We start from the raw sequence: 94,979 nt of genomic DNA, 5'->3' as shown, positions 1-94,979 counted from the left end.
AGCCATGATCCAGAGCTGTATAAGCAGCGCAACACGGCCGAACGCTGCATCAACCAGATCAAGCAGTGGCGTGGGCTGGCCTTCCGCTTCGACAAAACCCCCGAAAGCTACCTCGCGGGCCTTCATCTACGCGGAGCCATCGTGTGGCTCCGAAGCCTTCAACCCATCTAAAGATTCAAAGCCCGTACAGGCCCTAGGAGACCGGTTCCCGTTCCCCGGCCTCCACCGGGTCCGCCTCGGCACGACGCCTCCCGCCGGGGAGCAGCCGGGCGATCTGCTCGGAGCGGCTCGCGACCAGCGGGCCCAGCAGGGCGAGGATGAGCACGTACCCGGCGATGAACGGGGCGAGCCTGCCGTCCAGCCCCGCGGCCAGCGCCATGGTGGCCAGGACCAGGGCGAACTCGCCGCGCGAGAGCACGGTGAGCGAGATGTTGACCGCCTCCGCCCTGCCGAACGCGTTGAGCCTCGCCGCCAGCACCCCGGCCGCGACGTTGAGCACCACCGTGACCAGCACCGCGATCGCGATGGGCCAGGCCACAGAAAGCATGTCGCCCGGCTCGATGGACAGGCCGAAGGCGAAGAAGAACAGCGCGGCGAAGGCGTCCCTGAGCGGGTGGACGAGCTGCCGGATGCGCGGGGCGGCCCTGCTGGAGCTCAGGATGAGCCCGATCATGAAGGCTCCGATGGCGTCGGAGACCCCCAGCTCCTCGGCGATCCCGGCGGTGAAGATCGCCAGGCCGGTGAACATCACCACCAGCAGTTCCTCGTCCCTGGTGGTGACCAGCTTGTTGACCAGCCGCGTACCCCATCGCGCCAGTGCGGTCAGCACGATCAGGAAGGCGAACGCCTTCCCGAAGGAGAGCGCGGCGGCGCCGAAACTGTCGGCGCCGCTGAGGACCGGTTGCAGCACGGCGAGGTAGAGCGCGAGGAAGACGTCCTCGACGACGATGATCCCGAGGATGAGGCGGCTCTCGGGGTTGCCGAGGCGCCCCATGTCGACCAGGAGCTTGGTCACGATCGCCGAGGAGGAGATGCCGATCACCCCGGCCAGGACCATCGCCTCCCTGGTCCCCCAGCCCACGGCGAACCCGAAGGCCAGGCCGCCCCCGACGTTGAGCACGATGTAGCCGACCCCGGCCAGCACCAGGCGCCTGCCCCCGGCCACCAGGTCGTCGAGGGAGAACTCCAGCCCGAGGTAGAACAACAGGAAGATCAGGCCGAGCGCGGCGATGACCTTCAGGTCCGCCGGGTTCTCCACGAGGGCGAGGCCGGGCGTGTGCGGGCCGAAGATGATGCCCGCCAGCATGAACAGGGGGATGGTCGGCAGCCCTATCCGGGTGCCGAGCCTGGCGATGATCCCGGCGGCGAGGAAGGAGCCGCCGAGCGCGACGAGGGCGTCACCCAGTGCCATCCGGCCCTCCCCCGAGGACGATCGCGGGCATGGCGAACACACATTCGTGGAACATGGAAAAACCTCCGTCAAACGATCTCGGTCAGGAACCTCTGCTGATCGCTTGACGGAGGCGCTCGGGGAGAGCTGTCGTCGTACAGGGTGTGCGTGGCCGGGACCGGCCGGGCGGGCAGGGGCGCGACCCTCGCCAGGGGGCCGGGCGGCGCGAGACCGGGGCCGGGCGGGCACAGGTCGCAGGCCTGCGAGTGGGGGGTCGAGGGAGCGAAGCCGACCCCGCTGGCCAGCGTGATCGCGGCACCGGGGACGGCGGGGTGATGGGCGGGCCCCGGCAGCGGGGCGTACACGAGGGCGATCAGGGAAAGCAGAAGGGCCGCGACCGTGCCGGCGACCCTCCGCGACAAACCATGCCCTAACGCTCGATGGAAACTTCTACTATTTTATCAGGCTTCTTCCGGCGCCCCTGCGGCAGCAGGTACGCCCACTGCCAGAGCGTCTCGACGGGACCTCGCTCGAAGCGCCGCAGCCACAGCGTGGACAGCGTCATGAAGAGCGCGCAGATGCCCGCCCAGGCCGCGAGGACCCACCACGGCCGCAGGTGGTCGAGCGACGCGGCGAGGCCGAGGCCCCAGCCGTAGCAGAGCGCCGACGCGACCAGGTTCTGGAGGATGTAGGAGCTCAGGGCGGTACGGCCGACGTCGGTCAGTCCTCGCCTCAGCACGCCGGGGGCGCCGGTCGCCCGCCGCGCGAGGGTGGCGACGAGGCCGAGCAGGCCCAGCGCCACCAGCGGGGGCAGCAGGTAGCGGTCCACCAGGAACCAGCCCGGACCGGCGAAGGAGGTGACCAGGTTCAGCGGCACGCCCACCGCGAGCCCGGCGACCATGAGCCTCCGGCGCAGCGCGGCCCCCCGCTCCGAGTCCTCGAACACCCCGGCGCGCATCAGCCGGGAGCCGAGCAGGAACAGCACGATGCCCATCGGGACGATGAGGACGATCTCGATCCGGTAGAGGCCGAACATCTCGATCCGGGCGGCGACCTGCTGCGGGTAGGTGCCGTCGGAGAAGAGCCTGGACGGCTCCGAGGTCCCGCCCGTGCTCGCCGGAGCGGAGAGCATGCCGGCGGTGAGCAGGCCGACCAGCGCGGCGAACACCGATCCGACGGTGATCATCCACACCTTGACCGCGCGGTCGCTCCTGCCGATCAGGTACGCCACGACGATCGAGGCGAGCGCGTAGCCCATCAGCACGTCGAACTCGAAGATCAGCAGGTAGTGGATCAGGCCCTCGACGAACAGCAGCCCGGCCCGCCACAGGTACCAGCCGGGCCACGGCACGCCGCGGCGCGCGGCCGAGCGGTACTGCAGTTCGAGCCCGACCCCGAAGAGCAGGGTGAGCAGCGCGAGGAACTTGCCGTTGGTGAGGAAGCGGAGGAGAGTCTCCAGGGTCTCTGGCCGGCCCAGCGCCCCCATGACGTCGGCGGGCCCACCGGGATCGGTGAAGATCCAGATGTTCGTGCCCAGGGTGCCGACGATGGCGATCCCCCTGAGCAGGTCGAGCACTTCTATTCGGCGACTTGTCACGCCTTCCACGATCTCGTCCGGCGGGCCCGCGGACATCGTCGCGCAGGCCCATCCGGGACGTACATCGATGTATGTACCGGCCCCGGATTCCGGCCCGTCCTGCCCGGACATCAGCGGCGAACCAGGTCACATCGGACGTGGAACCGGGCCGGTCGCCCTGAACGGGCCGGGCTGGTCGCCGGAGACGACGCGGGCGTGCAGCCGGGCCGCCGTCGCCGGGTCCCAGCCGAACGCCTTCCGGCCGGCGAGCCAGGCCGCCGCCCCCGCGCCGTCGCCCGCCAGGACCGTCGAGGGCCCCAGCCTCTCCCGTACGGCGGAGGCGACCGGTCCCTCGCTGGTCAGCACGCTCCCGGCCAGCACGATCGGGCTCGTCTCCCCCGCCTCGCGGACCTCGGCCACCGTCTCGCAGAGCAACCGGGCCGCGGTGGACACGATCTCCAGGGCGGCCGGGTCGCCCTCCACCGCCGCCCGGCTGACGAGCGGGGCGAGGCGGGCCAGTTCCAGCGGCGGCCGCGACTGCGCGCGCACCACCAGCCTGATCGCCAGTGCCCGCATCTCCTCCACCGAACCCGCCGAACCCGCCGAACCCACCGGACCCGCCGAACCCACCGAACCCACCGGACCCGCCGAACCCACCGAACCCGCTGAACCTCCCGTGCCCGCCGTGCCTGCCGAACCCGCCACGCCCGCCGGACCCACCGTGTCCGCCGCGCCCGCGCCACCACCGCCCATCTCGCCGATCCCGAACCCGAACCCGAACCCGGTCCCCGTCCCGGCCGTCTCCCCCTCCAGGAGGGCGGCCGTGACGAGGCGGGTGAGCCCGCCGCCCGCCTCGCCCCGGCTGAGGGCTCGGGCGGCGGCGCCGGCCGCCTCCCTGCCCAGCCAGAACCCGGAGCCCCGGTCGCCCAGCAGCCAGCCGAGCCCGTCGGCGATCACCACCGGCTCGCCGTCCTCGATCCTGGCGGCGATCGCCCCGGTCCCGGCGATGAGCGCGGTGCCGCGCGGTTCCGCCGTACCGGCGGCGAAGGCGATGCCCAGGTCGCCGGTGAGCCGGGGCGGGACGCGCAGGCCCGCGGCGGCCCACATGGGGTCGAACACCAGGCGGTCCAGCGCCCCGCCGCCCGCCAGCCCGATGACCGCCCCGGCCACCAGGCCCGGGTCGATCCCGTGCAGGGCGAGCTCCAGCGCCCGGCCGATGTTGGCCACCGCGACGGCGTTGCCGTGGGCCGCGGGGTTGCCGCCGGGCGCCTTGCCGTACCCGGCCCGCCGCCCCGAGGCGTCGAGCAGCAGGGCCCGCGAGGAGGTCCCGCCGACGTCCAGCCCGAGGACGTACATCGCGTTCAGAGGTGCTCGCCGAAGAACGCGGTGACGGCCTCGACCGCCCGGGTGACGTGCGGTTCGGCGTCGTAGAGGTCGATGTGCAGCTTCGCGTCCAGCCAGACGAGCCTCTTGGGCTCGTCCATCCGCCGGTACGCCTCCTCGGCGCCCTCGGGCGAGCAGAAGCGGTCGACCACGCCGTGCACGATCAGGCCGGGCTTGGGCGAGAGGAAGTCGGCGCCCGTCATGTTGTCCAGGGTGATCAGCTCGCGGACGGAGGCCCGGGTGACCTCGTTGCGCCAGTGCTCCGAGGCACCCCTGGAGGTGCCGTAGTAGGCGAACGGCTCGTCGCCCGGCATCGCCGCCTCGCCCTCCTCGGCCACCGCGGGCAGGTACTCCACCTCAGCACCCCCGTCCTGGCGCTCCAGCACCTCTGTGAACGAGGCCAGCGCCCGCTGGTACCCCGAGGGTGACATCCCGGCCCGCATGCCGTACGGATTGTTGTAGGCCCCCGCGACGCCCGCGAAAGCCTTCACCCGGGGGTCGAACGCGGCGAACCTGAGCGCGTAGCCCCCGCCGAGGCAGATCCCGACCGCGCCGATCCGGTCGCCGTCCACCTCGGGGCGCGAGCGCAGCAGCGAGACCCCGGCCCGCAGGTCCTCCAGCTTGCCCTGGGGGTCCTCGTGGTTGCGCGGCTCCCCGCCCGACTCCCCCCAGTTGCGGTGGTCGAAGGCGAGCGTCACGTATCCCGCCTCGGCCAGCCGGGCGGCGTACAGGCCGGTGACCTGGTCGCGGGTGCCGGTGAACGGGCCCGTGAGGACCAGGGCGGGGTGCGGGCCCGGCGCCGCCGGGATCCGCAGGTCGCCGACGAGGGTGATCCCTCCGGCGGTGAACTTCACCTTTTCGGACATGCTCCAAGTCTGTACGGCACGCGCGGCGGAAGCCAGCGGCCGCCCCGGCGGTCCCCGCCCCCGCCCGTCCGGCCCGAGCCGGTGAGCGGGAACGGGGACCGCCCGGGAAGGGAGACCCGAGGACCTCAGGAGTCGAAGCCGAGACCCATCCGGTCCAGGGTGCGCAGCCAGAGGTTGCGGCGCCCCTCGTGCAGGTCGGCCTGGGCGATCGACCAGCGGGTCATCTGGATCCCCGCCGAGCGGACCGGCTCGGGCGGGAACGGGACGGGCTTCTCCTTGACCATCCGGAGCTCGGTCCGCTCGGTCCGCTCTCCGGCGAGCAGGTCGAGCATGACGTTCGCCCCGAACCGGGTCGCGCCGACGCCCATGCCGGTGTATCCGGCCGCGTAGGCCAGGCGCCCGCCGTGCGACTGCCCGTAGAAGGCGCTGAACCGGCTGCAGGTGTCGATGACGCCGCCCCACCTGTGGGTGAAGCGCAGCCCGGAGAGCTGGGGGAACGTGGTGGAGAAGTGTTCCGCCAGCTTGACGAAGGTCTCGTCGCGCTGCTCGTACTCGGGCTTGATCATGCCGCCGTTGTAGTAGACCGCGTCGTAACCGCCCCAGAGGATCCGGTTGTCCTCGGTCAGCCGGTAGTAGTGGAACTGGTTGGCCGCGTCGCCGACCCCCTGCCGGTTGTGCCAGCCCACCGAGGCCAGCTGGGCGTCCGAGAGCGGCTCGGTCATCAACGCGTAGTCGTAGACCGGCACCAGGAAGTGCTTCAGCCGCCGCAGCAGCGGCTGGAACACGCCGGTGCCGAGCGCGACCTTGCGCGCCCTGACGCTGCCGTGCGGGGTGATCAGGTCCAGGCTCGTCGGGGTGTCCCTCATCGTGCGTACCGGCGTGCGCTCGTGGATGCGCACGCCCACCGAGAGGCAGGCCTGCCGGAGCCCCCAGGCCAGCCGGGCGGGGTCGAGCATGGCGCAGCCGTCGCGCTCCCAGTGGCCCCCGATGTACGTGGGCGAGTTCACCTCCGCCCGCACCTGTTCCTCGTCGAGGACGTCGAAGCGGGCGCCCAGGTCGCGGGCGACGCCGACGTTGCGGTTCATCTCCTCCAGCTGCCACGGCTCGGTGGCCACGTGCAGCTCGCCGGTGCGCTCGTAGCCGCAGTCGATGCCGTACCCGGCGATCGCCTCGCCGATCTCGTCGAGGTTGTCGACGCCGAGGCGTTCGAGCGTGGAGATCTCCTCGGGCCAGCGCTCCAGCCCGTTGGCGATGCCGTGGGTCAGCGTGGCCATCGCGAAGCCGCCGTTGCGGCCGGACGCCGCCCAGCCGACCCTGCGTCCCTCCAGGAGGACGACGTCGAGCGACGGGTCGCGTTCCTTGGCCATCAGGGCGGTCCACAGCCCCGAGAAGCCGCCGCCGACCACCGCCAGGTCAGCGGTGGTCTCGCCGAAGAGCCGCGGCAGCGGCTCGGGTTTCGCCGGACTGTCGAGCCAGTACGGCTTGCGCTCCGCGTCAGCAAGAGCCTTCAGCGGATCCACAAATCTCACTTCCCTACGTGAGTCAGGTTGTCTTTGTGTGTATCGCGTGGTCACGGAGATCACGCGCGGGTTCCCCCCGCCTGGGTCCGATCTCGCCTCCCTGTTCTCTGCCGGGAATCTTCTCTTTGCCGGGTCATTGTCCATCGGGGCCTTCGCCGCCGAGGACCCGGGCGACCGGGAACCCGGGTACACCGAAGCCCCGTGCCACCCGGTGAGGGCACGGGGCTCGGCGACGGCTAGGTGCGGCGGCGCGCGGTGACCGTGTTGACCACGGCGATGGCGACGCCTACCGCGAATATAAGCGTTCCGATCACGTTCACCTGAGGCGGCACCCCGATGCGGGTGGCGCCCCAGATCCACAGCGGGAACGTCTGGACGGCGCCGCTGGTGAACTGGGTGATCACGAAGTCGTCGATGGACAGGGCGAAGGCCAGCAGCGCGCCCGAGACGACGCCGGGCAGGATCATCGGGAAGGTGACCAGCCGGAACGTCGTCCAGGTGGACGCGCCGAGGTCGCGGGCCGCCTCCTCGATCGACCGGTCGAGCCCGATCACCCGGGCCCGTACGGTGATCGCCACGAAGGAGAGCGAGAACAGCACGTGCGCGACGACCACGGTCGCGAAGCCGGTCTGCACGCCCAGGCTGACGAACAGCGACAGCAGCGAGGCGCCCATGACCAGCTCGGGCGAGGCGATCGCGGCGAACATCACCAGGTTGGTGGCGCCCTGCCCGCGGAACCGGTAGCGGCCCAGGGCCAGGCCCATGAGCGTGCCGAGCACCGTCGTGATCACCGTGGAGAGCACGGCGATCTTGAGGGAGTTGGTCACCGCTTCGAGCAGCTGGGGGTACTCGTCCAGGCGGCCCCACCACTGGAGGGTGAAGCCCTGCCAGGTCACGTTCGACTTGCTCTGGGTGTCGTTGAAGCCGAACACGATCATGATGACGATCGGCAGGAACAGCCAGGCGAGGATCAGCCACACGTAGCCGAAGAGCAGCCGGTCGCCCAGCCTCCCGCGGGCCCGCGGGGCCCTGCCCCCGGCGGGGGCGTCCGCCGCCGGGGCCTCCGTGACGTCGATGGCGCTCATCGGGCCGCCGCCTCCAGGACGTTCTCGGTGCCGAGCGCCCTGGCGTAGGCGAAGATGCCGACCAGCATCGCCGCCATCAGCGTGAACGACAGCGCGGCGGCGGTCGGGTAGTCGTTGTTGACCAGGTACTCGGTCTGGATGATGTTGCCGATCATCGTGTTCTCCGGGCCGCCGAGGATGCCCGCGTTGACGTAGTCGGCGGTCATCGGGACGAACGTCATCAGCACCCCGGCGAACACGCCCGGCAGCGAGAGCGGCAGCACGATCTTGGTGAACGCCTCGCGTTTGGCCGCGTAGAGGTCCTGGGCGGCCTCGACGACCTTGGGGTCCACCCGCTCCAGCGCGACGTAGATCGGCAGGATCATGAACGGCAGGTAGTTGTAGACCAGCCCCCCGATCACCGCGAACGTCGTCTGCAGCACGTGGAAGTCCTCGGGCAGCAGCCCCGCCGACTTCAGCGGCCCCAGCAGCATGCCGTCGTCGGCGAGCATGAACCGCCACGACACCGTGCGCAGCACGAACGACACGAAGAACGGCAGCAGCACCAGCAGCAGGTAGGTCGACTTGCGGTTGCCGCCCTTGAAGGCGATCCAGTAGGCCACCGGGTAGGCGAGCGCGATGGAGATGACGGTCGCGACCAGGCCGTACCCCGCCGAGCGCAGGAACTGGGTCTGGTACTGCACCAGGCTGTCGGCGTACACCGCGAAGTTGAACGTCTGGGCGAAGCCGTCGACCACGTTGCCCTCCTGGGTGGAGACCGAGGCCATGAAGACCATCGGCACCACCAGGAAGATCGCGAGCCAGAGGCCGCCGGGCAGGATGAGCAGGTAGGGGGCGAGGCGCTTCACCGGCCGACGACCCCTTCCGGTCCGAGTCGCTCTCTCATCGGCCTAGCCCTGCGTGACCGGCTGGAAGATGTCCTCGAAGATCTTCTCCTCGGCGGTGGTCAGCGTCTTGTACGACCGCAGCTTGGCCATGTCCGCCTCGGAGGGGAAGATCAGCGGGCTCTCGGCGATCTGCTCCAGCGCCTTGCGCTCGTCGCCCTTGGCCTTGGCCGCGTCGGCGAGGACGAGGTCCTTGGCGGAGGAGACCGGCGTGATGTAGTTGATGTACTCGACCAGCATCGTGGCGATCTTGGGCTGGTAGACGTAGTCCATCAGGGTCAGCGCGTCGACCGGGTTCTGCGCGGTCTTGGGGATGCACATGTTGTCGGTCCAGATCGTGCCGCCCTCCTCGGGCACCACGAACCTCAGGTCCTTGCCCTCGGCGACCTGCTGGAAGATGTCGCCCGACCAGGCCATGGTGATCCAGATGTCGCCCCTGGCGAGGGCGTCGACGTAGTCGTTCTCGTAGTACTTGCGCACGAGCCCGGCGTCGCGCTGCTCCTTGAGCTTCGCCCCGGCCTTCTTCCAGTCGGCCTCGGTGGACTTGTCGGGGTCGATGCCCAGGGCGAACAGGCCGAAGTTGGCGACCTCCTGGGTGTCGAGCATCATGCCGACCTTGCCCTGGTACTTGGGGTTCCAGAGGTCCTGGATGCTCTTGACCTCGTCCACGTACTTGGGGTTGTAGGCGATGCCGGTCACGCCGACCGTCCACGGGACCGTGTGGGCGTTGTTGGGGTCCCAGGTGGGGTTCTTCACCGCGGAGCTCGCGTTGGCCGCGAAGTTCGGCAGCTTGGAGTGGTCGAGGGGGACGAGGTAGCCCAGCGCGATGGCCTTGCTCAGCTGGAGGCCGTTGGTCAGGACCATCAGGTCGTAGCCGATGTCGTTGTTGGCGGCGAGCAGCGGCTGGACCTTGCCGAAGAACGTGCTGTTGTCCTGGATGGCCTCCTGGTAGGCCACCTGGATGCCGGTGTCGGCGGTGAACAGCTCCAGCGAGGGGTAGCGCTTGCCCTCCTTGTCGATGTAGAGCGGCCAGTTGGCGAAGCGCAGCGTGCCGTTCTTCTTCTTGGAGCCCCAGTACTCGGCGACGGCGTCTCTCGGGGGAACGGCCGCCACCTTCTTGCCCTCCACGCCGCAGGCGGCGAGGGCGAGAGCCGCGGCCGACATCCCGCCGAGGCGAAGGGCGTCACGGCGGGTGACGGAACGGCTCTGCGTCATGCCTCGCAGGAAGGCGGGGTTCTGGCGGGGGTCCATATCGAGTTCAACTTCCGATCGCGTACGAGTGGTGCGGCAGCCACGACAACCAGACGGCGTCTCCACGTTCCGCCGTGCTCGTGCTGTCGAGTGCGTTCTGCTGGAAGACGGTCACCTCCGCGCCGTGGGCCAGGGAGACCGTGTAACTGGTGTAGAGCCCCAGATAGACCACCTCCGAGACCGTGCCTCGCACGACACTCAGGTCCCCGGTGGGCTCCTCCGTGGTGATCCTGATCTTCTCCGGGCGCACCGTGATCGCGATCGGTTCCCCGGCACGGAACGATCCGCCCTCGGCGAGGACGTGGTCGTCATCACCCAGCTTAAGCACCGCGAAACCCGACTGAAGACGATCGACGGTGCCGCTGAGCAGGTTGGACGTGCCGATGAACCCCGCCACGAAAGCGGTGGAGGGCCGCTCGTAGATCTCTCTGGGGGTGCCCAGCTGCTCGACCAGGCCGTCGTTCATGACGGCGATGCGGTCGCTCATCGTGAGCGCCTCGCTCTGGTCGTGGGTGACGTACACGAAGGTGATGCCGACCTCGCGCTGGATGCGCTTGAGCTCGATCTGCATGGCCTGGCGGAGCTTGAGGTCGAGGGCGCCGAGCGGCTCGTCCAGCAGGAGCGCGCGGGGCTTGTTGACCAGGGCGCGGGCGAGGGCGACCCGCTGCTGCTGGCCTCCGGACATCTCCCGGGGGCGCCGTTTCTCACGCCCGGTGAGGTCGACGATCTCCAGGATCTCCCCGACCCGGCGCTTGATCTCGGTGTCGGCCACCTTCTTGCGCCGCAGGCCGAACGCGACGTTCTCCCAGACGTTCATGTGCGGGAAGAGGGCGTAGGACTGGAAGACCATGTTGACGTCACGCTTGTTCGGGGGGACGTCGGTGACGTCCTGGCCGAGCAGCCGTACGGTGCCGCGCGAGGGGTCCTCGAAACCGGCGATCATGCGCATGGTGGTGGTCTTGCCGCACCCCGAGGGGCCGAGGAGCGAGAAGAACTCCCCCTCGGCGATCGACAGGGTGACCCCCTTGACCGCCTGGACGACCTCGCCGTGGGAGACGTACTCCTTGACGACCCCGTCAAGTTCGATTGCGGGTACGTGGGGCGGGCGGGAGGCGGTGTCGGCCGCCTCCGCGTCCGCCTGGATCTCGGTCATTCCAGGCTTATCCCTCTGTTCGCGGCTATTCGCCGATGTAGTGCATGACGTGCTTGACGCGCAGATAGTCGTGCAGGCCGAAGACCGACAGATCCTTGCCGTACCCGGAGTGCTTGAAGCCTCCGTGCGGCATCTCCGAGACGAACGGGATGTGGGTGTTGACCCACACCACGCCGAAGTCGAGACGGTTCGACACCCGCATCGCCCGGCCGTGGTCGGAGGTCCACACCGATCCCGAGAGGCCGTACCTGACGCCGTTGGCCTTGGCGACCGCGTCGGCCTCGTCGGAGAAGGTCTGGACGGTGATCACCGGCCCGAACACCTCGTTCTGCACCATCTCGTCGTCCTGCCTGAGGCCGTCGACGACGGTGGGGGCGAAGAAGTAACCCCGGTCGCCGACCCGGTTCCCGCCGGTCAGGACCTTGGCGTGGCCGGGCACCCGGTCGATGAAGCCGGTGACGCGGGCCAGCTGGTCGGCGTTGTTGAGCGGGCCGTACAGGGCGTCCTCGGCGGAGAGGTCGCCGGTCACGGTGCCGGCCGCCGCCTCGGTGAGCGCGGCCACGAACTCGTCGTGGACGTCCTCGTGGACGATCACGCGGCAGGCCGCGGTGCAGTCCTGCCCGGCGTTGTACAGGCCCGCGGTGGCGATGGACTCCGCGGCGGCCTTGAGGTCCTTGACGTCGTCGAACACGACGACGGGCGCCTTGCCGCCCAGCTCCAGGTGCACCCGCTTGAGGTCCTCGGCGGCGCTCCTGGCCACGGCCATGCCCGCGCCGACCGAACCGGTGATCGCGACCATCGACGCGGTCGGGTGGCCGACGACCAGCGCGCCGGTCTCCCGGTCGCCGACGACGACGTTGAAGACGCCCTTCGGCAGGACCTCGCCGAGGATCTCGGCCAGCTTGACCGTGGAGACGGGGGTGGTGTCCGAGGGCTTGAGCACGACGGTGTTGCCGGCGGCGAGCGCCGGGGCGATCTTCCAGACCGCCATCATCATCGGGTAGTTCCAGGGGGTGACCTGGCCCACGACGCCGATCGGCTCGTGCCGGATGACGGAGGTGTGCTCGGCGAGGAACTCGCCCGACGTGGGGCCCTCCAGCGTGCGCGCGGCCCCCGCGAAGAAGCGGAAGTGGTCGGCGGCGACCGGGGTCTCGTCCTCGGCCATCCGGGCGCGCGGCTTGCCGGTGTTGCGGCACTCGGCCTCGTTCAGCTCCTCGGCCCGCGCCTCGATCGCGTCGGCCACCTTGAGGAGGAGGTTGGCGCGCTCACCCGGGGTGGCCTGGCTCCACGACTCGAATGCGGCCGCGGCGGCGGCATAGGCCGCGTCGACGTCCTCCGGACCCGATACCGGGGCCTTAAGGTAGATCTCTCCGGTGCACGGATCAATGACGTCGGAGAACCGGTCGCTTTTGGCCTCCACGAGTTCGCCGCCGACATAATTCCGCAGGCGCGGGAGTTCGTTGGTCTCAACCGGGGTGGTCACCGTCGGCCTCCTAAGGATCGGGGCTGAGTTGTCGCGACTCTTACAGAGCGGGAGCCCTACGACAAGGGATTTCGTTGTTAAGATACCAAATTGCTACGAAATCGCTTGACAGAAGCACCGGAACTGACAGCATGTCGCATCGGAGCCGCAACATGACGGCAACAGCCCCGCAACATGACGCCAGGGAGCGCCCATGACGACGCCGCCCAAGGTTCGCCGTGAGAACGACGCCAGGAACGGCCCCGTCGTCCTCGACGAGATCTCCAAGCAGATCATCGAGCAGCTGCAGACGGACGGGCGCAAACCGTACGCCGCCATCGGCAAGGCGGTGGGGCTCTCCGAGGCCGCCGTGCGCCAGCGGGTCCAGCGGCTGCTCGACGCGGGGGTGATGCAGATCGTCGCGGTGACCGACCCGCTGACCCTGGGCTTCCCCCGCCAGGCCATGATCGGCATCAAGTGCGAGGGCGACCTGGAGACGGTGGCCGACGAGCTGTCGGCCATCAGGGAGATCGACTACGTCGTGCTGACCGCCGGGTCGCTGGACATCATGGTCGAGGTGGTCTGCGAGAGCGACCAGCATCTCCTGGAGATCCTGGGCAAGATCCGGGCCATCCCCACCGTCCGCGCCACCGAGACCTTCGTCTATCTCAAGCTTCACAAACAGACCTACTCCTGGGGCACCCGCTGACGGTCCCCGGCGCGCGCTCCGGCGCGTGTTCCGGCACGCGTTCCGGCGCGTCGCCGGTTCAGCGGGACTCCGGGGCCTCTCCGGCCGGACGGGGTTCCGGTGCGTCACCGGCCGGACGGGGTCCGGAAGCCTCCGCGGCCGGGCGGGGCTCCATGACGTCCGCGAGCTCGTCGAGGAACTCGTCGACGTCGCCGATCGCGTACCCCGGCCTCAGCATCACCGTGGCGAACCTCGCCTCGCGCACGTCGCCGGGGGTGAGGGGCGTGTCGGTGGTGCCACGCAGGGTGGCCACGATCCGGTCGAGGAAGTCGTCGACCTCGTCCTCGTTGTAGCCCATGCCGAGCCGTCCCGGCCGGAAGGCGACCCGCTCGACCCGGGCGGCGTGCTCCTCGTGGTCCTCGTGTTCCCCGTGTTCCCCGTGTTCCCCGTGTTCTCCCCGCTCGGGCTCCTCGGGCTGCTCGGACTGCTCGGACTGCTCGGGCTTCTCGGGCGCGGTACGGCGGGCGGGGACGAGCGGGCGCCCGTCCGTGCCGGTGGGCCGGGTCTCGATCGCCACGATGAAGGCCTCAAGGGCGAAGTCGACGGCGACCTCGTTGTAGCCGCCGAGCCTGGTGCGGAAGCGAGCGTCGCGGATCTCATCCGCGGTGACCGGTTCGCCCTCCGGGGCGCCCCTGCCGAGGGTCCCCTCGATCCTGCGAACCAGCAGGTCCACCTGGTCCGTGTCATATCCCATGCGAATCCCGAGGACCCGTGGAAAGCGGTTCAAACCCGCGTCCTTTCGCGTCTCCCCGACAGGCCTTTACCCGATGTGTCCATTCTGGAGGGAATGACCGGACAAAAGCGAGACATCAGACGTGAGCGCGGAGCCCGCGAAAACGGCCTCGGGTGCGCGCCGTCACGCGCCGAGGTCCGGGCGTTCTCGTGACGGCGAGGAAATCCGGACGTGACAGTCCGTACGACCTGCAAGAAAAGGCGGGGACCGGATACCGGGTATCACGGATCGGCCGAGCGGCGGGAAAGGCGGAGACCGGGACCGGATGACCGGCGGGAAGGACGAAGACCGGCACCGCGGGCCGGACGACCGGCGGGAAGGCGGAAACCAGGGCCGGGTGACCGGCGGATAAGACGGAGACCGGGACCGGCGGGCTGGGGTGCCGCGCCGGGCCCGGTTTACCGAAGATCCGCTGATTCGGTTGATTCAGTTGATTCAGTTGATTCAGTTGATTCAGTTGTTCACCAGGTCGAAGCTCTCCCAGGGGCCGACCGCGTCACGGTTGGCGATCAGCGGCTGGGCGCCGCCGCCCTCGGCGCACACCAGCTTGCCGTTGACCTGGGCCCGGAGGCTGACCGAGCCGTCCGGGTTGGTGATGAGCTGGAAGACCTCCCAGGGGCCCACCGCGTCGCGGTCGGCGATCAGCGGCTGGGCACCGCCGCCCTCCGCGGCCACGAACTTGTTGTTGACCTTCGCCCGGAGCGCGACGGTGCCGTTGCTCTGGTTGACCCGGTCGAACTGCTGCGCCGTGCCGGTGGACGTCCCGTTCGCGATCAGCGGCGAGCCGTTGGCGGCGGTGACGTAGAGGCCGTTGGCCTTGGAGCGCAGGCTGATCGTCCCGTTGCTGGTGCCGCCCGGCAGGCCCAGGGTGGAGGCGGTGCCGCTCAGGGCCTTGACGCCCTGGTTGGCCGAGCCGGTCAGCGTCGTCGAGGCGTAGCCGCTCAGCGGCTTGGCGGTCCGCTCCACGACGTACACCGTGTTGGCGGCGGTGGCGAAGGAGACCTCGCCGGTGGAGACGGTGGCCAGGACGGCGTTGTCGGAGGCGCGGCGCACCCGGATCTGCTGGGTGCCCCAGGGGTTGACCACCGTGGCCTGCTTGCCGTGCAGGCTCCTGAGCCCGACGTACTTGATCTCCCCGGCCTCGCGCTCGGAGCTGACCAGGAAGCCGTCCTTGGCCAGGAGGGTGAACTTGCCGACGAAGGAGGAGTCGCCCGGCACCGCGGGGAACACCCTGATCTTGTCGTTGTAGCTCTGCATGAGCGACTCGTTCAGCGCCGACAGGTGCACGCCGAGATACTCGAAGACGCCGTTGGTGTTGGTCGTCATGCCGTTGGGGTAGTTCTGGTACTTCTGCAGCATGGTCTTCATGCCCTGGTACGCCTGGTCGCCGAGGCCGAGGCGGGCCGCCTGCACCGCGTCGTTGGACCAGACGTTGCCGTAGGGGAACGGCCGCTGGTTCCAGGTGTTCAGCGCGGTCTGGTAGTCGGGGTAGCCGATGCCGGTGATGTTGTACGGCCAGATCAGCTCCGAGGCGACGTTCTCGTTGTTCCTCGTCTGCGAGATCGGCGGCTCGTGGGGCAGGTAGGCGCCGTTGCCGGTCGGGTAGGCGGTCAGGTTGTTCACGATGTTCTGCCAGTCGGCGCGCAGCCCGGCGTCGAGGCCGAGCTGCTGGCTGACCTGGATCGTGAGCGGGAAGATGCTGCGCACCGCGGCCAGGTCGGTGATCGCGTTGCGGACGTTCCAGTACGTCTCGTGGGAGTGGGAGTTGGCCATGTAGTACTTGCCGGTCGGCCCGTCGAAGGACAGCAGTCCCTTGTAGAGCTTGGCGGTCTCCCGCATGTACGGGTACGCCACGTCCCGCAGGTAGTTCGCGTCGTTGGTGTAGCGGTACTGCAGGTACATGTTGTACGCGGCCTGGTAGCCGGTCGTCAGGATGTTCTTGGTGTAGTCGCTGTTGACCGTGCCGCGCGCGTTGCCGTCCCAGCCCATCGTCTCGGGCACCCACAGCGCGTCGATCCCGTACCTCGTCTGCGTGTACGCCTTCAGCGCGGTGTAGTTACGGCTGTAGAGCCGGTTGAAGCCGTTCATCAGCTCGGTGTGGTTGGAGGCGAAGAACGAGTTGTAGACGTCTCGCTGGTTCCAGTACCAGTAGGCGTTGCTCCACTTGGAGTTGTCCTGCGTGGCGCGGAAGACACCGTTGATGAAGTGCACCGGGTAGTTGCCGTAGCCGCCCGCGGCGATCATGTACGTGCTGAGGTAGTAGACGTTCTCCAGATAGTCCGCGTCACGGTTGGAGTTGGAGTACTGGACGAACGACTTCTCCCAGAACGCGTGCCACCAGTTGCGGTAGTTGTTGTACGTGGTCGTGTAGCCGGTGTTCTTCACCGCGGTGAGCTGGCTGCGGGCCTGGGCGACCGAGTCGCGGTTGGGGGCGTTGATCCGGCTCGCGGCGGTGAACCAGATGGTGTAGCTGGAGGTGGGCGTGATGTTCAGCCGCACGTTCCTGCCGTTCACGACCTGGGTGGTGAAGTTCGCGCCCTCGACGGTGGCGGCCATGGTGTAGCCGAAGCCGTTCGCGTCGGTCTGGCCCCGGCTGAACCCGGCCACGCCGGCGTCGGAGAAGGTGGAGATGGTCCGCCAGGTGTTCAGGTCCGGCACGTCCGCGATGTTCTGGACGGTGGCCGGGTCCCACATGCTGAGGTCGAACGCCACGTTGGACACGCCGCCCCGGGTGTCCTCGACGTGGATGCCCATCACCTCGGAGTTCGGCGATCCCATCACGGTGACGGTCCGGTTGGAGTCGTACTTGGTGGTCAGCGTCCCGTCGTACAGCGAGAGCCGCTGCTGGAAGGTCGTGTACCCGGTGTCCATGGCCGGGCTGGTGCTGAGGTTCGCCAGGCCCGCCGCGTAGGTCGACTGCTGCGACAGGTCCACCCCCGACACCTGCATCGTGAGGCCGTTCTGGTTCCAGGCCATCGCCCCGGTGCGGCCGTTGCCGACGGTGAGGCCCTGGATCGGGTTGGTGTTGGGGCGGTTGTAGACGATGTCGTGCTTCGACAGGTACGACCCGTGGTCGACCCTCAGCGCCCCGGCCGCCTGGTCGAAGGCCGTGTCACCCGGTGCCGCCCACGCCGGCACGGCCAGGCCGACCGCGGCCAGGCATGTGACGAGGAACCACATGAACAACAGGCGTACTGGTTTTCTCGACATGATCATCCTTAATCGCCACCGGGACGGCGGCCACGCCGCCCCGCCTTGACCAAGCGCGCGACTCACCCACCCGCGGGCCGGCGCCACCGCCCGGGAAGGGCGGGTCGCATCGGCGGGCGTCCCGGATCAGCGGACGTCCTGGCTCGGCAGGCCTTCCGGATCGGCGAACGTTCCGGTGGGCGGGTGACGTGGTGCAGGGAGCACGCCGGGGAGTCAGGGAGCCGCCGCCGGCAATCGGCGACCGGCGGCGGCTCCCTGACTTCCCCGTGGGTACAGATCCGCCACCGGGACACCTGCGGTCACAGGCCGGGCCTGCTTTCACACTCGGTAGATCGGATCTGTCAGCCGTAGTTAACATCGGACGTCTGTGAACGTCAAGGCGCGAAATATCCCCTTTGGACAAGAAAAATGCACTCTCTCGATCGCGATGACTCGCTGACCAGGCCGTATTTTGTCCATCTCGTCCGGAAATTACAGCGTAACGCAAATAAATACATCCGATGTATCAAGATCATCAAGAGACGAATCGCCTGTTAGCGCTACCAATGCATTGACGCTTTCGTTGGTCCGTGCGAATCTTTTGTCGTACGGCGGCGAATGTCTCGACGTCTCCGCCGAAAGGTTGTCACCAGGTGCGGCGGCGCGCTCCTCTCCCCCTAGGAGTAGACGTATGCGCCGGATCTCGCGGGTTCTCCTCGCGCTGGCCGTCATGATCACCGGAGCCATCGCGCTGCTGCCCGGCACCGCCTCGGCGGCTCCCCTGACCAAGGTCCTCATCTTCTCCAAGACAGCCGGCTTCCGGCACTCCTCCATCCCCTTCGGGATCTCCGCCATCCAGCAGCTCGGCGCGGCGAACGGCTTCACCGCGGTCGCCACGGAGGACGCGGGCGCCTTCACCACCGCCAACCTCGCCCAGTACCAGGCGGTCATCTGGCTGTCGACCACCGGCGACGTGCTCAACGCGGCGCAGCAGACCGCGTTCCAGTCCTACATCGCGGGCGGCGGCGGGTACGTCGGCGTCCACGCCGCGGCCGACACCGAGTACGACTGGCCCTGGTACGGCGGCCTGGTCGGGGCGTACTTCCGCGCCCACCCCGCCACCCAGCAGGCGACGATCCGCGTCGAGGACCGGGCGAACCCGTCCACCTCGCACCTGGCGCCCACCTGGACCCGCACCGACGAGTGGTACGACTACCGCGCCAACCCGCGTACCGCCGTCAAGGTGCTGGCCAACCTGGACGAGTCGTCCTACAGCGGCGGCGTGATGGGCTCCGACCACCCGATCACCTGGTGCCAGGACTACCAGGGCGGGCGGGCCTGGTACACCGGCCTCGGTCACACCGACGAGTCCTACGCCGACCCGAACTTCACGAAGATGCTGCTCGGCGGCATCCAGGTCGCCGCGAGGGCGAAGGCCGCCGACTGCCGTCCCGAGACCGGCTACACGTCGCTGTTCGACGGCACGCAGGCCAGCCTGAACCGGTGGCGGCAGGCCGGCGCCGGCAGCTTCACCCTGGCCAACGGGACGCTGTCCTCGGTCGGCGGCATGGGGCTGCTCTGGTACCCCGTCTCGACCTTCTCCAACTACTCGCTCAAGCTCGACTGGATGATGCCGGGCGACGACAACGGCGGCGTCTTCATCGGCTTCCCCGACCCGGGGAACGACCCCTGGCAGCCGGTCAACCTGGGACACGAGATCCAGATCGACGCCAGCGACGCCGACCCCACCCGGACCACGGGCAGCGTCTACAGCTTCAAGGCGCCCGACACGGCCGCGCGCGACGCGGCGCTCAACCCGCCCGGCTCGTGGAACACCTACGAGATCGCGGTGCACGGGCAGCGCGTCGAGATCTACCTCAACGGCACCAAGATCAACGACTACACGAGCACCCGGAACATCGCCAACGGCTACATCGGCGTCCAGAACGACGGTGACGGGCTCGACATCAGCTACCGCAACATCCGCATCAAGCAGGACGGGCCCTCCAACCCTCCGGCCACCGACCTGGCGCAGGGCAAGCCGGTCACGGTGAGCAGCGTGGAGACCGGCAGCGCGCACGTCGGGGCGAACGCGGTGGACGGCAACCCCGCCACCCGCTGGGGCAGCGCCTACGCCGACCCGCAGTGGATCACCGTCGACCTGGGCGCGACCTACAACCTCAACCGGGTCCGCCTGAACTGGGAGGCCGCCTACGGCAGGGCGTACCAGGTGCAGACCTCCACCAACAACACCACCTGGACCAACGCCTACTCCACCACCACCTCGGACGGCGGCGTCGACGACCTCACCCTGACCGGCACCGGACGCTACGTCCGCGTGTACGGCACCCAGCGCGGCCTGGCCCCCTACGGCTACTCGCTGTGGGACCTCAACGTCTACGGCACCCCCGCCACCTCGACGCCCACGCTGCTGTCCACCGGCAGGCCGGTCACGACCTCCAGCGTGGAGACCGGCAGCGGGCACGTCGGGGCGAACGCGGTGGACGGCAACCCCGCCACCCGCTGGGGCAGCGCCTACGCCGACCCGCAGTGGATCACCGTCGACCTCGGGGCCACCCGCTCGATCAGCCGGGTCCGGCTGAACTGGGAGGCCGCCTACGGCAGGGCGTACCAGGTGCAGACCTCCACCGACAACAGCACCTGGACCAGCCTCTACTCCACCACCGCGAGCGACGGCGGGGTGGACGACCTGACCGTCACCGGGACCGGCCGCTACGTCCGCGTGTACGGCACCCAGCGCGGCCTGCCCGCCTACGGCTACTCCCTGTGGGACCTCGACGTCTACGGCACCTGACACCCCTCCCGCACGCATCTGCCTTTTCACCCCCCTGGAGACCTTCGTGTTAGGTTTCACGCGCCTTCGCACGGCCCTGGGCGTCGCGGTCCTCGCTCTCGCCACCGCCACGGCGGGAGCCACCGGCACCACCACCGCCGCCGCGGCCTCCACACTCGGTAACGGCACCTCCGCTGCCGCCGCTCCCCCGCCGACCAGCGCCTTCGAGAAGGTCAAGCTGGACGGCGGGCTGTCGATGGGCGAGCCCATCGAGCTCTCCGTCCTGCCCGACGGCAAGGTCCTCTACATCAACCGGGGCACCACCTCCGGCGGCGGCCAGGTCCGCCTCTACAACCCGGCGACGAAGGCCACGACCGTGGCGCTCACGCTCCAGCTGGACGCGCGCTTCGAGGACGGGCTCATCGGCATCACCCTGCACCCGCAGTTCGCCACCAACCGCTGGGTGTTCCTCTTCTACTCCCCCAAGGTGACGCCGCTGGTGAACCGGATCTCCCGGTTCACCTTCAACACCACCACCAACGTCCTCGACCCGGCCAGCGAGGACATGATCATCGAGTGGCCCACCGAGCGCGAGCTGTGCTGCCACTCGGCAGGCTCGATGAGCTGGGACAGCAACGGCAACCTGTACTTCGCCGTCGGCGACAACACCAACTCCGGCGGTGACTCGGCGGGCATGGCCCCGATCGACGAGCGCACCAGCCGCAACCCGCAGTACGACGCGCAGCGCACCTCCGGCAACACCAACGACCTGCGCGGCAAGATCAACCGGATCCACCCGGAGAACAACGGCACCTACACCATCCCCGCGGGCAACCTCTTCGCCCCGGGCACCGCGCAGACCAGGCCCGAGATCTACGTCATGGGCACCCGCAACCCGTACCGGATCTGGGTCGACAAGAAGTCGAACAACACCCTGCACTGGGGCGAGGTCGGCCCCGACGCGAACGCGACCCTCGCCAACCGCGGACCGGCCGCCTACGACGAGTTCAACCGCGCCACCGGGCCCGGCAACTACGGCTGGCCCTACTGCGGCGGTCCCAACGTCGCCTACAACGACTGGGACTTCGCGGCCAACGCCCCGCGCGGCTGGTTCCCCTGCGGCGGCACGACCGGGCCGGTCAACAACTCGCCGCGCAACACCGGCCTCCAGCAGCTGCCCCCCACCAAGCCCGCGCTGGTCTGGGAGCAGCACGGCGGCAGCAAGGAGTGGCCCGCCCTGGACAACCCCGGCGGCTGCGGCTCTCCCAACCACGCCGAGGTCTACCACTACGACCCGAACCTCGTCTCGGACGTGAAGTGGCCCGCCTACTACGACAACAAGCTGCTGATCTCCGAGTACTGCCGTAACTGGATCAAGGAGGTCCAGTTCGACAACGGCAACCCGACGACCGGGGCGCCGACCGTCATCGAGCCGGTGCTCGCGGGGATGAACCTCGTGCACCCCATCGACATGGAGTTCGGCCCCGATGGCTCGCTCTACCTGCTGGAGTACGGCAGCGGCTACTTCTCCGGCGCCGCCGACGCCGGCCTCTACAAGATCAACCATGTGCAGGGCGGCCGCTCCCCGATCGCCCAGGCCACCGTGAACCGCGACAACGGGCTCGCCCCGCTGGCGGTCACCTTCTCCAGCGCCGGGACCTCCGACCCCGACGGCGACGCGCTCACCTACGCCTGGGACTTCGACGACAACGGCACCGTCGACTCCACCGCCGCCAACCCCTCGTACACCTACACGACCAACGGCGACAAGCGGGCCAGGCTCACCGTCAGGGACCCGAGCAACCGCACCGGGACCGTGGTGATCCCCGTCGTGGTCGGCAACAACCGGCCCACGGTGACGCTGAACGGCCTGCCCGCCGGGGGCATGTACAGCTGGGGCGACGACCTGGTCTCGACCGCGACCGCGACCGACGCGCAGGACGGCACGCCCGCGTGCGCCGACGTCGTCATCCGCGCCGCGCTCGGCCACCAGGAACACGCCCACGAGGAGGGCCAGGGCACCGGCTGCGGCTTCACGGTGAACACCGGCCCGATCCACGCCGGGCTCGACGCCGTGCAGTTCTTCGTGATCCGCAGCAGCTACACCGACCGCGGCGCGACCGGCTCCGTCCCGCTCACCGGCGAGAAGGAGATCACGCTCTGGCCCAAGCAGTGGCAGGCCGAGCACTACGCGCAGCTCAACGGCCCCAGGGTCGTCGACCAGGCGGCGGCCGAGGGCGCCAGGCGGCTCGGTGACATCCAGAACGGCGAGTGGGTCAAGCACCACGCCGTCAGCCTCAAGGGCATCACCGGCGTGAAGGCGCGCGTCTCCTCCGCCAACGCGGGCGGCACCCTGTCGTTCCGCTTCGACTCGCCCACCGGCCCCGAGGTCGCCCGCCTCACGGTCGGCGGGACCGGCGGCTGGGACAACTACGCCGAGGTGACCGCCCCGGTCACCAAGCCCGACGACGGCACCCACGACCTGTACATCGTCTTCACCGGGACCGGCACCGGCGCCCTGTACGACCTGGACAGCTACACCTTCACCGGTCCGGGCGCCAGCACCCCGCCCGGCAACCCCGACCCCGGCGGCGACCTCGCGCGGGGCAAGCCGGTCACGACCTCCAGCGTGGAGGGCGGCAGCACGCACGCCGGATCGAACGCGGTGGACGGCAACCCCGCCACCCGCTGGGGCAGCGCCTACGCCGACCCGCAGTGGATCACCGTCGACCTGGGCGCGACCTACAACCTCAACCGGGTCCGCCTGAACTGGGAGGCCGCCTACGGCAAGGCCTACCAGGTCCAGACCTCCACCAACAACACCACCTGGACCGACATCTACTCCACCGTCGCCTCCGACGGCGGCGTCGACGACCTCACCGTCACCGGCACCGGACGCTACGTCCGCGTGTACGGCACCCAACGCGGCCTGCCCGCCTACGGCTACTCCCTGTGGGACCTCAACGTCTACGGCACCCCCACCGGCTCGCCCTCGACACTGCTGTCCGTCGGCAGGCCGGTCACGACCAGCAGCGTCGAGGAGGGCAACGGCCGGGTCGGCTCCCACGCCGTGGACGGCGACCCCGCCACCCGCTGGAGCAGCGTCTACAGCGACCCGCAGTGGATCACCGTCGACCTCGGGGCCACCCGCTCCGTCAACCGGGTCCGCCTGAACTGGGAGGCCGCCTACGGCAAGGCCTACCAGGTCCAGACCTCCACCAACAACACCACCTGGACCGACATCTACTCCACCGTCGCCTCCGACGGCGGCGTCGACGACCTCACCGTCACCGGCACCGGCCGCTACGTCCGCGTGTACGGCACCCAACGCGGCCTGCCCGCCTACGGCTACTCCCTGTGGGACCTCGACGTCTACGGCAGCTGACCCCGTGAACACGAAGCCGGACGGCGGCGCGTAACACCGCACAGGTCAGCGCACAGGTCCGGCGCACAGGTCCGGCGCACCGACGGAGACCTCGCGTTCACGCGGGGTCTCCGTCTCCGTTCCCGCCTTCCCGGAGGTACGGACAGTGAGACGAACGACAGCGAACCGGTAACCGGCGACGAGCGACGAGCGACGACCAGCGACCAGCGACCAGCGACCAGCGACCAGCGACCAGCGACGAAGCGAAGGACGGCGACTCGGATGATCACGGTAGGGTTGCGGCTTATGCGGCTCTCCACGGTGTCCTTCCGATACTCGCGGCGCGGCCCCTGGATCCTGCGGGACGTCGAGCTCACCCTCCGTCCCGGCTCCGTCGTCGAGGTCACCGGCCGCAACGGCGCGGGAAAGTCGACGCTGCTCCGCCTGATGGCGGGCTTCGTCCCCCCGTCCCGGGGCTCGATCTCCGACCGGCCGGGCGTCGTCGGCTACGCCCCCGACGTGTTCCCCGTGGACCAGCCGTTCACCGTCGCCGCCTACCTGGCGCACATGTCCAGGATCCGCGGCCTCCCCTCCCCCGCCTCCGCCGCCGGAGACCTGGCGGCGCGGCTGAACGCGACCCACCTGCTCGACCAGCCGCTCGGCGACCTGTCCAAGGGCAGCGCGCAGAAGGTGGGGCTCATCCAGTCGCTGCTGGCCCCGCCGGACCTGCTGATCCTCGACGAGCCCTTCGCCGGGCTCGACGAACAGACCCGCGTCGAACTTCCCGTGATCATCGAGGAGATCGCCGCACGCGGCGGCACGGTCGTGGTCAGCGACCACCAGAAGCAGCTCCAGGACCACCCCGGCGCCGACCACTGGCTCGTCGCGGACGGCAGGGTCGCGGTCTCCCCCTCCGGGGACGCCCCCCGCGAGACGCCCGCGCGGGTGGTCATCGAGGTCGTCGTGGACGCGGACGACGCCGACGAGGTGGAACAGAAGCTCCGCGCCGACGGCTACCTCACCAGGCGGTCATCATGATCCACCTCGTACGCTTCAAGCTCGCCGCCTACGCCCGGTCGCACCGGCTGCTCCAGCCGATGATCGGGCTCTTCGTGATGCTGACCATCTTCTACTCCACGCTGACCCCGCCCGGCAAGGAGCTGCCCGCGTACGCCGACTCGGCCGGGTTGCTGATCCTCGTCTTCGCCTGGGCCGCCCGGGGGCTGCTCGACACCGAACCCCCGACCCAGCGGCTGATCTCCATGACCGCCGCCGGGCGGCCCGGCAGGGAGATCGGGGCCGGGCTGCTCGCCGCGCTGGCCGTCAACCTCGGCCTGGCGGCGATCGCGGTCGGGCTCCCGCTGCTCCACGGCTTCGCGGCCATGCCCGCCCCCGCCGACCTGACGCTCGGCATCGTGCTGCACGTGCTCGGGGTGAGCGCGGGAACGGCCCTGGGCGCCCTGACCAGCCGCCCGATCCTGGCCTCCCCCGCCGTCTCGATGCTCGCCCTCTTCGGCGGCTATCTCGCCCTGCTGCTGATCAGTCTCACCCCGGTGGGCCGCCTCTCGGTGCCGATCATGCCTTGGATGCGCGCCGCCAACGCCGGCCTGCTCGACACCGTCGCGCTCCCCATCTCCGCCGCCACCCTCTTCTGGACCGCCGCGAGCCTCACCCTGTACGCACGCCTCCGCCGCCTGAACCCCTGAGGGGCGCCCCCGCCTGGGCTTTGCGGGCGAGCAGGTGGACCCCCTTGAACTGCCGCCGGTCGGTCGGCTGGGGCTCGCGGACCATCCGGGCCACCTCGGCCAGCCCGTACCCGCTCAGCATCGCGGCGAGGTGATCGGGCCACCACCGATAGGCCGGCGCGACCGCGTGATCGAAGACCTGCGTCGGGTGGGACGGATCCTCGCTCGCCGAGAAGCCGATCAGAAGGTGGCCGCCAGGCGCCAGCACACGACGGAACTCCGCCAGGATGGCGGGGAGTTCCTCCGGCGGGGTGTGGATGATGGACCACCGCGAGAGCACGCCGCCCAGCACGCCGTCGGCGATGTCCAGCGCGGCCATCGAGCCCACCTCGAACCGCAGGCCCGGACAGGCCTGCCGAGCCAGCTCGACCATCGCGGGAGAGGCGTCGACCCCGAACGCCTCCAGCCCCAGCCCGTCCAGATGAGCGGTGACGTAGCCGGGCCCACACCCCAGGTCCGCGACCTGACCGCCCCCACCCGTACTCACGACCTCGGCGAAGGCCCCCAGGATCGCGCGGTCCAGGGGGCTGTCACGCAGCGCGTCGCTGAACAGCTGCGCGTAGGTGAGGGCGGCGGCGTCGTAGGCCTCGCGGGTGGCGTCGAGGGCATCGTGTCCGATCATGCCCGCGACAGTAGCCCCCGGCGCCGGCGACCGTCGAACGGTCACCCGTGCGGAGCGGCGACCTCCCAGAGGGCGCTCACCGGCATGGCACGCATGCGATCACCGAACGGAAGCGTCTGCGTGCCCGTGTAGAGGACGATCCCCACCGCGAAATCGTCGCCGAGCCGGGCCGCCAGGTGCCGTAGCCCCTTGAAGTCGTCCGGTCGCACCGTCGACGACGCCTTCACCTCCACGCCGGCCACGCGCCCCTGGCGATTCTCCAGGACGGCGTCGACCTTCACCTTGTCCTTGGTCCGGTAATGGAACAGCTCCACGCGTTCGTCCGACCAGGTGAGCTGACGGGCCAGCTCCATGAGGACGAAGCCCTCCAGAAGTGGACCAAAGGCACCCTCGGGACGCACCAGGCTCCTGGAGTCGGCTCCCAGGAGGTTGGCCGCGACCCCGGAATCGACGAAGGCCATCTTGGGCGTCCCGATCGCGCGGCTGCCGAGGTTGCGTGACCAGGCGGGAATCCGCTTGATCAGGAAGACCTCTTCCAGCAGGCCGAGGTAACGCTGGACCGTGGTCGCGGAGAGCCCGATCCCGTTGCTCAGGGATCCGGGCACCAGCAACTGGCCCGATCGGGCGGCCAGCAGCCGGATCAGGGCACGCATCTCCGCCGTCCGCTCGATCTCCGCCAGCTGGCTCACGTCACGCGCGATGAGATCCGCGATATACGAGTCGAGAAACCGCTCCCGTCTGCGGATGTCCGGACGTGAGACCGCCTCCGGAAATCCGCCTCGAACCAGGCGTTCCGCATATTCGGCGCGGCTGACCTCGGAGGTGTGGTGAAGGCTTTCAGGCTCGGCGAAGACCGCGTCCACGAACCCGTCGGCCGTGCCGTCGATCTCGCCCTGCGAGAAGGGCCACAGCTCGATGGTCTCCATCCGGCCGGGCAGCGCGTCGGGAAGTCCCCGGAGCCCGAGCACTCGCGCCGATCCCGTCAGCAGGTATCGGCCGGGCCTCGGGTCGGTGTCCACCTGTTCCTTGATCGCGAGCAGCAACTCGGGAGCTCGCTGGATCTCGTCGATGACCATGAGCTCGGGGAAGTCCACGAAGCCGGCGGGGTCGGCGAGCGCGGCCTGGCGGGCGGCGGGAGTGTCGAGGTTGCGCCACTCTCCGGCGCGTCCCTTGGCGAGAAGCCGGACCAGGGTGCTCTTGCCGCACTGGCGTGCCCCCGTGACGAGGGTGACGCGGGTATCGGTCAGGGCCTCCTCGACGAGTCTTTCCGCACGCCGTGGAACGACCCTGCCGAGAGGAGTCTGTGAGCCGCTGACCATGGGGTGAGCATGCCACAACCAAGGCCCGATGACAGGATGGCCGCTTGGTTGCTGACGGAATGGTCGCCGATGTGGTGGTGGATTGGTCGCCAGGTTGCTGACAGGATGGCCGCTGGTCCTGTGGTTGATTGGCCGCTCGATCGCTGACAGGGCACCCCGCCGACGTGCCGAGATGGTCGCTGTCCGGTCACGGTGAACATGATCACACCTGGGGAACGCCGAGGGGACAGGACAGGACAGGCCGGTCGGCGTCGCGGCGGGAGGGTGGGGTCGGCGGGGACCGCCGCCCCGGGTGAGCACCTCGGGGCGGCGGTCGGCGCCTCGGGGGCGCAGCCGTACGGTGAGGGCGGGAGGCTACTCGGCGGCGGCGAGCTGGCCGCAGGCGCCGTCGATCTCGCGGCCGCGGGTGTCGCGGACCGTCACCGGCACGCCGTGATACTCCAGGCGCCGGACGAAGGCCCGCTCGTCCTCGGGGCGGGAGGCGGTCCACTTCGAACCCGGGGTCGGGTTGAGCGGGATCAGGTTGACGTGCACCAGCTTGTTCTTGATCAGCTTGCCGAGCAGGTCCGCGCGCCACTCCTGGTCGTTGATGTCCTTGATCAGCGCGTACTCGATGGAGACCCGGCGCTTGGTCCTGGCCGCGTAGTCCCAGGCCGCGTCGAGGACCTCGGCGACCTTCCAGCGGGTGTTGATCGGCACCAGCGTGTCGCGGAGCTCGTCGTCGGGCGCGTGCAGCGAGAGGGCGAGCGTCACCGGCAGGCCCTCGGCCGCGAGCTTGCCGATCGCGGGGACCAGGCCGACCGTGGAGACGGTGACGCCGCGGGCGGAGATGCCCAGGCCGTCGGGGGCGGGCTCGACCATGCGGCGGACGGCGCCGATCACGGCCTTGTAGTTGGCCAGCGGCTCGCCCATGCCCATGAAGACCACGTTGCTGACCCGCCCGGGACCGCCGGGGACGTCACCGGCCGCGAGCGCGCGGGCCCCGGCGACGACCTGCTCGACGATCTCGGCGGTGGTCATGTTACGGGTGAGACCCGCCTGGCCGGTGGCACAGAACGGGCAGTTCATGCCACACCCGGCCTGCGAGGACACGCACATGGTCGTACGGTCGCTGTAGCGCATGAGGACCGACTCGACGAGCGCGCCGTCGAAGAGCCGCCACAGCGTCTTGCGGGTGGTGCCCGCGTCGGTGGTCATCTCCCTGACCGAGGTCAGCAGGCTGGGGAACAGCGCGGTGGCGAACTTCTCCCTGGCCGCGGCCGGGAGGTCTGTCATCAGCTCGGGGTCGCCGTTGAACTTCTCGAAGTAGTGCCGGGAGAGCTGGTCGGCGCGGAACGGCTTCTCGCCCAGCTCGGCGACGACCGCCCGGCGCTCGGCCATGGTCAGGTCGGCCAGGTGGCGGGCGGGCTTGGCCCGGCGCGGCGCCACGAAGGTGAGCTGGCCGGGTACGGGGGTCCCGGACGGGCTGACGGTCGACAAGTCCAACGCCTTCTCTCAACGGTTACGCGAATGCTCGAAGCGGTGCCCGACAGTGATCTAGAGTCCGGGGGTATGGCGACAAACCGCCCCACGGGCCCCGCGGGAGAGCGGGGAGACGGCGTCGAGGTCGTGCTCACCGACGTCAATCCCTATGGAAGCCGCACCCTGGTGGTCGAACGCGACGAGACTTCCTCGGTAGCTTACCTGTGCGGGCCGGGGGGAACGGTGCACGGAGCCGTCTGGCTGGCCAACCACCGCCCGGCCCCGGACGGGATCGACCCCGATCGCCTGAACTCCGAACTGCCGCCGATGGCCCCGAGGGCGAACACCCGCCACCCCGGCGGCAGGGGCCCCCTGGGCGCGCTGCGGGCGCTGTGGTTCGAGGAGGGCGACGGCGTCGCCCTGTACGAGAACGACGAGTTGCTCGCGGTCATTCCGGGATGGGCGGACATGAGCCGGGGAATGCCCGGCTACTCCCGCGACGCGCTCGGCGAGTCCCCGTTCGCCTGGTCCCTGGAGGAGGCCCACGAGGGCCTGGCCTCCCGGATCGCCAAGGCCCGCGCCTACTGGGAGTGGCGCGGCGGGGACGGCTCCTGGGCCACGTTCCAGCAGTTCGTGATGGGCCACCTGGACCGCAGGGTCGGCGGTGCGGGCAGGTTCTGGGACGCCGGAGGCGAGCGGATGCCCGCGGTGGGCATCACCGAACGCCCCCCGGAGCGCGACAGGGAGCACACGATCCTGTCCACGGTCGGGATGAGCTGCCAGCGGATGCCCACCGTCGAGCAGTACATCGACCGGCCCGACGCCTACGCCCGGGTGGAGCTCGCCGTCGCCTCCCTGGGCGACGCCCGCGACGCGGCCCGGCTGTTCCTGTGGCTGGGGCAGTATCCCTGGCACTCGGTCACCTGGCTGGGCCACGGCCACACCGCCAAGTGGTACCACCGGCCCGAGACCTTCCCGCTCGGCTCCGCCTACGGCGGCGTCATGATGCTGACCGGGCTGCCCGGACTGCCCGACCTGTCGGGCTTCTCCTTCGGCGGCGACTCCGTGCAGTGGCTCTGGCTCGTCCCGATCACCCCGGACGAGCTGAGCCTGGTCTCGGCCGAGGGCTACCGGGCGGTGCTCCCGCGCCTGTCCGCGACCCGGCTCACCCGGGCAAGCTGACCCCGTACCCGAACGGTCAGACCAGCAGGGTGAGCAGCACCCAGACCGGGATCAGCGCGGCCACCATGGAGTCGAGGCGGTCCATCATGCCTCCGTGGCCGGGAAGCACGCTGCCCATGTCCTTGACGCCGAGGTCGCGTTTGATCACCGACTCGACCAGGTCGCCGAGCGTGGCGAAGACCACCACGACCGCGCCGATGAGGACGCCCTTCCAGATGTCGTCCTTCAGCAGCCACGCCACCAGCCAGCCGCCCACCGCCATGCAGGCCAGCGCCGACCCGGCGAAGCCCTCCCAGGTCTTCTTCGGGCTGATCACCGGGGCCATCTTGTGCCTGCCGAGGGAGATCCCGGCGAAGTATCCGCCGATGTCGCTGGCGGCGGTGGTGGCGATGAAGACGACCACCCGGTCCGGGCCCTGGTCGGGGTCGGCGAGCAACAGCGCCACGAACCCGGCGAGCAGGGAGGGGTAGACGACGACCAGGATGGTCGCGGTGATGTCGCGGACGTAGTTCTCGGTGCCCTGGAACATCCGCCAGATCATCAGCACGAGCACGGTCATCGCGAAGACGCCGACCAGCCAGGCGGTCCCGCCCCAGGCCGAGCCGGTCACCTCACCGCCCCAGTAGGCGCCGACCAGCATGGCGGTCATGCCCGCCAGGACCGGCACGAGCGGGACGGTGATGCCCCTGGCCTCGAACGACCGGACCAGTTCCGTCACTCCGATGCCCACCGCCGCGATCACCACGGCGAGGAAGAGCACCTTCACGAAATAGAGGGAGGCGATGATGACCACCGCCAGGGCGAGCCCCACCGCCACTGCGACGGGGAGGTTCCGGCCGGTACGGCTACTGCCCGCCACGGGTTCCACAGGGGGTCCTACTTTCATACCTGCACAAAATCCTTGCCCCGTACGGACGGCGACGGCTCACACGGCCCGCACGGGACAAGGATCGTGGTTCAGACCTCGAGCAGCTCGGATTCCTTGTGCTTGAGCAGCTCGTCAATCTTGGCGACATGCTTCTGGGTGAGGTCGTCGAGCTCCTTCTCCGCCCGGCGCACCTCGTCCTCCCCGGCCTCGCCATCCTTGATCAGCTTGTCCAAGGTCTCCTTGGCGTTGCGACGGATGTTGCGAATGGAGACCTTGGAGTGCTCCGCCTTGTTCCGGGCGACCTTGATGTACTCCTTGCGGCGCTCCTCCGACAGCTCGGGGAAGGCCACGCGAATCACAGCACCGTCGTTACCGGGGTTCACACCAAGGTCCGAGTTGCGGATCGCCTTCTCGATCGCGGCCATCGAGCTCTTGTCGAAGGGCTGGATGATGACCATGCGCGCCTCGGGCACGTGGAACGAGGCGAGTTGCTGAATGGGGGTGGGCGTCCCGTAGTACTCAGCGCTGATCTTGTTGAACATCGACGGGGTGACACGACCCGTGCGGATGGCCGCGAAGTCTTCCTTCGCCACCGACACGGCCTTGTCCATCTTTTCCTCGGCTTCGAGGAGGGTTTCGTCGATCACAGCGGCTCCCTGTCTTCTCGGTCACTCCCCATCCTCACGCACTTCGCGGGACGCCATCACGCCGGAGGTCCGCCCTGGACCGCCACGGTCGCGTACCGTTCGGCTCGCTACGTCAGGTTCGCATCCTGTCTTCCGGTCGCTCACCGCTCCTCACTCGCTTCGCGGGACGCTTCTACCTCGCGTACCACTCCACTCGCTACGTCGGGCTCGCTCCCCGTTCTCTGGTCGCTCACCGCTCCTCACTCGCTTCGCGGGACGCTCGTACCTCACGTACCACTCCACTCGCTACGTCGGGCTCGCTCCCGTTGCCGTATCGGCCCTGTCATCGAGCCGGCCCGGCGCCTATCCGGCTTGGTGACCATCTGGTTCGGTGCCCGTCCGGTCCGGTGACCATCCCGCCCGGTCACCGTACCGGCCCGATCACCGTGCCGGGCTCACCAGTGTGCCGATCTTCTCACCGCGTACCGCCCGCAGGATGTTGCCCTCGCCCATGAGGTCGAAGACCACGATGGGCAGGCTGTTGTCCATGCACAGGCTGATGGCGGTGGCGTCCATGACCCCGAGGCCCCTGGTCAGCACCTCACCGTATTCGAGGTGGTCGAACCGGACGGCGTCGGGGTTCTTGCGGGGGTCGGCGTCGTAGACGCCGTCCACCTGGGTGCCCTTGAGCAGCGCCTCCGCGCCGATCTCCAGCGCTCGCTGGGCGGCGCAGGTGTCGGTGGAGAAGAACGGCGAGCCGAGCCCCGCCCCGAAGATGACCACGCGGCCCTTCTCCAGGTGGCGGATGGCACGGCGGGGCAGGAACGGCTCGGCGACCTGCTGCATGGTGATCGCCGTCTGGACCCGGGTGTCGATGCCCCGCTTCTCCAGGAAGTCCTGGAGGGCCAGGCAGTTGATGACCGTGCCGAGCATGCCCATGTAGTCGGCCCTCGCGCGGTCCATGCCGCGCTCGGACAGGGCGGCGCCCCGGAACATGTTGCCGCCGCCCACCACGACCGACACCTGCACGCCACCGCGGACGGCCTCGGCGATCGAGTCGGCGAGATGGCCCACGACGCCCGGGTCGATGCCCAGCGGCTCGCCTCCGGCGAACGCCTCACCGGACAGCTTCAACATCACCCGCTTCCAGCGGAGCGGGTCCGAGTACGAAGAAACCGCCGGCGTAGCGGGTCCTGGATTCTCCTGCACGGCGGCGGCCTCCTCGTTTGGTGCTCTGCTTGAAGAGCGGATGTCAGGGATTAGGCCTGGCCGACCTTGAAACGGACGAAGGCCTGGACCTTGACACCATTCTCGTCCGCGAACTTCGCGACCGACTTCTTGTTGTCCTTGACGAAGGACTGCTCAAGGAGGGTGAAGTCCTTGTACCAGCCGTTGATCCGGCCGTCGACGATCTTGCCGATGGCGGCCTCGGGCTTGCCCTCCTCGCGGGTCATCTCCTCGAAGAGCGCGCGCTCCTTCTCGATGACGTCGGCCGGGACCTCGGCGGGGCTGAGGTACTTCGGCGCCATCGCGGCGGCGTGCTGCGCGATGTCCTTGGCGACGTCGGCGTTCGGGGAGTCGAGCTGCACGAGCACGCCGACCGCCGGGGGAAGCTGGGGGTCGGTCTTGTGCATGTAGGCGCCGATGAAGCCGCCCTCGAGCACGGAGAACCTGCGGATCTCGATCTTCTCACCGAGCGCGGCGTTGGCCTCGTCGAGGTGCGCCTTGACGCTCTTGCCGTCGAGCTCGGAGTCGAGCAGCGAGGGCACGTCGGACGGCTTGGTGGCCAGGATGTGGTCGACCACCTGGCCCGCGAGCTCCTGGAAACGCTCGCCCTTGGCGACGAAGTCGGTCTCGCAGTTGAGCTCCAGCAGCGCGGCGGCGGAGTCGCCGTCCTGCTTCAGGGCGACCAGGCCGTTGGAGGCGGTGCGGGCCTCACGCTTGCCGACGTCCTTGGCGCCCTTGAGGCGGAGGATCTCGACCGCGCGGTCGAAGTCGCCCTCGGAAGACTCGAGAGCCTTCTTGCAGTCCATCATGCCGGCGGCGGTCAGCTCACGAAGCCGCTTGACGTCGGCCATGTTCACGGAAGCCATTGTCTTTTCCTCGTGGGAATCGTCGTGGATCGGGTGGGTGCCCCCGACTGAGCGGCACCCACCCGGAAGGGTCTTGCGGGTCGTACGGCCGGGGCCGTACGGAGTGACCTGGGCCTACTTCTCGGTCTTCTCGGCGGACTCGTCCTCGGCGGCGGGAGCGTCCGTCGCCTCGGCGGTCTCGGTCTTCGCGACCTCGGCCTCGGCAGGAGCCTCGGCGGGGGCCTCCGCGGCCTCGGCCTCGGTGGTCTCGGCGGCCGGGGCGCTGTCGGCACCGCCCGCGAGCAGCTCCTGCTCCCACTCGGCCAGCGGCTCGGCGCCACCGGCGACGGCCGGCTTGTCGTCGCCGCGGTTGGCGCCGGCGCGGGCCATGAGACCGGCGGCGACGGCGTCGGCGACGACGCGGGTCAGCAGGCCGACGGCGCGGATGGCGTCGTCGTTACCCGGGATCGGGTAGTCGACCTCGTCGGGGTCGCAGTTGGTGTCGAGGATGGCGACCACCGGGATGTGAAGCTTGCGGGCCTCGCTGATCCCGATGTGCTCCTTCTTGGTGTCGACGACCCACACGGCGCTGGGGATCCGGGACATGTCCCGGATGCCGCCGAGGGTGCGCTCGAGCTTCTCCTTCTCGCGGCGGCGCATGAGGAGCTCCTTCTTCGTGAGCCCCGAGGCGGCCACGTTGTCGAAGTCGAGCTCCTCCAGCTCCTTCAGGCGCTGGAGCCTCTTGTGCACGGTGGAGAAGTTGGTGAGCATGCCACCCAGCCAGCGCTGGTTGACGTACGGCATGCCGACGCGGGCGGCCTGCTCGGCGATGGCCTCCTGGGCCTGCTTCTTCGTGCCGATGAACATGATCGTGCCGCCGTGCGCGACGGTCTCCTTGACGAAGTCGTAGGCCCTGTCGATGAAGGCCAGCGACTTCTGGAGGTCGATGATGTAGATGCCGTTGCGCTCGGTGAAGATGAAGCGCTTCATCTTCGGGTTCCAGCGACGGGTCTGGTGGCCGAAGTGCACGCCGCTTTCCAGCAGCTGTCGCATGGTGACGACGGGGGTGGACATTGATTGTCCTCCAGATCGGGGCGCCCATCCCTGGGCGCTGTTCTCGGTTGGCCGCGACAGCCTGCGGCTGTCGCCCTGATGCCCCGAACAGGATCCAGCCGGGCTCTCGCCCGGACCGAGGGACCCCGGTTCTTGACGGGGCATGCGAAGTCGGCCCGTGACTCACAGGCCTCCAAAAGTGTACCCGCAACCGCGCCTCTTCCCGACCTTCGGGCGTCAGGCGGCCCTTACACGTCGCGTGGAAGGCCGTGCGGCCGGCGCCGGGCACGGGGGAAGAGACTGACCTGCGCCTCGGAGACCCTGGCCCCGGGCGGGGCGTCCTCGCGGTCTCTCACGGTGGTCTTGTAGGGGGCGAGCAGCTCGTCGATCCGCTCGTTCAGCGCCTTCAGCTCGTCGGCGTCGACCAGCAGGACGGCGCGGTTGAACATCGCGGCCTCGCGCCACTCGCGCGACTCCCGTTCGAGGTTCTCCAACGCCCTGTTCGCCTCGTCCGCCGCCTGCTCCCGGAACGCCTTGATCAGGAATTCCTTGGCACTGCGCACGTCCGGGCCGTCTTCAGGCTCGGGGCTGACGCTGAACCCGCCGGCGCCGGAGCGCCACAGGCGCTCCCTGCCGTCACCGCGGCCGTCGTCGCGCGCGGGCGCGTCCTCGACGAATCCGTACTTGGCGAGCATGCGCAGGTGGTAGCTGGCCGCGCTGGGCGTGACCCCGACGACCTCGGCGACCTCGGTCGCGGTGCAGGGCCCCTCGGCCTGGAGCCGGTTCAGGATCGCGAGCCTCGCGGGGTGCGCCAGCGCGCGCATCGCCGTGGGGTCGGTGAGGGATTTGCGCCTCGGTGCCTCGGTCATGTGCAGACCGTACCCACTCCACATATGAAGCATTGCCTTCATAACTATGAAGGGTTATCTTCATAGTTATGAAGCATTCCCTTCAGAATCACCGGGAGACGGAGAGGTGCCGATCCCTATGACGTCCGGGTCCTCCTCGATCAAGCCGGTGCCTCTCAGGAAGCAGCGTGACTACCGGCTCCTGCTCTCCGCCCGTGCCGTCACCGAGACCGGCACCGAGGTCTCCCGGCTCGCGGTGCCGCTGACCGCCGCCGTCCTGCTCGGCGCCTCCCCGGCCCAGATGGGCGTGCTCACCGCCGCGACCTCGCTGCCCTACCTGCTGATCGGGCTCCAGGCGGGGGCCTTCGCCGACCGGCTGAGGCGGCACCGGCCGGTCATGGTCGCCTGCGACACCGTCTCGGCCGTCGCCATGGCCACGATCCCGGTCGCCTGGATCACCGGGGTGCTCAGTGTGCCGTGGCTGGTCGCGGTGGCGTTCGTCGTCGGCACCTGCACAGTGATCTTCCGGGCGGTCAACTTCCCGCACCTGGCCACGGTGATCCACGAGAGCCAGCGGACCGAGGCGCTCGCGGGCTTCCAGTCGGCCTTCGCGGTGGCGACCGTCGCGGGACCGGGCCTGGCCGGACTGCTCGTCCATCTGATCACGGCCCCGTTCGCGCTCCTGGTCGACGCGGTGTCGTTCCTGGCCTCGGCGTTCCTGATCAGATCGATCAAGGCGCCGGAGAGCCACACGCCCGCCGCTCCGCGCGGCATGTGGACCGAGATCCGCGAGGGTCTGGGCACGGTGGCCCGGCATCCGGTGCTCCGCGCGCTCTGCGCCGCCGGGATCACGATCAACTTCTTCGGCAGCGTGTACATGGCGCTGTTCGTGATCTACGCGCTCACCGTGGTCGGCCTGCCCGCGGGGCTGGTCGGCGCCATCACCGCCTTCTTCGGCGTCGGCGGCCTGCTCGGGGCGGCCCTCGTCTCGCGCCTGACGCGGCGGTTCGGCGAGAACCGGGTGCTGGCCTGCTCCGCGCTGCTCTTCCCCGTCGACTTCGCGGTCGCCGCGCTCGCCTCGGGACCGGTGTGGCGCAGCTTCCTGCTCCTGGCCGCCAGCGCGGTGACCTCCGGGGTGGCCGTCGTGGCCTTCGCCGTCTGCATGGGTGCCATCACCCTGCGCGAGACCCCCGCCGGGCTACGCGGCCGGGTCAACGCCACGCAGTCGTTCATGGTCCAGGGGGTTCTCACCCTCGGCGGTCTCGCGGGCGGCCTGGCGGGCGAGCTGCTCGGGCTGCGCCCGGTGTTCTGGATCTCCGCGGCCGGGGTCCTGACCACGATCGTGTGGATCTGGCTCTCCCCCCTGCGCCACTCCTCTGTCCCTGTCCCTGTCCCTGTCCCTGTCTCTGCTCCTGCCCCTGCCTCCGCCTGTGACGAGGCCGCCCCGACCCCATGACCCCGTACGGGCCACTCCTGCCCGCACGGGCACACCCGCACGACAGGTAAGCCCGCACCAGGGGTGTGCCCACGGTGAGGCCGTTCGCGGGAGGCACTCGGGAATGCCGGGAGGCTTTCAGGGATTCGCGGGAGGCACTCGGGGAGCGGGAGGCACTCGGGGAGCGGGAGGCACTCGGGGAGCGGGCACGGGAGGCACTCGGGGATTCCCGGGAAGCCCTCGGGGAGGGGTCGTGGAAGGGCCTCACCACCAGGAGGGCGGGTGTTCGCCCTGCCCCGGAGGCGGGCTCGACCAGTACGGTGACACACCGTCGACGGTGCCGGGCGGCCGGAGGTAGGTCAGGCGGCCGAAGGCGCTGTCCATCTCCTCGATCATGCCGGTGACGTCGGGCTCCGGTGTGGCCGCTCCGCCGACCCGGCCGAGGTCGTCCAGCCATCGCGCGGTCCTGGCCAGGGAGAGCTCCACCCGCCAGGATCCCCCCTCGGTGGATCGGCGGAGCAGGGCGGCCATCGCGCCGAAGGCTGCCAGGTGGCCGGTGGCGTGGTCGAGGACCTGGGCGGGCAGCGGGTGCGGCCGCGACCCGTCTCCACCTTCGTGGGCGATACCGGACACCATCTGCACCAGGCTGTCGAACCCGCGCCTGCCCGCCCAGGGCCCCTCCGTCCCGTACGCCGAGATGTCGACGCACACGATTCCGGGCCTGATCCCGGCCAGTCTCCGGGGACCGAACCCCAGCGCTTCGAGGGCACCCGGCCGGTAGGACTGCACGAGCACGTCGGCCTCCGCCACCAGGTCGCGCAGCGCGGCGCTCCCCGCCGGAGTCCTCAGGTCAAGCCGGCAGGACCGCTTGCCGAACGCGGTGCCGATCACCAGCCCCGGCACCTCGGGAAGGTGCCGGGCGCCCACCCTGAGCACCTGGGCCCCGTGGGCGGCCAGCGTGCGGGTCGCCACCGGCCCGGCGATCACCCTGGTCAGGTCGAGCACCCGCACCCCGTCGAGCACCCGCCCTCCCCCGCCTCTCGGAGCACCGGTCCTCAGGCCGCCGGAATCGCCGATCCTGGTCAGGTGGACGAGCGGCGACGCCGCGACCGCCCGGGACTGCGGGTGCTCACGCCATCCGGCGCGGTCGCGCATGGCCGCCGCGCACCCTCCCGCGCCCGTCACCGCCTCCTCGACCCCGACGGCGGTACGCCCCGCACAGGCGCGTCCGACGGCCTCCCTGCCCGTACCGGCGGGCAGTCCCAGCGCCGCGAGGGCCGCGTCACGGTGATGGTCGAAGTTGCAGTGCAGCCGGACCCAGCCGTCCGAGGTGCGGTAGTCACCGGAGAGGGGAGCCCACGGATCCACGGCCACTCCGTCGATCCTGAAGCGGCGCTCGTCCAGGAAGGCGATCGCCGCCTCCCGCACGTCCACCGCGGCCCGGCTCCCGCCTCCCCTCAGCGCCGCTGCCGCCGCGGTGGCGGCACCCACGGCGACGGCGGAGGCGGTGCCCACCCGGAAGACGGAGGGCAGCACCGGATCGTCCCCGCTCACCCGGAGCGGCGGCAACTCGACGCCCAGCTCCGCACCCAGCTCGCGAACACGCTCCTCGACCACGTGATCCTCCCTGCCCACCTGTCCACAGAATCCCATTCGGCCCCGACCTCACCCGTCACGGGTCCTCATGCTCACAGGCATGAGGTCCGTACACAGCGCGGGGCTGCGAGCCCTGCTTGGCTCGCTGATCCTGGCCACACCGGCGGCAGCGGGCGCCCACCACACGACCGCCCTCGCGCACCCGACCACCGTGACCGGCCCCTCCGCTCGCTGGGACTGGCCACTCGCGGGGCGGCCACAGGTGCTCAGGGGCTTCGCGCCGCCGGCACAACCCTGGCTGGCCGGTCACCGGGGCGCCGACCTCGCCGCGTCTCCCGGAGCCGAGGTGCGCGCCGCGGGAGCGGGAACGGTCGGCTACGCCGGGCCGCTCGCGAACCGGGGCGTGGTGACCGTGATCCACCCCGGCGGCCTGCGGACGACCTACCTGCCCGTTCAGCCCTCGGTGCGGCGCGGGCAGGCGGTGGCAGCCGGCGAGGTGATCGGCACCCTGCAGGACGTCCCCGGCCACTGTCCTGCCGCCTGCCTGCACTGGGGCCTGCTCCGCGACCGCGCCTACCTCGACCCTCTGCTCCTCCTGGGCCACGGCCAGGTCCGCCTCCTCCCCCTGTGGCCCGCCCCGACCCCGGCCTCCCGGCCCACCCCATGACCCGCCCCCTCCACTCGCGCGGCCCTCTCCGCCCTTTGACCCGCTCCGACCTCGCGGCCCAGGAACGGGCTATCCACCGGGAGGGCGGTCGGGGCGGAGGCGCCACCCTCGGGAGACGCGTTCGACGTAGCCCGCGGCCGCCAGACCGCCGAGACAGGAGAGCACGGTCTCCAGGTCGACGCCCGCGGCGACGGCTATCGTCGCGGGGCCCACGCCGACCCGGGTGGGCATGGCCTCGACGACCTTCCGGGTCTCCGGGTCGAGCCGGTCGCGGGGAAGCACCGGGCCACGTGGCTCGGGGGCCAGGTCGGCGCCCATCGTCCCGGCGAGCTCGATCACCTCCTCGGGGCCGGTGACGCAGACGGCCCTGCCCTGGCGGATCAGCCGGTGGCACCCCGCGGAGAACTCCGAGGTCACCGGGCCGGGTACGGCGGCCAGATGGCGGTTGAGCGCGATCGCGTGCCCGGCGGTGTTGAGCGCTCCGCTGCGCACGGCCGCCTCGACGACCACGGTGCTCCTGGCCAGGGCCGCGATGACGCGGTTCCTGATGAGGAACCTCGGCCGGGTCGGGTGCGCCCCCATGGGGGACTCGCTCACCAGCACCCCCTGTGCCCGGATCGCGGCGAACAACTGCTGGTGCGCGCTGGGATAGGCGACATCGGCGCCGCAGGCGAGCACGGCGACGGTCGGCCCCTCGCAGGCGAGGGCGCCCCGGTGGGCGGCCCCGTCGATGCCGTAGGCACCCCCGGATGGTGGCGTTATCAAATGGGGTGTGAAGGTTTGCGGGTTGTTGGGGTTTCGACGTTCGCGAAGGCCGCTTTCTGGCGGAAGGTTCACGAAAAGTTCAGTAGCCGTTACCGGTTGAACGACTAATGACATTCCGCATCGGCGCGGCTACTATTCGAGTTTCCGTGTGAAAGTTACACGTGGCGAGGGAGGGCAGCCGCACCGCTGCCAGTCCCACCGAGGCGAGCAGGCGGCGGTGCGGCCCTCACGGGCGGGCCACCCTGGCAGTCCAATTGCCGGGGTGGCCCTGTCTGTGTGGGCGTCCGCTCAGGCGCCCGGGTCGTTCCCCCCGTGAATCTCCGTACGATCCGCGGCCAGCAGCTGCGGCTTCTCCCCTGCCCGTTCGACCACGAGCACGGGCACACCTTCCCTCACGCCGAGCTGTAGACGCTCCTGCGGCGACGGCATGCGGGCGGCCACCCGGTCGGCCGGCCCGATGGTGACGCTCTCGCGTTCCTGTTCGGCTCTGACTCGGGATCCTCGGGCGGTGGTCATGATCAGCCCTTCGCTGCGCAGGAGAGCCATGGCGCGTCGGACGGAGTCCCTGGAGATGCCGTGTTCTTCGACGTAGTCCAGCTCTGCGGGGACGCGCTGTCCTGGTGCCAGTGTGCCCCGGCCGATCTGTTCGCGGATGAGATCGGCGAGTTGCTTGTAGACGGGGCGGTCGGCCTCCGGGTTGATCACGATCATGACCGTACGTAGGGACGTAGCAGGGTCCGGATGCGCGTGCGTACGAACGTACGAACAACTCGGCTCGGGTTGGCGGCAGGCCGCGCTGGCGGGTTCCGTCAACGACGCCAGCCCGGCGTCCCGAGGCCGGGGATCTCTCTATTCGTCGGCCGGCGGCGGGGCGACGAACGTGCCGATGCCGCGCACCGAGTAGGCAACGCCCTGCTCGCGCAGCTTGGTCAGCACCTTCTGCGCGGTGTTCGGCACGATCTCGAACTCGCGCACCAGCTCATGCTGGGAGGGAAGCCGGCCGTCCACCGGGTAGGTGCCGTCGGCGATCCGCTGCTTGAGGACCTCGGCCACTTGCACCCACTTCGGCGCGTTCTCCCGCCACTCGATCATGTCAGCACCGTACGGACCCATGCTTAGGCGCAGACACTCACGGATAACCAAGGTTACGCATGGTCAAGCATGGGTTGATGAGCTTAGGCTTGACCGCATGGAGCCGATCCCTCACAGCGAGTACGACCGCATGGTGATCGCCGCCCGCAAAGCGATGAGCCGCGGCACCGTCGCCGAGTTCCAGCTGTCACCGGCCGCGCTCGAGCTCGCCGCCGAGATGGGCATCGACCCGGCCGTGGTGAAGACGCACTTCCTGCTGCTCGTCTACCGGGAAACCCTGGCTGGCCGCCCCCGCCTCTGAGACTCCCGCCGGACAGTGCACACCCGGCGTCACCCGGGGTCCGGCGGCAGCAGCGACCCCACCCCTGGAGGGGTGGTCGGGGTCGCTGAACCACGAAGGGCCCCCACCGGCGCGGAGGGGGTCCTTCTCGCCTCTGTGCGTCCCTAGAAAAGGGGCGACTCCTTGGGAGGCTTAGCAGCCCGCTTGGCCCTCGGCTTGGTGGCCTTGTGCTTGGACGCACGATAGGCATCGAGCGACTTCCGGGAGGATCTCCACACACCGTCAGCTCCTTGGACAGCTTTCAGGCGCCCGCGCTGAGCAGCCTGGCGGAGCGCGTCGATGCTGAACTCCTCGTCGACCAAGGCGGCAAGCGGGACGAGTCTGGCGGGGCCGGCCACGTTGGGGACGATGAAGCGGTTGAGGTTTTCCTCCATCGCTCGGGCGATGAGCTCTCCGAGCGCCCCGCAGTCACCGGCGTCGGCTCGCCGGAGCGCCTGGAGGTAGGCGTCACGCTGCTTCTTGAGCACGATGATCGGCGGGTAGCCGAGACGCACCAGGATGAGGTTGAGGACCAGCCTGCCGGTGCGCCCGTTCCCGTCGATGAACGGGTGGATACGCTCGAAGGAGTTGTGGATCTTTCCGAGCGCCTCAGGCAGCGGCTGCCCAATGTCCCGCTTGCCTTCCAGCTTCCTGCCCAGCTCGCAAACATCGTCGACCCATCCCTGGATTTCGCCGGGGACGAGCGTCCAGGACGGCGGCGTCATCCCTTCGGCGAACGGGTGGATGTCGTGCTCCCGGAAGCTGCCGGGGCCTTCACGCTCGGTGGCTTCCGGGTGGGGGGCGACGTCCCAGACCGGGGTCATGGCGGTGTGGTGGATGTTGCGTAGTTCGCTCAGGCTGAGGAGGTGGCCGTCGTTCCACACCTCGGGTTCCAGCGCTTGGCCGTACACCCACTTGGCGGCGTCCGCGTACCCCTTGACCTCGTTGTACTCCCGGAGGGGTTTGGCGCCGATGGCCCGGCCCTGGTCGAGTAGCGCTTGGACTTCCTTGAGTACCAGCGTGTTGCCTTCGAGGGCGGTGGAGTGGTGGGCTTCGAGGTGCCAGATGTTGGACCAGATCTCCTGGGCTTCGGTCGGGCTGGGCAGGCCGCCGAGGCGCTGGTTGAGCTCTTCGAGAGCCCGGTCGAGCCGTTCGTAGACCGTGGCCCGGCTTGGGCGACCTCTTCCAGCCACTGATTCCCCTGTGTGGACGCTAAGTGCGAAGTTTGATAAGCCATCGCGGGACTCAATTGAACTAATCAAACTTAGCGTCACTCCCCCGCTGAGGGGGGCCGTCTACGCAGGGTTCACACAGCGCCGAGCGCTCCCCCCAACGGCACACCCGGGCCGGTCTTCGCCGCCTCGAGGGCTTCGTAGTAGCCGGGCCGGTTCGTGACCACCACAACCATGCTCCACCGGTGCAGCAGCTGGCCTACGTCCGGGTAGCGAGCCATGTCGTCGCGGGCCACCTCGAGGGCCGCCCGGTACTGGAGGAGGAACTCCGGGCGTTCCCGCTCCGGCAGGCCGCGCAGGATCGTTTGCGGGTCGCGCGGGTCTTCTTCGACGGGCTGGGCGCTCATGAGGTCACGGTACCCGCGGGGGGCGGGTCTGAGCCTTCGAGGTGAGCAACAACGCGGGCAAGCAGGTCGAGGATCTCCGCCTGCCCGGCTTTCAGGTCGGCGACGTCGCGGGCGATCGTGTCCAGGCGCCGACCGATCGCGACGAATGTCTCCTCGACAGGTGTCTCGGCCTGTTCGAGGGTGGGGTTGTCCAGCGGCCGAGCGTAGATGCCGGAGCCGTAACGGGTGATGATTACGCCCTCGGCGCGGAGCCGATCGATGGCCTTCGCCACGGTGTTGCGAGAGACGCCGTACCGCTCGGCGAGAGTGCGGATGGGGGGCAGCTTCTCGCCGGGCCGAATCTGCATGGTGGTCACACCATGGCGTAGGGCGTCAGCGATGCGCGCGGCCGTGCCGGTGTGGGCTTCGGGCATGGGGTCACCGTACTGGGATTGTCGTAGGCCGGTCGCTGGTTTCTAGAGGTGCGTCGTACGGTGCTTCGCTGGTTACCGGGGTGGGTGCCTGCTCCCCCTTGGCCAGGTCGGCGGCGAGCACAACCACCTCATCCCGATGAGCTTCGGGGCCGAGTTTCTCTCGAGCGGCGATCACGTGGCTGTCGAAGTCGCCGCGCGCCTTGAGGTAGGCGTGGGCGGCTTGGACGGCGGGTGACTGCTCCTCGGGTGCTTGCCGGGGTCGTAGGACGCGGACGGGCCCTTTCTCGCCGTTGCGGACCTGTGTGCCGCGTAGGGCTTCCCGGACGGCGGCCCGCGCTGCTGCGGCCTCCTCGGGTGTCACCGACGGCTGGTCGGGGTTCGGCACTTCGTCGACGACCGGCGGCGGCTGCGCTTTCCGGGCGGCGTACGCAGCTCGACGGTCGGCGGCGGCCCGGACCCGGTTGAGGTAGTCGGGGAGGTCGCCGCGCTGGGCGATGGCCCTGAAGTAGCTGGTCGGGTTCTCGATCTTGCCCTTGGTCGCCTTTCGAATCTCCTTGATCACTTCTCTCATCTCATCCTTGGTGACCCCGGCCGAGGCGAGCGCCTCCATGACGACGCGTTCGTGGCCAGAGAGAGATGAGGGGTTCTGAGGGGACTGAGGGGAAGGCGTCCGGGTTTCCCGGACCCTGGGCGGGCAATTCCCGGACCCTGGGCCAGCGGAATCCGGACCCTGGGAGTCGCCCAGGATCCGGGTTTCCCGGATGCTGGGGGGTGGCTCAGCATCCGGGGTTTCCGGACCCTGAGCCGCTGTGAACGGAGGGATCCGGAAGACGGCGTGTTGATGCATCTGGCCGCGCTTCACCCGCTCGAGGGCGCCCTTGGCAATGAGGCCCGCGATGATCGCTGCCCGCTCGGTGCGCCCTGCGCGCATGCGGCGAACGAGCGTCGGGTTGCTTTCGACGCCCTTGAGGCAGAGGCGCGTCTCGTCTCGCGCGTCCTCGGCGATGGCGATCAGCGCCCAGCGCTCCCGGGGCGTGAGGGTGTCGGGTGCATGGTCGAGGACTTCGACCATCAAGCGGACGCCCATCAGGGGCCTACGCATGGGTGCGCGGATATGCACGTCTGAGCGCACGGCGATATCGTGACCACGGGTCTCCTCCTGCTGATACCAGGTGGCGATCAAGGGCCTGTTCGGTGTGCAACCACCGGCCAGGCCCGCCTCATTTACTTGATCGAATGACTCTCGACTGGAGCCTGGGCGGCGGTTAGTCCTCGGCCGGGATCTCCTGCTGGTATTCCAGTTCGTACAGGTGTCCCGGTTTGATCAGCACAGATACCTCCACCGGCCGCCCTCCATCGCCGTAGACCATTCGAAACTGGCGCAGCACCGAAAGCCCTTGTGGCACCTTCAAAAGATCTTCTTCTTCGGAGGTGGGCGGCCGGGTGGAGACCCGATCGATCCACCCCCGTTCCGCGCGACCCAGCTCGTTCAGCACGGCGGGCGCACCACCCTTGATCTTTCCGCGTCCCGCCAGCGCCGTCCCGGCCGCCCAGCTTGCCGGGTAGTACGAGCGCGACAACTCGACCGGCGTCTCCCCGCGCAGCATGAGGCGGCACCGGCAGACGGCTCGGTCTTCGCCCAGGGCGGCGGCAACATCGGCAGGAGCTGGCCCCTCGGCCACGCCCAACAGCTTGTATGTGACACCTCTGGTTGAGGGGTCGAAGTATGCGGCTGCGCGGACGGGAAATGGCAGCCCCTCCTGAACGAACACGCCCCGGCCGGCCTCGCTGACGATGAAGCCCTCCTCCTTCAGAATCTGCCAGGCGTTCTGAACGGTGGCAGTAGAGACCCCGCGCTCCGCTGCGAGCTGAGGGATCGGTGGCAGCCGAGATCCCACCGGAAGCAAGCCAGCCATGATTTCGGCGCGTAGGTCGGATGCAATCTTCTCGGACTGGGGTCGGCCGCTGGGCCTCATGGTGCGCTCCTCGGTGACACAGCAATGAATGCCACCTTATCCGCACGCTGACATGGATTCTGATCTCGCCTCCTCGGCCATCAACCTTGTCAGAGTAAGCATACTCCACTACTGTGAGGGACAAGCAAGCCGATCCCGGCTCCGCTTGGTCCTTACCCGTCTTGTGTCCGATTTGGAGGTGTTTTGTGAGCGTCGCCCCGGCCGCCCGCCAGAAGCTGTCGATGAAAGTCCCCGAGGTCGCCGAGCTGTTCGAGGTCGACCCCGAGACGGTCCGGGTCTGGTTCCGCGAAGGCAAGCTCAAGGGCCGCCGGAACCCGGGTGGACGAACGCTCGTCTTCAACCGGGCCTACGTCGAAGCGATCCACGCCGCCGAGCCCGACTTCGCCACCCAGAACATGAACGAGCCCGCCCGGTGTGTCACCACCGAACGGGCTCTCTGATCCCCACACCTGCCGTACAGGAGGAGAACCGTGCGACTTCACCTTACCCCCGGCCTCAGCGACGCCGAGGCCGGATTCCTCGCCGGATACGTGTCCGCCATCAACACCGCGTCCGACCTCGTCGAGCTCGCTGGCGCCGACGTCGGCCAGTGGATGGAGGCCAGCCGCGACGTCCTCACCGAGGCCGAGCTCGCCGAGCTCGCGCAGACGGCGACCGCGATCCTCGCCCGCCGCAACCGCCCGGCGGTGGCCGCGTGACCGCCGACCAGATCGCCCAGACCATCGCCACCCTCACCGCCGCCATGGCCCGCCCCGACACCCGCGTCACCACCAGCACCTGCACCTGCCCCGCGTGCACGAAGGGCGGCCGGCGATGAGCGAGCCGCCGCACACCCCGGCCAAGCCGCTCTACGGCTCGACCCGCGCCACCAACGCGCAGGACGCCCGCCGACCGATCCAGACCAGCAAGCCGCCGCAGGGAGGCAAGTGATGCCCCGCTTCACGTTCGACACGCCCAAGGGTGAGCGCGCCGTCCGAGCCCCCGACGAGGCCACCGCCCGCGCCTACCTGGAATCGCTGATCAACCACCCCGACCCCAACAAGCGGGACGACCAGCCCTACACCTCCTCCCAGCTCGCCCGGCTCCGCCGCGAGCGGGAGGCCCGCGCCGCCCTCCTCACCCTCCGGGCCGAGCAGTGACGCCCGCCGAGCGGCTCGCCGCCGCCCTCACCGCGCTCAACGCCCTCGACTCCGCCATGGTGCGGCCCGAACCCCGCCCCCGCTACGACGACCCCGCCCGCACCCAGCCGCCCAGGAGGCCCCGATGAGCAAGAGCAGCAGGCACAGCCCGACGACAGACCGGGACCTCGCCACCTACACCAGCACCCACCCCATCACCTGCCGCTGCGTCGCATGCTGCGCCCTCAGCCTCGACCAGAAGAAGCCGGCCAGGACGACATGAACACCATCACGGCGGAGACCGCCGCGAAACTCCTCACCGCCCGCTCCTACGCCGCCACCGGCGACGCCGCCGCCCAGCTCCGCCGCCAAGCCGCCACTGTCGCCCCCGGCCAGACCATCCGCCTGCCGGGCGTCGACCTCGTCGTCAAGTAGACCCACCAGAACGTCAAGGGAGAACCACATGGCCAGCAGCGCCTCCGCCATCCGGGCCGCCCGGACTGTTGTCCGCGCCAAGACCACCCCGTACACCGGGGCGCACCTCCGCTACCTCGTATGGGTGCTCGTCCCGCTCGCGGCGCTGGCCTGGAAGCTGGGCGCGACCGCCGCCATGGGAGCGGCCCTCGCATCCGGGATGGCATACGTGGCCGGCACGTACGCGGGCCTGTCCCACGCGTGGAAGGAGGAGGCGCCCTACACGGTCGAGCTGGAGGACGGCGAAGAGCCGCCCGACTGCCGCTGCTTCGACCGTTGACCGGCCAGCCCGACCAGCAGACCCCTGGGTGCGAGTCCCAGGCGGGCACGCAGGAGCACCCGCTCCAGCACCACCACGAAGGAGAACCGCATGCACAAGTCCGAGCTCGTCGCCGCCGTCACCGAGCACGTCGACGGCGTCGACAAGAAGACCGTCGCCAAGGTCCTCGACGGCCTCCTCGACGTCATCCCGCTCGCCGTCGCCGCTGGCGAGCAGGTGGAGATCAAGGGGTTCGGCGTGTTCGAGGCGTCGGAGCGGTCCGCCCGCGCCGGCCGCAACCCGCAGACCGGTGAGCCCATGGAGATCCCGGCGTCCTGGGGGCCGAAGTTCCGGCCGGGCGCCACCTTCAAGGGGCTCGTCAGCGCGAGCAAGTCGCTCACCTCCGCCTGACCGCGCAGCTGATGCTGCGGGTCCCCGCCCGACCACCGGAAGGAACCCGATGAGCGAGAACAAGCCCGACGGCCACGTCGTCACGTGCGGCTCCTGCGAGGGCGGCGGCCGTGACCGCGTCCTCCCCCTGACCCAGGAGTGCGGCGTGTGCCGCGGCGTCGGCAGCGTCCTCCTCAAGTAACCCGAGCCGGGCGGAGGCCGGCGATTCCGCCGCCGACCTCCGCCCTCGATCCCACGACCTGACAGAACCAGGAGAAGGACCATGGAGCACGCTACGGAAACGGCCCCGGCCGCGCCACAGCGCGCCGAGCCGAGGCGGCTGTGGCGCTCCCGCGCCGAACGCCGCGCCGACGCCGCCCGCGCCCGCATCGACGAACAGCGCGCCCGCCAGCAGGCCGAGCGCGAGCGCCTCGAAACCGAAACCGAGCACGCCCGCCTGCGCGCCCAACTCGACGAGCAGGCCGGTGCCGTCGCGGCCAAGCGCCGCGTCCAGCGCCGCACCCTGCGTCAGCGCGTCAGCCTCGCCGTCGTCCTGGCCGCCGCCAACGTGGGCGTCAACGGCGCCGCCGTCCTCGGCCAGATCCTCGCCCTCATGTACGGGCTGGACTGGGAGTGGTGGCAGGCCGTCCCCCTGGCCGTCGTCGTCGAGTCGGTCGCGATCAACGTCGGCTACCTCGCCCACGACAAGATGATCAAGGGTTTCAGTGCGTACGGCCTCCGCCTGCTGTCCTACGCCATCGGCGTCGGTGTCGGCATCTTCAACTACAGCCACAACGCCCACCTCCCGGAGACCAAGGACTTCGCCGGCGTGTTCGGCGCCGCCAGCGTGTTGAGCCCGGTGCTGTGGCAGATCTACTCCCAATGGCGGCACTGGGAGACCATGCGCGAGCAGGGCCTGCTGGAGCAGAGGCCGCTCCGCTTCCCGCTGCTGCGGTGGGTCATCCCGTCCCTGCGCGCCGAGACCTGGGCGGCTTTCAAGCACGGCGTCGCCGAGGACATCCGCTCCCCGCAGGTCGCCCTGGCCGAGATCCGTGCGCTGAGCGCGACGGACGCCGCACTGCGGGGCCTCGGGGACGTCCGGGCCGGGCTGATCCGCGCCCAGGGCGACGTCCTCACGGTCACGCAACTGGTCATCGCAGACATGGAGGCGGCGCGCGACGCCGTGAACACCAGCGCGACGATCGAAGCACCGGCGATCGGCATCCGCGAGGTCACTCCGGCGATCACTGGACCGGTCACCGCCGAGGTCGCTTCCGCGAACGATGCCGTGAACACCCCGGCGACGATCGAGTGCACACCGGAGCTCCCCGCCGCCGACCCGGCGCCGGTCACCGCTGCGGTCACTTCAGACGCCGGTGACGATGACCAGGACAGTGACCGGGATCGCCCTGATGAGCAGGACAATCGCGATGCCGAGAAGTGGATCAGGGGGTGCATTCGAAAGGGCCGCACCCCGACCTACGGTGAGGTCGCCGAGCGGTACAAGTTCAGCCGCGGCTGGGCACGGAGCCGTGTACAGGCGGCGCGCGCCGAGATGACCGCCAAGGGGTACCGGTTCCTGCCCGCGAACGTCGTCCAGTCGCCCGCCGAACCGGTCACCGCGAACGGCTCGCGCAGTGAACACGCCGACGACGTCGAGATGACCGCCATCGGCCCGGTGGGCGGTGCCTGATGGACGTCACCCACAACCTCGCCACCGTCCGCAGCGAACTCGCCCGCGCCGACAGCAAGGCCACCACGCTCCTCGGCTTGGCCGGCACCGCAGTCAGCGTCGCCCTGGCCGCCGCCACCCTCGGCGCCGCCCGCCTGCCCACGCTCGCCCAAGCGGCGATCTGGGGTGCGGTCACGCTCCTGGCCGCCGCGGTCGCGGTGCTGCTGCTCACCGTCCGCCCCTACCTGCCCCGGCCCGGCGCCGAAGTCGGCTGGATCGCCTACGCCTACAGCAGCCCCGAAGCGCTCGCCGCCACCCCAGCCGCCGACCGTGAGCGCGACCAGCTGACCGAGCTGATCCAGCTGTCGCAGGTCGCCCGCACCAAGTACGCCCGGATCAGGTTCGCCGGGGATCTGCTGCTGGGCGCGCTCGCCGGCGGGCCGCTCCTATTCGTCACCGCCCTGATCATCGCTGGAGGTGGGTCATGACCCGCAGCACACCGCCCTCGGAACCGCAGTGGTCCGGGGACATGCTGGATCGGCCGGAGATGATGGACGCGTTCGCTACCCAGTTGAGGCGACGCCTGTCAGACCAGGCCGAATGGCTGGCCCGCATCCGGCGGGACGCCGAAGCCATGTGGGCCGCCAACCCGCCCGAGGGCTACGGAACCTTCGAGGCGTGGTGGCGGCAGCGCTGGGTTGCGGCACCGTTCGACGAGATCCAGGCGCTCATCGAGAAGGCTGCAGCAAAGACATTCCAGCTGGAGGCCCGCTACCGGCGGGGCCGTCACGAGATTCCCGCCAGCCGCCAAGCCGCCACCAAGGTCAGACAGGAGGCTGCCCTCGCCCCGCCCCATACAAATACGGCCAGCCGTTCGACCCAGCCTCGGTTGGCAGAGCCCCGTGCGCCGGCCGGGGACTTCTTGGACCTCGCCACCCGGAAGGACCGCTCTCCGAATGGGAGGCGGTCGGCATGAGCACGACGACCGGGATGCCCGCCGAGGTGAGACGGCGATTGAAGAACTTGGCGACGTTCTGGAATGCGCGAGCTCAAGCCGTCACCACGGACGCCGAGCTCGCCAAGGTGTGCTTCGACCGAGCCAAAGCCGCCGCCCGCGCCGCGCAGCGCGCCGGCAACCCGCGGGCGATGCACGAGCTGGCCGAGCTGCTCGCGGCGTGGTCCGCGCAGCAGGAGCAGGACGAAGCCATGCGTCGCAGTCGTGACGCTGCGTCGCAGTCGTGACGCATCGTGACGCACATCTTCATGTTCATGCGCCGCGTCTGGGTTCTCTGGAACCCCAAGGCGCGGCGCGCGTACGCGCGGCGCGCGAGTGTCCCCGATTCGGTCACTGAGTGTCAACCCCCAGAAAGGAGGCGAACGTGAGCGACAACAACGACGACGGCGCGATCCTGCGGTTTCCCCGCGTGATCCTTCCGGGGTCGCTCGACGCCCCCGACGCGACCCCCAGGCCGGACAACGACCCCGCCGACGAGCACGACGGCGGGCAGGCCGCCCCGTGGCCCCAGCTGCCCGTGGTCGCGGAGATGAGGCCCCCGCTGCACCTGACCGTGCCGGGCACGCCGGACCCTGCTCCTGCGTCCGACGACGAGGGCGCGTTCGCTCCGCCACCTCCGGAGGACCCCGACAACCCGACCGCGCGGGATACGGCCGCGGTCGCCATGGCGCTGATGACGGCCCTCGGCGTCGCTGCCGCTCAGGGGATGTGGCACCGCGCCCGGCACCGCCAGGCGCTCGCGGACAAGACGCGCGCCGGGGCCGACAAGCAGGCTTCCAAGTCCGCGGCCGCCGGGTCCGGCACCAAGGCCGGAGGCGGGGGCGCACGGTCAGCGCGCGGGGCGGGCGGATCGGGTTCCTCAGGCGGTACGGGGTCTCTGCTGCGCTCGCCCGCCGGCGGATCGAAGGGGAGGAAGCCCAAGGGCTCCAAGGGCTCCCAGGCTTTCGCCCGCCGCGCGGGTGGTGGAGGCGGGGGCCGACCGACCGGAGGCGGGAAGGGCCCCAAGGCCACCCGGGGCGGTAAGGCGGCACCGAAGGGAACGGGGGCGGCGAAACGCCCTCAGGGGGCCAGCACGAGGCCGAAGGGCAAAGGCAAGGCAACCGGCCGGACCGGGTCGGGCGGCACGCCGAAGCGCCCTCAGGGGAGCGGCAAGGGCAGCACCACGGCGCCGAAGGGCGGGCGCAAGGCGATCGGCCAGGCCGGGGCCGACAGCAAGCCGTCGAAGCCGAAGGGCCGCAAGGACGACGCCGCGGGCAGCACCGCGAAGCCGAAGGGGAAGGGCAGGCCCGGCGGCAAGTCCCCGAAGGACGGACCCAAGCGCCCCAAGATGACGTGGAAGGCACCCAAGAAGGGCGCCAAGGGATCCGGCAAGGAGGCCGCGGGGCCGAAGCGCTGGACGACCGGCCGCACCACGCCCGCAGGCCCCACACCGAAGCCCAAGGGCTCTAAGCGCACCGGTCACTCCCGGGCGTGGACGACCGGCACCAAGTGGTGGAAGCGCTGGAGGACCCGCCACACCGCCGAGTCCGGCGCCGAGTCGGCGACGGAGACCGGGACGTCCCAGGACTCTCCCCGCGCCGACCGCGACGCGACCGGCTGGGATCAGCCTCCTTCGGGCTGGGAGAGGATGCGGCCGCCTCCCGGGGCGGATCAGTCGGAGTGGGTGACCGTGGAGCGCGTCGACGAGCGCCCCTGGCCTCGCCCCGAGGCCCCGGCTCTCACCGTGGGGCAGGCCGCGCTGACCGGTCCGGCCCCGTCGCCGACCGCAGACCCGACCACGTCGCCGAGTGCAGACCAGGCCGAGTCGCCCAGTGCAGACCCGGCCCCGTCGCCGACACCAGCGGACCAGCAAGGAGCACCAACCGTGAGCATGCCTGCGAGGACAACCCAGTACGCCGACGCGGACCTGACGATCTACGACGTGATCGAGGCCGACGCCGACATGGCCGAGGAGATCACCGAGGGCGTGACCGAGGCCCGTGACACGGCGGACGGCTGCGAGCAGCTGCTGACGAGGCTGGAGGAGGTGTACGCCGGGGTCCGCGACCTGAAGGTGCCGGGCGTCCTGCTCGGCATGATGGCGCTGCTCATGGACAAGACGATGACCGTCAAATCCAGGGCCGAGGCGATCGCCGCCAACCTGCCCCTCGCCGCCGAGGCCATCTCCGTTGCCGGCACCAACGCCGCCGCCCGCCACCAGGGCCTGGCCGACGCCGTCCGCGACGCCGGGCACATCCGCCCGGCTGAGCGTGAGTACCACGACGAGTAGAGGGAGCTCCCATGCACGAACTGAACAGCGCAAACAGCACCGGCGAGGTGGTCGCAGACAGCGGCGGCATCATCGTGCGGGCTATCCGGTACGGAATCCTCATCGTCCAGCTCGTGGCGGCCGGGGTCCGGCTGCGCGGGCTGAGCGAGCAGGTCCGCTCCACGTACCGGTACGTGGAGGGCTGCGCCTCCTCGGTGGACCGGCTGGCCGACCAGATGGAGAGCCTGACCGTCGACGTCGACACCGTCGGCGAGCACCACCAGGCCGCGACCATCATGCGGTCGGTGCTGGCCGACGCCGAGGCGATGGCAGAAGCCACCGAAGACCTGTCGGTGTCGTTCGAGCAGACCGCCGCCGCCCACCAGGCCGACTACGGCACCGTCGCCGAGGCCGCCCGCACCATGCCCGTTCCGATGGCCAACGCCGAGTTCTACAGCAACCGCTGACCTGAGAGGAGAGAACAATGACCCGGACCCCGCCGCCCCTGCCTCCGCTGGAAGTGGAGCTCCCAGACTGGCCCACAGTGCGACGAGCGCGCCGCCGCCTCGACGTCGTGCGCAGCTGCACCGGCCGCGTGGCCACCGTGGCCGGCATCGCTGCGGCAGCCTGCGGGCTGTTCACCGGCGACTTCACCAGCGCGTCCCTGCTGGCGACCGCGGCGGCGTCCGGCACCGGACTGATGACCCTGCGGACCTGGAAGCCGGACGGCCACCAGCGAGCCACCGCCACCGTGCTGTACCTGGCGCCCGGCGCCAGCCTGGCCACCCTTCTGCTCGCCGAGCAGATCGTGCCGGGCATCCACTGGAGCGAGGCCCTGGCCCTCACCGCGTGGTCGGCCGGGACCTGGGTGATGCGCCCGGCTCGGGTGGCCCGCCGGATGCTCTGCCCGCCCGTCCCTGCCGAGGTCGTTCCGGTCTCGGTGGCCGAGGAGGTCGACGGACACCCGGCCGCCCGCTGGTGGTCGGCGCGCGTGGCCGTCGAGGGTGGCGCGGCGCCCGACACGCTCCTGGAGGACATCGAGCGGACCGGGGAGAGGTCGATGCGGGCCGTGATCCGCAGCGTCATCCCGGGTGAGCCGGTGCCGGACGTGTCGGTGAAGCGCCTCTCAGCACTCATGGACATCCCCGAGGAGGACATCAAGGTCGGTCCGGTGCCCGGCCGCGGCGCCGCCGTGCGGCGCCTGACGATCGGCAAGCCCGACGACACCGACCTCCCGACGATCTGGGCTCAGCGCATCGCCCCGGTAGCGATGCAGGGGTCCGTCTTGACCGACATACGAGTCGGCCGCCCCGGCACCGCCGGTACGACCGCCACCGTGACCGTAGGACAGGAGACCGACGTATGACCGCCATGGCCACCACCGGCGAGGTAGTCGAGCTGACGCTGGAAGTCCCGCAGGGGCAGGTGATCACTTACGACCTGGCCAAGCTGTGCTCCGCACTGGGCATCAGCGACCCGACCCGGATCGCGGTGGAGACCGACGGGTCCCGCCGCGCCCTGGTCACGATCTACCCGTCCAACCCGCTGGCGGACATGCCGCCGCCGACCCTCGCGGACATGATGATGGACCGGCACGGCCGGATCGTGGTCGGCCGCTACCACAACGGCCGGCCCGCTCGACGGAAGATGTTCGACCCGTCGACCGGCAGCGCTCAGCGGGCCATGGTGTTCGGCACGACCGGCGCGGGCAAGTCGAGGACGGTCCAGTACAACCTGGCGTGCGAGAAGCGCAACCGCGTCGTCTCCTGGTTCGCCGACCTCAAGGGCGGACAGTCCGCGCCCGAGGCGGCCGGGCATGTCGACTGGCACGCCACCACGCAGGAAGAGGCCATCCTCATGCTGCGCGCGGCCGTCGCCGTCGCCAAGGCCCGGCAGTGCCGATACAAGGTCATGGGCCGCAACGCTTTCCTCCTCGGCGACCCGGACCCGCTGCTGTCGGTGCGGATCGATGAGGCGAACCGGCTGTTGGAGCGGGGCGCCCCGTATAGGGAGGAAGCCACCTACCTCGTCAAGGAGCTGGGGAGGACAGGCCGTTCAGTCGGCGTCGGCATCGAGCTGGACGCCCAGGCCAGCCACCTGGAGGAGCTCGGCGGCTCCGACACGTTGAGGGCGATGCTGAAGGAGGGCGAGGTCACGCTGCTCAGGTGGAGCAGCGGCATGATGCGCCAGCTCGTCGCCGACGGCCTGCTCCCCGCCGGGGAGCAGCTCATGCCCATCCCCAAGGCGCTCCGCCCGCGAACCCTCACCAGCCAGCTCGACGGGCGCGTCGCCGACGATGACGACGACGACGCGCCCGGCACGCAGGGGACCGCCTACCTGCTGTCCGGCCCGCACCCCACCGCGATGATGCGCCACTTCCGCGTCGGCTCCATCGCCCCCACACCGGGCCTGGACCCGGAGATCCTCGCGCTGTACGGGCCGGGAGACCCCGAGCGGCTGGAGGCCGACTCCCACCCGGCGGCGGGCGAGGCGTACGCCGTCCGTCACGATCCGGCCGCCATGGCCGCGCTGTGCACGGAGATGGCGAGCCAGCAGGCACAGCAGGCGGTCGTGGCCACCGGGACCGTTGCGAGTCCGGCCGACGGCGGGAAGACGCGGCCCGCCCGCGTGGAGGAGCGGGTCCTGGCCGTCCTGGCAAACGCCGGGGACGCGATGACCGCTGACGACGTCCTGGCCGCGGTGCTGAAGGACGGCGGCAAGGACGTCCGCCTCGGCACGATCCGTAACGCTCTCGGCGCGCTGGCGGACCGCGGCGACGTCGACCGTCTGGAGCGCGGCCTATACGTCCTGGCTGACGGCTGAGTGGCGTTGGGGGTGCGCGACCGGCCGCCGGTCGGCCGCGTGCCCGGAGCGCCGCTCACCCGAGCAGGCCCGACCGAAGGAGATCACATGTACCTCACCACGTCCGACCCCGTCCTGCGCGCCGCCCTCCTGGAACGGACCGGCCTCGACCCGGCGACCATCCGCCTGACCGAGCCGAAGCCGAAAGCCTCGACCGACGACAAGAACACGTCGAAGCGATAGACCCCGGCCCCGGTGTCCCCCTCGGCGCCGGGGCCGCCCCGTCTCCACCACCCGATCTTGAGAGGACGCCATGAGTCTGCACGCCGGAGCTGGAGCAGCTTCCGATACCTCCGAGTATCAGAAGTCGCCCCCGGGGGGAGCTTCCGATACTTCGGTCTCTGGGGATTCACAGGGGCCCGATTCGACTTCCGATATTACGGACCTTGATCACGATGGCGGTGAGTCCGCCCCTCGGCGCGGACCCGGAGCGCTGCCGACCCGGCTGCCCGACCGCTACACCGAGGTGTTCGCCGCCTACCGCGCGAAGGTCACTCGGCCCGGTACCCCGCTGTCCCCGAAAACCATCACCGCCTACCTGTCCCGCGTCCGCCAGTACTTCACCTGGCTGGAGACCAGCGACCTCGACGGCGACCCCCTCACCGACCCATCCGTCCGGGACTGGGCCGCCCGCGACTACCGCGCCTACCTACTCACCGTCGCCAAGCGCAGCCCGGCCACCGTCAACGCCCACCTCACCGCCGTCGACGACCTCAACCGGCGCGTCGGCGTCGGCCCCGCCACGGCCAAGCGCACAACCCTGCCCCAGCTCGCCCCCCGCGCCCTCGACCCGCGCGCCCAGACCCGGTTCGTGCGTGAGGCCGAGCGTGCGCCCGCCCGGGACGGCGCCATCGCCTACACCGGCTTCTATGCGGGCCTGCGGATCGCCGAGCTCGCCGCCCTCGACGTCGACGACGTCCACCTATCCGCGAGGAAGGGCGCGCTGATCGTCCGCTACGGCAAGGGAGGCCGCTACCGGGAGGTGCTCGTCCACTCCCGCCTGCGCGCCGCCCTGGAGACGTGGATGGCCCAGCGCGCCGCAGCGGACGGGGAGGTGGCGCTGTTCGTCAACGCCCGCGGCCGGCGCCTGACGACGCGCGGCATCTACGACATCCTCACCGGCCTGGCGGACGCCGCCGGGATCCGCGAGGACTTCACCCCTCACACGCTTCGGCACACGCTCGGAACGAACATGCGGCGGCAGGGCGAGGACATCGTGGTCATCGCCGAGACGCTCGGCCACAGCGTCGAGACCGCCCGCCGGTACACGCTGCCGTCGGAGGACGAGCGCCGCGCCGCCATCGAGGGACTACCCGTTGACCAGTAAGGGAGTGACATGGAAGAACGCCCCTGGGACGCCGACCGATCCCGTTTCGCCTCCGAAGCGGCTACTCCGCACAGAAGGCTGGCGGAGCATCTGGTAGCCGCGATGGACATCTATCTAGCGGAAGAGATCCGAAAGCACCGAGCCGGGGAAGGTAACAGCCTTCGAGAGACCGGATTTACCGAGGTGGCTGACCTGCTCGGCATGTGACCACCCGATAGCAATGATTATGAGTACCCGCCAGCGATCTCGACCACGAAGGCTATGGTGACTGTCATGGATCATGATCTCACCCGGTGTGACGCCCCCCTGGTGCTGACCCTTGGAGAGGTGGCTCGACTCAACGCCGTCCCGCGCGCCGCGTACGAAGTCGGCGCTGAGCGGCGCTGCGAGATCCGAGAGAACGGGCACCCAGGGCCGCACATCGCGACCGGCCAGGCGGCCAGTGGCACCGAGTGGTGGCTGGTGTGGGACGACACAGGGCAAGGGCAACTCAAGGCGCTGCCGCCGTGCAGAGCCGAAGATGTCGAGTTGGACGAGCCGTGTCTCCTCCCTTTGAATCATCCCGGCCCTCACACCTGTGACGTATAGGTGCGTCCACCTGTCCCGTCACCTTCGGGGGTGTTGCTGTGTCTGCCTGCGGCCGATCAGCAGGTCGGGTGAGCATGACCCCATGACCTCACCCGACCTGCCCGACGATGACCCTGTGCCCGACTGGGTGCATCAGCGCACCCGGGAGCTGCTGGACCCGCACCGCGAGCAGTTGGAACCGCTGCTCCGAGCCGCGGCGGACGTCCTGGACGCCGAGTAGCCACACGCGAAGAAGCCCTGTCGCTCTCCTCCGGAGCGGCAGGGCTTCCGTGTTCCTGGGGTGCCTGGCGCCCGAGCCCGATTCGGGTTCTGGGCAACCACCCGCCCTCGGCCGGCGTCTTACAGGGTGAGGCCCGTCAGCGTGCGGCTGACCGGGTCGGCGTCACCTCCGGGCGGCCGCCTCCAGCGGGGGGCGGTCGCCCAGCAGACAAGACGAAGCAGCCCCTGCCCATTCCGGGCGGGGGCTTCGTCATGCCGGTCAGGTATGGCCGGTAACCCGACGCACCCGCCAGTCGATCACCGATCATGGTCCCGCACCCGGCGAGGGGGTGCGGGACCCTTCAACGCCTCCTAGTACGGGCCCGGATCAGCCGGGCAACCCACGCGGGGAACGTCTCCCCCGGCCAGCGGGGCGACGAAACGTTCCCGCCTGACGAGGATTCCTGCTGGTAGCGGGCGTACTCTGCTCGCGCGTCCTCAAGCCTCTGCTCATACCAGGTGCGGGTCTCCTCGTGGAGCCGCTCATATCGTTCACGCTGGCGAGGGGTGAGCTTCGCCATCATCGCCTCAAGCTGGGCTTCGTAGTCGGGGGCGTCCACCATGTCTACCTCCGGTAGGGGTGCGCTCACGCTACGCCTGGGGTGAGCGGATGTCTCTACCCTGCGTCGCCCCGGGCCGCCTGCTGGAGTGCCTTCCACGCGGCGTGCCGGTCGCGCTTCTGCTCGGCCCCGTCCCACCACCGGTGCCGGTTCAGCGCCTCCAGGGCGAGCAACCGCTCCTCCCGCACCCGGGCGAGTTCCTCCCCCTGCTCCTCAGTTTGCGCACCCTCGAGGACTTCCTGCGGTGACGGCAGCGCGTCTGTCACCTCCTGCACACGCTCGTCGGCGGCCCAGTACACGCGCTGCGCGTCCAGCAGGTCGGCGGGAATCTCGTAGTCGGCCATCGGTCAGTCTCCCCCGGGTCGTGCAATACCGGGGCGATCCTACGAGGCGAGCTCGGACAAGACGAAAACGCCCCGCCCTCCTGGAAGAAGGCGGGGCGTCTCAAGGTCAGGGCGTGGGGCCCCGAGTCGTGCGGCCGCAAGCCCAAGACCCCACCAGCGCAGTATGCCCGGCCCGGGAACGCGAAGAAGCCCCCGCCGCCCCGAAGGACGACGAGGGCTTCTTCCAGATGTGGGGCGCCAGCCGGTTCGGCTACTCCTGCGGCGGCGCCGCCGGGTACTCGGCGTCCAGGCCCTCCAGGCCAGCCACACGCGCCTCCAGGGCGGACAGGTCCACCTCGGGGTGCTCAGCCTTGATGGCCTCGATGTCGGAGCGGATGCCGGCCACGGCGGTGTCGATGCGGCCGACGAGGTTGTTGAGGTCGTCCTGCTTGGCCATAATCTTGTCTACCTTCCTATTGAGACGTGACTGCGCCTGCTCGATGCGGGCGAGCCCTTCGAGGATTGGTTCGAGGTCGACTTCGCAGGGAGGACAGAGGCACCTCCACCAGCGCGGCATCACCAGGCCCCCTACGCGGCGAGGGTCAGGCTGCTCTTCGGCACGGACGTCTGCCGGATGAACACCGCGACCAGCAGGCCCACGAACGACATCAGGCCCGCCGTCTGCTCAGCAGTCGCCGACCAGCCGAACACGACCGCCAGCGAGATGATCGCCTGCGCGAAACCGAGGATCGCGGCCTTGACGCTGCCACCGTTGTCGACGCTACGGGTCGAGAACGCCACCCATACACCGGCAGCGGCCATCACAGCGGCGTTAACGAGCACGACCTGCTGATCCGACCAGGGCAGCCAGAACGCCGCCGCCATCTGAACCGCTGACGCAACGAGAGACGCGTACAGCGCGGGCTCGCCGGTGGCCTCGTTATTGGTGTTCATGGCCCCTCCTTGGGGGTCGCCCGCCATCACGGCGGGAAGTCGGGCGCCCGGATCCGGGCATGAAAAAAGCCCCGGCCAGTCGGCTCAGGGCTCGTCGGGGAGAGGCTCGTCGTCCTCAGGGGGTGGTTCAGGCTCCGGCCACAGGGCGGAGAGTCGGGCGAGGTACGGCCACACCAACGCGTGCAGGATGTCCACGGGTCAGGCGACGCGCAGCAGCAGGGCCCACGTGTCGTCATCGACTACGCCAGTGGGCTTCATCCCGGCGGCGTCCTGTAGGCCCTTCACGCCGTTCTCGTGCTCCTCGCTGAAGACGGTGTCGTTCAGCCCGTCCAAGCCTCCGTAGTCGCGGGCGAGCAGCAGGTAGTGCATGGTCTTCACATGCCAGCGGATCGCGCCGCCGTCCTTGCCGTCGCCGACCTTGAGCGTGGGCAGCTTCTTCACCATGACCTCCGTCGAGGTGGGAGCGGGCTTGGGTTTCGAGGCAGGCTTGGGCTTCGCAACCTCAGGCGGACGGGCAAACGTCCCCTCTCGCACCAACCGATAGAGCCGGTCGCCCGGACACGATGTCGAGAAGAAGTCCCGGTGTCCCTTCACGCCAGCCGCCATGCCCTTGCTCATCAGCCACGCGCGAAGCTGACGAACCGCGTCGATCTGCGCGGCCGGCGGATCTTCCCCTGGACCGGACATGAGCGTGCACGAGTACCACGTCGAGTTGCCGCCCGGCTGAGCCGCCTGCACCCGATCTACGCCGCGCCCCTCGAACACGTAGCCATGGGGGCACGCTCCGAACGAGTAGCCGATGTCCGTCCACCCTCGGTTCGATCCCATATGGAACTTCCGAGTGCGGACCCAGTAGTCACGGCAAGCACTGTGTGGCTTGTTTGCCAAGCCTTGATTGGACCCATCGTAATGAATAACCAGTCCGCTTCTTGGGTTGGCGGTCCCAGCCGAGGTAGGCCCCCACCCGAACGCGTCACGTTTCACGAACTTCATCGGAGACCTCCCTGGTTCGCTCGCGGCGCCCCTTGCGCCAGGTCTGAACGATGATCCGGATGCGCCACGCCAGTACGAACGGCATCCCAGCGAACGCCACCAGTCGCACCACCTGAAACCAGTCGCCTTCCGGGATGACCAGCCGCAGCGACCACAAGCTCAACGACAGCGCCAGCACCGCTTCGAACGTGAACACGTGGCGGCCGGACGAAGTTCTCCACCAGCGGGCCAGGAGTTGATGCACCACGACGCACGCCACCGCGAGTACCGTCGTCACCCCGATCAGTACCGATCCCGCTAGCCGAATCTCCTCAACCACCAGACCCCCCGTACGCCTCATCCATGATCCGGTCGAAGCCGTTTTCCTCCCGCAGCAGGCGCAACCTTCGAGCCAGTGACCAGGTACCGCGCGCCGACTCCCGTGCCCGCTGCCGCTCGGCGTCCGCGCGCCGTTTCGACTCCTCGACCAGCCGGGTGGCTTCGTCGATATCTGACCGGTCCTGTGGTCGCGCGTCCTGTGGTCGGGTCATTGGTTCGCCTCAAGTTGTCGCGCTCGGATCTCCGTCAGTAGCGCCGCCGCGACCTGCGCACCCTCTGTGCTGGCCGCTAGAGCAGCGCCGATCTCTTCGGCGTATGCCTTCCGCGTTGTCTCATGTGCTTGGCGTTCCGCTTCGAACAGGCGCTGCCAGGTTTCGCAGTCCCGTTCGGTGTCCGCTACTCGTTCGTCGCGGTCTTTCTCCGCCTGCGTAGCTCGCGCTTCGGCGTCCTTCCGGGCGTCTTCAAGTACTGCTCTGGGGACCAGGACACCCTTGACGACGAGCCAGACGATGGCGAACACGACCCCTACCGCGCCGAGCTGAACAATGGGGATCTGCGCCCACTCCAAGATGGGTCCGCCTTTCTATATGTGCAGGTCGGCGGAGGGAACCGAACGGTTCGGAGATCAGCGGGTGAGGCTGTTGATGATGGCGTTGATCTTGTCGCGGTGAAGCTGCAGATCGTCCTGCACAAGCTCACCCGTCGCCGGGTTGTAAGTGGCCGGCCACGCGTTCGGGGTCGTCAACCCCGGCAAGGTCGTCACTGGCGTTTGGAGAGGATCCTCCGGTGTCGGCGGGATCAGCATGAACGTGCTGCCCGAGCTCGCCTTCCACCACGGTTGCCCGCTCTGCCCGTACAGGTGACCTCCAGAGGCCGGCGTGTCCGGGGTGGAGCGGGAGGGGAGGATCAGGCCAGCGGACGCGGTGGTAACACCACCCCGGTTAGTGATCATCGTGTGGAGTTCGTTGACCTTACGTTCCAATGCCAGGAACCGGTCTTCCCACCCCTCAGGCTGCGGCAACGGCACGTCAGATCTCCGTCTCTTCCTGGAAGGTCAAGGTCGCGGTCTCTTGGGAGGTGCGGGACGTCGCACGGACGGAGATGCCGATGATCCGCCACCTCTTGTTGAAGGAGGCGCCGCCGTTCCTCACTGGCCACCAGTCGTTGACGATGATCAACCGGGCGTAGTCGCCGAGGTTCGACGGCGTGAACGTCGTGTCGTCCAGGCGGACGGTGACCTGGTGGACACGCACCGGGCCTGGGCGTTCAGCGGCCCATTTCGTGGCGTACGCGTTGAGGGTGTCCAACTCCTTGACCGTCGAGTAGTCCTTCGTCGCATCCAACCTCGGGTGCCCTGCGGTGAGGTGCGCGGTCGCGTTCTGCTCGTCCGACATAAGCGGCTCAGAGCGCGTCGACAGGTCCGTGCTGACCGACTCGCCGCGCGCCCGGTAGCTGGTGGCGCCACGGAGAGCGTCGATGTTCTGCGACCACGAGATGACGTTCCCGGGCGCGGAGAACACATGGTCGGTGGTGTCGGAACCAAGCTTGGGGTAGCCAAACTGCACTTCGCGGATCCGGCTGCCGGTGCCCGGGTCAGAGGTAGTGACCATCCATTCGAAGCCGCCATCCACGTCGGCGAGCTCACGGATCCGCTGCCCATACGTGCCGGATTCGCTGGCGAGGTAGGTGCGGTCCCGCTCCACCCCCGACATGCCCGACTCCGTGGTCAAGCCGATGTCGGCGTAGGTGCGATCCTGCATGTTGGCGATCAGATCGCGGGCGATCTCCAACTGATCGATGCCCTCGTACGGGGTGATGTCCTCGCGGATCTCCACGTAGTTGAGGTACGACTCCAGGGTGGCGCCTTGGAGGCGGACCTCGATGCCGGACCGATCAGCGCCAGACACCGTCGCCTGCCAGATGACGTAGGTGCCCCAGATGATGCCGTTGCGGTAGACGTGGCAGATGGTTCGGCCCGGCCCGGTGGAGAGGCTGTCGGGGTCGACGTCGTCTTCCACCCAGCGCGGCACGACGGCGGCGACCTGCTCAGCCACGTCAGGGTTGGGCACGCTGACGGTCGCGGAGAAGGTGCCGGGTTCGCCGATGACCCTGCTGAACGTCACGCCTTCGAGGTCGAGGTCGGTGATGTAGTCGTCCGTCAGCAGGTCGCAGAACACGAACCGGTAGTGAATATCCGGGCTGGGCGGGATGACCTCGGGTGGCTCCTCTGGCGCCTCAGCGGTGCCTCCGACGTCCACGGTGAACCCGTGGCTGTAGATCGGCGGAGACGAGCGGACGATCGTGAACGTCGCAGACCCAGTCGAACCCGGCTCTGAGCGTGCTTTCGTGGCCAGCGACACGGAGGTGCCGACACCGGTCCGCTCAACCTGCTCGGTGTGGCCTGCGGGCGCGGTCCAAGAGGTGGAGCCGGAGCCGATCAGTGCCGCACCCCAGCGGACAGTAACGCCCGGAGCGGTGGGCGGGCTGACGGAGGGGCAGCCGATGCTCGTGTCCGCGCCGTTCTCCGCCGACGCGAGGAGCGGTGTGGAGCCATCAGAGCCGGACACTGCGACGATCGCTACCGCAGAGTCATAGCCGGAGCCCTGCTTGAACCCGTACTGGGCGGGTTCGCTGGGGCCGGCGACTTTCCACCAGACTTTGCTGCCGCCCCACTCGGCGCCCGCTCGGGATCCGAGGAGCTGCCACACCGTGCCGCCGCCAGTCGGCGTCGTCATCGCCGAGGCCGAGAATCCGGCGTAGGTCTGGAACGCGAGCAGCACATCCCCAGCTGCGGCCCCGGGTGGTTTCGTGCAGGTGAACGAGGTGTTGGTGGACTGGGTGGAGGAAACCGACCGCAGAGTGGCCACGCCTGACCTCCTCTCGCGGGTGAGGTCAGGTGTGGGTCACATGGTGGCGGAGCGGTGGATGATCTCAACCCCGGCTGTGCCGCCGGAGTCCGTCTCGTACGTGATCACCGAGGATCCGGTGTCGAGGAACCATTCCTTCACCGGGACGCTGATGTCGTCGGCGAGCGCGGACATGCGGTTGACGTCGCCGAGCAGGACCTTGCCGCGCTGGGTGTCAACGTCGAGACGCTGCCCACTGGTGAGAGTGATGTTGAACGCCAGCACCCGATCCAACGTCTCGTTCAACACGGCAGGGTTCGTCGCGGGCCCAGTGAACCTCAGGATCGGCGAGGTGTAGACGTCTCCGTCGTTCGCCAGCGTCGCCGTTTCACCTGCGGCGATGACCGTTGACTGCTGCTCCAGCGAGTAACAGCGAGGGTCCGGGCACATGATCGTGATCACTGGCTCCGTAGAGCCGATCGACCAGTCGGCATCCATGACGCCGGTCCGGTCGATGACCTTGCCGTACGCCAGCAGCGTCTCGGTGCGGCCCCGGATGACCAACGGCCACAGCGTGTTGTCGCGCAGGGTCCGGGTGTCGTAGCGGAGCTGGCGGAGCAGCGCACTGATCTGCGTCGGATCGCTGAGGGAGTTAACCTGCAGCTTGATCGTCACAACCCGGCGCTTCGCGTACGACGTGCCGGCCAACGCTCCGTGCCGAAACGCCTCCTCGACGCTGAGGTCATCAAGTTGGGGTTTCTGGTCCACCCAGCCGGTGATCTCCCGCACCGAGTACGCGTTCCAGCCCCACAGCGTGTAGTAGCCCCACTCGACCTGCCCGTCCCTGGTGATGGACGTCCCTGGGAGGATCGGGACGGAGACGCCGACGGTGGGCACGAACGCTTGGGCGTCCACCGGCACCGCAGGGATGAGCGCCTGCCGGTCCGCAGTGATATCCGGGAGCAGGACGCTCGCTTGGGCGGTCACGCTGGCCGGGGCCGGGGTGGCGTTGCTGATCGCGGTGATGCCCGGGTCAGGCACCTCCGCTGAGGCGGTGACCGTGGACACCTCGATCAGTTCGGCTGCCCCCGCCGCCACAGACGGGTTCGGGACGCTCGCCTGGGCGTCCACACTCCCAGCGTGGACCGTCTGCCCCGCAGAGATGCCCACAGCGGGCACGCTCGCAGAAGCGCCCACCGTCCCAGCGTGCACCGTCTGCCCCGACGACAGGCCCGGCTCGGGCACCTCCGCAGCCGCGTCCACCGAGGAGGCGGTGATCGTCGCTTCCAGAGACGCGCCGAGGATCTCCAAGGAGACCCAGTTCCAGTCAGCGGTCCCAGTACCGGCAGCATCGAGGTTGAACTGGACGTTCGTACCCGCAGCGCCGGAGTTAGCGGACTTCGTCGTAGCCAGACCGGACAGGAAGCCGCTTTCGAAGAACGGGTAGTCGTCGTCGGTTGAGCTTGGCGCCCCGGTGCCGTTCCAGTCGATCGCGGCGAGGAACCCTCGGCTGCCTACACCGGTCGAGGTGTAGCCGTTGATGGTGACGTTGTTCGTCGCCGACGTTCCCGAACCGTTGGCGCCGATGTACAGCGACGGGTGATGGCCCGTGACGACGAACACCTTCATGCCGCCGGTGCTGCTGGTGATGGAGACTGTCGTACCGGTCAGCGCGGTCGGGTTGAGCGCCGTGTAGATCGCAATACCCGCATACGAAGGATGGACTTTCCGCTGCGTCCACGTCCGAGCGGTCCCCGAATTGCTGATCACCGGCGACGAGACGGAAGCGGCAACCACAGCTATGAGCAGGCTGTCCGCAGGCGGACTGAACGCTGCGGTGGTGATAGTGCCGCTACCGGTAGCGACTGCCGGGGATGATCCATGGATCGCAATGGGCACGCCCGCCTACCCCCTGACGACGAAAGAGAGTGCGGGCATGAAAAAACCGCCACAAGGGCGGCGAGAATTGCTTACTTTCCAGCAGACTATGGAACAACGTGAATGCGGCCGATACCAGTACCAGCCCACGCGACGATAAGGCTCCCGTCAGCGGTTTCGTACGCGGAGCCGAAATCGACCCCGAGAATCAGGTTGTTTGTGCCGAGAGCGTCAGCGTACGCATTTGCGCCCCGCACCCCGGAAAGGGTCGACGACGCCCATTCGACGTTGTCGCCGTCCCACGTCGTGTAGCCGCCTGTGGACGCGAGCGTCGTCCCGGTGATGACCGCGCCACCAGCGGTGTAACCAGTGCCGCTGACCTCAGCCGTCGTTGAGTACGCCGGAGCGGTCGCCGAAAAGTCCGGGGTCAGCGAGTTGCTGTACAAGGCCAGCTTGTGATCATCTCGTTCCAGGTCCAGCGCGATGTCCAGCGCCAGCGCAAGCTTGAGTGTGTCGGAGTACCAGCCGGATACGGTCCACGCCACGTCAACCACCTACCTTGATCACAGCGTCACGGCCAGGAGTGCCCTCGCGCGGCTTGCCAGCCGTTCGAGCCCACGCGCGGAACGCGTGCATCTCGTCCGACACGGCGCGGTGGTGCTGCACCGCCGCCTCGTCGCCGGGGTTCGATGCCTTCGCCGCCTTCGCGTCAGCCAGCTTTTCGCTGAGCGCTTCAGCTATTTCCAGGAACGCCAGTTCTCGCCGGGCCTGGGCGGCGGCTACACGCGCACTCACAGCGCACCGCCAACGATTTCAGGCATACCGAACCGCCTCTCAATAAAGGGAAAAGGAAAAGGCCCCGAGAACTCCTCGGGGCCTTCCTGCGAACTATCTGCCTTTGGACCCGAGCCGGGAGTACAGCGCTGCGGCGACCACGTCCACGTCGGCCTGCTCGCGCACGGTGAGCGTGTCGATGTGCACCAGCGAGCCCGCGACCTGTTGAGACTTGCCAAGCGACAACTCACCACCACCGCCGCCAGCACTGCTGCTGGATCCGCCTGAGGTGGACGGCGCCGCCTGCACCGGCCGCGATGTATGCGACCAGTTCGTGCCACCGCTGAACGCCACACCAGTGATGCTGGTTGCACCCTGCAACGCGATCTTCTTCGGCGGCTCGGCCTTGCCGGCCGCATCCCGAGGACTACGCTCATCGCCCTTCGACCCCGTGGCGCCCTTGGAGTTGCCCGAGCCTCCGCGAGGAGACCTCTCGTCTCCCTTGGAGCCGGTGTTGCCCTTCGCATCACCGGACGCCGCTGCTGAGATGGCGTCGCCGAGCAGGTTCACCGCGTCCGTTAGAGGAGGCACCTCGGAGGCGATGACCTCACCCCAGCCGGTCACCTCATCCGCGAGATGCCCAGCAATCTCCCCCACCCCCGTCAGGGAGGAGGTGAGGGTGCCTGCGTCTCCGAGGGTTGCGTCCAGTGTGGATGTGGCCCCGCCGAGAGACCCGGTCAGATCCAGCGCGGTCGTGTCCAAAGCGGAGCGCAGAGCGTCGATGCCGGTGACCGACACCATCGCCGCACCACCGCCAGAGAACGAACCTCCACTGGCCCCGCCAGCCGAGCCCGCGGCGTTGAGGGCGATCTTCTCCGGCACCACCGCCATCCCCATGACGCCTGCGGCTTCCTGCAAGATCTGCAGACCGCGGTCGCGTTTCCCTGTGGACAACGGGATATAGGCCTCCATACCGGCCTCACCGAACACGACGTCAGGTCCAGCCCTGCCGGAGATCATGTACGGGGAGGTAGCGATCATCGCCGCAGGACTCGCCCCTGCCGAGCGGATACCGCCCGACGCCATGTACTGGCGACCGTCCGCGTTGTAGATACCGCCGTACGCCCTCGGCGCTGCCGGCGCCCTGATCCCGACGGGCAGTTCCAACTTGATACCAAGGAGCTGCTTAGCGAAGGCATAAGCCTGGTCGAGCGCCTTCTTGGTATCCAACTCGATCTTGACTTTTTTGTCCTTGAGTCGATCTAGTTCTTCCTTGAATTCCTTAGAGCCAGTGCGCGCCTTGTCTGCCATCTGTCGGCTGATGCCGAAGTTCGTGGCGAGATCGTAGACGCGGGCTTGGGCCTCCTTGGAGGATCCGGCCAGATCAAACAGCTTCGGTAGTTGCTCGGCGATCGAGATGGTGCTGTCCGCGGTGTTCTTGCCCGCGACCTGCTGAGCCCTGCCAATGTCATCGACCTTCTGGATATAACCAGAGAAAGCATCTCGGGCCACAATCGCAGCATCGCGCTGTTCATCCGTCTTCGCCTTATTAATTTCAAGCCCGACCGTCGAAGCATCGACCGCCTTCTTCGCCGCCTGGTAGGCGAGGTCCAGATCTCGGATCGCCTTGGCTGCGTCAGTCGTGGCGTTGAAGGCGTCCAGAGAAGACTTGAACCCGTCGATGCCCTGCTTAGCCGCGTCGATACCGACCGCAGCCTCGGATGAGGCTGTGCCAGCAGAAGCCATGGCCTGCGAATACTGCGGGAAGACATCCTTCAACGCCGACACCGGGACGCCCATCGCTTGGGCTTCCTTGGTTAGCCGCGCGAATGCCTGCTCAGCTTCACCCGCCCGCCCGCTGGACACCAGGTTGGCCAACTCCTGGTCCATGAACCCGATCTGCTCAGCGCTCTTGTCGAACTCCGTCGTGCCAAGCGTTACCACGTTCATCAAGCCGAGATAGCTGGTCTTGAATCCTTCCAGCGGACCCGGGTTAGCGAGACGACTGATGGCTTCGCGGAACGACTCGGACGTGCCGCTCGCACGGCCAAGCGCTTCATCCCATGAGCCGACGTCCGTAACAACGCTGCCCAGAGAGTCGCCCCACTGCTCGGCGAGTTTGCCGCTGAGCTGGCCCGTCTGAGCGAATTTGGCCATCTCGTCGGACATGCTTCCGAGTTTGGTGTCCAACCCGTTGAGACTGTTGTCCAGCAGCCCTAGAGCGCTGGTTGCGGCCAGAACACCACCAGCTGCTCCAGCCATATCGCCGAGCTTGCTGAGCTTGCCCTTGTTGCGATCGGCAGCAGCGCCGGCCTTGTCGATGCCGCCGCCGAGCCGCTCCCAGATACCCGCAACAGCGCTCACCGCCTGGGCGCCCTTGACCGCGACGATCAAACCGGCGATGGCGATCGCGACCGCCTGAATCTGGCCGGGGCTCATCTTGCCGATCAGTTCGGCCAGCACCACGAGGCCGCCGATCTTCAAGGTGGCGCCCAGCTTGGCTGCGGCGAAGATCGCCGCAACACCTGCGGCGATGGCCTCGATCTGCGCCGGATCCATCGCTGCGAGCTTCGCCGACAAGCCCACCAGGAAGTCGAGCAAGGCTGGCGACATGTCGGCGCCAACCCCGACGATCTTCCCGGCGAAGGTGGCGATGTTGCTGAGCACCTCGCCGACCTTCGGGCCGTTCTCCTTGACGTAGTTGATGAACGCCTCGAATTCAGGGCTGCCCTTGAGGTTCTGCCCCCAGCCCTCGAAGCCCTGGGTGGCGTTTTCCAGGAAGTCCATCAGGTCATCGGTGTACGGCAGAAAGGCTTGGATTACGCCAGCGAGCCCGCCAGCTACGTTGCCTGCCGCCGCGCCAAGACCTTCGATGGCGCGAGGCGCCTGCGTGGTCAAGTCGTAAAAGAAGGATGACCACTGCTCCTCTGCGAGGCCTTCCTTGGTCTTGTCGATCAACTCACCGAAAGCACCCGCACTGGCCCTGATCAGCGGTGTCGCTTTGTTCATTCCGACAGTGAGTAGATCCAAGCCCTTGGAGATGACAGGGAACACGTCGGGCTGAAGGTCGCGCTGCCAGTCGAGGTATGCCTTGTTGAAGGCCTTCACATCTCCAGCGAGGGTTCTTTCCTGCTTACTCAACTTGGCGAACGCATCAGCCAGTCCGCCCGCCGCGCCACCTGCACCGGCCATGGCCTCCTGCTGCTGAAGGCGCAACAGCTTGAGTTGCTGCTCGGCTTCGGCGACCTCGGCCTGCGCGTTCTTCAGGTTCTCCTGGGCGCTCGTATACTCCTCGGTGCCTCTGATCCCAGCCTTGTTCGCCGCGGCGGTGTCCTTGCGGGCACGCGCGGTTTTAACTTCCTGCTCTTCGGACCGCTGCAGCGCCTGCCGGTAGGACAGCTCGGCGCGCTCCCGGTCTAGCTGGTCGGCGTTCGGGTCGGCGTTGACCTCTGCCAGCCGCTGGGCGGCCTCCCGCACGGCGAGAGCGGCATCCTCCTGCGACAGGATCGCCTGGTCCAGGTTGAAGTTCAGGTCCTGCAGAGAGCGGCGGCCCTCCTCCCAAGCGGCGGTGAGGTCTCGCTGTGCCTGGCGGGCGTCAACTTGGGCGTCCTTCAGCCGCTTCTGCGCGGCCTCCATCTGCAGCATCTGCTGCGCGGCCTGAGCCGCGGACTGGCCAGCCCCGCCCGTAGCGCCACCAGCTGCCTTGGCTGCGCTTTCCTGTGCGGCCAGGGCCTCGTTCACGCGTGTCATCCCTGGTACGGCCACGGCGGCAAAACCGGCCGCGCCCGCCCCCGCCGCGGTGAACGCGGCACCGAGCGCACCCACGCCGACCGCGATCGACGTTGCCGCTGGAAGGGACGCGAGAGCTGCGCCGACCATGGCGATACCGGTGAGAGCGCTGGACACGTCGGCGGTCACCCGCACGCGGGCGTTACGCCCAGTCAACCGGGACAGTTCTGTGCCTACGCCCCTGAGCTGCGACTGCGCGCCACCGGTGTCGGCATCGACCTGAACCCGAGCAGTCTCACCATTGATTCGATCAACTTCTTGCTGGATACCCCGTAGCTGCGACAGGGCCGCCCCGACCTCGGTGCGGACTTCGAAGCTCGCGCCGCGTTCGACCGCTTCGAGCTCCTGCTGGAGTGCGGCCATCTCGATCAACGCCTGGGTGGCGTCAGCATCGACGTTGATTTCCTTCGCGGCCAGTTTCTCCAGCTTGGCGCGGAGTTCTGCGACCTTGATTTCCGCCGGAGTGCTGTTGGCATCAATCTCGATCTTGGGGAGTGCCTTTGTGGCGTCTTCAAGTTTCTTCCGCATGCCCGCGGCGAATCCGGCAGTCTCCGTGAGCTTGCGGTTTACACCGGCCAGGTTGCGCTTTATGCCGTTAGAACCCGCCTCGAATTCAGCGATCTTGAGACGCATTCTGATGCTGACGCTGCGCTCCGCGATCGGACTCACCGCCTGTCAGGTCAAGGAATGAGTCGTTATGGGTGCGCGCCGAGCAAGTGACGTGGCATCATCGCCAGCGGATCGGGGGATTCCAGCGCACACAGGAGTCCGGAATGGCGCCGAATGAGTTCCTTGCCGTAGCCGCAGCCGTGGGCATCGGCGGGTTCCTCGCCTGGCGAGCGACTGTCCTCTTGACCCGATGGCTGAAGGGGGTCGGTGGAGTCGAGCCGCCGGACCTCGTGCAGCGCCTGGATCTCAAGTTCAACGGCGACCGCGAGGTTGTATGGCGCCTACGAGGCGGCTTCATCTACCTCGAAGACCTCATCCAAGCCGCCGGGGTCAGGGGATACCGCTTTGTCGGAGAGTTCAACGGCGACGCCGTCTTCCAACGCACTTACTAGCACTCGCAGGTCTTCTCGATGTGCCGCAGCAACGCGCCTGGTCGTTTGACATCGTCTTTAGCTGCTGCGTCCTGCGCTCGGATAAGTACGTCACACGCCTGGCAGCGGGCAGGGTCTGGCACCTTGTAGGTGTGTGCCGGCCTGCCGTTCGCCATGGCTGTGGTTTCATCCAGCGGCAGGCCGCACAGGCCTGGACACCGCGTGTTCTGCTCTCGCAGGTACGCGGTGTGCCAAGCCGCGTCTTCCTCTGTCCACTCCGGTTCCCGCGTGGTGACGGAACGGACCAGACGGCCTTGCTTGTCGTAGTGGTGCCGCGTGATCTCCCTCGGCTCACGTCCTCGCAACCTGGACAGCGGGATGCGGTAGGCGTGGGCGAGCGTCAGCTCCTCGTGGAGCTCCGCAGAATCCCGGAGGCGGCCGACGAAGAAGGGATGTCATGCTTCACCCGGTTCAGCAGGAACACCTGCTGCCACAGGGTGTCCCACTGGCCTTGGGTGAGGATCTCGTCAACGAGCTCTTCCACCTCGGGGATGCTCATCTGCGGATCCAGGCAGCACGCGGCGACCGCGGCGATGGGCCCAGTCTCCAAGTTGCACATGCCGCCCTCGGCCTTGTCTTCTGGCCGCGGCGGGTGCTTGGCCATCAGATCCCGCCACTTGCTCCTGGGCAGGGCTCGCAGCCGGAACACGGTGACCTCTGACTGCATCTGCAGGCGGAGAGCCTCGATCTTTTCAGCGAGAGCCCGTTCTTCCGCACTCGCCCCACCGGCCAGCGTCCTAGGGCCGTCAGGGCGGGCGGTGAGCTCTTCCAATTGGTGGACGAGTTCCTCGAACTCCGCCTGTAGATCGCCCGTGAGGCACAGCGGAACCGGCTTTTCCGGCAGTTTGGCTTTCGCTTTGATGTCTGCGAATTTGGCCATCTACGCCGCCACGGTGGAGTCGATGTTGTAAGTGCTCGACGCGAACATCTTGATCGCGAACTTCTCGTACGACTCGCGCTCGACGGGCAGCTTGCGCCGCTCGCCGCAGGTCACGCCGTACACGTCGACCTTCTGCGCAGCCGCGTAACCAGTCGTCGCAGCCAGCGCGGTACGTACCACCAAATAGCCAGCGGTGCCGCGGACCATGACCGTCCACATGCGGTCAGATGCCGGGCTGCTGTCGCGGTATCCGGTCAGTTCGATGTTCGCCTTGATGCGACCAGGGCCTTCGAAGTCCTGAACGGACGCCAACGTGGGGCCGGTCACGACGCCCTCGTCGAATTCGATGCTCAGGCCATCGTCAGTGAGGGTGTTCTCCAGCGCCACGATGCCGCCCGCAGTCAGCTCGGCCACGGTCGGTGCGGTGATGGACGCGATGCTCGGAACAAACGTGACACGAGTGTTACCGTCAGTCAGAATCTGGCTCATCGACCTGCTCCTTCAACGTTCTGGGCAGGCCGCGAGGCCGCCTTCCTCGGGGTGGTTGGGGTGCCGGACTCCTCCGGCGAGGTGGGCCCGTCAAGGGCGGGGTGCGCTGAACCCGAGGGGGCGTCACCGGCGGCAGGTTTGTCAGCAGCCGCCGAAGCGGGCCTGACGGTGTAGCCCTCGCGGTGCTCCCAGAACGGCAGCGCCGACTCGTCGATCTCGAACTCACGGGTGGCCGGATCCCGGACCACGTAGCGGCCCATCAGTGGCGCTCGTAGATGAAGGTGACGTCCGGCGTGGCCGACCACGTCAGCGAGATCAGGCCATCTGCCGGGTCGATGTACGCAGGCAGCATGAGAACGGCCTTGGTCGCACTGGCAGCCACGGTGATCACCGGGTCCGGGTTGGGCTGTCCGTACGAGTTGTTGCCAGCGACAGGGATCGTGCCGGTGATCGAGCCGCCGGAGCCGTTGGTGATCCGCAGGACTGCGTTCGTGTCGTAGACGAGCTTGTCGCCAGCTGCAGCGGTTCTCGGCGTCAGGACCACGCCGGCGGCAGTGATCGGTTCAGCGGTGTAGGTAGCCATTCGCGGGCTCTCCTCAGGGCATGAAAAAGCCCGCACGTGGCGGGCTGGATCGGATGCGCGGTGGGATTAGGTCGGGTTGGACCTGAAGTGAAACTGGACGACTGCGTAGTGAACCGGTGGGGCCACCGCGTCATCTCGGGTCACGGGCTGGCCGAGCGGAAGCTGATACACCGGGTAAGCCGTACGGCCCGCGACTGTCGGGGTGACCCCGACGAGAGCGACCCGGACAGCGTCCACGACACCTTCGGCCTGTTGCTGGGTGGCGCCCACGCAGGTGAGTTGGAAGGTGAAGTCGAGGCTGTGATGTACCTGTCCCAGGGATGTCGGCTCGTCGCGTCCGGTGAACGGGTACAGGACGGTGTAGCCGGTGAACGTCGAAGTTCCTGGGTTGCTGGCCCATCCGCCGCCGGTTGGGGCTTTGCCGCGGCCCACGAGCACGCCGGCAGCGATGAGCAGGGCTACGACGGCGTCGGTGTGCGGTCTGGCTGCTGCGACGGTCATTCGAGCACCCGGCCGCCGATGGACTCGATTGCCTTGATGAACGGGCCTTCGGCTTTGTCCCAGGCGGGCCCCATATAAGGCTGTGGGGCCATTCGGCTGGTGCCCCACTCGACGTAACCGCCATACGAGGCTGTGGGCCCAGCTTCGAACCCCAGCCCATCGACGTCGAAATCCACGCCGATGCTGGACTTCAAATTGCCCGTATCGACCGGGGCCAACGCCTGTGCGCCAGCGACGGTATCGAACCCGGTCTTCTTGACCGCCACCTTCGCCATGCGCTCGGCTCGCTCGGTGACGTGATCGAGTTCCATTTCCAGCCGGACAAGCTCGGAGAAGTCGAAGTCGTCGCTCACGGCACCTCCCTGTGGGTGATGTCTTGAGTACAGGTGAGAACCCGCTCCCACTGCTCGGTGCCGCCGCCGCCCAACGGGTCCTTCACCTGGAACTTCCGACCAGGTAGTTGCGGGTCCTTGGCGGTGAGGACCTCGACGATGTCGTGTTCGAGGATCTCCGCCACGTCCCAGCGGATCGCGACCTGGTAGTCACCCATGCCTGTCGGCTGGTCGCCGACGACGGGGTTGCTGATGCCAGCAGGGGCGGTGATGCGGCACGGCCCGACGTAGACGACGGTTGTCCCTGGCGGATGCCAGACGCCGTCATCGTCGAGGTGCCCGTCGCCGCCACCGCGGGTGATGCGGCAGGTACCGGTCAGGGTGCCTACCGCTGTGGGGCGGTGGTGCTCAGACCAGCGGGGAGGGATCGGGCCGTGACCTACGAGCGGCACGAGGAGCACCCCCTTACCAGGCTCGCCAACTCCGGTATCCGCGGCCGGCGTACGGATTGAAATCGACGATGTCGAAGCCAGCCGAGTCGTCATCGTCTCCGTCGTCGACCTGCCGGCGGAGCTCCCCGGCCCTCGCGCGGAGCTCCCCGGCCACCTTCGTGCCGTCGATGCTCAACCCATTCATCGAGATCACCTTGGACACGAGCGCCTCCGAAGAGGCGATCACGTCCAGCGCCTGCGCAGCGGCTCGTTTGACGGAGCCTTCCAGCCTCAGGAACGCCTCGATCTGCGGGTCGTTCAGCAGCTGAGCGGTCGGGTCCGTGTCCGGGATGAGGAGCCGTACCTGGCCGACGTCCGTGGTGTAGTCGATCACCGGCTACGCCTTGAGGACGGTAACACCCCAGGTGGCCGCCGCCGGGTCGACCGCGCCAGAGGTGACGTTGGCCAGCCGGACAGTCACCGTGTTCGCCGCCGTCACCCGGCCAAACCCGACCACACCGGCCTCCAGGGTGGCGGGCGGGGCGACGGCGACGGCGTCGCCGACGGCGGCGCCGGTCATGGTGATGGTCAGCTCCGCCGTGGCGCCGGCCGCGATGGACGGGAAGTTGAGGCTCGCGGAGCCGCGCAGCGGGGTGGTGGGCCTGGTGCCGTAGTAGGCCGCGTTGGGGTTGGGCATCAGCGCGTCCCCTCCTGCTTCTTGGTGGTGGTCTTCCGGGTACGGCGCGCCGAGCGGCGCCCAGAATCAGGTGTGTCCGCCGGGGACTCCGGGGCGGAGCCCTCATCGTCGACAGGCTCCGCCTCCTGCCCTCGGGGGGTGGCGGGTTCGCGCAGCTCGACCATGCCGTCGTCTCGCTCCGGCGGGGGCGACGGCAGGCGGTCGAGGATCTGCGTGAGCAGCTCGTTCTGCGCGTCCATCCGCAGACACAGGCCGTGCAGGTACTGCTGCTCCCGCACGGTGGGGTGCGGAAGGTCCGGCAGGCTCATCAGTTGCCGGTCCCCTTGCTCGCCACCGTCATCTTCGTGTCGACGAACGCCCCACCGAACACGTGCTTGATCTTCTTCTCCGCAGCCTCGGTGTCGAAGCTCCACGGCTCCTCGCCGCCGCCCACCCGCCGGGTGTCCGGGATCTTCTCGAACAAGGCCGGCGCCTCGTAGCCGCGCAGCCGGCCGAACTCCATGGCGGGGCGGGCCCCGTTGGGGTCGGCGAACACCCACCAGGAGGTGTCGGCGTTCGCGGTCGTCGCCACCGAGTCGATCCAGTAGTTGACGTCGACACCCAGGTTCGCGGCGACACCGTTGCCGGAGATGACGCGCACGTTGCCGTTGGCGTCGACGGTCCGGTACTCGGTGGTGTCGAGGATCTCCTGCGCGGTGAGCGCGAGCCCGGTGCCGACGACGAGCCGCACCGACTTGACGGTGATGGGGTTGCCGTTGGCATCGCGGCGCTTCATCAGCTTCGTGATCGCCGCCTGCAGCGCGTCCCGGGACAGCACCGGGTTGCCGGTGAGCAGGTTGTCGTTGCCGCCCGTGTAGTGGGTGGCGTGCGGGCCGGAGGCGTCGCAGAACAGGGTGGTGACGAAGTACTCCTCGCTGTCGATGGCCGACTCGGCGAGGTCCTGCGGCAGCCGCATGAACGCGTTGAGGTCGTCGTTGATCATCGCCTCCCAGGAGAGGGCGAACCCGGCCTCGTACTTGTCGACCTCGTACTCGTACGGCGTCTCGGTCATGCTGCGCCGCTCGTGCTCGGCCAGTTCCCCCACCTTCGACAGCAGGCCGCGCACACCCGAGGTGGCGAATCGCTTGACCGGCCGGAAGTCGTTGACGACCGCGGCGCGGGCGTAGTTCTTCCAGGTGGGGATGGTGGCGGTGTAGGAGCCGTACAGCTGCCGGTCGAGGCTGTCAGCGAACAGGCTCGGGAAGTCCGAGGTGGACATGGCCTCGGCGAAGTGGGTGAGGGGGCGGCGGCCGTAGCGGATGTCGTAGACGAACCGCTCCGCTTCCAGGATCGCGGCCTCCCGGCGGGGGTCGCGGGTGCGGCTGCCGAACACTCGGCGGTCGCCGCCGAACATGGCGCCGATGGTGGCGGACTGAGCGTCGATCCGCTCGACCGCCTTGCTGAACAGGGTCATGCGGAAACTCCTCAGTAGCCGATCTTGACGAGGATGGAGGTGGTGGCGCCGCTGGACACGGCGGCGAGGGCGTATCCGAAGCGGACGCCGTTAGTGGAGTCCTTGTTGATCACGCCGCCGTCGTAGTAGAGGATGTCGCCCGCGCTGACGGCCGCGTTGGTGGTGGTCTCGCCCTTCACCGCCAGGGTGGCGGTACCGTTGAACTTGACGGTCGTGTAGCCGTCGTCGTCCTCATCCGTCAGCGCCACACCGGGCAGCTGGCCGACCAGGACCGGGTCACCGGAGTTCGGCTCGGCCGGGGCGGTGCAGACGACGCGCAGCTGGTCGCCGTCCTCGTGAACGATGTTCGTTGCCACTGGTCAGGTCCTCTCAGAAGGGTCGGCCGGCGGCGGCGAGCGCGGCGGCTTCGGCGGTCATGCCCTTGGACTTGTACGCCTCGGTCAGGCCGGTCGTGGTCGCGGCGAGCGCCGCGGTGTCGACCTGGTCGCCGCTGCTGGCGGACTCGCCCAGGCCGCGGACCCTGCCGACACCGTCGGCCTCGGCCAGCGACGCCAGGTAGGTCTTCTCCGCGGTCACCGCCTCGGCGAGGGTGGCGCGCAGCTTCGCCTCGTCCAGCTCGGCGGACTCGGCGAGCGGCACGGTGGCGGAGGTCACGGTGGCCAGCAGCTTCGTCTGCGCCGCGGCGGGGAGGCCGGACTCGGCGAGCACCGCGACGGCGATGGGGCGGGCGGCTTCGACCGCGCGGAAGCGGGCGAGTTCCTCGGTGGCGGCGGCCGCGACCCTCTGGGCCTCGGCGAGCTCGCGCTGGGATTCGGTCAGGTCGGGCATCGTGCCCTCCTCGTCTTCGTCGGGCAGGATGCCCTGCTCGTCTTCGACGACCTTGAGGTCGCCGGGCTTGGGGGCGGCCGGGACGGCCGGGGCAGGTTCGACAGCGGGCGGCGGCTGCTGCCAGCGGTCGCGGGTGAACAGTTGCGGCTGCTCGGCCTGCAGGCGGGTGGTGAACGCGGTGAGGGCGTCGCCGATGCCGGTGGACAGGGCGAGCCGCTCAGGGCGGGTGAGGAGGCCGTCGCCGTACATGTCGTCGGCGAGCGCGGTGAGGGTGAGGTGCAGCCGCGACTCGACCCAGGCGCCGACGTTGCCGGCTTCGGAGATGCCCTTGGCCTTCAGGAAGGCGGGCAGTTTCTTCTCGCCCTCTTCCTCGTCGTCGTCGGTCTCTTCGTCCTCGACGTCGGCGCCGTCCGGCTCTTCGTCTTCGTCCTTGGCCTTCTGAAATGGCGGCATGGCGCCCTCCTGGGGTGCTGTGGTGCGTGCGGATTCGATGAGCTGCAGCACCCGGCCGCCCGCACCGGCTTGGGTGACCCAGTCGACGCTGGTGCCCTCACCCAAGCTGGTGACGATCAGCGTCCGGCGGCCGTCGACCTCTCCGGCTTCGACCGTGCCGGACGCGCGGATCGACAATCCGATGTGCTTGGCGTACTCGGGGTTGAGGACGTGTCTCCAGTGCGGGAACACCTCGACCTCGGAGACCAGCCCTTTCCACGCGGGGTCCCAGGCAGCGTCGGTGGTGGTGACGGATGCCCAGTTGAGAGTGGAGCCTTCGGGCCGTTCGGCCTTCTCGGTGAGGGTCGGGTGGTCCATGTACATTCGCGTGCCTGCGGGGAAAACCCTGGGGCCGTCGCGGCGGAGGACTTCCTCGGTGTAGTGGCCGGAGGCGCCTCGGCCCGCTTTGATGAGCAGTACCCGGTAGCGGCCCTTGCTGGTCGGCTGGAAGTCGGTGATGCCGGTGGCGGCTTCGGTGAGGGGGACGTGCTCGGTTAGCGGGCGGGCTTCGGCCCTTGAGGTCGTGTCGGGTCTCGCGGACTCGTTCAGCACGTGGATGAGGGCGCTCTGAAACTCCCACTGCTGATCCTGGGTGTCGAAGGTGAGTACGCGACCGTTCGGCATGGTGATCGTTATGGCGGGTTCCTCGCCGGGGGGCGTGTCCCGGGTGATGACGAACTCGCCCTTCTCGGTCTTCACCTTCTGCGGCGAGTCCACCTGGTCATCAACAAGCTCGCCAAAGGCATCTTTTACGCGTTCTGCGCTGGAGAGCCGGAGCGGCATCTCAACCGGGGCACCGTCCTCGCCTTTGGTTCGCAACGCGATACCACGCCCACGGTCGAGCACGTCAACCGTGTCGTACTCCGCAGTGAGCCTGCGGGCGTAGCTCAGCCTGTCGTGCGCCTTGGCGAGCTCGAGGGCCTCTTTCGGGCCGAGTTCGAAAGCAGGTTTCCTGTCAATGTCGACCCTGACCCGGTTGCCCTTGCCGGGGATTGGGTGGACGTACCCGAAGTGGTAGCCGTCCTTGCTGGTGAGCGCAGCTTTCCGGCTTTCGTTGTCGTCGTCATCCCCACCTTGGCCATACGGATTATCGACAGCGGACCTGATCTTGTTGATCTCGTCGTCGTTGAGGACGACGGTTCTGTCGCCGCTCTTGACGTAGGTGTGGTCGTTGTTGCCCGCTACCCGATAGGCGATGAGGTCGCCGCTCTTGTTCGGGATTTCCTGCGAGTCGATGGTCATGGTCAGCACATCGGTTCGAGGGTCATACTCCGCGAAAGAGGGGACGTAGGCGCGGCGATTGATCGCGTCCGGATCGGTGGCGGCTAAGCGTGTCCGCTCGGCCGCCAGGGCGGCACGGTCGGCATTCTCCTTGTCGATCCGGGCGAGTCGGGCGAGGTGTGCGGCTTTCCTGTCCTGCTCGGCGCTGACACCGGTGGCGCTGGGCGCGGCGGTGGAAGTATCCGCACTGCTGCGACTCCCCGAGGAACCGCTCCCGCTACTGGAACCGCCCCCACCCCCGGAGGTGAACTGGCCATCCTCACCCCGAGGGTGAAGCTCCTCCCGCCAAGGCGCCGAATGACGGCCCTCCTGCATGCCCGTCTCGTCGTCGAGGTCGTCGGCAGGGATGAGTTCGCCTGTGGCGCCCCATGCGAATCGGTCGACCACGGGCTCAGCCCCCTATTCAGATGTGTGATGGCCTGCGGAAATGCGAAAGCCCCGGCCGTGACGGCTCGGGGCTTTCGGGAAGTGCGGAAGGTCAGGCGTCAGGTTCCGGGGCGGTGCTCGGCTCGCCGAGTTCACCCACATCGGCGTACAGGTCGGGGTTGAGCAGGTCAGCGGCCGGCACATCCTCCGCGTAGGCGTCGCGGTGGATCGCCCACACTTGCCCGCCCGCCCGCCGCCCGGCCGGGCCGGCGGCCTCGTTCGGCATGTAGCCCGCCGCCTCCAGGTCATCCGTCCACACATGGCCGAGCAGACGCCCGTCCTTGTCATGGAGCGGAGCCCGGCGGACCGGGCCGCGCGCGCCATCTCCGCGTCGTCGAACCGGTCGTCCTTGACGCCGTTGCGGCCCGTGCTGCGCAGCTGCGCGTTCATGAGCCCGTAGTCGGCGCCCTGGTAGCCGGAGAGGGCCTTGCGCTGGCCGGGGGTCAGCGACTTCTGGTAGCCGCTGTAGTGGCTGTCGAGCCACGCCTGATCCTTCGCGGGCGGGGGTGGGGGCGGCGGGGCGGTGGGCGCCTTCTTGGGCTTGGCCGTGGGCGTTTTCTTCGCGGCGGGCGCCTTCTTGGGCGCGGCAGGCTTGGCTGCGGCGGTCTTGCTGGCGGCGCCCGTCTTCGCTTTGCCCGCGGGCTTGGAAGTGCTGCTGCTGGGGCTGGGCCCGCCGGACCCGAACTTGCCGTCGCTGGCGCGCGGGTGGAGGTCCTCCCGCCAGACAGCGGCCTCCCAGAAGGTGCGCAGCTCTTCAAGGATCTGGTTGGCGTACACCGGCGGCACCTCCTCAGCGGCGAGAATCCGGGACGTTCGACGAGGCGGGGCACGGGGTGGCGAAGGTGGTGGCGCCGCCGAAATGGGCGTGCCAGGTGCCGGGGCCGCCGTCGGGGTCGTGGGCGACGCCCTGGTTGAAGAACAGCCCGGTCGGGTTGAGCACGCACAAGTCGAGCACCGCGGCGTCGAGGACCAGCTCGTCGTGGCGGAACGTGGTCGCCTCGCCGACAGCGGTAACGACGGCGGCCCGGCAGGCGGAGGGGTACGCCTGGCTGCCGTCCTCCCGGGGCGGGGTGCCGCGGGCGACGTAGTGGACGAACTCGCCGACGTACGGCACGGGGGTCTCCTACAGGTCGAGGGGCAGCGCTTCGGCGAGCAGCAGCACGGTGGCCCCGGCGGCGAGCAGGCACAGCGGCCAGGCCCGGGTGATGGCCGACCAGATCGCGGAAGCCAGGAAGCAAATCAGGGCGAGAAGCACTAAAACGGACATTGGATCTTCCTTCCGGATCAGGGCGAGACGTTACGGGTACGGGCGGTCTACGGTCGGCGGCGTGAACGGAATCATCGAGTGGATCAAGCAGTTCGACATCGACTTCGGCGACGGGCCCGCCTGGGTCGCTCTCGTGGTCTCCCTGGGCGCTTTCGCCGTCGCCTTGCGGGGCCTGAAGTGGCAGCGCAGGGCAGCGGAAGCCGGAGAGAAATCAGCTGACGCCGCAGTCCGCTCCGCAAACGCTGCGGAGAAGTCGGCCGCCTTCGCGGAACTCCCGGCATCCCAGAAGCAGAAGCCCGGAGCAGCCGCCGCTGGGAAGGTGTCATGGGATATTCAGCATGTAAGCGGCGCCCTGTATCTCCTGCGGAACACTGGCGACGACATCGCCACTGGGGTCACGGCGGATGCCAGCAAGATCGGTGGGATTCCTCGACAACTCCCCGAAGGTGCCGCGGTTCGGCCAAACGAGTCAGTGCAGTTCATGCTTGTCGACACCTGGCAGTCGCCTCTGGCCCACGAGCTCTGGTTGACCTGGGATGGGCAGGAAGAGCCGGTGGCCGTGCCGATCCCTCATCCTCGCTCTTGGTGATCAAACGCTAAGCGGGCGGCAGCGTGCGTTCGTCCGCGATTCGTTGAAGGTCGCGGACGGGCCGCACCCCACGCGAATCCCGCCACCCCGGCGTGGCCCGCAACTGGGACAGGTCCGCCCAGCCGACTCCCCCACCGTCAAGGAGCTCCAGGCGAGCCCGCCCCATGATCTTCTCCTGCTCCTCACGGGGCAGACCGGCGAACACCGCCTCGCCGGTCGGGAACTGGTCCGCGGGTTCGTCGATGTCGAAACCGAGCGCCGCCCACGACTTCGTCTTCGGCACCCGCGCGCACCGGCCGGACTGGTGGTCGATCGGACCTGGCACGGACATGGGGTGGACGGTGCCGTGCATCACCCAGCAGCTCGCGCACGTCCGGCCGCGGTCCTTCTTCAGCTCGGCGTGCCAGATCCAGCCGTCCAGGACGTCGCCGTGGTCGGCTTGGGAGGTTTCGGCGGCCGCCCGGTGGGCGTCGAGAACCTCGGTTCGGGCGATGTTCACGGCCCGCGCCATTCCGCCGTTGAACTGGCCCTCCACCCGCTTCACCATCCGGCCGGCCGCCGCCTTCGGGTTCTTGCCGAGCACGACGCCGCGCACCAGCTCCGCCTTCATCGCCTCGACCGCCTCGTCGGCGAGCGGCCAGGAGGAGGCGTGCACCTGCTCCGCCGTACGCCGCACGATCGTGTCGATCGCATCCTCACGCACCCGCCGGTGCCGGGCGGCCGCCGCCTGTGTGCTGCCGTACGGCAGCTGGGAGGCGACGAGCTCCCCCTGCGCCCGGCCCGCCGCGGTGGCAGCGTCCCGCGCCGCGGCGGCGGTGTCGGCCCGCAGGTCGACGGCCAGCCCCCGCATGGTGCGCGCCGCCAGATCAAGGGCGGTGATGGTGCGGCGGGCCCGCAGCACGTGGCCGCGGGCCGGCCACCGGGCGCCGCCGCTCGTGATGAGGTCGGCGATGGCAGCGACGAATTCGGCGGCGATCTCATCCCACGCCTTCACCCACGCGGTGACGATGCCGCGGGTGACGTCGTCGACGATGCGGTCGGTGCCGGCGCGGAGTTCGGCGACGAGGCGCAGCGTGTCGCGGGTGATCGCCACCTCTGTTCCTCCCCCGGGGTTACACGGCTCCGACCGGTTCAAGCTCCGGTTCGACGGGGAGCGGCTCTTCGGCGGGGGCGGGCTGGCCTCCGAACGCGGCGGCGGGGTCTTGGCCAGCGCGGAACTGGTCGGCGGCGGCTTGACCGACGCCGGGGGTTTCGGCGGCGAAGTTCCCGTTCTCGTCGGTGATCTTCGCGAGGATGCTGTCGACGTCCTTGACCTTGAACGTCTCCAAGATCATGCGGGCGATGACCAGGCGGGGCACCACCTGCGCGCCGTCCGCGGCGACGATCGCATCGATCAGTGCGCCGACGTCGATGTCGTCGATGTCAGGCCAGGAGATGTCGATGGTGGCGTCGAGATCGTCGGCGAGTTCCAGAGTCTCGCGGTTGTCGTAGGCGTCGTGGGTGATCGTGCCACGCCCATACAGCGGGCCCTCGGGGGCGCGGACCGCTTCGAGGAGGACGTGGGCGAGGATGGCGCGCTGCGCCTCCCCCCACACTCCGCGGCGCAGCTCCATGGTGCGCTCGGTCGGCGTGTCCAGCGTTTCGGCGGTGGCGCGGGCGCCGGTGACGCCCGGGTCGCCGAGGAGCATCGTGACTGGGACGTCCATGGCGCTGGCGGCCATGGCGGCGATCGGCCGGCCCGACTCGCTGTCGATGGTGGCGCCGGACTTGGGCACCGCCTCCAGGGCCATGTCGGGCGTCATGACCGCGGTCGCGCCGGCGTGCTGAGCGTCGCCGGTGAGCCGGTCCGTCGCGGGCCCGGCGGCCATGCGGGCCTTGGCAGCGGCCTGCCTGCTGCCGCGGGAGGTGAGTTTCCACGCGAACCGGCTCAGGCTCTTGACGAGCCGAGCCCAGTCCGTGAGGAACTCGCGGTAGGCGTTGGCCCAGTCCAGGGCGGCGTAGGCGTCGGGGATGCCGAATCGCCAGTGGGCGTGGCCGCCGACCTGCACGTGGTAGACGGGGGCGTCCCACATGATGTCGCCGACCGCGCCGTCCAGGTCCCGCATGGTGCGCGGGCGATGGGCGGGCCGGTAGCCGAGCGCCGGATAGAACGTGGTCTTCCGCTCCTGGATGCGGGCGCCGAGGATCGGATCAATGCGGTCCGCCCAGTAGTCGCGCCGGTAGAAGCGCGGCTCCGAGCCGTCCTCGCTGTTGGCGAGGATGTCGCTGATCTCGTCCCACGGCAGCTGCCGCACCTGGACGCGGCCGGTGCGCGGGTTGGTGAACAGCGCCAAGAAGACGTTGCCGTCGGTGCCCAGCGACCTTTCCAGCGTCTCGTGGGCCTGGTCGCCGGAGAAGCTGCGCCGGTTGCTGGGGTCGGCGAGGAACTTCTGGATCACGTCGTCGACCTCGGGCGCGCGGGCCGTGATGTTGACGCCCTGGCCCCACACGTAGGCGACACGCAGGCCGAGACCACGGCGGATCAACGGGTTCTTCAACGCCATGACCCGGCACACCAGCGTCATTTGCCTCAAGCCATCCCTGGTGAACTCTTCGTCGGCCAGGGTGGTCATGCGGCGCCAGTGGGGGTCCAGCAGCCGGTTCTGCAGGTCGCTGACGCTTTCGCGGAGGTGCTCGTTTTCGGCGCGTTCCTGCCGGATCACCTCGGCCAGCTCGGCTTGCCCGGTGACCCGGTACCAGGTCTGGGCGATCGGCAGGCCGACCGATTCGCGGAGGGCGTCGAGCACGCTCATGGTCGCCTCCTCAGTAGTCGCTGATCGCGTAGGCGTCGACTTCGTCGTCCAGGTCGGATGCGTCGAGGATGAGGGTGCCGGCGAGGATCGGGGCGAGCAGCATCCGGTTGATCGCTTGGGTGCAGGCGTCGACCTGGTCGTCGTGGCTGGCGTTCGGGAATCCGGCGTGCTCGTCGATGAACTCGCCAACCCAGGGGGCGATCTCGGGGGCGGGCAACCAGATGGATCCGGCTTCGACGAACGGGGTGACCGCGCGGGCTCGCGCCTCCTTGGATCCGTCAGGTTCGACGGGGATGAGGCCGGACACCTGCCTGCGGAGGCTGTTGATCACCGCCGTGCCGTTCGCCTTGTCCTCGACCAGCTTCAGCGTCGCCTGCGGCCATTTTGCGGCCATCTGGCGCAGCGACCGGCACGTTTCCACGAACGACAGCCGCTCGTGCACCTGGTCGAGGAGGAACAGCTCCAGCCCGTAGCGGGCCCACACCTGGCCGACCACGTAGTCGCTGGCGGCGGTGTCCTTGAACGCCATGTCCCAGCTCATGCAGACCTCGTCGGCGCCGGGCGCGATGTGCGCGCCATCCGGCCGGACAACCCAGCGGGGTGAGCTGTACTCCCGCCACCACTCGCGCAGGAAGATGTCACCGCTGGCGGGCGAGGGGCGGCCCTGGTAGAGGCTCGCCCAAGTGCGGGATCCGGAGCGGATCTTGATGGCTTCCCACTGCGCGCGGGTCCGGCCTCGGGCGGAGAGCATGAACTCGCCGGGTTCCCGGCCGAGCGGGTCCGTCTCCCCCTTGGCCGGGTCGTGGTCGGCTTGTGCGGGGATGTTCACGACCCGCCACAGGTGACCGTCCTCGGCCGCGAGGAGCCGCCCGGCGAGGTCGTCCTGGTGCCAGCGCGTGAGGATCAGCACGACGGGGGCGCCGGGGGCGAGCCGGGTGGAGGCGACGTCGGTCCACCAGTCCCACACGTTCTGCCGGTAGGTGGCCGAGTCGGCTTCGGACCGGTCCTTGATCGGGTCGTCGATGATCGTCAGATCGGAGGGGCGGCCGGTCAGTGCGGATCCGATACCGGCTGCGTAGACGCCTCCGAGGTGGCCGGCAAGCTGCCATTCGTGCTGGGCGGCGAGGTCGTCGCGGAGCCTCAGCCCCAAGACGTCCTCGTGGGTGAGGATCTTGTTGCGGACCGCCCGGCCGTTGCGGCGGGCCAGCGCCATGCCGTACGAGGCGACGATGATCCGCAGGTCCGGGTTTCGTACCAGCGCCCACACCGGGAAGATCTCAGCGACCCGGCTGCTTTTCCCCTCCTGGGGTGGGCAGCTCAGGATGAGGCGCCCATCGGGGGTATCGAACAGCCGCACCAGCTCGTCGTCGATGAGGTCGAGCGCAGCGGTCTGAACGGTCTTGTGGTCGAGCTCCTGGGCGAGATCGCCGGGGGTCGCCCAACGCCGCTTGGGCTGCTGGAACATGCGGGCGGCGTGAGCGAAGGCGAGGTCAACGGCCACCAGCTCACCCCCGCCGTCAGGTCATCGCGACAGGCCAGTCCCCTGCACGAAGGGGGCAATGGGCTCGAACTCCGGGTCGCTGACGACCTCGGTGACCCGCCCGACGAGGCGCTCGTACAGGCGGCGGTGCTCGCCGTACTGCTCGTCGCTGTTGGTCCCGAGGAGCGCGGTGACGGACATCTTCACAGAGTCGCGGCTCATTCGACGTCGCCGCTCGCGACGATGGTCAGCCCCGCTTCGTTGAGGTCGAGCAGGATGCCCTTCACCAGGGTTTCGACGTGGTCGGGCTCGGCGGCGAGCGTTTCGTCTCGCATGAGGGAATCCGTCAGGGCCTGCCGGGCGGTGAGCGGCACAAATATCGGGCCGCCGCCGGAGAGGACGACGAACTTCTGGGGGGCCTCGAAGAGGCTTGCGGAGGGCTGGCGCCCTCGGAGGCGGAACAGCTTCACGGCACCTCGCTCCCGGACGTTCAGGTGATCTGGATCGGGTCGCCTTCGAGGAGGGGGATCTCTGGGGTGGCAGTCACCTTCGCCCAAGGGATGAACGTCCCTGGTGAGGTGCTGAAATCCCACGGCGTCCCCGGCCCGATGAGGATCAGGATGGCGGTGTTGCCGTCAGCGTCCTCACCCCACGCTGCCGCCCCCCACGCGTCAGCGGCGGGGCGGACACCGTACGGCCGGACCTGAGCGACCACGGGAAGACCGTCCACCTCGACGTTGACGTCCACCACGATGTACACGTATTCGACGGTTTCACGCGGATACTGCTCCACACCCACCCCCATCTGGTCAGTGGCGGCCGGTACGGGCAGACCAAGGGCGACGGGACGTGGTCGCAGACCAGGCCCGGCGGGAAGAGGTGACGCGGATCATCAGGTCGCCCGTGGAGCTCTCGCCCGCAGCGGACACCGGGCGTGCCGTGTCGGCCTCTCCAGCCCTGCCGAGGGCGATGGTCTTAGCGAGGGTCAGCGGGCGGGCCGTAGTGGCCTCTGAGGCGCGGGTGAGCGTGATGCCCTGAGAGGTCTCAAGGGTGAACGTTCGCGCGGTGTCGGCCTCTACAGTGCGTCCCGGAGTGATGCTCTTGGAAAGCGTCACCAGCCGGGCGGAGTCAATACCTGTGACCCGGCCGAAGGAGACCGTCTTGGCCGCAGTGAGCGGTTGGGCGGTGGTGGTCTCCGTAGCCCTGCCCAGAGCGACGGTCTTGGAGATGCCCAGGGTGCGGGCGGAGTTGGTCTCCGTGGCCTGGGTGGGCGTGAACGCCTTGGAGACGGTCAGCGCCCTGCTGGTGCTGGTTTCGCCGGCGCGGCCGAGGTTGATGACCTGGCCGACCGCGACAGTAGACGCTGTGTCGGTCTCACCAGCTCGGCCCAGCGTGAGCGTTTTGGAGATGGTCAGCGGGCGGGCGGTGTTGGTTTCTGATGCCCGTCCGAGGGTGGAGGGGGCGCCCACGGTGACCGCGGAAGCAGTGTCTGCCTCTTCAGTGCGGCCGAGGGTGATCGTCTTGGCGAGGGTGAGCGCTGACGCCTCGTCTGCCTCAGTCGCGCGGCCGACCGTTAGAGCCTTGCCTGCGGTGAGCGGTCGCGCCTCGTCTGTCTCGCTCGCCCGGCCGATCGGCAACGACTTGCTGACGGTGAGCGGTCGTGCTTCGTCTGTCTCACCCGCACGACTGGCCGTCAGCGCCTTGGCTGGCGTGACCGTTCCCGCGGTGTTGACCTCCGAGGCGCGGCCGACGGCCAACGTCTTGGTTGTGGTCAGCGCCTGGGCGGTGCTGGTTTCGGTGGCGCGGCCCAGCGCAATGACCTGGCCAGTGGCCAGGGCGGAAGCCGTGTCGGTTTCGCCGGCCCGACTCAGGGTGAGGGTCTTGGTGACGGTGAGCGGGCGGGCGGTGTCAGCTTCGCTGGCGCGGCCCAAGCCCAGGATCTGGGTTTTGGTGACGGTGAGCGTGGCCGCGGTGTCGGTCTCCGCTGCCCGACCGATCGCCATGGTCTTGGAGACAGTCAGCGCTCGCGCCGTGTCCGCCTCGACGGCCTGGGCGAGGTTGACGGTGGTTCCACCGCCGCCGGACGCGGCCAGTAGTGCGACAGACGCGGTGACTACACCGGATGAGGCGACTGAACCCACCGAGTTCGGCGGAGTGACCGGGGAGCCAGAGGTGTTCGTGGTAGCGAGACCATCGTCGGCGACCTCGGTAATGGTGCCGCCAGACCCGGTCGCCGCTGATCCGGTGTCGCCGCGTTCGGTATACCCGGTGGGCGGGGTGATGTTCGTCGACCCGGTCGACTGGCGTTCCCCGAGAGCCGACAGGATCACACAGCCAGCCGACGTGGGGGTGACCGCAGGGTGGGCGTGCGAGGTGACCGCGGTCGAGGTTTCCTGCCGGAACGTGATCGCGTTGACGTAGCCCGAGGAGGCGCAACCCCGGTAGATGACCAGAACCGCGGACTGGCGGTTCGTGCCGTTCATGACCAAGCCGGTGTTGCCGGACTCGGAGCCGGTGCACACCTTGGACAGGACGCGGAACCTCAGGGAGCCCTGGGCGCTGTTCTGGCTACCTTCGAGGGTCCACCCGGCGGGGTCAGTGACGGTGTTGCCGCTGGAGGAGGACCAGAAGATGATCGCCACATCGCCCGAAGCCGGAGCGGAACCCCCGGCAGGCCAGGCGACATTCAGGGTGGCGGTGTTGGCGCCAGCGGTCGCACCGGAGACGTAGGAGATAGCCACGCGGTCGCCCTCCTGCGGGGAGGAGTGTTACGAGGCGCGGGCGAATCCGCCGGACGGGACGGTCACGGTCACGGTGGTGCCGTCCGTGGTGAGCGTGATGTCGTGGAACGTCAGCGGGATGACCGTGGTGTCATCCCCGCCAGTGGTGTCCGGGTCGTAGCAGACGACGAGCTTCGCAAGCGTGTTGTTGGAGGCACCGCCGAGGTTCGTGTAGACGAGGTCATCAGCGTCGATGTCGACCCGGTTGTTCGTGTCGTCCACCGTCACCGTCACCGACGAGAGCGTCTTGCGGGTGTAGTTCGTGGCGTCCGCCTCGTCGTTCGCGGCGGCCAGGAGAGCCGACAGGGTGTCGTGGTCAACGATGGTCCCGTCAGCCTCCAGCCCGGACGACTTGAGCAGAACGACGATCAGGGCATCGTTCGTGGCCGGTAGCCCCGCGTAGTAGGCGATCCGGCCTTTGGCAATGTTCGCGACGACGTCAGCCACCGCGGCCTCCTCTGTGAGAGCGAGAGGCCGCGCGGCCTCAAAATGGTGAGCAGGGTCAGGCGGAGCGGGTCAGGCGGCAGGCCCCGGCAGGAACGCGGGAGCCTCGCTGGCGGGGATGGTGGCGTGGACGGTCTCCACGGACCGGATGCGGACCGACTGCTGGTCGGCGCCGTGGCGGATCGTGTCGTTGCCGAGCTGATCCGTCTTGACCTCGACGAGGCGGCCGTCCTTGTCGCTGCGGTACACGCGCTTCTGGTCGTGGGTCGCGTGCGTCCAACCGTCCGGGCGGGCCTGGACGCTCTTATCGCGCAGCCACTCCGCGTACGTCAAGCCGCACGCCGGATCCCAGGAGGTAGGGGTGAGAGCCACAGCGACCTCCTCACAGCAAGGGGGAAATCAGATGTCGCGTTCGTAGAAGCTCCGCGTCTGGGCGAGCAGGCCGAGGATCTTGTAGTGGGGCAGGCTGCCGCCGGGCAGCGCGGTGAACATCTGGGTTTCGCCGGCCCGGTCGGGGTTCATGGAGACGGCGACGCCGGAGACGACGTAGTCGGAGATCAACTCATGATCCGGGGCGAGGCCGAACGCGGCGACGAACTCCTGAATGGCGGCCCGGAGCCGGGCGTCCGCTTCGTACTGCTCGACGGTCAACCGCATCCGGGCCTCCCGGGTGTCAGGCGGCGCGGGTTACGCGTTTGTCGCTGCCGGAGGTGGCGAGGGCGGCTTCGTAAGCGCGGGTTTCGGCGTCGTCGACGTCGTCGAGCTTGAAGAGGCGCAGACCAGGCTGGCTGCCGGGGATGGGGGCGAGGTAGCCGACGCGCACCCACCGGTCGATCGTCTTGGCAGTGACGCCTTTGATGGCGGCGGCCTGCTGGCGGGTCACGTACTCCTCGCCGTCAGGGCCAGTGAGAGTCGCAGGCATGGGCCCCCAGACATGCGAAAGCCCCGGGCGCTCGAAGCGCTGCCGGGGCACAAGTCTTCCGTCTGCGGGATGAGGTTAAACCCCAGTTCACCGGCTTGTCCAGCCGGAGGCGATCACAGCGGGTTCGGCGCCGATTCTCGCGCTCCTCTCGGGCCAGTAAGGATCGCCGCTCTACGCGGTCTTGCGCGGTCGACCGCCAGTACGCGGCTGCGGGCCTGGGGGTAGGGCAGGGACGCCGATCTCGCGCACTTTGCGGCGGATGTAGGCGGCACTGAAGGTGTAGCCGGCCTCGATCTGTTCGGGAGTCTTGCGCGCTTTGAGGTGGGCGGCGATGTCGTCGGGGGTGTGTCCGTCGCGTACGGCGGCTGCGAAGGCGTTGAAGAGGGCGGACTTGCGGTTGGCGGCGGTTTCTTCGGCGGCGGTCCATTCGTTGTCGGCTTGGTCGAGGTCGTCGAGGGTGCTCATGAAAAGAGGATACGAAACAGAGTTGCGGAACTCAAGTTCAACCAACTACGATACTGAGTATCGAAACGAAGCGCCGAAACCTGAAGGACGACATGACCACCTACGCCATCCGCTTCACCGCCCGCACCCTCCTCGGCACCCGCACCCGCACCACCACCTGCACCAGCAAGGCCCGCGCCGTCACCGCATTCACCGCCGCCTTCCACCGCCAGGCCAAGCAGAACATCGCCGACGCCGTCATCCTCGCCGAAGTTGCCCGCCCCAACCAGCTCATCGCCGACCTGGCCGACGCCGCGAAGGCTGACCGTCTCGCCAAGGCTGACCGCGCCGCCCGCCTCGCGGTCGCCGTCCTCGGTGATGGTCACACCGAGACCGCCGCCCTGCTGTTCCAGGAGGCGGTCGCCCTCCGCGCCGCCGCCTGAACGTCACGCGCACTGGCCCCCGCCTTCGGCAGGCGGGGGTTTTTCGCGTGTTACGACTCGTTGAGGCCGAAGAACTCGGCGACGGTGAGCAGCCTGTCGGCGTCGGAAACGTGGATGGGCAGCGTGCTGGGCACGATGTCGACGCCGCCGGCGCGCGGGAAAAAGACGGCGGGCCGGGGCGCGCTGAGGGGCGGAGGGGAGGTTTGCATGTCCCCTCCATTCTCCCAGACGGTCAGGAGGCTTTGACCTGGTCGTCGACCTGCTCGTTGTATTCGTCGAGGCGGAGGACACGCCCGCAGTTGGGTCGGCGGCAGCGGACGCTGTCGTCACCAGGCCGCCACTCCAACGTCTGCCCGCGGCACCAGTCGCAGCGAAGGTCTTTGCGGTGGACAACCACATCGGACGGGTCGTGGGTGACGAGGAGCGCGTGCCAGCGGTTGATTTCCTGGCCAAAGCCCAGGGCAAGGTCGGGGTGGCGGAGGATGCGTTCCGACCGCGCGACGAGCCAGGCGCAGCCGATGCTGATGGAGTCGGCGAGGCCGCCTTGGCGGGCTTGGGTGTCGATGCGGAGGTAGGTGGCGCGCCAGTCGCGGAGCCAGCCGTCGAACTCGTCGAGGTCTTCCACCGTCGGGGAGAGGCTGGCCCTGGTGTTGCTGCCGGAGACGCGCCCCCCCTGCTTTTGGGCGCGGTGGCCGTCGGCTTGTTGGGCGTAGACGCAGGCGGCGCCGTCCAGCTTCGACATCTTCGCTTTGAGGGCGTAGATGCAGGCGGGGTCGTACACCGGCTCACCGTAGACCGGCTGGAAGCGCGGCGACTCCGGGCGAGCGGGGTAGAGGAGCGGGGTGTGCCATGCGGCCAGGGCGGCGAGGTAGACGGTTTTCGCCTCCTCGTACTGGCGGACTTTGCGGCGGGCGCCGTTCATGCAGGGTCCTGCACACCAGCGGGTGGTGTCGTACATGTTGCCTCCCTGGTCGTACGCTTACGGGGAGGCTTGTGAGCCTGGTGGGGCTGGGGCGGCTTTCTGCTTGGGGCGGGGAGCCGCTTCCTGCTGTCAGGGGCGGGCGGAGAAACGCTCACAGCGGCGCGCGACGGGGGCGGAAAGTCGGGGCCGTTGCAGATGGTCGCGGCGCCCTGAGATTACGGGCCTTCGACGTGGCGGGCGGCGAACGCCCACACGGTGATCGCGTTGTTGATTGCCGCGCTGACGTGGCACGGATCGTCGTCCGGGCCGAGCCCGTACGCCTCGCGCAGCCGTTCCCGCTCCCGCTCCCCCTCGGCGTACAGGTCGGCGACAATCCGGGCCCGCTCGTCCGCACGCGCCTGCTCGACCTGCTGGCGGAGCCCGGCCATCTCCTCGTCGCGGATCGCGAGCACGACGTCGGCGAGATCAAACTCTGTCGCCCCGACGATCTGCGCCATACCGGAAAAGCCGTACGGGTCGGGGACGGCGCTGGCCTTGATGCGGGCGATGAGCGCGGCGGCGAGGCGCTGGCGGAGGTCGTCACCCATCGCCCTTCGCCTCCAACTGGGCGATCTGCTCGGAGAGATCCCTGTCCCGCTGGCCCGCCGTGTAGCCGGCTTCGCCCCCTTCATGCCGCACCCCGTCGAGGATCTGCCGCCACACGGAGACGCGTTCGTACGGGTCGGCGTCCGCCAGGGCGGCCAGCTTCCTCAGCACGGGGTCAAGGTCAGGCATCGCCGGTCTCCTTGGCGCCGTAGACCTCGAACAGGTGCCAGACCATGCCGTCCAGGCGGGCGGTGGTGCCGAACCACTTCGCCGACGCCGGGACGGGGTGGCCGGTGCCGAACACCTGGAAAGCGCGGGGAATCGCGAACTCGCCGTGGTGTTCGACCCAGAACTCGACGACGAGATCACCCCACATCCGGGCTGCGGCGACAGCGAGCGGGTTGCCTGTCAACGGGATCCAGTGCGTCTTGTCGTCTACGGGCACGACGTGGCGGTGGACGGTTTTGGTGGGCTCGGCCATCAGGTCTCCTTCGGGTAGGTGTCGCGGACGACTTGGGCGGCCCAGTTCGCGTCGTTGAGGAACCCGCCCCGCTCGTACCGGGGGCGCGGGTGGTCGCCGCTGGCGACGACACGTTCGATCTCAGCAGCGATGTGCTCAGCGATCACCGGGGCGGCAGCCTCCAACGCAACGCGGGCGAGCACCGTGTACGCCGCCATGAAGTCCTCCCCCTTGATCGCAGCGGCGGCTGCGCGCATGGCGGCATCAGGAATCTCAGGCACGTCAGGTCTCCTTCGGGTAGGCGGTGCGGGCGATGCGGGCGGCGTCCTGTCCGGCGTGAACTCCACGGAGTGCACGCGCGACTGGGGCAACCGCTTCAACCTCCGCCGGACAGCAGGCGGCCATCCACCCGCCAGCCCCGTCCGTACGGATCGGCGTGCCGGGCGGGTAGTAGGTGCCGCACCCTGAGCAGGCGTCGTCGACCAGGGCGGGCGCGGCCAGGTCGCCGGTGTTCGGCTCCCAGATCTCCGGCCACCCGCAGCCGGGGCATGAGCGTTGGGTGTGGGTGAGGAGCATCTGCTCAGCCCATAGGCTGTGAGAGATGTAGCCGGTCGGGTGCACGGTGTGCCGGGCCGCGTCCGGGCAGGCGGTGTCAGGCATCGGGCTTCTCCTCATCGGGTGGGGTGGACGCGGCGGCGAGAACGTCCGGCGGCGGGTCCACGGGTTCGAAGCGGGGCCTGGTGTCCGGCGCCCGCCAGCGGGTGACACGACGCCAGAAGCGCCTCGCGGCGCTTCCTCGGCCTGCTCGGCGCCGCACGTTCGCAGCCTCTTCGTCGAGGGCGTCCCACCAACACGGCAAGCACTCCGGGGCGCCGCACGGCGGGATGTGGCGGGTGATCACGGGGCGGCTCCCACAGCGAGCGCCATCTCTGCACGCACCCGGCCAGCCCGCTCGTGAAGCATCTGCGCGTGCGCCTCTGCAGCCCGAGCTTCCGCCTCCGCCGCCCGCACCTCCGCGCGCCGCACATCCCACTCAGCAGACGCCAACCGGGCCAGCAAGGGTGTCGCCGGCTCACCCTCAACCTCGACGGCGAGCAGGACGGGCGGCTCCACCTTCAACGCCGCAGCGACGCGGGCCAGGGCGGCGACGGTGATGTTCTGCCGGCCCGCCTCCAGGTTCGCGATCGACGACCGGGTCAGGTTGACCGTGGCGGCGAGATCCTCCTGCGATAAGCCTCGGGCCGCGCGGAGTGCCCGGACGTTGCGGCCGAGCGTCGCCACCAGCATCAGCGGGGTCAGGGTTTCAGCCACGGTTCAGCTCCTCGATCACTGGCTCTTCGGTGATCCACAGCCAGCCCTCGTCGCTGGGCTCTTCGCCGCGCTCGTGAACCGCCCAGGTACGCGCGCCCTTGGTGCCGAGGGCGCTGGTGGTCTCCGTGGCCACCAGGTCGCCGCCGTGAATGTCGTGGCCACGGAGGATGTTCAGGGCCGCGTCGAGGTCGCGGCATACGGCGATGCGGTTGCGCCCGTCCACGGGGTTGTCGCTGAACCAGATCACTTCGGCGATGTACACGGAGTCAGCCACGGTCGGCCTCCAGCTTGTCGGCGTGCTCGATGACTCGCTCGGCGAGGTCCGCCAGCTCGGCCACCTCCGGCGCCGGGTGCGGCAGGCGGCCGGCCCGGCGGATCGCGGCCTGCAACTGCTCGCCCGCGGCGCGGATCTGGGTGGACGCGGCGGCCAGCCACAGGCGGGAAATCTCCCGGGACCCGTCAGGCGTGTCGTGGTCCGTTCGGGCCACCGCCCGGGCCCGGCCCAGGATGACCGGCAGACGCCCCGTCAACGCCTCAGCCTCCACCCACCGGTCCTCCACCGGCCACCGGGCAGCACCCCGGCCGGAGACAGCGGAGCGGATCAGCGACCGGATCTGCCGGCACAACTCCTCAACCAGGTCCAGATCGCGTTCCCGCCCCGCCGGACACCCGTCCAACGTCGGGTCGGAGGCGTACACATCGGCGGCGGCCCGGCACGTCTTCGCGATGACGCCGAGGAGCGACGCGCCCCGATCCGGGGCGCTGTACGCGGCCTGCTCAGCGGACGCTGCGTGGCGGAGGAACACGGCGGTACGCGGCTCCCGGATCACCGCTCACCTCCGGCGACCGCCTCAATCTGGGCGGGCACAATCCGCTCCAACCAGCCCGGCCACGCCCGCCGCACCTGCTCCGCATCCCCACCACTGAGCAGCACCCCGAGGACGGCGGACAGCAGCCCGTCCGCCGTACCCCGGATGACGTCGGCGAGCATCAACCCCTGCTGCTCCGCAAGACGCACCTGCTGCTCAGCGATCCCCATGTCATGGCACACCTTGGCGAAGCGCACACACCGGTCGCGCTCCTGCGCCTCGAGGGCGGCGAGCCCGCGGACCGCCTCCCCTGTGGCGTAGATGCCGATGTCCTTCACCGCGCCCCGGGTGACACCAATCAGGCCGGCGCCATGGCCGACGCCCTCCCCCGGCTCCGCAGTCCCCGCGCCCGGCCCGGCGTCCTGCGCCTCCTCCACCTGCCTCCGCAGCAACCCGGCGTACAAGTGCACCCGCGCCCACGACATCTGCAGCATGCCGAGCACCGCCTCCGTCGCACTGACGGTCGGCTCGCCGTGCAGCGCGGACCAGGCCGACA

116 protein-coding genes and 1 pseudogene (1 of these 117 cut by a window edge) are annotated in these 94,979 nt (G+C 69.1%); 35 read left to right on the top strand and 82 right to left on the bottom strand.

Going from position 1 to position 94,979, the window contains the following annotated elements; translation table 11 throughout:
• A pseudogene (locus ACFYWM_RS35630) lies at window positions 1-171 on the top strand (IS5/IS1182 family transposase); the annotation flags it as partial.
• A gap of 22 nt (window positions 172-193) precedes the next feature.
• Here the strand turns inward: ACFYWM_RS35630 and ACFYWM_RS35625 are convergent.
• From ACFYWM_RS35625 to ACFYWM_RS35575, 11 genes are all read right to left on the bottom strand, one after another.
• Window positions 194-1,411, bottom strand: coding sequence for a cation:proton antiporter (locus tag ACFYWM_RS35625; RefSeq protein ID WP_389923200.1), 1,218 nt, complete (start codon window positions 1,409-1,411; stop codon window positions 194-196).
• A 68-nt stretch (window positions 1,412-1,479) separates the two neighbouring features.
• Entirely contained in the window at window positions 1,480-1,812 is a 333-nt protein-coding gene (locus tag ACFYWM_RS35620; protein WP_389923198.1) for a hypothetical protein, read from the bottom strand.
• A gap of 8 nt (window positions 1,813-1,820) precedes the next feature.
• On the bottom strand, window positions 1,821-2,987 hold the full coding sequence (locus ACFYWM_RS35615) for a DUF418 domain-containing protein (protein WP_389923195.1): 1,167 nt from the start codon (window positions 2,985-2,987) through the stop codon (window positions 1,821-1,823).
• Window positions 2,988-3,113: 126 nt separating this feature from the next.
• Window positions 3,114-4,322: an N-acetylglucosamine kinase gene (locus ACFYWM_RS35610; RefSeq protein WP_389923192.1), complete on the bottom strand. Its 1,209-nt coding sequence runs from the start codon at window positions 4,320-4,322 to the stop codon at window positions 3,114-3,116.
• A 5-nt stretch (window positions 4,323-4,327) separates the two neighbouring features.
• The gene (locus tag ACFYWM_RS35605) at window positions 4,328-5,215 is read right to left on the bottom strand and encodes an alpha/beta hydrolase (RefSeq protein ID WP_389923189.1); all 888 of its coding nucleotides are present in this window, start codon (window positions 5,213-5,215) and stop codon (window positions 4,328-4,330) included.
• Between the two features lie 125 nt (window positions 5,216-5,340).
• Window positions 5,341-6,735, bottom strand: coding sequence for an NAD(P)/FAD-dependent oxidoreductase (locus ACFYWM_RS35600; protein WP_389923209.1), 1,395 nt, complete (start codon window positions 6,733-6,735; stop codon window positions 5,341-5,343).
• 236 nt (window positions 6,736-6,971) lie between these two features.
• Window positions 6,972-7,820, bottom strand: coding sequence for an ABC transporter permease (locus ACFYWM_RS35595; protein WP_389923187.1), 849 nt, complete (start codon window positions 7,818-7,820; stop codon window positions 6,972-6,974).
• Window positions 7,817-8,668, bottom strand: a complete 852-nt coding sequence (locus tag ACFYWM_RS35590; RefSeq protein ID WP_389923185.1) for an ABC transporter permease — start codon at window positions 8,666-8,668, stop codon at window positions 7,817-7,819. Before ACFYWM_RS35590 ends, ACFYWM_RS35595 begins: the two co-directional genes overlap by 4 nt.
• Before the next feature lie 42 nt (window positions 8,669-8,710).
• The gene (locus ACFYWM_RS35585; RefSeq protein ID WP_389923182.1) at window positions 8,711-9,919 is read right to left on the bottom strand and encodes a spermidine/putrescine ABC transporter substrate-binding protein; all 1,209 of its coding nucleotides are present in this window, start codon (window positions 9,917-9,919) and stop codon (window positions 8,711-8,713) included.
• Between the two features lie 43 nt (window positions 9,920-9,962).
• Complete coding sequence (locus ACFYWM_RS35580; protein ID WP_389923180.1) at window positions 9,963-11,108, bottom strand: ABC transporter ATP-binding protein; 1,146 nt, start codon at window positions 11,106-11,108, stop codon at window positions 9,963-9,965.
• Window positions 11,109-11,133: 25 nt separating this feature from the next.
• Window positions 11,134-12,591, bottom strand: coding sequence for a gamma-aminobutyraldehyde dehydrogenase (locus tag ACFYWM_RS35575; protein ID WP_389923177.1), 1,458 nt, complete (start codon window positions 12,589-12,591; stop codon window positions 11,134-11,136).
• A 193-nt stretch (window positions 12,592-12,784) separates the two neighbouring features.
• Here ACFYWM_RS35575 and ACFYWM_RS35570 point away from each other — a divergent pair, with 193 nt between their 5' ends.
• Window positions 12,785-13,279 carry an Lrp/AsnC family transcriptional regulator gene (locus ACFYWM_RS35570; RefSeq protein ID WP_344745451.1) on the top strand — a complete coding sequence of 165 codons (495 nt, stop codon included), beginning with the start codon at window positions 12,785-12,787 and terminating at the stop codon, window positions 13,277-13,279.
• Between the two features lie 58 nt (window positions 13,280-13,337).
• Here the strand turns inward: ACFYWM_RS35570 and ACFYWM_RS35565 are convergent, their stop codons facing one another.
• Complete coding sequence (locus tag ACFYWM_RS35565; RefSeq protein WP_389923175.1) at window positions 13,338-14,012, bottom strand: DivIVA domain-containing protein; 675 nt, start codon at window positions 14,010-14,012, stop codon at window positions 13,338-13,340.
• Between the two features lie 492 nt (window positions 14,013-14,504).
• Window positions 14,505-17,261, bottom strand: a complete 2,757-nt coding sequence (locus ACFYWM_RS35560) for a hypothetical protein (protein ID WP_389923173.1) — start codon at window positions 17,259-17,261, stop codon at window positions 14,505-14,507.
• A 670-nt stretch (window positions 17,262-17,931) separates the two neighbouring features.
• Here ACFYWM_RS35560 and ACFYWM_RS35555 point away from each other — a divergent pair.
• The 4 genes from ACFYWM_RS35555 to ACFYWM_RS35540 all read left to right on the top strand — a co-directional run bounded on the left by ACFYWM_RS35555 (window position 17,932) and on the right by ACFYWM_RS35540 (window position 25,104).
• Complete coding sequence (locus ACFYWM_RS35555) at window positions 17,932-20,055, top strand: ThuA domain-containing protein (protein ID WP_389923170.1); 2,124 nt, start codon at window positions 17,932-17,934, stop codon at window positions 20,053-20,055.
• Window positions 20,056-20,101: 46 nt separating this feature from the next.
• Window positions 20,102-23,419 (top strand): discoidin domain-containing protein, encoded by a 3,318-nt coding sequence (locus tag ACFYWM_RS35550; RefSeq protein WP_389923167.1) that lies wholly within the window; start codon window positions 20,102-20,104, stop codon window positions 23,417-23,419.
• A gap of 285 nt (window positions 23,420-23,704) precedes the next feature.
• Window positions 23,705-24,436 (top strand): ATP-binding cassette domain-containing protein, encoded by a 732-nt coding sequence (locus ACFYWM_RS35545; protein ID WP_389923164.1) that lies wholly within the window; start codon window positions 23,705-23,707, stop codon window positions 24,434-24,436.
• Window positions 24,433-25,104 carry a hypothetical protein gene (locus ACFYWM_RS35540; protein ID WP_389923162.1) on the top strand — a complete coding sequence of 224 codons (672 nt, stop codon included), beginning with the start codon at window positions 24,433-24,435 and terminating at the stop codon, window positions 25,102-25,104. The genes ACFYWM_RS35545 and ACFYWM_RS35540 overlap by 4 nt, the downstream gene beginning before the upstream one ends.
• Here the strand turns inward: ACFYWM_RS35540 and ACFYWM_RS35535 are convergent.
• The 3 genes from ACFYWM_RS35535 to rlmN all read right to left on the bottom strand — a co-directional run bounded on the left by ACFYWM_RS35535 (window position 25,067) and on the right by rlmN (window position 28,563).
• Window positions 25,067-25,765, bottom strand: coding sequence for a class I SAM-dependent methyltransferase (locus tag ACFYWM_RS35535; RefSeq protein WP_389923159.1), 699 nt, complete (start codon window positions 25,763-25,765; stop codon window positions 25,067-25,069). The two genes, ACFYWM_RS35540 and ACFYWM_RS35535, sit on opposite strands and share 38 nt — an antisense overlap.
• A gap of 41 nt (window positions 25,766-25,806) precedes the next feature.
• A complete protein-coding gene (locus ACFYWM_RS35530; RefSeq protein ID WP_389923156.1) occupies window positions 25,807-27,084 on the bottom strand; it encodes an ATP-binding protein in 1,278 nt (425 codons plus the stop codon).
• Window positions 27,085-27,438: 354 nt separating this feature from the next.
• Complete coding sequence (rlmN, locus tag ACFYWM_RS35525) at window positions 27,439-28,563, bottom strand: 23S rRNA (adenine(2503)-C(2))-methyltransferase RlmN (RefSeq protein WP_362680458.1); 1,125 nt, start codon at window positions 28,561-28,563, stop codon at window positions 27,439-27,441.
• A 72-nt stretch (window positions 28,564-28,635) separates the two neighbouring features.
• Between rlmN and ACFYWM_RS35520 the strand changes: the two genes are divergently transcribed.
• A complete protein-coding gene (locus ACFYWM_RS35520) occupies window positions 28,636-29,727 on the top strand; it encodes a suppressor of fused domain protein (RefSeq protein ID WP_389923153.1) in 1,092 nt (363 codons plus the stop codon).
• A 16-nt stretch (window positions 29,728-29,743) separates the two neighbouring features.
• On the opposite strand, the gene ACFYWM_RS35515 is transcribed toward ACFYWM_RS35520, so the two are convergent.
• From ACFYWM_RS35515 to ACFYWM_RS35490, 6 genes are all read right to left on the bottom strand, one after another.
• On the bottom strand, window positions 29,744-30,613 hold the full coding sequence (locus ACFYWM_RS35515; RefSeq protein ID WP_389923150.1) for a phosphatidate cytidylyltransferase: 870 nt from the start codon (window positions 30,611-30,613) through the stop codon (window positions 29,744-29,746).
• Window positions 30,614-30,684: 71 nt separating this feature from the next.
• Complete coding sequence (gene frr / locus ACFYWM_RS35510) at window positions 30,685-31,242, bottom strand: ribosome recycling factor (RefSeq protein WP_389923147.1); 558 nt, start codon at window positions 31,240-31,242, stop codon at window positions 30,685-30,687.
• Between the two features lie 420 nt (window positions 31,243-31,662).
• Complete coding sequence (pyrH, locus tag ACFYWM_RS35505) at window positions 31,663-32,430, bottom strand: UMP kinase (RefSeq protein ID WP_386160956.1); 768 nt, start codon at window positions 32,428-32,430, stop codon at window positions 31,663-31,665.
• Between the two features lie 50 nt (window positions 32,431-32,480).
• Window positions 32,481-33,314: a translation elongation factor Ts gene (gene tsf / locus ACFYWM_RS35500; RefSeq protein WP_389923143.1), complete on the bottom strand. Its 834-nt coding sequence runs from the start codon at window positions 33,312-33,314 to the stop codon at window positions 32,481-32,483.
• 114 nt (window positions 33,315-33,428) lie between these two features.
• Entirely contained in the window at window positions 33,429-34,367 is a 939-nt protein-coding gene (gene rpsB, locus ACFYWM_RS35495) for a 30S ribosomal protein S2 (RefSeq protein WP_389923141.1), read from the bottom strand.
• A 227-nt stretch (window positions 34,368-34,594) separates the two neighbouring features.
• Window positions 34,595-35,215 carry an ArsR/SmtB family transcription factor gene (locus tag ACFYWM_RS35490; protein WP_389923138.1) on the bottom strand — a complete coding sequence of 207 codons (621 nt, stop codon included), beginning with the start codon at window positions 35,213-35,215 and terminating at the stop codon, window positions 34,595-34,597.
• Between the two features lie 118 nt (window positions 35,216-35,333).
• On the opposite strand from ACFYWM_RS35490, the gene ACFYWM_RS35485 reads away from it, so the two are divergent.
• Complete coding sequence (locus ACFYWM_RS35485) at window positions 35,334-36,650, top strand: MFS transporter (protein WP_389923135.1); 1,317 nt, start codon at window positions 35,334-35,336, stop codon at window positions 36,648-36,650.
• 243 nt (window positions 36,651-36,893) lie between these two features.
• On the opposite strand, the gene ACFYWM_RS35480 is transcribed toward ACFYWM_RS35485, so the two are convergent.
• Window positions 36,894-38,264 (bottom strand): CoA transferase, encoded by a 1,371-nt coding sequence (locus tag ACFYWM_RS35480; protein WP_389923132.1) that lies wholly within the window; start codon window positions 38,262-38,264, stop codon window positions 36,894-36,896.
• A gap of 61 nt (window positions 38,265-38,325) precedes the next feature.
• Here ACFYWM_RS35480 and ACFYWM_RS35475 point away from each other — a divergent pair, with 61 nt between their 5' ends.
• Window positions 38,326-38,892, top strand: coding sequence for a murein hydrolase activator EnvC family protein (locus tag ACFYWM_RS35475; protein WP_389923129.1), 567 nt, complete (start codon window positions 38,326-38,328; stop codon window positions 38,890-38,892).
• Window positions 38,893-38,961: 69 nt separating this feature from the next.
• Here the strand turns inward: ACFYWM_RS35475 and ACFYWM_RS35470 are convergent, their stop codons facing one another.
• From ACFYWM_RS35470 to ACFYWM_RS35460, 3 genes are all read right to left on the bottom strand, one after another.
• On the bottom strand, window positions 38,962-39,657 hold the full coding sequence (locus ACFYWM_RS35470) for a DNA-processing protein DprA (protein ID WP_389923126.1): 696 nt from the start codon (window positions 39,655-39,657) through the stop codon (window positions 38,962-38,964).
• Window positions 39,658-39,945: 288 nt separating this feature from the next.
• Window positions 39,946-40,368 carry a GntR family transcriptional regulator gene (locus ACFYWM_RS35465; RefSeq protein ID WP_389923123.1) on the bottom strand — a complete coding sequence of 141 codons (423 nt, stop codon included), beginning with the start codon at window positions 40,366-40,368 and terminating at the stop codon, window positions 39,946-39,948.
• Between the two features lie 138 nt (window positions 40,369-40,506).
• On the bottom strand, window positions 40,507-40,749 hold the full coding sequence (locus tag ACFYWM_RS35460) for a GntR family transcriptional regulator (RefSeq protein WP_389923120.1): 243 nt from the start codon (window positions 40,747-40,749) through the stop codon (window positions 40,507-40,509).
• A gap of 97 nt (window positions 40,750-40,846) precedes the next feature.
• Between ACFYWM_RS35460 and ACFYWM_RS35455 the strand changes: the two genes are divergently transcribed.
• Window positions 40,847-41,050, top strand: a complete 204-nt coding sequence (locus ACFYWM_RS35455) for a hypothetical protein (RefSeq protein ID WP_389923117.1) — start codon at window positions 40,847-40,849, stop codon at window positions 41,048-41,050.
• 143 nt (window positions 41,051-41,193) lie between these two features.
• Here ACFYWM_RS35455 and ACFYWM_RS35450 read toward each other — a convergent pair whose 3' ends face one another.
• The 5 genes from ACFYWM_RS35450 to ACFYWM_RS35430 form a co-directional block, all read right to left on the bottom strand.
• Window positions 41,194-42,261, bottom strand: coding sequence for a Fic family protein (locus ACFYWM_RS35450; protein WP_389923114.1), 1,068 nt, complete (start codon window positions 42,259-42,261; stop codon window positions 41,194-41,196).
• A 113-nt stretch (window positions 42,262-42,374) separates the two neighbouring features.
• The gene (locus ACFYWM_RS35445; protein WP_389923112.1) at window positions 42,375-42,647 is read right to left on the bottom strand and encodes a DUF6247 family protein; all 273 of its coding nucleotides are present in this window, start codon (window positions 42,645-42,647) and stop codon (window positions 42,375-42,377) included.
• Window positions 42,644-43,060, bottom strand: coding sequence for a GntR family transcriptional regulator (locus ACFYWM_RS35440; RefSeq protein WP_389923109.1), 417 nt, complete (start codon window positions 43,058-43,060; stop codon window positions 42,644-42,646). Before ACFYWM_RS35440 ends, ACFYWM_RS35445 begins: the two co-directional genes overlap by 4 nt.
• A gap of 4 nt (window positions 43,061-43,064) precedes the next feature.
• A complete protein-coding gene (locus tag ACFYWM_RS35435; protein WP_389923107.1) occupies window positions 43,065-44,162 on the bottom strand; it encodes a hypothetical protein in 1,098 nt (365 codons plus the stop codon).
• A 163-nt stretch (window positions 44,163-44,325) separates the two neighbouring features.
• Window positions 44,326-45,036, bottom strand: coding sequence for a GntR family transcriptional regulator (locus ACFYWM_RS35430; protein ID WP_389923105.1), 711 nt, complete (start codon window positions 45,034-45,036; stop codon window positions 44,326-44,328).
• 185 nt (window positions 45,037-45,221) lie between these two features.
• Here ACFYWM_RS35430 and ACFYWM_RS35425 point away from each other — a divergent pair, with 185 nt between their 5' ends.
• The 22 genes from ACFYWM_RS35425 to ACFYWM_RS35320 all read left to right on the top strand — a co-directional run bounded on the left by ACFYWM_RS35425 (window position 45,222) and on the right by ACFYWM_RS35320 (window position 57,209).
• On the top strand, window positions 45,222-45,476 hold the full coding sequence (locus tag ACFYWM_RS35425; RefSeq protein WP_389923103.1) for a helix-turn-helix domain-containing protein: 255 nt from the start codon (window positions 45,222-45,224) through the stop codon (window positions 45,474-45,476).
• Between the two features lie 30 nt (window positions 45,477-45,506).
• A complete protein-coding gene (locus ACFYWM_RS35420) occupies window positions 45,507-45,734 on the top strand; it encodes a hypothetical protein (protein WP_389923101.1) in 228 nt (75 codons plus the stop codon).
• Window positions 45,731-45,853 (top strand): hypothetical protein, encoded by a 123-nt coding sequence (locus ACFYWM_RS35415; protein ID WP_389923099.1) that lies wholly within the window; start codon window positions 45,731-45,733, stop codon window positions 45,851-45,853. Before ACFYWM_RS35420 ends, ACFYWM_RS35415 begins: the two co-directional genes overlap by 4 nt.
• Window positions 45,854-45,965: 112 nt before the next feature.
• The gene (locus ACFYWM_RS35410) at window positions 45,966-46,175 is read left to right on the top strand and encodes a hypothetical protein (RefSeq protein WP_389923097.1); all 210 of its coding nucleotides are present in this window, start codon (window positions 45,966-45,968) and stop codon (window positions 46,173-46,175) included.
• Complete coding sequence (locus ACFYWM_RS35405) at window positions 46,172-46,303, top strand: hypothetical protein (RefSeq protein WP_389923095.1); 132 nt, start codon at window positions 46,172-46,174, stop codon at window positions 46,301-46,303. Before ACFYWM_RS35410 ends, ACFYWM_RS35405 begins: the two co-directional genes overlap by 4 nt.
• On the top strand, window positions 46,300-46,437 hold the full coding sequence (locus ACFYWM_RS35400) for a hypothetical protein (protein WP_389923092.1): 138 nt from the start codon (window positions 46,300-46,302) through the stop codon (window positions 46,435-46,437). The genes ACFYWM_RS35405 and ACFYWM_RS35400 overlap by 4 nt, the downstream gene beginning before the upstream one ends.
• On the top strand, window positions 46,434-46,589 hold the full coding sequence (locus tag ACFYWM_RS35395; protein WP_389923089.1) for a hypothetical protein: 156 nt from the start codon (window positions 46,434-46,436) through the stop codon (window positions 46,587-46,589). The genes ACFYWM_RS35400 and ACFYWM_RS35395 overlap by 4 nt, the downstream gene beginning before the upstream one ends.
• Before the next feature lie 28 nt (window positions 46,590-46,617).
• Window positions 46,618-46,908, top strand: a complete 291-nt coding sequence (locus ACFYWM_RS35390) for a hypothetical protein (protein ID WP_389923087.1) — start codon at window positions 46,618-46,620, stop codon at window positions 46,906-46,908.
• Between the two features lie 90 nt (window positions 46,909-46,998).
• Entirely contained in the window at window positions 46,999-47,298 is a 300-nt protein-coding gene (locus ACFYWM_RS35385; RefSeq protein ID WP_389923086.1) for an HU family DNA-binding protein, read from the top strand.
• A gap of 49 nt (window positions 47,299-47,347) precedes the next feature.
• Window positions 47,348-47,479: a hypothetical protein gene (locus tag ACFYWM_RS35380; protein WP_389923083.1), complete on the top strand. Its 132-nt coding sequence runs from the start codon at window positions 47,348-47,350 to the stop codon at window positions 47,477-47,479.
• An 81-nt stretch (window positions 47,480-47,560) separates the two neighbouring features.
• Entirely contained in the window at window positions 47,561-48,970 is a 1,410-nt protein-coding gene (locus tag ACFYWM_RS35375) for a hypothetical protein (RefSeq protein WP_389923081.1), read from the top strand.
• Window positions 48,970-49,437 carry a Pycsar system effector family protein gene (locus tag ACFYWM_RS35370; protein WP_389923078.1) on the top strand — a complete coding sequence of 156 codons (468 nt, stop codon included), beginning with the start codon at window positions 48,970-48,972 and terminating at the stop codon, window positions 49,435-49,437. The genes ACFYWM_RS35375 and ACFYWM_RS35370 overlap by 1 nt, the downstream gene beginning before the upstream one ends.
• Window positions 49,434-49,925 carry a hypothetical protein gene (locus tag ACFYWM_RS35365; protein ID WP_389923076.1) on the top strand — a complete coding sequence of 164 codons (492 nt, stop codon included), beginning with the start codon at window positions 49,434-49,436 and terminating at the stop codon, window positions 49,923-49,925. Before ACFYWM_RS35370 ends, ACFYWM_RS35365 begins: the two co-directional genes overlap by 4 nt.
• The gene (locus tag ACFYWM_RS35360) at window positions 49,922-50,191 is read left to right on the top strand and encodes a hypothetical protein (RefSeq protein ID WP_389923073.1); all 270 of its coding nucleotides are present in this window, start codon (window positions 49,922-49,924) and stop codon (window positions 50,189-50,191) included. Before ACFYWM_RS35365 ends, ACFYWM_RS35360 begins: the two co-directional genes overlap by 4 nt.
• 137 nt (window positions 50,192-50,328) lie before the next feature.
• The gene (locus ACFYWM_RS35355) at window positions 50,329-52,233 is read left to right on the top strand and encodes a hypothetical protein (RefSeq protein ID WP_389923070.1); all 1,905 of its coding nucleotides are present in this window, start codon (window positions 50,329-50,331) and stop codon (window positions 52,231-52,233) included.
• An 11-nt stretch (window positions 52,234-52,244) separates the two neighbouring features.
• Complete coding sequence (locus tag ACFYWM_RS35350; RefSeq protein WP_389923067.1) at window positions 52,245-52,679, top strand: hypothetical protein; 435 nt, start codon at window positions 52,245-52,247, stop codon at window positions 52,677-52,679.
• Between the two features lie 77 nt (window positions 52,680-52,756).
• Window positions 52,757-53,578 carry a hypothetical protein gene (locus tag ACFYWM_RS35345; protein WP_389923064.1) on the top strand — a complete coding sequence of 274 codons (822 nt, stop codon included), beginning with the start codon at window positions 52,757-52,759 and terminating at the stop codon, window positions 53,576-53,578.
• Window positions 53,575-55,035 (top strand): hypothetical protein, encoded by a 1,461-nt coding sequence (locus tag ACFYWM_RS35340; RefSeq protein WP_389923062.1) that lies wholly within the window; start codon window positions 53,575-53,577, stop codon window positions 55,033-55,035. The genes ACFYWM_RS35345 and ACFYWM_RS35340 overlap by 4 nt, the downstream gene beginning before the upstream one ends.
• An 87-nt stretch (window positions 55,036-55,122) precedes the next feature.
• Complete coding sequence (locus ACFYWM_RS35335; RefSeq protein ID WP_389923059.1) at window positions 55,123-55,257, top strand: hypothetical protein; 135 nt, start codon at window positions 55,123-55,125, stop codon at window positions 55,255-55,257.
• A gap of 283 nt (window positions 55,258-55,540) precedes the next feature.
• Window positions 55,541-56,401: a tyrosine-type recombinase/integrase gene (locus ACFYWM_RS35330; RefSeq protein WP_389923056.1), complete on the top strand. Its 861-nt coding sequence runs from the start codon at window positions 55,541-55,543 to the stop codon at window positions 56,399-56,401.
• Between the two features lie 9 nt (window positions 56,402-56,410).
• Complete coding sequence (locus tag ACFYWM_RS35325) at window positions 56,411-56,608, top strand: hypothetical protein (protein ID WP_389923054.1); 198 nt, start codon at window positions 56,411-56,413, stop codon at window positions 56,606-56,608.
• Between the two features lie 463 nt (window positions 56,609-57,071).
• On the top strand, window positions 57,072-57,209 hold the full coding sequence (locus ACFYWM_RS35320; protein ID WP_389923051.1) for a hypothetical protein: 138 nt from the start codon (window positions 57,072-57,074) through the stop codon (window positions 57,207-57,209).
• Between the two features lie 654 nt (window positions 57,210-57,863).
• Here the strand turns inward: ACFYWM_RS35320 and ACFYWM_RS35315 are convergent.
• The 13 genes from ACFYWM_RS35315 to ACFYWM_RS35255 form a co-directional block, all read right to left on the bottom strand.
• On the bottom strand, window positions 57,864-58,151 hold the full coding sequence (locus tag ACFYWM_RS35315; protein WP_389923049.1) for a hypothetical protein: 288 nt from the start codon (window positions 58,149-58,151) through the stop codon (window positions 57,864-57,866).
• Between the two features lie 250 nt (window positions 58,152-58,401).
• On the bottom strand, window positions 58,402-58,587 hold the full coding sequence (locus ACFYWM_RS35310; protein WP_389923047.1) for a hypothetical protein: 186 nt from the start codon (window positions 58,585-58,587) through the stop codon (window positions 58,402-58,404).
• Between the two features lie 131 nt (window positions 58,588-58,718).
• Complete coding sequence (locus ACFYWM_RS35305; protein WP_389923045.1) at window positions 58,719-59,084, bottom strand: hypothetical protein; 366 nt, start codon at window positions 59,082-59,084, stop codon at window positions 58,719-58,721.
• A 198-nt stretch (window positions 59,085-59,282) separates the two neighbouring features.
• The gene (locus ACFYWM_RS35300; protein WP_389923043.1) at window positions 59,283-60,077 is read right to left on the bottom strand and encodes an N-acetylmuramoyl-L-alanine amidase; all 795 of its coding nucleotides are present in this window, start codon (window positions 60,075-60,077) and stop codon (window positions 59,283-59,285) included.
• Complete coding sequence (locus ACFYWM_RS35295) at window positions 60,058-60,396, bottom strand: hypothetical protein (RefSeq protein ID WP_389923041.1); 339 nt, start codon at window positions 60,394-60,396, stop codon at window positions 60,058-60,060. Before ACFYWM_RS35295 ends, ACFYWM_RS35300 begins: the two co-directional genes overlap by 20 nt.
• A complete protein-coding gene (locus ACFYWM_RS35290) occupies window positions 60,389-60,607 on the bottom strand; it encodes a hypothetical protein (protein WP_389923039.1) in 219 nt (72 codons plus the stop codon). The genes ACFYWM_RS35295 and ACFYWM_RS35290 overlap by 8 nt, the downstream gene beginning before the upstream one ends.
• Window positions 60,604-60,963 carry a hypothetical protein gene (locus ACFYWM_RS35285; protein WP_389923036.1) on the bottom strand — a complete coding sequence of 120 codons (360 nt, stop codon included), beginning with the start codon at window positions 60,961-60,963 and terminating at the stop codon, window positions 60,604-60,606. Before ACFYWM_RS35285 ends, ACFYWM_RS35290 begins: the two co-directional genes overlap by 4 nt.
• Before the next feature lie 57 nt (window positions 60,964-61,020).
• A complete protein-coding gene (locus tag ACFYWM_RS35280) occupies window positions 61,021-61,422 on the bottom strand; it encodes a hypothetical protein (RefSeq protein WP_389923033.1) in 402 nt (133 codons plus the stop codon).
• Window position 61,423: 1 nt separating this feature from the next.
• Window positions 61,424-63,262, bottom strand: coding sequence for a hypothetical protein (locus tag ACFYWM_RS35275; protein ID WP_389923031.1), 1,839 nt, complete (start codon window positions 63,260-63,262; stop codon window positions 61,424-61,426).
• A gap of 36 nt (window positions 63,263-63,298) precedes the next feature.
• On the bottom strand, window positions 63,299-65,011 hold the full coding sequence (locus ACFYWM_RS35270; protein ID WP_389923028.1) for a phage distal tail protein: 1,713 nt from the start codon (window positions 65,009-65,011) through the stop codon (window positions 63,299-63,301).
• Between the two features lie 215 nt (window positions 65,012-65,226).
• On the bottom strand, window positions 65,227-65,664 hold the full coding sequence (locus ACFYWM_RS35265; RefSeq protein ID WP_389923025.1) for a hypothetical protein: 438 nt from the start codon (window positions 65,662-65,664) through the stop codon (window positions 65,227-65,229).
• A 1-nt stretch (window position 65,665) separates the two neighbouring features.
• On the bottom strand, window positions 65,666-65,914 hold the full coding sequence (locus tag ACFYWM_RS35260) for a hypothetical protein (RefSeq protein WP_389923022.1): 249 nt from the start codon (window positions 65,912-65,914) through the stop codon (window positions 65,666-65,668).
• A 93-nt stretch (window positions 65,915-66,007) separates the two neighbouring features.
• Window positions 66,008-70,315 carry a hypothetical protein gene (locus tag ACFYWM_RS35255; protein ID WP_389923019.1) on the bottom strand — a complete coding sequence of 1,436 codons (4,308 nt, stop codon included), beginning with the start codon at window positions 70,313-70,315 and terminating at the stop codon, window positions 66,008-66,010.
• A gap of 140 nt (window positions 70,316-70,455) precedes the next feature.
• Here ACFYWM_RS35255 and ACFYWM_RS35250 point away from each other — a divergent pair, with 140 nt between their 5' ends.
• Entirely contained in the window at window positions 70,456-70,743 is a 288-nt protein-coding gene (locus ACFYWM_RS35250; RefSeq protein WP_389923016.1) for a hypothetical protein, read from the top strand.
• A gap of 379 nt (window positions 70,744-71,122) precedes the next feature.
• Here the strand turns inward: ACFYWM_RS35250 and ACFYWM_RS35245 are convergent, their stop codons facing one another.
• From ACFYWM_RS35245 to ACFYWM_RS35175, 15 genes are all read right to left on the bottom strand, one after another.
• Window positions 71,123-71,662: a hypothetical protein gene (locus ACFYWM_RS35245; protein WP_389923013.1), complete on the bottom strand. Its 540-nt coding sequence runs from the start codon at window positions 71,660-71,662 to the stop codon at window positions 71,123-71,125.
• On the bottom strand, window positions 71,663-72,151 hold the full coding sequence (locus ACFYWM_RS35240) for a hypothetical protein (RefSeq protein ID WP_389923010.1): 489 nt from the start codon (window positions 72,149-72,151) through the stop codon (window positions 71,663-71,665).
• Window positions 72,152-72,410: 259 nt separating this feature from the next.
• Window positions 72,411-72,734 carry a hypothetical protein gene (locus tag ACFYWM_RS35235; protein ID WP_389923008.1) on the bottom strand — a complete coding sequence of 108 codons (324 nt, stop codon included), beginning with the start codon at window positions 72,732-72,734 and terminating at the stop codon, window positions 72,411-72,413.
• Window positions 72,735-72,800: 66 nt separating this feature from the next.
• Window positions 72,801-73,235 carry a hypothetical protein gene (locus ACFYWM_RS35230; protein ID WP_389923005.1) on the bottom strand — a complete coding sequence of 145 codons (435 nt, stop codon included), beginning with the start codon at window positions 73,233-73,235 and terminating at the stop codon, window positions 72,801-72,803.
• Window positions 73,232-73,588, bottom strand: coding sequence for an HK97-gp10 family putative phage morphogenesis protein (locus ACFYWM_RS35225; protein WP_389923002.1), 357 nt, complete (start codon window positions 73,586-73,588; stop codon window positions 73,232-73,234). Before ACFYWM_RS35225 ends, ACFYWM_RS35230 begins: the two co-directional genes overlap by 4 nt.
• On the bottom strand, window positions 73,585-74,019 hold the full coding sequence (locus tag ACFYWM_RS35220) for a DUF6093 family protein (RefSeq protein ID WP_389922999.1): 435 nt from the start codon (window positions 74,017-74,019) through the stop codon (window positions 73,585-73,587). The genes ACFYWM_RS35225 and ACFYWM_RS35220 overlap by 4 nt, the downstream gene beginning before the upstream one ends.
• Window positions 74,020-74,032: 13 nt before the next feature.
• Window positions 74,033-74,392: a hypothetical protein gene (locus ACFYWM_RS35215; protein ID WP_389922996.1), complete on the bottom strand. Its 360-nt coding sequence runs from the start codon at window positions 74,390-74,392 to the stop codon at window positions 74,033-74,035.
• A gap of 3 nt (window positions 74,393-74,395) precedes the next feature.
• Complete coding sequence (locus ACFYWM_RS35210; RefSeq protein WP_389922992.1) at window positions 74,396-74,695, bottom strand: hypothetical protein; 300 nt, start codon at window positions 74,693-74,695, stop codon at window positions 74,396-74,398.
• A complete protein-coding gene (locus ACFYWM_RS35205; protein ID WP_389922989.1) occupies window positions 74,695-75,003 on the bottom strand; it encodes a hypothetical protein in 309 nt (102 codons plus the stop codon). Before ACFYWM_RS35205 ends, ACFYWM_RS35210 begins: the two co-directional genes overlap by 1 nt.
• Window positions 75,003-76,148 (bottom strand): hypothetical protein, encoded by a 1,146-nt coding sequence (locus tag ACFYWM_RS35200; protein WP_389922986.1) that lies wholly within the window; start codon window positions 76,146-76,148, stop codon window positions 75,003-75,005. Before ACFYWM_RS35200 ends, ACFYWM_RS35205 begins: the two co-directional genes overlap by 1 nt.
• Window positions 76,149-76,159: 11 nt before the next feature.
• Window positions 76,160-76,504: a DUF2190 family protein gene (locus tag ACFYWM_RS35195; protein WP_389922983.1), complete on the bottom strand. Its 345-nt coding sequence runs from the start codon at window positions 76,502-76,504 to the stop codon at window positions 76,160-76,162.
• Window positions 76,505-76,517: 13 nt separating this feature from the next.
• A complete protein-coding gene (locus ACFYWM_RS35190) occupies window positions 76,518-79,136 on the bottom strand; it encodes a hypothetical protein (protein ID WP_389922980.1) in 2,619 nt (872 codons plus the stop codon).
• Window positions 79,137-79,148: 12 nt separating this feature from the next.
• The gene (locus ACFYWM_RS35185; RefSeq protein ID WP_389922977.1) at window positions 79,149-79,952 is read right to left on the bottom strand and encodes a hypothetical protein; all 804 of its coding nucleotides are present in this window, start codon (window positions 79,950-79,952) and stop codon (window positions 79,149-79,151) included.
• Between the two features lie 13 nt (window positions 79,953-79,965).
• Window positions 79,966-80,289 (bottom strand): hypothetical protein, encoded by a 324-nt coding sequence (locus tag ACFYWM_RS35180; RefSeq protein WP_389922975.1) that lies wholly within the window; start codon window positions 80,287-80,289, stop codon window positions 79,966-79,968.
• Between the two features lie 9 nt (window positions 80,290-80,298).
• Complete coding sequence (locus tag ACFYWM_RS35175) at window positions 80,299-80,442, bottom strand: hypothetical protein (protein ID WP_389922973.1); 144 nt, start codon at window positions 80,440-80,442, stop codon at window positions 80,299-80,301.
• 61 nt (window positions 80,443-80,503) lie between these two features.
• Between ACFYWM_RS35175 and ACFYWM_RS35170 the strand changes: the two genes are divergently transcribed.
• Window positions 80,504-81,031, top strand: coding sequence for a hypothetical protein (locus ACFYWM_RS35170; RefSeq protein ID WP_389922970.1), 528 nt, complete (start codon window positions 80,504-80,506; stop codon window positions 81,029-81,031).
• 7 nt (window positions 81,032-81,038) lie between these two features.
• Here ACFYWM_RS35170 and ACFYWM_RS35165 read toward each other — a convergent pair whose 3' ends face one another.
• The 12 genes from ACFYWM_RS35165 to ACFYWM_RS35110 form a co-directional block, all read right to left on the bottom strand.
• Window positions 81,039-82,124, bottom strand: a complete 1,086-nt coding sequence (locus tag ACFYWM_RS35165; protein WP_389922967.1) for a hypothetical protein — start codon at window positions 82,122-82,124, stop codon at window positions 81,039-81,041.
• Between the two features lie 19 nt (window positions 82,125-82,143).
• Window positions 82,144-83,823, bottom strand: a complete 1,680-nt coding sequence (locus ACFYWM_RS35160) for a hypothetical protein (protein WP_389922965.1) — start codon at window positions 83,821-83,823, stop codon at window positions 82,144-82,146.
• 10 nt (window positions 83,824-83,833) lie between these two features.
• A complete protein-coding gene (gene terL / locus ACFYWM_RS35155) occupies window positions 83,834-85,324 on the bottom strand; it encodes a phage terminase large subunit (protein WP_389922962.1) in 1,491 nt (496 codons plus the stop codon).
• 21 nt (window positions 85,325-85,345) lie between these two features.
• Complete coding sequence (locus ACFYWM_RS35150) at window positions 85,346-85,504, bottom strand: hypothetical protein (protein WP_389922959.1); 159 nt, start codon at window positions 85,502-85,504, stop codon at window positions 85,346-85,348.
• 17 nt (window positions 85,505-85,521) lie between these two features.
• Window positions 85,522-85,773, bottom strand: a complete 252-nt coding sequence (locus ACFYWM_RS35145; RefSeq protein ID WP_389922957.1) for a hypothetical protein — start codon at window positions 85,771-85,773, stop codon at window positions 85,522-85,524.
• A gap of 20 nt (window positions 85,774-85,793) precedes the next feature.
• The gene (locus ACFYWM_RS35140) at window positions 85,794-86,096 is read right to left on the bottom strand and encodes a hypothetical protein (protein ID WP_389922954.1); all 303 of its coding nucleotides are present in this window, start codon (window positions 86,094-86,096) and stop codon (window positions 85,794-85,796) included.
• Between the two features lie 16 nt (window positions 86,097-86,112).
• Window positions 86,113-88,044 (bottom strand): hypothetical protein, encoded by a 1,932-nt coding sequence (locus ACFYWM_RS35135; RefSeq protein ID WP_389922951.1) that lies wholly within the window; start codon window positions 88,042-88,044, stop codon window positions 86,113-86,115.
• 27 nt (window positions 88,045-88,071) lie between these two features.
• Window positions 88,072-88,530, bottom strand: coding sequence for a hypothetical protein (locus ACFYWM_RS35130; protein ID WP_389922948.1), 459 nt, complete (start codon window positions 88,528-88,530; stop codon window positions 88,072-88,074).
• 69 nt (window positions 88,531-88,599) lie between these two features.
• A complete protein-coding gene (locus tag ACFYWM_RS35125; RefSeq protein WP_389922945.1) occupies window positions 88,600-88,899 on the bottom strand; it encodes a hypothetical protein in 300 nt (99 codons plus the stop codon).
• A 27-nt stretch (window positions 88,900-88,926) separates the two neighbouring features.
• Window positions 88,927-89,184, bottom strand: coding sequence for a hypothetical protein (locus ACFYWM_RS35120; protein WP_389922942.1), 258 nt, complete (start codon window positions 89,182-89,184; stop codon window positions 88,927-88,929).
• A 16-nt stretch (window positions 89,185-89,200) separates the two neighbouring features.
• Window positions 89,201-89,410 carry a hypothetical protein gene (locus ACFYWM_RS35115; protein WP_389922939.1) on the bottom strand — a complete coding sequence of 70 codons (210 nt, stop codon included), beginning with the start codon at window positions 89,408-89,410 and terminating at the stop codon, window positions 89,201-89,203.
• A 210-nt stretch (window positions 89,411-89,620) separates the two neighbouring features.
• On the bottom strand, window positions 89,621-89,914 hold the full coding sequence (locus ACFYWM_RS35110) for a hypothetical protein (protein ID WP_389922936.1): 294 nt from the start codon (window positions 89,912-89,914) through the stop codon (window positions 89,621-89,623).
• 92 nt (window positions 89,915-90,006) lie between these two features.
• Between ACFYWM_RS35110 and ACFYWM_RS35105 the strand changes: the two genes are divergently transcribed.
• On the top strand, window positions 90,007-90,336 hold the full coding sequence (locus ACFYWM_RS35105; RefSeq protein ID WP_389922933.1) for a hypothetical protein: 330 nt from the start codon (window positions 90,007-90,009) through the stop codon (window positions 90,334-90,336).
• 50 nt (window positions 90,337-90,386) lie between these two features.
• Here the strand turns inward: ACFYWM_RS35105 and ACFYWM_RS35100 are convergent, their stop codons facing one another.
• The 11 genes from ACFYWM_RS35100 to ACFYWM_RS35050 all read right to left on the bottom strand — a co-directional run.
• A complete protein-coding gene (locus ACFYWM_RS35100; protein WP_389922930.1) occupies window positions 90,387-90,545 on the bottom strand; it encodes a hypothetical protein in 159 nt (52 codons plus the stop codon).
• 23 nt (window positions 90,546-90,568) lie between these two features.
• Complete coding sequence (locus ACFYWM_RS35095) at window positions 90,569-91,294, bottom strand: hypothetical protein (RefSeq protein WP_389922927.1); 726 nt, start codon at window positions 91,292-91,294, stop codon at window positions 90,569-90,571.
• A gap of 179 nt (window positions 91,295-91,473) precedes the next feature.
• Complete coding sequence (locus ACFYWM_RS35090) at window positions 91,474-91,845, bottom strand: hypothetical protein (protein WP_389922924.1); 372 nt, start codon at window positions 91,843-91,845, stop codon at window positions 91,474-91,476.
• Window positions 91,838-92,032, bottom strand: a complete 195-nt coding sequence (locus ACFYWM_RS35085) for a hypothetical protein (protein WP_389922921.1) — start codon at window positions 92,030-92,032, stop codon at window positions 91,838-91,840. Before ACFYWM_RS35085 ends, ACFYWM_RS35090 begins: the two co-directional genes overlap by 8 nt.
• A complete protein-coding gene (locus tag ACFYWM_RS35080) occupies window positions 92,025-92,324 on the bottom strand; it encodes a hypothetical protein (protein WP_389922918.1) in 300 nt (99 codons plus the stop codon). The genes ACFYWM_RS35085 and ACFYWM_RS35080 overlap by 8 nt, the downstream gene beginning before the upstream one ends.
• Window positions 92,324-92,584: a hypothetical protein gene (locus tag ACFYWM_RS35075; RefSeq protein WP_389922916.1), complete on the bottom strand. Its 261-nt coding sequence runs from the start codon at window positions 92,582-92,584 to the stop codon at window positions 92,324-92,326. Before ACFYWM_RS35075 ends, ACFYWM_RS35080 begins: the two co-directional genes overlap by 1 nt.
• Window position 92,585: 1 nt before the next feature.
• Complete coding sequence (locus ACFYWM_RS35070) at window positions 92,586-92,963, bottom strand: hypothetical protein (RefSeq protein ID WP_389922913.1); 378 nt, start codon at window positions 92,961-92,963, stop codon at window positions 92,586-92,588.
• Between the two features lie 237 nt (window positions 92,964-93,200).
• Window positions 93,201-93,614: a helix-turn-helix transcriptional regulator gene (locus ACFYWM_RS35065; protein WP_389922911.1), complete on the bottom strand. Its 414-nt coding sequence runs from the start codon at window positions 93,612-93,614 to the stop codon at window positions 93,201-93,203.
• On the bottom strand, window positions 93,607-93,888 hold the full coding sequence (locus ACFYWM_RS35060) for a hypothetical protein (RefSeq protein WP_389922908.1): 282 nt from the start codon (window positions 93,886-93,888) through the stop codon (window positions 93,607-93,609). The genes ACFYWM_RS35065 and ACFYWM_RS35060 overlap by 8 nt, the downstream gene beginning before the upstream one ends.
• The gene (locus ACFYWM_RS35055) at window positions 93,881-94,444 is read right to left on the bottom strand and encodes a hypothetical protein (protein WP_389922905.1); all 564 of its coding nucleotides are present in this window, start codon (window positions 94,442-94,444) and stop codon (window positions 93,881-93,883) included. The genes ACFYWM_RS35060 and ACFYWM_RS35055 overlap by 8 nt, the downstream gene beginning before the upstream one ends.
• A protein-coding gene (locus tag ACFYWM_RS35050) for a hypothetical protein (protein WP_389922902.1) crosses the window boundary here: on the bottom strand, window positions 94,441-94,979 show its 3' portion. 127 nt of this gene lie beyond the right edge of the window; 539 of the gene's 666 nt are visible here — the last part of the coding sequence; the start codon falls outside the window, past its right edge; its stop codon occupies window positions 94,441-94,443. The genes ACFYWM_RS35055 and ACFYWM_RS35050 overlap by 4 nt, the downstream gene beginning before the upstream one ends.

The organism is Streptosporangium sp. NPDC002721 (assembly GCF_042888905.1).
Classification (GTDB): Bacteria; Actinomycetota; Actinomycetes; order Streptosporangiales; family Streptosporangiaceae; genus Streptosporangium.
Note: the sequence above shows the minus strand (reverse complement) of the source record. Positions and strands in the feature narration are given on the sequence as shown.

What these genes read in the sequence shown, in the direction of transcription:
- ACFYWM_RS35235 (WP_389923008.1), bottom strand. Translation starts at nt 72,734, where the DNA reads ATGGCTACCTACACCGCTGAACCGATCACTGCCGCCGGCGTGGTCCTG.
- ACFYWM_RS35340 (WP_389923062.1), top strand. Translation starts at nt 53,575, where the DNA reads ATGACCGCCATGGCCACCACCGGCGAGGTAGTCGAGCTGACGCTGGAA.
- ACFYWM_RS35580 (WP_389923180.1), bottom strand. Translation starts at nt 11,108, where the DNA reads ATGACCGAGATCCAGGCGGACGCGGAGGCGGCCGACACCGCCTCCCGC.
- ACFYWM_RS35085 (WP_389922921.1), bottom strand. Translation starts at nt 92,032, where the DNA reads ATGCCTGACCTTGACCCCGTGCTGAGGAAGCTGGCCGCCCTGGCGGAC.
- ACFYWM_RS35110 (WP_389922936.1), bottom strand. Translation starts at nt 89,914, where the DNA reads ATGAGCACCCTCGACGACCTCGACCAAGCCGACAACGAATGGACCGCC.
- ACFYWM_RS35460 (WP_389923120.1), bottom strand. Translation starts at nt 40,749, where the DNA reads ATGATCGAGTGGCGGGAGAACGCGCCGAAGTGGGTGCAAGTGGCCGAG.
- ACFYWM_RS35610 (WP_389923192.1), bottom strand. Translation starts at nt 4,322, where the DNA reads ATGTACGTCCTCGGGCTGGACGTCGGCGGGACCTCCTCGCGGGCCCTG.
- ACFYWM_RS35370 (WP_389923078.1), top strand. Translation starts at nt 48,970, where the DNA reads ATGGACGTCACCCACAACCTCGCCACCGTCCGCAGCGAACTCGCCCGC.
- ACFYWM_RS35310 (WP_389923047.1), bottom strand. Translation starts at nt 58,587, where the DNA reads ATGGCCAAGCAGGACGACCTCAACAACCTCGTCGGCCGCATCGACACC.
- ACFYWM_RS35535 (WP_389923159.1), bottom strand. Translation starts at nt 25,765, where the DNA reads ATGATCGGACACGATGCCCTCGACGCCACCCGCGAGGCCTACGACGCC.
- ACFYWM_RS35380 (WP_389923083.1), top strand. Translation starts at nt 47,348, where the DNA reads ATGAGCGAGAACAAGCCCGACGGCCACGTCGTCACGTGCGGCTCCTGC.
- ACFYWM_RS35605 (WP_389923189.1), bottom strand. Translation starts at nt 5,215, where the DNA reads ATGTCCGAAAAGGTGAAGTTCACCGCCGGAGGGATCACCCTCGTCGGC.
- ACFYWM_RS35300 (WP_389923043.1), bottom strand. Translation starts at nt 60,077, where the DNA reads ATGAAGTTCGTGAAACGTGACGCGTTCGGGTGGGGGCCTACCTCGGCT.
- ACFYWM_RS35395 (WP_389923089.1), top strand. Translation starts at nt 46,434, where the DNA reads ATGAACACCATCACGGCGGAGACCGCCGCGAAACTCCTCACCGCCCGC.
- ACFYWM_RS35485 (WP_389923135.1), top strand. Translation starts at nt 35,334, where the DNA reads ATGACGTCCGGGTCCTCCTCGATCAAGCCGGTGCCTCTCAGGAAGCAG.
- ACFYWM_RS35290 (WP_389923039.1), bottom strand. Translation starts at nt 60,607, where the DNA reads ATGACCCGACCACAGGACGCGCGACCACAGGACCGGTCAGATATCGAC.
- ACFYWM_RS35375 (WP_389923081.1), top strand. Translation starts at nt 47,561, where the DNA reads ATGGAGCACGCTACGGAAACGGCCCCGGCCGCGCCACAGCGCGCCGAG.
- ACFYWM_RS35105 (WP_389922933.1), top strand. Translation starts at nt 90,007, where the DNA reads ATGACCACCTACGCCATCCGCTTCACCGCCCGCACCCTCCTCGGCACC.
- ACFYWM_RS35350 (WP_389923067.1), top strand. Translation starts at nt 52,245, where the DNA reads ATGCACGAACTGAACAGCGCAAACAGCACCGGCGAGGTGGTCGCAGAC.
- ACFYWM_RS35625 (WP_389923200.1), bottom strand. Translation starts at nt 1,411, where the DNA reads ATGGCACTGGGTGACGCCCTCGTCGCGCTCGGCGGCTCCTTCCTCGCC.
- rpsB (WP_389923141.1), bottom strand. Translation starts at nt 34,367, where the DNA reads ATGTCCACCCCCGTCGTCACCATGCGACAGCTGCTGGAAAGCGGCGTG.
- ACFYWM_RS35385 (WP_389923086.1), top strand. Translation starts at nt 46,999, where the DNA reads ATGCACAAGTCCGAGCTCGTCGCCGCCGTCACCGAGCACGTCGACGGC.
- ACFYWM_RS35160 (WP_389922965.1), bottom strand. Translation starts at nt 83,823, where the DNA reads ATGAGCGTGCTCGACGCCCTCCGCGAATCGGTCGGCCTGCCGATCGCC.
- ACFYWM_RS35360 (WP_389923073.1), top strand. Translation starts at nt 49,922, where the DNA reads ATGAGCACGACGACCGGGATGCCCGCCGAGGTGAGACGGCGATTGAAG.
- ACFYWM_RS35445 (WP_389923112.1), bottom strand. Translation starts at nt 42,647, where the DNA reads ATGAGCGCCCAGCCCGTCGAAGAAGACCCGCGCGACCCGCAAACGATC.
- ACFYWM_RS35245 (WP_389923013.1), bottom strand. Translation starts at nt 71,662, where the DNA reads ATGGCCAAATTCGCAGACATCAAAGCGAAAGCCAAACTGCCGGAAAAG.
- ACFYWM_RS35070 (WP_389922913.1), bottom strand. Translation starts at nt 92,963, where the DNA reads ATGCCTGACACCGCCTGCCCGGACGCGGCCCGGCACACCGTGCACCCG.
- ACFYWM_RS35320 (WP_389923051.1), top strand. Translation starts at nt 57,072, where the DNA reads ATGACCTCACCCGACCTGCCCGACGATGACCCTGTGCCCGACTGGGTG.
- ACFYWM_RS35325 (WP_389923054.1), top strand. Translation starts at nt 56,411, where the DNA reads ATGGAAGAACGCCCCTGGGACGCCGACCGATCCCGTTTCGCCTCCGAA.
- ACFYWM_RS35545 (WP_389923164.1), top strand. Translation starts at nt 23,705, where the DNA reads ATGCGGCTCTCCACGGTGTCCTTCCGATACTCGCGGCGCGGCCCCTGG.
- ACFYWM_RS35090 (WP_389922924.1), bottom strand. Translation starts at nt 91,845, where the DNA reads ATGGGTGACGACCTCCGCCAGCGCCTCGCCGCCGCGCTCATCGCCCGC.
- ACFYWM_RS35530 (WP_389923156.1), bottom strand. Translation starts at nt 27,084, where the DNA reads ATGGTCAGCGGCTCACAGACTCCTCTCGGCAGGGTCGTTCCACGGCGT.
- ACFYWM_RS35080 (WP_389922918.1), bottom strand. Translation starts at nt 92,324, where the DNA reads ATGGCCGAGCCCACCAAAACCGTCCACCGCCACGTCGTGCCCGTAGAC.
- ACFYWM_RS35200 (WP_389922986.1), bottom strand. Translation starts at nt 76,148, where the DNA reads ATGACCCTGTTCAGCAAGGCGGTCGAGCGGATCGACGCTCAGTCCGCC.
- ACFYWM_RS35315 (WP_389923049.1), bottom strand. Translation starts at nt 58,151, where the DNA reads ATGGCCGACTACGAGATTCCCGCCGACCTGCTGGACGCGCAGCGCGTG.
- tsf (WP_389923143.1), bottom strand. Translation starts at nt 33,314, where the DNA reads ATGGCTTCCGTGAACATGGCCGACGTCAAGCGGCTTCGTGAGCTGACC.
- ACFYWM_RS35230 (WP_389923005.1), bottom strand. Translation starts at nt 73,235, where the DNA reads ATGACCGTCGCAGCAGCCAGACCGCACACCGACGCCGTCGTAGCCCTG.
- ACFYWM_RS35540 (WP_389923162.1), top strand. Translation starts at nt 24,433, where the DNA reads ATGATCCACCTCGTACGCTTCAAGCTCGCCGCCTACGCCCGGTCGCAC.
- ACFYWM_RS35365 (WP_389923076.1), top strand. Translation starts at nt 49,434, where the DNA reads ATGACCCGCAGCACACCGCCCTCGGAACCGCAGTGGTCCGGGGACATG.
- ACFYWM_RS35095 (WP_389922927.1), bottom strand. Translation starts at nt 91,294, where the DNA reads ATGTACGACACCACCCGCTGGTGTGCAGGACCCTGCATGAACGGCGCC.
- ACFYWM_RS35440 (WP_389923109.1), bottom strand. Translation starts at nt 43,060, where the DNA reads ATGCCCGAAGCCCACACCGGCACGGCCGCGCGCATCGCTGACGCCCTA.
- ACFYWM_RS35305 (WP_389923045.1), bottom strand. Translation starts at nt 59,084, where the DNA reads ATGAACACCAATAACGAGGCCACCGGCGAGCCCGCGCTGTACGCGTCT.
- ACFYWM_RS35240 (WP_389923010.1), bottom strand. Translation starts at nt 72,151, where the DNA reads ATGAGCCAGATTCTGACTGACGGTAACACTCGTGTCACGTTTGTTCCG.
- ACFYWM_RS35205 (WP_389922989.1), bottom strand. Translation starts at nt 75,003, where the DNA reads ATGAGCCTGCCGGACCTTCCGCACCCCACCGTGCGGGAGCAGCAGTAC.
- ACFYWM_RS35100 (WP_389922930.1), bottom strand. Translation starts at nt 90,545, where the DNA reads ATGCAAACCTCCCCTCCGCCCCTCAGCGCGCCCCGGCCCGCCGTCTTT.
- ACFYWM_RS35595 (WP_389923187.1), bottom strand. Translation starts at nt 7,820, where the DNA reads ATGAGCGCCATCGACGTCACGGAGGCCCCGGCGGCGGACGCCCCCGCC.
- ACFYWM_RS35175 (WP_389922973.1), bottom strand. Translation starts at nt 80,442, where the DNA reads ATGTCCGTTTTAGTGCTTCTCGCCCTGATTTGCTTCCTGGCTTCCGCG.
- ACFYWM_RS35570 (WP_344745451.1), top strand. Translation starts at nt 12,785, where the DNA reads ATGACGACGCCGCCCAAGGTTCGCCGTGAGAACGACGCCAGGAACGGC.
- ACFYWM_RS35515 (WP_389923150.1), bottom strand. Translation starts at nt 30,613, where the DNA reads ATGAAAGTAGGACCCCCTGTGGAACCCGTGGCGGGCAGTAGCCGTACC.
- ACFYWM_RS35430 (WP_389923105.1), bottom strand. Translation starts at nt 45,036, where the DNA reads ATGAGGCCCAGCGGCCGACCCCAGTCCGAGAAGATTGCATCCGACCTA.
- ACFYWM_RS35400 (WP_389923092.1), top strand. Translation starts at nt 46,300, where the DNA reads ATGAGCAAGAGCAGCAGGCACAGCCCGACGACAGACCGGGACCTCGCC.
- ACFYWM_RS35560 (WP_389923173.1), bottom strand. Translation starts at nt 17,261, where the DNA reads ATGTCGAGAAAACCAGTACGCCTGTTGTTCATGTGGTTCCTCGTCACA.
- ACFYWM_RS35210 (WP_389922992.1), bottom strand. Translation starts at nt 74,695, where the DNA reads ATGCCCAACCCCAACGCGGCCTACTACGGCACCAGGCCCACCACCCCG.
- ACFYWM_RS35250 (WP_389923016.1), top strand. Translation starts at nt 70,456, where the DNA reads ATGGCGCCGAATGAGTTCCTTGCCGTAGCCGCAGCCGTGGGCATCGGC.
- ACFYWM_RS35475 (WP_389923129.1), top strand. Translation starts at nt 38,326, where the DNA reads ATGAGGTCCGTACACAGCGCGGGGCTGCGAGCCCTGCTTGGCTCGCTG.
- ACFYWM_RS35150 (WP_389922959.1), bottom strand. Translation starts at nt 85,504, where the DNA reads ATGTCCGTCACCGCGCTCCTCGGGACCAACAGCGACGAGCAGTACGGC.
- ACFYWM_RS35120 (WP_389922942.1), bottom strand. Translation starts at nt 89,184, where the DNA reads ATGCGGTTGACCGTCGAGCAGTACGAAGCGGACGCCCGGCTCCGGGCC.
- ACFYWM_RS35455 (WP_389923117.1), top strand. Translation starts at nt 40,847, where the DNA reads ATGGAGCCGATCCCTCACAGCGAGTACGACCGCATGGTGATCGCCGCC.
- ACFYWM_RS35435 (WP_389923107.1), bottom strand. Translation starts at nt 44,162, where the DNA reads ATGCGTAGGCCCCTGATGGGCGTCCGCTTGATGGTCGAAGTCCTCGAC.
- ACFYWM_RS35555 (WP_389923170.1), top strand. Translation starts at nt 17,932, where the DNA reads ATGCGCCGGATCTCGCGGGTTCTCCTCGCGCTGGCCGTCATGATCACC.
- ACFYWM_RS35335 (WP_389923059.1), top strand. Translation starts at nt 55,123, where the DNA reads ATGTACCTCACCACGTCCGACCCCGTCCTGCGCGCCGCCCTCCTGGAA.
- ACFYWM_RS35520 (WP_389923153.1), top strand. Translation starts at nt 28,636, where the DNA reads ATGGCGACAAACCGCCCCACGGGCCCCGCGGGAGAGCGGGGAGACGGC.
- ACFYWM_RS35410 (WP_389923097.1), top strand. Translation starts at nt 45,966, where the DNA reads ATGCCCCGCTTCACGTTCGACACGCCCAAGGGTGAGCGCGCCGTCCGA.
- ACFYWM_RS35565 (WP_389923175.1), bottom strand. Translation starts at nt 14,012, where the DNA reads ATGGGATATGACACGGACCAGGTGGACCTGCTGGTTCGCAGGATCGAG.
- ACFYWM_RS35255 (WP_389923019.1), bottom strand. Translation starts at nt 70,315, where the DNA reads ATGCGTCTCAAGATCGCTGAATTCGAGGCGGGTTCTAACGGCATAAAG.
- ACFYWM_RS35390 (WP_389923087.1), top strand. Translation starts at nt 46,618, where the DNA reads ATGGCCAGCAGCGCCTCCGCCATCCGGGCCGCCCGGACTGTTGTCCGC.
- ACFYWM_RS35490 (WP_389923138.1), bottom strand. Translation starts at nt 35,215, where the DNA reads ATGACCGAGGCACCGAGGCGCAAATCCCTCACCGACCCCACGGCGATG.
- ACFYWM_RS35465 (WP_389923123.1), bottom strand. Translation starts at nt 40,368, where the DNA reads ATGATCGTGATCAACCCGGAGGCCGACCGCCCCGTCTACAAGCAACTC.
- ACFYWM_RS35585 (WP_389923182.1), bottom strand. Translation starts at nt 9,919, where the DNA reads ATGACGCAGAGCCGTTCCGTCACCCGCCGTGACGCCCTTCGCCTCGGC.